The sequence below is a fragment of the Microtetraspora malaysiensis genome (genome assembly GCF_001528665.1).
Lineage (GTDB): Bacteria > Actinomycetota > Actinomycetes > Streptosporangiales > Streptosporangiaceae > Microtetraspora_A > Microtetraspora_A malaysiensis.
Window position 1 is genome coordinate 57,672 of sequence record NZ_BBYJ01000012.1, and the last position, 111,356, is coordinate 169,027.

Genomic DNA, 111,356 nt, shown 5'->3' on the forward strand with positions numbered 1-111,356 from the left:
GATCGCGGCGAGGTCGCCGGCGCGCTCCAGCGCCGGGCCGGAGGTCATCCGGAGCGGCGCGCCCAGCTCGGCCGCGACGATCATGGCGAGTGTGGTCTTGCCCAGGCCGGGGCCACCGCTCATCAGCACGTGGTCCGGCGGCCGGTTGCGGCGCAGGGCGCTCTCCAGCACCAGCGAGAGCTGCTCGCGCACCCGCCCCTGGCCGATGAACTCCTCCAGGCGGCGGGGACGCAGCGCCGCCTCGATGGCGTGCTCGTCCCCCTCGGCGTCGGGCGAAACCAGGTCGCGGTCGATGCTCATGACGGCCTCCCCCGGCGCCGGCGGTGCGCTGAAACGTTCATCGGACGGCTCACCGGACGCTCAGCGCGCGCAGGGCCGACTTGAGCAGGGCGGCGACCTGGGGGGACCGGCCGGCCGTCACCTCGGCGTCGGCCTCGGGCGCCACCACGGCGACGGCCTCGTCCGCGTCCTTGGCCGAGTATCCGAGGCCGACCAGGCCGGAGTGGACCTGGTCACGCCAGGGAAGCACCGGCGCGCCGCCGCCGATCGCGGCGTTGACCGCGTCCTCCGGCGTGCCGAGCTTGCCCTTGAGCTCCAGGACGATGCGCTGGGCGCCCTTCTGGCCGATGCCGGGGACCATGGTCAGCGCCTTGATGTCGGCGGTCGCGACGGCCACCCGGAGCGCGCTCGGCGTGTGGACGGCCAGCATGGCGAGCGCGATGCGCGGTCCGACCCCGCTCGCCGTCTGCAGCATCTCGAACACGGTCCGCTCGTCTTCGGAGGCGAAGCCGTACAGCGTGAGCGACTCCTCGCGGACCACCAGCGAGGTGGCGAGTCTGCCGGGCTCGCCCACCCGCAGCCCGGCCAGCGTGCCGGGCGTGCAGTGCACCAGCATGCCGACCCCGCCGACCTCGACCACGGCGGCCTCCGGCCCGATCCCGGTCACCCGGCCCGCCACGGATGCGATCACTGCGCGCTCCCTCCCCGATCGGCCCGCCCTGCTTCGCGGACCCCAGTCCTACCAGAAGCGGCCGACATGGCGGCGGCCGGCGACGTCGCCGGGGTCACCGCCCGGCTCCGGGATGGCGGTATCCGGGCTGGAGCGCGACGGGCCGTCCCCGCCCGGCCAGGGCCTGGGCCTGGGCCAGCCGGTTCTGCGCGGCGCCGCGCCAGACATGGCAGATGGCGAGGGCCAGGGCGTCGGCGGCGTCGGCGGGCTTCGGCATGGCGTCGAGCCTGAGCACGCGGGTCACCATGGTGCCGACCTGCTTCTTGTCGGCGTTGCCGTTCCCCGTGATGGCGGCCTTGACCTCGCTCGGCGTGTGCAGCGCGACCGGCAGGCCGCGCCGCGCGGCGCAGGTGATGGCGACCGCGGACGCCTGCGCGGTGCCCATGACCGTACGCACGTTGTGCTGGGCGAAGACGCGCTCCACGGCCACCGCGTCGGGCTTGATCTCGTCGAGCCAGCGCTCGATCTCGGCCTCGATGGCGACCAGCCGGGCACCGATGTCGTCCTCGGCGGGCGTGCGCACCACGCCGACGGCCACCATGCGCAGCGGCGCACCCGGACGACCCTCGACCGCTCCGAGGCCGCACCGGGTCAGCCCCGGATCGACCCCCATCACCCTCAGCTCGGGCAACCGCACCGGAACGCCTCCCCCGGGATCCATTCTTCGCCGAACACGTGTTCGGCGAAGAACTCTACTCCCGGTGGAGGCGCGAGATCACGGGTAACCGCGGATCAGAAGTAGTCGAGCATGTACGCGGCGCAGTGGAAGGCCGCGCCAAGCGCCTCGTCGTCCTCGGCGGAGCCACCCGTGACCAGACCGGCGCGGCGCAGCGTGGCCATGGGGACGCCCGCGAACAGCGCGGACAGGCCGCGGACGCCGAAGGCGGGTCCGGCTCCCGACGACGGACTGACGGACCCCGCCCCCGAGGAGATCTCCAGCCGCCAGGCTCCGCTGTTCGCCGGCCGCTGCGGGTCCTCCACATGGATGACGGTGTCCGCCGAGATCCCGGCGGGGAAACCGCGCCGCGCGACGGCGGCGGGCAGGTCGATCACGCGGAACATCCAACGTGTCTGCCGGATCTCGTCCTTGCTCCGCTCCCTGAGCAGCCAGAGCACCGGGTCGTACGGCTCGACGACCGCGGTGACGGACTTGGCGACCGAGGAGGCGGTGCCGACCAGGGACCACAGGGCCCGCGCGGTGGCCTCGGATCCGGCCACGCAGTTGTCGACCTGGATGTCGCCGCTGTTCCACCGGTAGATCAGGAACCCGTCGTCGGCGACGTAGCAGAAGTCGTCGTCCTCGGCCAGCCACAGCCGCCACGTGCGCTCGTCGTAGCAGAGCGGGCCGGAGGCGCGGGTCGCGGCGTGGATCCGCCCGATGGTCGCGATCAGCTCCGGCGCGTCGTCGGGGCCCATCCGGCGCAGCTTAACGCCGGGGCCGGCCGCATCCAGCCCGCGCAGCGCCTCGGTGGGGAGGGTGACCCTGGTCAGGCCGCCCGCGTGCTCCCAGCCCATGCTCCGATAGAGCGGCGTGGTGGCGGGATAGAGCGCGGAGACGACGTCCCCGAGCTCGGCCGCGCGCTCGATGACGGCCTGCGTGATCGCCCGGCCCACGCCGCGGCCCCGGTCCTCGGGGGCGACGGTGACGCTCGCGACGCCGCCCATCGGCATCGGGCGGCCGTGCCACCACTGGGTGAACGCGTTGATCCGGGCCGTGGCGATCAGACGGGGACCGTCGAAGGCGCCGATGTAGCGCCCGGTCGGCAACACGGGCACCACCAGCTCGCGCCACATTTCGATGTCGCTGCCGGAGATGGGTCCGAAGGCCCGCTTACGGTTGTCCAGCACCGCGTCGAGATCGTCGACGGTGAGATCACGAATATCCACGATCGCACAAAATATGCGGATCGCCGGTCCGGCGCCAACCGTTTTCCGCGTGACCCGCGCCGCTCGCCGTCGTGGCGGGGTCACGCGGAGGCGGGACTACGCCTCGAGCTTCTCCATGATCTCGTCGGAGACATCGAAGTTGGCCCAGACGTTCTGCACGTCGTCGCTGTCCTCGAGGGCGTCGATGAGGCGGAAGACCTTGCGGGCGCCCTCCTCGTCGAGCGGGATGTTCATGGTCGGCAGGAAGCTCTGCTCGGCCGACTCGTACTCGACGCCGGCGTCCTGGAGCGCGGAGCGGACCGGGACCAGGTTCGTGGCCTCGCACACCACCTCGAAGTTGTCGCCGAGGTCGTTGACCTCCTCGGCGCCCGCGTCGAGGACGGCCAGCAGCACGTCGTCCTCGGAGAGGTCGCCGGCCTTCGGCACGATGACGACGCCCTTGCGGTTGAACATGTACGACACCGAGCCCGGGTCGGCGAGCGAGCCGCCGTTACGGGTCAGCGCGACCCGGACCTCGGACGCCGCGCGGTTGCGGTTGTCGGTGAGGCACTCGATCAGGACGGCCACGCCGCCCGGGGCGTAGCCCTCGTACATGATGGTCTGCCAGTCGGCGCCGCCGGCCTCCAGGCCGCCGCCGCGCTTACGCGCCCGCTCGATGTTGTCGATGGGGACGGAGTTCTTACGCGCCTTGGTGATGGCGTCGTAGAGGGTCGGGTTGCCGTCCGGGTCGGGTCCACCGGTCCGGGCCGCGACCTCGACGTTCTTGATGAGCTTGGCGAACAGCTTGCCGCGCTTGGAGTCGAGCGCGGCCTTCTTGTGCTTCGTCGTCGCCCATTTGGAGTGGCCGGACATCGCCTAGAACTCCCTCACCATTTCGACAAAATACGAGTGGACCCGCGCATCTCCCGTCAGCTCGGGATGGAAGGACGTCGCGAGCAAAGGTCCCTGTCGGACCGCGACGATCCTACCCCCGGGCTCGGCCCGGCCCAGCACCTCAACGTCGGCGCCGACCGATTCGACCCAGGGTGCGCGGATGAAAACCGCCCGGACGGAGCCGCGTCCGGCGAAGTCGAGATCGGCTTCGAAGGAGTCGACCTGGCGGCCGAAGGCGTTGCGGCGGACGACCATGTCGATGCCGCCGATCGTCTCCTGACCGTCGGCGCCGCCCTCGATGCGGTCGGCCAGCATGATCATCCCGGCGCAGGAGCCGTACGCGGGCAGCCCCTCCTTGATGCGCAGCTTGAGCGGCTCGAGCAGGTCGAACGCGGTCGCGAGCTTCCACATCGCGGTGGACTCCCCGCCGGGGATGACCAGCCCGTCGACCGCGTCCAGTTCGCTCTTGCGGCGTACGGCCATCGCCCTCGCCCCCGCGTCCTCGATGGCGCGGGCGTGCTCGCGCACATCGCCCTGGAGGGCGAGCACACCGATCAGCGGCGCAGTCGTCACGATCGTCCTTTCGTCCGGCGGTGGTCCCAGCGTAGAACCAAGGCGCAGAACGCCCCAAACTGCACGTTTTATGCCTGTGCGGGTGACGCGTCGCGAAAGGTGTGATCGGTGTCGACGTGGTCGAGCGCGGCCAGGTGGTGCCGCCGGGTGAACAGGATCGCGATGCCCACAACGCAGCAGGCCGCCCCCACGTAGTACGGCACGGCCTCGCCGAACTCCTCGCCCAGTTTGGTCACGATGTACGGCGCGAGCGCCCCGCCCATCCAGCGGACGAAGTTGTAGCCGGCCGAGGCGACGGGACGGGGCGCGTCCGACACCTCCATCGCGGCCTCGGTGAAGATCGTGTTGTTGAACCCGATGGGGATGCCGCAAAGGATCACGAAGACCACGGTCCCGGCCTGCCCGGAGAGGGCGATGCCCACCTGGAGGACGGCGAGCAGCGCGAGGGAGAGCAGCAGCACGCGGACCGACCCGAGGCGGCGCTGCAGCCACGGCGCGCCGAAGACGGAGGCCAGCGCCACACAGACGCCCCACCCGAAGAACACCGCGCCGATGCCGTACGCGGACATGCCGAGGATGAACGGGGTGAACGCCAGCACGGTGAAGAACGCGAAGTTGTAGAAGAGCGCGGTGAAGGCGGTGGTGGACAGGCCGCCGTGGGCCAGCGCGCGGATCGGGTCGCTCAGCCGGGTCCGCATGGCGGGCTTCGGCGTCGGCGCGAGCAGGCTCACGATCAGGACGAACCCGACGGCCATCAGCGTCGCGGTGCCGAAGAAGGGCGCACGCCAGTTCCAGTCGCCGAGCAGCGCCCCGATCAGCGGGCCCAGGGAGATGCCGAGACCGAGCGCGGCCTCGTAGAGGATGATCGCCTTCTCCGCGCCGCCGCTGGCCGCGCCGACGATCACGGCGAGCGCGGTGGCCACGAAGAGCGCGTTGCCGAGGCCCCATCCGGCGCGGAAGCCGACGAGCTGGCCGACCGTGCCGGAGGTCCCGGCCAGCGCGGCGAAGACGACGACGAGCGCGAGACCGAGCAGGAGGGTGCGCTTGCCGCCGATCCGGCTGGAGACCCAGCCGGTGACCAGCATCGCGACCGCGGTGACCAGGAAGTAGCTGGTGAACAGCAGCGACACCTGGCTGGGCGTGGCGTGCAGCCCCTGCGCGATCGACGGGAGGATGGGGTCGACGAGCCCGATCCCCATGAAGGCCACCACCGCGGCGAACGCGGTGGCCCACACCGAGACGGGCTGGCGGAGGATCCCTCCGGTTGGCTGCGACAACTGGGGCTCCTTCAGCTTCGGCCGAGCTTGGCGAGGGCGGGCAGGGCGACGTCGATGGCGGCGCGCTCCTCGGGGGTGAGGAAGCCGAGCTGGCGGGTGAGATAGCCGATCCTGGACTCCCGTACGGCGTGCAGCCGGGCGCGGCCCTCCTCGGTGAGCTCGACGGTGCGCACGCGGGCGTCGGCCGGGTCGGCGGCGCGCGCGACGAGCCCGGCGTCCTCCAGCCGGTTGATCTGCACCGTCATGGTGGGGAGTTGCACCGCGTGATCCTCGGCCAGCTCGGTCATCCGCCGGCCGCCGCCCTCCAGGGAGCCGAGCACGGCGTACTGCTGGGCGGTGATCGGCTGGCCCGCCGTCGTGCGGCGCAGCAGCATCACCAGGTGGCGCAGTTCGCGGGAGAGGCGCTCGGCCAGCGCCCGCGTGTCATCCGTCGTCATAGTTTGCCATGCTAACTTAGTCTGGCTAACTATTTCTCCGGAGGGGCCCTCATCCGCCTGATATTCCAGGATCTTCCGGAAAGCCGAAACGGCGACCCCGCATAGCGGGGCCGCCGTTTCTCAGCGGACGCTCGGTCGTCAGACCGGCGAGATCACCAGCCGCGCTCGGCCAGGCGGTGCGGCACCGGGATCTCGTCCACGTTGATGCCGACCATGGCCTCGCCCAGGCCGCGCGACACCTTCGCCACGACGTCCGGGTCGTCGTAGAACGTGGTGGCCTTGACGATGGCGGCGGCGCGCTTGGCCGGGTCGCCGGACTTGAAGATGCCGGAGCCGACGAAGACGCCCTCGGCGCCGAGCTGCATCATCATCGCGGCGTCGGCCGGGGTGGCGATGCCGCCCGCGGTGAACAGCACGACCGGGAGCTTGCCGGCCTTGGCCACCTCGACGACCAGCTCGTACGGCGCCTGCAGCTCCTTGGCCGCGACGTACAGCTCGTCCTCGGACAGCGAGGTGAGCCGCCGGATCTCGCCGCGGATCGTGCGCATGTGAGTGACGGCGTTGGAGACGTCACCGGTGCCGGCCTCGCCCTTGGAGCGGATCATCGCGGCGCCCTCGGTGATGCGGCGCAGCGCCTCACCCAGGTTGGTGGCCCCGCAGACGAAGGGCACGGTGAAACGCCACTTGTCGATGTGGTTGGCGTAGTCGGCCGGGGTGAGCACCTCGGACTCGTCGATGTAGTCGACGCCAAGCGCCTGCAGCACCTGGGCCTCGACGAAGTGGCCGATCCGGGCCTTGGCCATCACCGGGATCGACACGGTGTTGATGATGCCCTCGATCATGTCGGGGTCACTCATCCGGGACACCCCACCCTGGGCGCGGATGTCGGCGGGGACGCGCTCCAGTGCCATGACCGCGACCGCTCCCGCGTCCTCGGCGATCTTGGCCTGCTCGGGCGTGACGACGTCCATGATGACGCCGCCCTTGAGCATCTCGGCCATGCCCCGCTTCACGCGGGCGGTGCCGACGGCGGTCTCGTTGACTTCAGGCGTGCTGCTGGACACGTTGCTACCTCACGACGGCGGATCAGTGGATTCTCTTCCATGGTAGGTCCTGACCGAACCTTGGCCCGACGCACCATCCTGTAAGGGTTCGTCCCGCGTTTTGTACGCCGCGCCCATACCTCGGTCGTGCCCGGCCCCGGCGTCGCCTCCCGTACGGACGGGTCAGGGGGCGATGGGCTTGCGCGAGGCGAGCACGACCCAGACCTGGCCGCGCGCGAACGGCATCGGCGACCCGTCGGCCATGGTGTAGGTGGTGCCCCCCTCCTCCGAGGGGCGCTCCCACCTGACCTTGTACGCCATGCCGTCGCGCAGCACGACGCCGGTGCCCTTGCCGACGCTGTGGACCAGGGGCGTGTAACTGCCGGTGAAGTCGTGGAACTCCGACCTCTCGGTCTTCACCCACTGCACCACGATCGTCGGCGCGCCCTGCTGGCCGCCCTCGGCCGCCATGTCCTTCTTGCCGTCCTGGGTGACCAGCCAGCGCTTCTGCGTCTCCGACCAGGCGAACTCGAAGTTCGCCGCGGGGTAGCGTACGCGCACCTTCTTCTGCGGCACTCCCCCGGCGGGTGGCTCGTCGGAGAACACGAAGCCGACGTCGTCCGCCTTGGTCGCCTGGGACGCCTTCGCCAGCAGCTTGCGGGGGGTGGCGAACAGGTTGTACGGCGCGTACCGGCCCTGGGCCCGGAAGTAGGCGCCGGGCGTACTGCTGTCGGAGACATCGAACAGCGACGCCTTCTGCACGTACGGGATCATCTTGGTCTGCACACCCGAATACGAAAGGGCGGGCTTGCCGAACTGCGGCAGGATGTGCAGGTCAGAGATCCGGGCGCTGCGGACCGGCCCCACCTGGGCGGGCAGCTTCGAGGAGAAGATCGCCATGAGACGGGTGAGCCCGCCCTCGACCTGCTCGACGTAGACGATGTCGGCACTGCGCACGCCCATCTGCGGCTTGCCGGCCGAGGTGTTCTCGATCTTCACGGCGAGAACCGGACGAGCCTGGTTGAACGGGCGTCCGGTGAACGGGTGCTCGGGCGGCGGGGTCGGCGACGGGGAGGCGGTCGCGGCCTCAGGCTGTGCGAGGGGCGGCTTGTCACTGTCTGAGGAACACGCGGCACCGGCGAGAACCGCCCCCAGACCAAGCGTGACACCGATCATCCGTTGCGCCCGCACCCTCAAGCTCCTCCCATGGAGAACCAGCCGAAATCAGCAGGGAACGCCGCATCCGGACCGGCTCGCGCCGCGAAATGGCAACGAGCTTACCGGCGCTAGATAGTAGATCCCGCTTGGAACGGTCAAAAGCGACTATTCCGCCGCGAGGACCGCCGGAGGCGCATCGTCGATCTCGAAGAACCGAGGATATTCCGTGTGACCCGCCAGCCGGAGCGTACGCGCCAGCCACCGGCGTTGCGCCGTGCGGGTGACGTCGACGGCGTTGTTGTAGAACCGCCGGGAGTAGACCACCTTGGCCACCGCGGCGTCGAGTTCCTCCAGCAGCTCCGGGCCGGTGGGATGCTCGGCCAGCCTCTCCCGGAAGCGGTCCTGGTCCACGACCGCGCGCAACGTCCGGGACAGGTCGCTCTCGGCGTGCTCACGCTCGTCCAGCCCCGCCGTACGGGCCTCGTGGGCGGCGGCCGCGAGCACGAGCGAGGTCGCGGGGTCGAGGATGCGCGACCCGGCGAGCTCCAGGCAGACCGCGGCCCGCCGCAGCAGCGACGCGTCGAGCGCCGCCTGCGCGGTCTCCAGCCGGATGTGCAGCCGGTCGAGCCGACCGGCCCGCCAGGAGATGTAGACGGCGGTGAGCACGACGATCACGCCCACCACGAGGATCAGGACGGTGGTCGTCACGACGCGTCGTCCTCCACCACACCGGCGGTCGCGTCGGTCACGGTCTCGTAGACGCGCGACACGTCGCGGGCGACGGTGGACCAGTCGTACTTGCGCACCGCCTGCCGCGCCTCGTCGGACAGCTTGGCGCGGCGCCCGGGGTCGTCGAGGAGCCGGGCCGCCTCCTTGGCCAGGGCGGCCGGGTCGCCGGTGGCGAACAGCGCGCCGGCCTGCCCGTCCCCGAGCACCCGCCGGAACGCGGGGATGTCGCTGGCCAGGATGGGCGCACCGGCCGACATCGCCTCGGTGAGCACGATGCCGAAGCTCTCGCCGCCGAGGTTGGGCGCGCAGAAGACGTCCACCGAGTGGTAGGCGCGCGCCTTGTCCTCCTCGCTGACCATGCCGAGCAGCCCGACCCGGTCGTGGAGCCGCTCGGGCAGGCGGCCGAGCACGTCCGCCGCGTCGCCGGGGCCGGCGATCAGCAGCCGCACGTCCGGCCGCTCCTCGGCGAGGATCTCGAAGGCCGCCAGCAGGACGGGCAGCCCCTTGCGCGGCTCGTCCATCCGGCCGAGGAAGCCGATGACGCCGCCGTCCGGCCCCCAGCCGGGCAGCGGCTCGGCCTCGGCGTACCGGCTGACGGTGACGCCGTTGGGGATCAGGACGGCGTCGCCGCCGAGGTGCTCGACCAGCGTCTTACGCGCCGCGTCGGAGACCGCGATCCTCGCGGTGATCTTCTCCAGCGCGCTCTGCAGCATCGGCGCGGCCACCGACATGGCGCGGGAGCGCTCGTAGGAGGCGTGGAACGTCCCCACGATCGGGCCGCGCGCCACCCAGCAGGCGAGCAGGCCGAGGGACGGCACGGCGGGCTCGTGGACGTGCAGCACGTCGAACCGGCCCTCGCGGATCCACTTGCGGACCCGGCCGGCCGACAGGAAGCCGAACGCCAGCCGCGCCACCGACCCGTTGTACGGCACCGGCACCGCCCGGCCGGCCGAGACGACGTACGGCTCCAGCGGGGCGTCGTCGCCCGCCGGGGCCATGACGGAGACGAAGTGGCCGTCGGCGATGAGCGCCTCGGCGAGGTCGCGCACGTGGGCCTGGACGCCGCCCGGGACCTCCCAGGTGTACGGGCAGACGATGCCGATCCTCATGACGCGTCCGCGGATCGCGGCTCCAGGTCGTCGAGCCACAGCCGCTGGAGCATGTGCCAGTCCTCCGGATGCTCGGCGATGCCCTTCTCGAACACGGACGCCATCTGCTGGGTCATGACGGCGACCTTGTCCCGGCGGGTGCCCTCCTCGGGGACGGGGATCTCCTCGTGGATCCGCAACCCCCAGTCGGACCCCTCGAACCACAGGGTGGCGGGCAGCAGGGCCGCCCCGGTCTGGAGCGCGAGCAGCGCGGGCCCGGGGGCCATGCGGGTGCGCGCGCCGAAGAAGTCGACCTCGACGCCGGAGGCGGTCAGGTCGCGGTCGGCGGGCAGGCAGACCGCGCGGCCCGCCCGCAGCCGCTGGGCGAGCGTGCCGAACGCCATGCCGCTGCCGCCACCCTTGCCGGTGAGCGGCAGCACCTCCATGCCGAGGCTCTGCCGGTAGGCGAGGAAACGCTCGAACAGCGACTCGGGCTTGAGCCGCTCGGCCACGGTGGTGAAGGGGTGCCCCTTGTGCACCAGCCAGGCGCCGGCGACGTCCCAGTTGCCCATGTGCGGCAGGGCGAGCACCACGCCGCGGCCCCTGGCGAGGTTGTCGAAGATCGCCTGCTCGCCGCTGGCGTGGGTGCCGCCGAGGATCCGCTCGCGACTCATGGAGGGGAGGCGGAACGCCTCGACCCAGTAGCGGAAGTAGGAGCGCAGCCCGGCCCGGCTGAGCTCGCGCACCTCCGTGGAGCCCGCGTCGGCGCCGACGACGCGGGCCAGGTTGGACTCCAGCCGTCGTACGGCCTTGCCCTGCCGGCGCCACATCACATCGGCGACGCTCTGGAAGATCCATCCGGCCAGGCGCTCGGGGAGGCGCCGGACCACCACCCATCCGGCGGCGTAGCTCGCCGCGACGATCCGATCGGCAACGGGCAACCGCCCGTCGGGGCGATTCACCTGACCACCGCCTGTCGGTAGACGTGGACCATTCGCTGGACGACCGTGACCGCGCTCGCCGCCGCGAGCAGCCATAGCCCGGCCGCCAGGATGTACGGCACGCCGAGGCCCGAGAGTCCGGTCGCGACGAGGATGCCGACGAGCCGCTCGCCGCGCTCGGCGATCCCGACGTTCGCCGTCATCCCGAGCCCCTCCGCCCGAGCCTTGGCATATGACACCAATGCTCCCGCGACGAGGCAGAAAAGCGCCACGCCCGCGAGGACGAACTCCGGCTCGTCCTCAAGGATGAAGTAGAGGATGAGCCCGGAGAAGATCGCGGCGTCGCCGAGCCGGTCGAGGGTCGAGTCGAGGAAGGCCCCCCATTTGCTGCCCGTGCCGCCGCTCATCCGGGCGAGCACGCCGTCGAGCAGGTCGGCGAGGACGCAGACCGTGATCGCGACCGTGCCCCAGAAGAGGTGGCCCGTGGGGAAGAGGGTCAGCGCCGCGACGACCACGCCCAGCGTGCCGGCCACGGTGACGACGTCGGGGGAAATCCCGTGGCGGGCGAGGACCCGCCCCAGGGGGGTCAGCACTCGGGTGACGGCGGGGCGCAGGACGTTCAGCATCGCGCTCCGATCGTAGGCCATGGAACGCCTGGTGAGGCGACCAAGCCCATTCCGGAGATAGGTCTTGTGATCTGCGCCACATGGGTAAAAGGTGAAGAACACGCGCCTGGGATTCCCGGCGGGGAGGACGGGCCGCCCGGCCAGGACGACCCGGGGCGAAGGGCTCCGCCGGCGTCCGGGTGGCGCGCGCAGCGACGGCAGAGCGGCCGGCGCCCCGGCCGCTCGTGAATCCGGGAGGCGAAATGGCGGAAAAGGCGAACGGCGGCCCAGCAGGGGCCGCGGGCAGGGCACCCTCGGCCGATCGGCCGGACATGGTGCGCAATGTCGTGCTGGTCGGCCATTCCGGAGCCGGCAAAACCACGCTGATCGAGGCGTTGCTGGCGGCCACAAGCACCGTCCCCCGCCCCGGGCGGGTGGAGGAAGGCACCACGGTCAGCGACTTCGACGAGGTGGAGGTGCGCCAGCAGCGCTCGGTCAACCTCTCCCTCGCCCCGCTCGTACACAACGGCATCAAGATCAATCTTCTCGACACGCCGGGATACGCGGACTTCGTCGGCGACCTGCGCGCCGGGCTCCGGGCGGCCGACGCGGCGCTCTTCGTCGTCTCCGCCGTGGAAGGCGTGGACGGGCTCACCCGGATGCTCTGGGAGGAGTGCGGCCTGGTCGGCATGCCGCGCGCCGTGGTCATCACCAAGATCGACCACCACCGCGCGAACTTCGACGAGGTGCTCGCGAGCTGCCAGGACGCGTTCGGCGACGGCGTGGCCCCGCTGTACCTGCCGGTCGACGGCAGGGGGCTGCTCGGCCTGCTGTCCCAGCGGTTCCTCGACTACTCCGGCGGCGCCCGCACCGAGCGGGAGCCCGACCAGGAGCAGCTCGCCCTGATCGAGCAGTACCGCGGCGACCTGATCGAGGGGATCATCCAGGAGAGCGAGGACGAGTCCCTGATGGACCGCTACCTCGCCGGCGAGTCCATCGACACCAAGATCCTGATCGACGATCTGGAGAAGGCCGTCTCCCGGGGCAGCTTCCACCCGGTGCTCGCGGCCGCCCCGGGAACGGGGATGATCGAGATCCTCGAGGTCGTCACGCAGGGCTTCCCGTCACCGTTGGAGCACCCGCTGCCGGAGATCACCACGATCGACGGCAAGGCCGTGACGGACATCACCTGCGATCCCGACGGCCCACTCGTGGCCGAGGTCGTCAAGACCACGAGCGACCCGTACGTCGGACGGATCAGCCTGGTCCGGGTGTTCTCCGGAACGCTGCGCCCGGACATGCTCGTCCACGTGTCGGGGCACGGCCTCACCGACCGCGGGCACGAGGACCACGACGTGGACGAGCGCCTCGGCGGGCTCGGCTCGCCGCTGGGCAAGACCCAGCGCCCGGTGCCCAAGTGCGTCGCCGGAGACGTCTGCGCGATCGCCAAGCTGTCCCGGGCCGAGACCGGCGACACCCTGTCGGACAAGGACCGGCCGCTGCTGATGAAGGCCTGGGACATGCCCGAGCCGCTGCTGCCGGTGGCGATCCAGGCCCGGTCCAAGGCGGACGAGGACAAGCTGAGCCAGGCGCTGGCCCGCCTGGTGGCCGAGGATCCGACGCTCCGGCTGGAGAACAACGCCGAGACCCGCCAGCTCGTGCTGTGGTGCATGGGAGAGGCGCACGCCGACGTCCTGCTCGACCGGATGTCCCGGCGGTACGGCGTGGAGGTGGAGCGGATCCCGCTCCGGGTGCCGCTCCGCGAGACCTTCGGCGGCCGGGCCCAGGGCCTGGGCCGCAACGTCAAGCAGACCGGCGGCCACGGGCAGTACGCGATCTGCCACATCGAGGTCGAGCCGCTGCCCTCGGGAGGCGGCCTCGAGTTCGTCGACAAGATCGTCGGCGGCGTGGTGCCCCGTCAGTTCATCCCGTCCGTGGAGAAGGGCGTGCGGGCGCAGATGGAGCGCGGCGTGCTGGCCGGATATCCGGTGGTGGACATCCGCGTCACGCTCTACGACGGGAAGGCCCACTCCGTCGACTCCTCGGACATGGCCTTCCAGGTCGCGGGGCAGCTCGCGTTGAAGGAGGCGGCGGCCAAGGTGCCCGCGCTGCTGCTCGAACCCGTGGACGAGGTCTCCGTCCTGGTGTCCGACGAGTTCGTCGGCGCCGTGATGTCGGACCTGTCCGGGCGCCGCGGTCGCGTGCTCGGCAGCGAGCCGGCGGGCGGGGGACGCAGCCTCGTCAAGGCCGAGGTCCCCGAGCTGGAGATCACCCGGTACGCGGTGGACCTGCGCTCGATGTCCCACGGAACGGGGACGTTCCACCGGGAGTTCCTGCGCTACGAGCCGCTCCCGGCCCATCTCGCGGAGAAGGTCGCGTCCGCGGCCGAGCACTGATCCCGTACCCGCGGGCCGGGCGGCGGACCACCGGCGCCCGGCCGCAGGTACGGGGCGGTCCCCGCGTTTTCGCCATCGGGTTTCCTCTTCCGGCCAAACCATCGGTCGGTCGATGACACACTGATGACCCATGGCGAAACGGGAGGGCCGCCGCATGCGGGCGAGTAGTGAGGAAGACGCGCCGGATCGGCCGCGGTCGATACGCGTCCCGCTTCTGGCGAGCCTGGTCATCGCGGCGGCGAGCGCCGGAGCCGCCTACGCGTTCGGCCCCCAGCCCGCCCCGAAGAAGACCACGACGGTGCGGGCGGCCGCGGCGGCGGAGACCTGCACGGCGAGCGGCTCCCATCCCAAGCGGCAGCTGCGCGGGGTGTGGATCGCGACCGTGCACAACACGGACTGGCCGTCCAAGCCCGGCCTCTCCCCCGCCCGGCAGCAGGCCGAGTACGTCAAGATCCTCGACAACGCCGTCCAGCGCCGGCTCAACGCGGTGTTCGTCCAGGTCCGGCCGGAGTCGGACGCGATCTACCGCTCCTCGCTCGAACCCTGGTCGAAGTACCTCACCGGCACCGTCGGCAAGGACCCGGGCTGGGACCCGCTGCCGTTCCTGATCTCCGAGGCGCACAAGCGCGGCCTGGAGTTCCACGCCTGGTTCAACCCGTACCGCGCGGCGGACGGGGCGGCGGCCCCGGCGACGCTGCCGGCCGGGCATCCGGCGCGGCTCCACCCCGACTGGACGGTCAGCCACGAGGGGAAGCTCTACTACAACCCCGGGCTGCCGCAGGTGCGCGCCTGGGTGACCAGGGTCGTCACCGACGTGGTGCGCCGCTACGACGTGGACGGAGTCCACTTCGACGACTACTTCTATCCGTATCCGGGCAACGGCACCCGGTTCGCCGACGCCGCGACGCACGCCAAGTACGGCAAGGGCGTCAAGCTGGCCGACTGGCGCCGCGAGAACGTCAACAAGCTCGTCGCGCAGGTGTCCTCGGCCGTGCACCAGACGAAGGCGTACGTGAAGTTCGGGATCAGCCCGTTCGGCATCTGGCGCAACAAGTCGGACGACCCCAATGGGTCGGCCACCAAGGGCATGTCGGCCTACGACGCGATCTACGCGGACGCGAAGGCGTGGATCAAGGCGGGGTCGGTGGACTACCTCATCCCGCAGCTCTACTGGCCGCGCGGGTTCGCCGCGGCGGACTACGACGCGCTGGTGCCCTGGTGGGCCGAGGCGGTGCGCGGCACCGACGTCGATCTCTACATCGGCCAGGCGCTCTATCGCGTCGGCACCAAGGACACCCCCGCCTGGACGAAACCGGCGGAGATGCCCTCCCACCTCACGGTGAACCGGCGTTACCCCGAGGTGAAGGGCGACGTCTACTTCAGCGCCAAGGGCCTGGCCGCCAACCCGCTGGGCGTGCTGGACCGGCTGGAGAAGAACCAATACACGCGGCCCGCGCTGCTTCCGCTGATCAAGGGCCTGCCGGCCGGCGCCCCGGCCACGCCGGCGAACCTGAAGAGCGCCGCCGGGACGCTGACCTGGAGTCCGGCGGACAGTGCGCGGGCGTACGCCGTCTACCGGGCCGACGGCAAGAACGCCGGCTGCGCGACCGTGGACGCCCGGCACCTGGTGGCGCTCGTCCCGGCCCAGGGCAGCCCGGCGTACGCGGCCAAGGAGGGCGGCGACTACTTCGTCACCGCCCTCGACCGGCTGAACAACGAGAGCGACGCCGCGCGGGTCACGGTCAAGCTCCCCTGATCCGGGCGGCGGCCGTACGAGTGAGGTCGCGCACGCCCCGCTCAGCGAACGTTCGGGTCAGGGGCGGGAGACCGTCGGGTTTCAGGCGGAGGGCCAGGCGTCGGCGAGCAGTTCCCGGGTGTCACGCAGGAGCTGCGGCAGCACCTTGGTCTGCCCCACCACCGGCATGAAGTTCGTGTCGCCGCCCCATCTCGGCACCACGTGCTGGTGCAGGTGGGCGGCGATGCCGGCGCCCGCCACCTGGCCCAGGTTCATGCCCACGTTGAACCCCTGGGCGCCGCTCGCCTTGCGCAGCGCCTGCAGCGACCGCTTGGTGAAGTCGGCCAGCTCGGCGGTCTCCGCCTCGTCCAGGTCGGCGTAGTCGGCGACGTGCCGGTACGGGCACACCATCAGGTGGCCCGAGTTGTACGGATAGAGGTTGAGCACGGCGAAAACGGCGGAGCCCCTGGCCACGATGAGACCGTCCTCGTCGCTCATCGTGGGGATCTCGCAGAACGGGCAGCCATCCCCTGGCCCCGACCCGCTGGGCTTGTTCTCCCCCTTGATGTAAGCCATGCGGTGCGGAGTCCAGAGCCTCCCAAACGCGTCAGGCACTCCCGCTCCCGGCTGCTGCTCCGGCTCGTTCGTCATGCGGGCCAGCATATTGCCGCCCATCGCGGGGGTCGTCTACGGCTCCGGCGACATCCGCAGATACCGGATAAATCACATCAGCTTCCGGCAGAATCACGTCCTGAGCGAGCCCACGGATCTTCCCTTCTCCGAGGAGTGTTCAGATGTCCGATGTCGCCACCATCGAGGAACCGGTCGAGGAGCGGGCCGAGGAGCCCGCCGGCGGTCCGGCCGATCCGGGCGCCCCGCAGGAGATCGCCGATGACACGGCGGGCGACGGCGGGTCCGGCCTGCTGGGAGCGTCCGTCGTCAAGGGCCGCATCAAGGTCGCCGACGAGGTGGTCGAGAAGGTCGCGGCGCTCGCCGCGCTGGAGATCCCCGGCGTGGCCGACCTGGGCGGCGACTTCGAGCGCGCCTTCGAGGCGGTCCGCGATCGCATCGGCGTCGGCTCCAAGCGGGCGACCCAGGGTGTGCGCGCGCAGATCGAGAACCAGCAGGTGGCGGTGGACGTGACCATCGTCATCGTGTACGGGCACGTGGTGATGGACGTGGCCGCCGAGGTCAAGGTCAACGTGGCCAGGTCGGTGAGCCGGATGCTGGGGATGCGGGTCGTCGAGGTCAACGTGACCGTGGACGACGTGCGCCTGCCGGGCGAGGGCCGCAGCGGCCGCGCCGCCGAGGACGACGAGGCGGCCTGACCCCTCCGCCGTCCGGACGTGAAAGCCCCCGCCGCTCCTTTCGGGCGGCGGGGGCTCGCGACGGCCGGCCGGGCGGCGCTCCCGTGGCAGGAAGCGGCGCCCGGCGCTGACTCAGACCTGGATGCGGCGGTCGATCGCGTCGACGATCTCGGCGATCGCCTCGTCGATCGACACCCCGTTCTTCTGCTCGCCGTTGCGGTAGCGGAAGGAGACCGCGCCGCTGGCGATGTCGTCGTCACCCGCGAGCAGCATGAACGGCACCTTGGCCTTCTGCGCGTTGCGGATCTTCTTCTGCATCCGGTCGTCGGCCGTGTCGATCTCGACCCGGACGCCCCGCTCCCGCAGCCGCTTGGCGACATCCTGCAGGTACGGGGCGTGGGCGTCGGCGATCGGGATGCCGACGACCTGGACCGGGGCCAGCCAGGGAGGGAACGCCCCCGCGTAGTGCTCGGTGAGCACGCCCAGGAAACGCTCGACGGAGCCGAACAGCGCCCGGTGGATCATGACCGGGGTCTGCCTGCTGCCGTCCGCCGCCTGGTACTCCAGACCGAACCGCTTGGGCTGGTTCAGGTCGAGCTGGATGGTGGACAGCTGCCAGGTGCGGCCGATCGCGTCCTTGGCCTGCACGGAGATCTTCGGCCCGTAGAAGGCGGCGCCGCCCGGGTCGTCCACCAGTTCCAGCCCCGACTCGGTGGCGACCTGGCGCAGCGCCTCGGTGGCCTCGTCCCACTCGGCGGGGTCGCCGATGAACTTCTCGGAGTCATCCCGGGTGGACAGCTCCAGGTAGAAGTCCGAAAGCCCGAAATCACGCAGCACGCTGAGCACGAACCTCAGCAGCGACTTGATCTCGTCGGCCATCTGCTCCCTGGTGGTGTAGATGTGCGCGTCGTCCTGCGTCATGCCGCGCACCCGGGTCAGCCCGTGCACCACACCCGACTTCTCGTACCGGTAGACCGAGCCGAACTCGCACAGCCGCAGCGGCAGCTCACGGTAGGAACGCCCCCGCGCCCGGAAGATCAGGTTGTGCATGGGGCAGTTCATCGGCTTGACGCGGTACTCGACGCCCTCCAGCTCGAAGGCCGGGAACATGTCGTCGGCGTACCAGGGAAGGTGCCCCGAGGTCTCGAAGAGCGACGACTTGGTGATGTGCGGGGTGTTGACGAACTCGTACCCCGCCTCCGCCTGCCGCCGGCGCATGTAGTCTTCCATCTCCTTGCGGATGATCCCGCCCTTGGGATGGAAGAGCGGAAGGCCGCTGCCCAGCTCCGGCGGGAAGCTGAACAGGTCGAGCTCCGCGCCGAGCTTGCGGTGGTCGCGCTTCTCGGCCTCCGCGAGCAGCTGGAGGTACTCGTCCTGCTTCTCCCGCGACTCCCACGCGGTGCCGTAGATGCGCTGGAGCTGCGGGTTCTTCTCGCTGCCGCGCCAGTAGGCCCCGCCGCTGCGCATCAGCTTGAACGCCGGGATGACCCGGGTGGTCGGCAGGTGCGGACCGCGGCACAGGTCCTTCCAGCACAGGTCGCCCGACTTGGGGTCGACGTTGTCGTAGATGGTGAGCTGGCCGGCGCCCACCTCGACGCTCTCCTCGTCCGCGGCGCCGCCCTTGAGCCCGATCAGCTCCAGCTTGTACGGCTCGGCGGCGAGCTCCTCACGGGCGTCCTCGTCGCTGACCGGGCGCCGCTGGAAGGTCTGCCCCTGCTTGACGATCTCGCGCATCCGCTTCTCGACGCGCTTGAGGTCCTCGGGGGTGAAGGGCTCCTGGACGTCGAAGTCGTAGTAGAAGCCGTTCTCCACCGGCGGGCCGATGCCGAGCTTCGCCTCCGGGAAGATCTCCTGCACGGCCTGGGCCATCACGTGCGCGGTGGAGTGGCGCAGGATGGCGCGGCCGTCGGCGCTGTCGATGGCGACCGGCTCGATCACGTCGCCGTCGGCCACCTCGGCGGCCAGGTCGCGCAGCTCTCCGTTGACCCGGGCGGCGATGACCGACCGGCCGTCGGCGTCGAGCGCCTCCCCGGCCGTCGTGCCCGCCGCCACCACGCGCTCGGCTCCGGCGAGGGTGATGCGTATTTCGAGGGCGGCAGACACGGGTAGCTCCTTGCTCGATTCCCGATGGATGAGAAGGCCGACGGAGCCGCGCAGGAGTGCGACGCGCTCGCGGCACCTCACCTTCCGATGGTTACCTTCCGATGCTACCGGTGCCGTCGGGGCGAATTCGCGCGCTTGTCCCCCATCCCATCGATCACAGTTCGCTTTCGCGTTCGACCGCCACGGGTGTCCCGCCTCCCGGCCGCCGCGTGCGGAGCTCATCGGGGACGTCGTGCCGCCGCCCGATCCGGCCGATCGTCCCTCCCTGCCCGGGTGACGCCCGTCCCCATTCATCCGCCGCGCCGGCAGGGCACGCACCCCGCCCTGACCGGCACCTTCAGCGCGAGACACCGCCCAAGACACGGCACGGCGCTGACCGCGCCGCCGCTCACTCCCGGGGCGGGTCCCCGGCGGCGTGGTCGCGCTCGCGGACCCAGACCGCGATCTGGGCGCGCGAGCTGAACCCGAGCTTGCTCAGGATGTGCTCGATGTGCCCCTCGGCGGTGCGCTGCGCGATCACCAACGTGGCGGCGATCTCCTTGTTGCTCATGCCCTGGGCGACGAGCTGGGCGATCTCCGTCTCCCTCGGGGTCAGCGGCGAGGCGTCGGCGGGCCGTTCCGCCCGTTCCTCCTCCGGGGCCTCCCCCAGGGCGTAGGCGACCCCCTCCTCGTACGTGAGCCTGGCGCCGCGGCGCACCGCGGCGCGATACCCGGTCTCCCCGAGTCCCTGGCGAGCCCGCTCCTCGCTCTCCTCCCGGTACGGCGTCAGGTAGGCGTAGCTCGACAGGGCCGTGCCGAGGGACTCCCAGATCCTCCCCAGCACGCCGCGCAGCCGCCCGGCCCGCTCGTACTGCTGCCGGCCCGCGGCGATCCAGCAGAGCACCTCGATGTTGAGCCCCGCGCCCAGCATGTCGTCGAGGGAGCGGTTGAACCGCAGGCTCTCCTCGGCCAGCTCGGCGGCGCGGGCGTCGTCGCCACGCCGCCAGTGCTCGACCCCGAGCGCCGTCAGCGCGTACGCCCGGTGCCACTGCTCGCCGTACGCGTCGCACAGGGCGACGCACCGCTCCCCCTCGGCGATCGCCGCGTCCGAGTCGCCGACGACCGAGCGGGCGAGGGTGAGCCGGTTGCGGGCGAGCGCCTCGGCCACCGGGTCCCCGATCTCGTGGGCGCGGCGCACCCCCTCCTCGTACAGCGCGATCGCCTCGGCCGGCGCCTCCCGGCACATCGCGATCATGCCGGAGAAGAGGGCGGCGTACGCGAGGACCTGCGCCAGCTCCAGCCGCTCGCCGATGGCGCGCGCCTCCACCAGCATGTCGTCGGCGGCGGCGATCTCGGTCTGGATGATCGCCAGCCACGACGCGCACCACAGGGCCCTGGCCCGGGTCGGGTTCGGCTCGGTCTCCGCCGCCAGGCCCTTCCCCAGCCAGCCGCGGCCCTCACTGAGGTAGTAGCCGGTGGTCCAGTGGTAGAGGAGGTCGGTCGCCATCTCCAGGCCGGTGCGGGTCTCCCCCTGTCCGAAGCAGTGCTCCAGGGCCGTGCGCAGGTTGGCGTGCTCGTGCTGCAGGCGGGTGAACCAGGCGACCTGGTCCGGCCCGAAGAGCAGCCGGTCCGCCTCGGCCGCCAGGCCCCGGTAGTGGTCCCGGTGCCGTCGCCGCAGCGCGTCCTCCTGGCCGGTCTCCTCCAGCCGCTCCCTGCCGTACTGGCGGATGGTGTCCAGGATCCGGTACCGCATCGCCGGGCCGTGCTCGTCGGGGATCAGGATGGACTTGTCGACCAGGCCGATCACCAGGTTGAGGACGTCCTCCCTGGCGATCCCGTCGCCGGAGCAGACCTCCTCGGCCGCCTCCAGGTCGAGGCTCCCGGCGAAGACCGACACGCGGGCCCACAGCAGCCGCTCCTGCTCGGTGCAGAGGCTGTAGCTCCAGTCGATCAGCGCGCGCAGCGTGCGGTGCCGCGGGAGCACGGCGCGCGATCCCGCCGTGAGCAGCCGGAACCGGTCGTCCAGCCGGTCGAGCAGCTGGTCGAGGGAGAGCGCCCGCAGCCGCACCGCGGCCAGTTCGAGCGCGAGCGGTATGCCGTCCAGCGTGCGGCAGATCCGCTCCACCGTCTCGTGGTTGGCCTCGGTGACGGCGAATCCGGGCACCACGGCGGAGGCCCGCTCGGCGAACAGGCGTACGGCGTCGAACTGGGTGAGCGTCTCCAGCGGCAGGACGGCGCCGTCCATGTCGGGCAGCGACATCGCGGGCACGGCCAGCGTCTGCTCCCCGGCGACGCCCAGGGCCTGCCGGCTGGTGGCGAGGATCCGCAGGTCGGCGGTGGCCCGCGCGAGCTTCTCCGCGAGCACGGCGCATTCCTGCAGCAGGTGCTCGCAGTTGTCCAGGACCAGCAGCGCCTGCCGGTCCCTGAGGTGGTCGGCGAGCACGTCCGAGCACGGGCGGGACGACTGGTTGCGGATCTCCAGCGCCTCGGCCACGGTCTGGCACAGCATGCCGGGGTCGTCCAGCGCGGCCAGCTCGACCAGCCAGACACCGTCGGGGAAGGCCCGGCGTACGTCGGCGGCGATCCGGAGCGCGAGCCGGGTCTTGCCGACCCCGCCGGGGCCGGTGAACGTCACGATGCGGGAGTGGGACAGCATCCGCTTGGCCTCGGCCACCTCGTGGCGGCGGCCGACGAAGCTCGTCACCTCGGTGGGCAGCCTGTCGTGTGGACGCTTCGAGGTCTGGGTTGTCATCGCCGCCATCAAACGCCTCAGTTCGCGGACCGCCGGGCACGGAAACGGACTCGACAGAATCCAGGTTATGTCTCGACTGTGACGCAGCTGCGAGTCGGTGACCGGGCGCGGTCCCACCGCCCGGGTCGCCGCGCCGATCGCCGCCCCGGACGTCGCCGTACGGGCGGGCCGCCGATCAGCCGGGCTCGCGGACCACGTCCTCGGCGCGGCGGTCCGGCCGCAGGCCGCGCCAGCTCGGGTGGCGGAGCCGGCCGTCGGCGGTCCACTCCGCGTACCGCACCTCGCCGACGAGGGTGGGGTCGGTCCAGCGGGCGTCGCGGGCGTGCCCGCGTGGCACCTCGTCGGCGAACGGGCTGGTCTCCCGGGTGAGCGGCGCCAGCAGCGCCCCCAGATCGGCGAGCATCGCCTCGGTGAACCCGGTCCCCACGTGTCCGGCGTAGACCAGCCGTCCCTCCTGGTCGTGGACGCCGAGCAGCAGCGAGCCGATGCCCTTGGCGCGCCTGCCCTCGCCGGGCTTCCACCCGCCGATGACCGCCTCCTGGGTGCGGAAGTGCTTGATCTTGATCCAGTCCGCGCTGCGCCGCCCCGGCTGGTACGTCGAGGTGAGCCGCTTGGCGACCACGCCCTCCAGGAGCAGCTCGCGGCTGGTCTCGAAGGCGGTCGCGCCGCCTCCGGGGGAGTACGGCGGCACGTCCCAGCGCTCCCCCGCCGCCACCGTGCGGTCGAGCAGTTCGCGCCGCTCGGCGTACGGCCGGCGGATCGCCGGCCGGCCCCCGGCGTGCAGGATGTCGAAGATGAGGTACGTCACCGGAGTGGCCCGCGCCAGCAGTCTGATCTTGACCGGGTCGCGCTGGTGCATCCGCGGCTGGAGGGCGGCGAAGCTGGGCAGCCCCCGGGGTCCGAACGCGACGATCTCCCCGTCCAGCACGGCCTCGTCCGCGACGGCGCCGGCGAGGGGCCCCAGCTCGGGGTAGGCGACCGTGACGTCCAGCCCGTTGCGCGAGAGCAGCCGCAGCCGCCCGTCCTCGACGTAGCCGAGGGCCCGCACGCCGTCCCACTTCATCTCGAAACCGAACAACGCGTCCTGCGGCTCCGGCGGCAGCTCCCCCAGCCGGGCCGTCATCGGCTCGTATGCCGGAAGGTGCCCCATGTGGGGCTCCTACCCCAGCTCGCGGCCGACCGCCTTCGCCCACGCCGTGATCTGGCCACGGTCGCGGAAGTCCCCGGCCATGGTCCTGGCCATCGCGGACGCGGGGAAGCCGGCGGCGTCCGGCGCCAGCCGCCCTCCGAACGTGGCGTGGCCGAGAGCCTCCAGCCGGACGCACCAGCGGGCGACGTTCGGCGTCGGCGGGATGTCCTCCTCCACGGCCGAGCCGTCCAGCGGGCCGCTGCTGAACAGCCACACCGACAGAGCCCGCAGGGTCGCCGCGTGACGGAGCGCGAACCTCCGGGCGTCCTTGTGCCACCGCCGGGCGTAGAGCGCGCCCCCGAGGATCACCGCGTCGTGTTCCCGTACGTCGCGGGCGTCCGCCGCCGCGACGACGTCGGCCTGGTGGCCCTCCTCGCGCAGCGCCTGGCCGATCCATTCCGCGATCTCGGCCGTGGCCCCCATCTTGGAGCCGTACGCGACCAGTACCCGTGCCATCAAGATCACCTCCGGTGATCAGTCTCCGGACACGCACGGAGAACGGTCAGGGCCGAAGGTCGGTGCGGGGCGCGCCGTTGGTCCCCGGACGGCGCCGGCACGCCGCGGCACCGGTCAGTCGGGCGGGAGGACGGGGCTGAGGTGGAACAACCCGGTCCGCACCTCGCCGCCGCGCTCCCGCGTCCGGCCCTGCTCCTCGTCGCGGGCGGCGCGGCCCGACACCGCCTTCAGCACGTCGCTGACCGTGATCAGGCCGAGCAACCTGCCCGCCGCGGACACGACGGGTACGGCGTCGCAGCCGACGTCGAGCATGACGCAGGTGATCCGCGACAGTGTCTGCCCCGGCCCCACCTTCGGCAGGCGACGCCGGCCGAGGAGGCTGCGCACCTGGCGGCGCGAGTGTTCGTCCGGCCCGCCGCCGCACCAGGTGGCGGCGACGTCCTCCCTGGTCAGGACACCGAGGACGTGGCAGGCGTCGTCCACGACGGGCAGGTGGTGGACGTCGGCGCGGCGCATCAGCTCCCACGCCATCAGCGGCGACTCCTCCGCGGTGACCGTGACCAGCACGCGGGTCATGATCTGCTCCGCGGTCAGGTCCTCCACGCTCATCGCTCCTCCTCTCCCCCGCCCACCACGGCGACGGCGCAGTGAGCCCGGTGCAGGACGCCGTGGCCGACCGACCCCAGCACGGCGGAACCGAACGCGCCGAGGCCCCGGGACCCGACCACGAGCAGGTCGGCCCGGCGCGAGAACTCCGACAGGACCGCGATCGGGTGCCCGCAGATGAAGGACTGCTCCACCTGCACGCCGGGGTGCTTGTCGCGCCACGGCGCGATCCGCCGGCGGGCCGTGTCCGCGCTCTGGTCGAAGACCTCTTCCAGCGCCCGTGTGTAGCCGACCCCGAACGGGGTGAACGCGGGCACCTGCCAGGCGTGGACGACCCGCACCGGGACCCCGCGCAGCTCGGCCTCCTCGAACGCGTACCGCATGGCGGCCTCGGAGTGCTCGGAGCCGTCGAAGCCGACGACGATCTCCCGCCCCGCCTCCTCGTCCGGCCCGCGTACGTCCTTGCCCGGTCCGCGGACGATCACGACGGGGCAGGCGGCGTGACCGGCCAGGCCCAACCCGACGGAGCCGAGCACGAGCCCGGCGAAGCCGCCCATGCCCCGGCTGCCGACCACCATGGCCGTGGCCTTCCGGGACTCGGCCTTCATCTTCTCCACGACCGTTCCGGAGGCCAGTTCCGCGGTGACGGCGAGCCCCGGGACCCGTTCCCTCGCCCGCTGCGCGGCCGCGTTGATCACACCCTCGCAGTGCTCGGAGAGCGACTGGTCGTACCCCTCGACGCCGTGGAAGGGGTACCGGTGCGACCACGGCTCACGGACGTGCACGATCTTCAGCGGCGCGCCCCGGCGTGCCGCGTCGTCGGCGGCCCAGTCCACCGCCGCGGTCGACTGCGGGGAACCGTCTACTCCGACGACGATGGGTGCGATCATGGCGCGTCTCCTTCTAGGGCCGGTGAATTCCATTCCACCACTGGGCTCTCGCCCGCCCAGCGGCCGAACGTCCCATGATTGCGGGACCTCCGGCCCCGCGCCCGACGGGAACAGCCGGCCTCGTCCCGGCCGCCTACCCATCCAGACGGATCGGACGCTAGCGTGCATGACATGATTCGTGTATTCCTCCTCGACGATCACGAGGTCGTGCGGCGCGGTGTGGCGGCCCTGCTCGAGGCCGAGGACGACATCGAGGTCATCGGCGAGGCGGGAACGGCCGAGTCCGCGATCGCCCGCATCCCGGCGCTCAAGCCGGATGTCGCCGTCCTCGACGTACGACTGCCCGACGGCAGCGGCGTCGACGTCTGCCGGGAGGTGCGCTCGCGGATGCCCGAGCTGGCCTGCCTCATGTTGACGTCCTTCGCCGACGACGAGGCGCTGTTCGACGCCGTGATGGCCGGGGCCTCCGGGTACGTGCTCAAGCAGATCCACGGCTCCGACCTGGTCGGCGCGGTGCGGACGGTGGCCTCGGGGCAGTCGCTGCTCGACCCGCAGACGACGGCGAGCATGCTGCAGCGCCTGCGCGAGCAGGCCGACAAGCGTGACCCGCTGGCGGCGCTGTCGGAGCAGGAACGGCACATCCTGGAGCTGATCGGCGAGGGGCTGACCAACCGGCAGATCGGCGAGCGGCTCTACCTGGCCGAGAAGACCGTCAAGAACTACGTGTCCAACCTGCTGAGCAAGCTCAACATGCAGCGCCGCACGCAGGCGGCGGCCCTGGCCGCACGGCTCAAGGTCGACCGCGGCGAGTGACGGGGGCCCGGGGCGCCCGGCGTCGCCGCCGGTCAGTGGAGCGGCGGCACCACGAGGTCGTTCTTGGCGAACGTGATCTCGGTCGTCACGCCGATCACGCCCTCGACCGCGCGTACCGCCTCGACGAGGTGGGCGATCTGCGAGCGCCTGTGCACCCTGCCCCGGATGGTGACCATGCCGCACTCGATGAGGACGTCCAGGCACTCCGGGTCGGCCTGGTGCCCGATCACCTCGGCGATGTCGGCGCGGATGTCCTCCACCGGGCGGTTGAAGATCCGGAGCAGATCGGACTGGTGGACGGTCCCGACGATGCGCCCGGTGACCGGGTCGATCACGGGGAGCTGCTTGATCCGCTTCTCGTGCATCAGTCGCGCGGCGACCCGTACGGGGGTTCCGGGGGTCACGGTCACCGGCGGCGTGCTCATGATCTCGGCGGCGGTGACGCCGAGCGCCTTGCGGTGCTCGCGCCGCCGCCTGCCCGGGTCCAGGAGCGCGCCGGGTCCTCCGGGCGCGCCGGTCTCGCGGAGCAGCAGGTCGTCCTCCGAGACGACGCCGACGGGCCGGCGCTCGGCGTCGATCACCGCAACCGCGCCCACCCTGTACCTCTCCATCGCGGCGGCGATGTCGGCGAAGCCCGCGTCCTCCTGGACCGCGATGGCCACACGTCCCATGACGTCTCTGACCGTGACGGACATGGCGTCCTCCCTCGCTGCCGCTCCCTCGCTCCCGACCAGGGTCCGCCCGGGGCGGAGCCCCCGGGCAGCGGCGTACGTCCTCCGCACGCGGGGCTTAGGTCCCAGAATGCCCCGCTCAGGGCGGTATAAGCGGCCGGGGCAGGGGTATCGCGACGACGGCGGCGGGTACGGCGTACCGTCGCTTCTGAAGGTGTCATGACCCCCGACAAAGGAAGGGGAGCCGATGTCCCGCCGAACGGTCTCGCCCGGTGATCTTGGCCGCCGCATCGCCCACCACCGCAAGCGCCTGGGCCTCAGCCGTGAGGAGCTGGCGGAGCGCGCGGGCATGGCTCCCGGTTTCGTGGAGTACGTCGAGGAGGCCGCCGCCTCGATCACCGAGGAGGCGCTGCTGCGGCTCGCGGCGGCGCTGGAGACCACCACGGACGATCTGCTCGGCGCCGACATGGACCGGCCGCCCGGCCAGGGACCGGCCACGGCGCACCCGGTCCTGCACGCGCTCGATCCCGAGGAGTGCATGCGCCTGATCGAGCCGGGCGGCGTGGGCAGGGTCGCCTTCAGCGGGCCCTGCGGGCCGACGGTCCTCCCGGTGAATTTCAAGGTCTACAAGGGCGCGATCGTCTTCCGCACCCAGTACGGCGGACCGATGGAGGAAGCGGTGCGCACCGGACTGGAAGGCGTCGAGCTGACGATCGGCTTCGAGGTCGACCACATCGACGAGGTCAACCGCGAGGGGTGGAGCGTCCTCGTCCAGGGGCCCGCGCACCGCGTCTCGGCGGACGAGCTGGAGGAGGCGGCCGGCACCGGGGTGGAGCCCTGGGCCGGGGGCGCGCGCGAGACGTACATCCGGATCGCGCCGCACACCATCAGCGGCCGCCGGATCAGCAGCTTTTGACCGTAAATTCTCCACAAAAGTTACAAATAGCGACATGCCAAGCCAAAAGCCCCTTCCGTTCGCGATGGGCCGAGGGGACGCTGAGATCGGGAGGTGTGTTCACTATGGAGCGCAAGGAGTGGAACGTCGAGATCTTCATCGACGAGGACGAAACCGACCAGGTGACCACAGCCCGGGCCGTGCTACACGCGGGCGACGGCACCCGGCACGAGAGCGTGGCACACGCCCGGCGCAACCCGCATGACCGGCCGGTGCCGCAGATCGGGGACGAGCTGGCGGCAGGGCGCGCCCTGTCCGACCTGGCCGCCAAACTGATCGAGGACGGCGCCGAGGACGTGGCCCAGTTCGCCGCGGCCGCCCGGTCCAGCTGAGCCTTCTCGGGTCGCCCACGGAATCCGAGGCGGGGGCGGGGGCGGCGAACAGCCGGCCCGCCCCCGCCCGCGTCTCACCGCTCCCGGGGCGGCGGGATCACGGCCACCGGGCAGTCGGCGTGCTGGAGGAGGGCGTTGCTGACGGAGCCGAGCACCAGCCCGGCCAGGTCGCCGCGCCCGCGGGACCCGACGACGAGCAGCCCCGCCCCGGCCGACGCCTCCTTCAGCACCTCGACCGGGTGCCCGTTGACGACGTGCTCGGTGACCTTCACCTCGGGGTGGCGGCGCGCCGGGCCCGCCAACGCCTCGGACAGCATGGCGCGCAGGCCGTCCTCCTCCTGCGCGGACGCGGCGGCCTCGAAGCCGCCGGCGACCAGCCCCCGCCAGGCGTGGACGGCGTGCAGTTCCGCGTCATGGAGGGCGGCCTCGGCGAACGCGAACTCGACGGCGCCGGCGTTCGACAGCGCCCCGTCCACGCCCACCACGATCCTGCGGCGGCCCTCCGCCGGGAGCGCGCGGACCACGACGACAGGGGACGGCGCCCTTCCGGCCACACCGAGCGCCACGGAGCCGAGCAGAAGCCCGCGGAAGCCGCCGAGCCCGTGGTTGCCGACCACGAGCAGTTCCGCCTCCTCCGCCGCCTTGATCAACGCGGTCCGGGCATCCCCCGGCAGCAGGGCGGACTCGACGGCCACATCTCCTTCCTGCTCCCCGATCCGGTCCAACGCCTCGGCGACAACGGTGTCGGCTCCTTCCCGCATCCACCTCGCCACGTCCGTGTACGGACCGTGGGGAGGCATCTCGGACGCCCACTTCGGCATCGCGTGGACCACGCGCAAGGGAGTACCGCGCAACGCCGCTTCACGAGCCGCCCAGGCGGCGGCCTCCAGCCCCGCCCCGGAACCGTCGACACCAACGATGATCATCTTTTCTCTCCTTCATCGCGAAACCCCACAGGTCCCTGTGTACCCGGCCGGGCCCGGAGGTGCGGTTTCCCGTCTTTCGTGGTCGCCGTACGCGGGAATGAATAGAGGGACATTCGCCGCGAAAGGGCCGTGATGGACATCATCCAGATGATCGAGCAAGCACAGGACAAACCCGTGGTCAAACGCGTGTTCGGCGAACCGATCGTCCAGGACGGCATCACGGTCATCCCGGTCGCCCGGGTCGCCGGAGGCGGAGACGGCCACGGCGATCGGGGCCGAGAGGATTGACCGGCATGGACGCCGGCATGGACGCCTGGGTGGTCGCCCGTCCGGGCCCGATCGCCACACGTCCCCTCGAACGGGCACGGCTCCCGGTCCCCACCCCCGGACCCGGCGAGCTGCTCGTACGCGTCGAGGCCTGCGCCGTCTGCCGTACGGACCTGCATCTGGCGGAGGGTGACCTGCCTCCACGGCGGCCGCGGACCGTCCCCGGCCACGAGGTCGTCGGCAGGGTGACCGCGCACGGCCCCGGAGCGGAGAGCCCGCCGCTCGGCGCCAGGGTGGGCGTGGCCTGGCTGCGCTCGACGTGCGGACGCTGCCGCTACTGCCTGCGCGGAGCGGAGAACCTCTGCCCGGAGTCCACCTACACCGGCTGGGACGCCGACGGCGGCTACGCCGAGTACGTCACCGTGCCGGCGGACTTCGCGTACCTCCTGCCGGACGATCACGCCGCCGAGACGCTCGCGCCGCTGCTGTGCGCGGGGATCATCGGCTATCGGGCCCTGCTCCGCGCCGACCTGCCGCCCGGGGGCCGGCTCGGGATCTACGGCTTCGGCGCCTCGGCCCACCTGACGGCGCAGGTCGCCATCGCCCAGGGCGCCGCCGTACACGTGATGACGCGATCGCAGCAGGCGCGGGAACTGGCCCTGGAGCTGGGCGCGCGGTCGGCGGGCGGGGCATGGGACCCACCGCCCGAGCCGCTGGACGCGGCCATCCTGTTCGCGCCGGTGGGCGACCTCGTGCCGCCCGCCCTCGCGGCCCTGGACCGCGGCGGGACGCTCGCCGTGGCGGGGATCCACCTGACCGACATCCCGGTGCTCAACTACGAACGCCACCTGTTCCAGGAGCGGACCCTGCGCAGCGTCACGGCCAACACCCGCGCGGACGGGCGGGCGTTCCTCGAACTCGCCGCGCTGCACCCTCCCCGGGTCGCGACCACGCCCTACCCCTTCGCGGCCGCCGACCGGGCCCTGGCCGACCTCGCCGCCGACCGCGTCGAGGGCGCGGCCGTGCTCCTGCCGTAGAGGAGGGAACCCGCGTGCCGCCGCCCCTCCGCTCCGAGGCCCGTCCGGGGGCGGGCATGGGTCTACGTCCGAAGGGCCCTCCGTTTCGGGACTTCCGGCCTCTGCCCGGCGTCGCCCGGCGCCACTTGGATGGTGCCCGGGCATTCCCATCGTTTCCCGGCCGTGTTTGGAGGCACGTGATGCGCGTCAAAGTGAGGGACGTCATGGCCCCGCATGTGGTGTCCGTCGACGGAGGCACGTCTTTCAAGGACGTCGCGGAAGTGCTCATCGCGCACAGTGTGAGCGCCGTGCCGGTGGTGGACGACGAGGGCCACGTGATCGGGGTCATCTCCGAGGCCGACCTGTTGCGCAAGGAGCAGTTCAAGGAGCAGTACTACGGGGAGGGCTACCAGCCGCCGCTGCGCGCCCGCCTGCGGCACCGCCTCACCGAGAAGAACCACAGCATCAGGGACACCGCCCACGGCGAGACCGCCGCCGAGCTGATGACGTCCCCGGCGGTGACCGTCCCGCCCGGCGCCTCCGTCGTCACGGCGATCCGGTTGATGGACCAGCACGGGGTGAAGAGGCTGCCCGTCGTGGACGCCGACGGCGTCCTCATCGGCATCGTCAGCCGCCAGGACATGCTCCGGGTGTTCGTACGCACCGACGCCGACCTCGCCGAGGAGGTGCGCGATGACGTCGTCGGGCACTCGCTGTGGGCGGAGAGCTCGCGGATGGAGGTGGACGTGTGTCAGGGGGTCGTCACGCTGACCGGGTGGACGACCCGGCGCAGCGACGCCGCGATCGTGGTCGCCATGGCCCGCCGGGTCCACGGCGTGATCGACGTCGTCGACAAGTTGGCGTGGGAAGTGGACGACACCTCGCGGTGGAGCCGCGGCTGACCGCGACTCCCCGGCGCGACTCCCCGGCGTGTACGCGGCTCACGGCCGAGGCGCGTGGAAGGCGCCGTTCCCGTGACATGCGGCCGCTCCCGTGACATGGGAAAGGGCGGGAGCCCGCCCGCCCCCGCCCCGTCCGTCTCGGAATCAGGTCGCCTCCCCGATCTGCGGGCGTTCCTCGCCCGCCGTCCGCTGGATCGGGATCCGCCGCCCCTCGGCCTTCTTCTCCGTCTCCAGGCCGACGCTCACCTCGAGGACGCCGTCCTTGTACGTGGCCTGGACGTCGTCCTCCCGCACATCCGGCGGGAGCGTGATGGAGCGGTAGAGCGACCCGTAGTGGAACTCGGTGCGGCGGCGCTCCCTCATCTCCTCACTCTTCTCCGCGCGTATCTCGAGCACCCCGTTCGTCAGGGTGATGTCGACGTCCCTCGACGGGTCGATGCCCGGAAGCTCGGCCCGTACGATGTACCGGTCGCCTTCCACGTAGTCCTCGATTCGGATCAGCTCGGCGGACGAGCGCAGCCCCATCAGCGGCGATTCCAGCCATTCCAGCAGGTCCGGGAAAGGCCATCCGGACTCCCTGCGTGCGATGGCACCCATCTCCGACTCCCTTCACAGCGAGCCTTCCCCTCCATGACATCACCATGAGTAAGGGGTGGTGTCAGGGTCTGAGGTCCCGGACCGCGAGGACCATCGCCGCGACTCTCCCCTTGATCCGCCCCCGGGCCTGCCGGAAGCGCCTCGGCCCGCGCCGGACGCGTCCGTACCCGGCGTGAGCCGGGGCACGGCGCCGGGCGGGTACGGACGAAGGTCCCTCCAGAGCCGGGTCGATCAGCACTGTGCCGGGCCTCGGCCGGTTCCCTACGGTCGGGTACGTGTGGAGGTATGGGATGAATACGCCGATATCAGCGAGACTGGCCCGGTTCCTCGGCCTGGATCACAATCCCCTGCGCCGCGCGGCCGATCATGTGGAATCGACGATCCTCATCACGCTGCTCATCCTCTTCACCGCGATCATTCCTGCGGGGACGTACCTCGCCGCCCGCACGGCGTACGTGACCGCGCAGACGGAGAACGCGGGCAAGCACCAGGTGACGGCGACGCTGTACGAGCAGCCCTCCCCCGCTCAGGGGTCGCGGCTGGGCGGCACGGCCGAGTTCCGGGCCGGCGCCCGCTGGCAGACGTCCGACAACAAGCTCCACGAAGCGGTGATCCCGGTCAGGGGCGCCGCCACCGTCGGCACGAAGGTGAACATCTGGGTCGACGCGCACAACGAGCCGTCCCGGGAGCCCGCCGGCGCTCTGGAGATCATCATGGCGACCGTGATCGTCGCCCTCGCGGCACTCTCCGGGCTCGTCGCGGTGCTGGCGATGTTCGTCGGCCTCCTCCGCCGCACCATGCGGCGCCTCAACCGGAAGGGCTGGGAGGAGGCCTGGACGAGCGTCGAGCCGCGCTGGGCCCGCCGCTACTGATCGCCTACGCCCGCCACGGCGTCGCCGTTCCCCGGCTCAACGGCTCGCCGCGGAACCGTTCACCGTCACGACGCTCTCCGGCGTGGTGATCGCCGGGAACGTCCCGGTGTCGATGATCCCGTGCTCGTTGTACGCGGCCTCCAGCAGCGCGTGGGCCTTGGGCTCCAGCTTCCACAGCGCGCGATATTCGCGGGCGGTCACCAGCGGGATGCCGATCTCGTGCGCGATGTCGGCGGCGCGGGGCACGAAGCGGCGTTCGATCTCCCTGTCCCAGTACTGGCGGGCCGCGCGCATCAGCGCGGCGCGCTGGGCCGTGTCGACCGGAGGGGCCGGCTCTACCGCCTCACGTCCCCCCTCCTCGTCGTCCTCGTCGTCGAGGAGCGGCGCGCCCGCGGCGAGGAGCACGGCGTGCACGGGACGTGCGGCCTGCTCCGCCTGCTTTTCCTCCTCTTCGGGCGCCCACGGGACGGGCGGGCTCAGGTCGATCAGGGCGGACGTGTTGTAGAGCGCCCCGATCTGGGACAGCAGCGCCTCCTGCCGCTCGGAGTCCACGGCCAGTCCCGTGTGCTCCACCGCCTGGTCCATCGCCCGGTCGAGCTTCCGGAGCGCGGCGCGCATCTTCCGGTCGGACGCTCCGGCCGCGCGCAGCGCGCGGGCCCGCTTGGCGGCCAGCGCCACGCGGGTGAGCCGGCGGTGCGCGTCCACCTCGCCGGCCGTGCGGTCGCCCGCCTCGGCGAGCCCGATGCGGACCATGACCCGCTCAGGGGTGACCCGCCAGTTGATGCGGGCCCGTCCGGTGATGCGGTGCCGTTCGATCGCCATGCCGCGCTCCCAGAGCCAGGCCGCGACGAGCGGGGCGGCCAGCCGGAACAGGGCCTCGGGCAGGCTGCGGGCGTCCATGCTGGACAGCACCGCCGACAGGGAGGTGAACACCCATACGGCGATTCCGTCGATGCCGGCCGAGTAGTTCTCCCGCATGTTCCGGCGGGCCCGTACGGCGCTGGTGATCACGGCGACTTCGATGAACGCGAAGAGCAGAAGACGAAGGGGGCCGTCGAAGCCCAGGACGTCGCCCGAGAAGCGCCACATGCCCTGGGCGGAAACGCCGGTGGCGATGGTCGCGGCGACGATCGTGAGGATGTCCTCCGGGGGACGCGGCGCGGCGAAACGCCGATAAAGGGTGATGATTGTCCGGCAAGCGGCCCGGAGCGCAAAATACCCCAAAATCAGAATAATCAGGGCGAATACGCAGATAACAGCGGTACCGACTGGATGATCCGCCATAAAGGCGGTGATTTTCTCCATGGGGGGCATCAGTCACTGTCCATCAGTCTGGAAGAACGCGAGGTATGCCCCGCGATCATTCCAGAATGTCGCCATCTTGTTAGGCGAAACGGAAGTTCACCCTGAGCCGGATTTACCCGCCTGCAGTTCGAACCGACGTCACGGATGCCCGCTTACACCAACCCGCGTCCTAATCGGAGTGGAACGATCCATATGCGAGGTTCGCTCCGGGGTGCGAGCATCGCCGGACGACCTGGAAGGTGGAATGACGTGAGTGAGATCGCGGTTCGGCCGAACGAGACGACGGTGCCGTTGATGCCGTGCGCGTCGGTGGAAGAGACCTTGGCCTTCTATGAGGCGCTGGGGTTCGAGGCGACCTACAAGCAGAGCAAGCCCTATGTCTATCTGGCGCTGCGATGGAGCGGATTCCACCTGCACTTCGGCCCGGCGCCCGAAGGGCTGGATCCGGCCCGGGAGCAGTCCGGAGGCTGCCTGGTCCTGGTCGACGCCGTGGCGCCGTATCACGCGGCGTTCGTCGCGGCGATGCGCCGGGTTCACGGCAAGGTGCTGAGTTCCGGCCTGCCGCGGATCACCCGCTACCGGCCAGGTGCGTCCCGGTTCACGCTGATCGATCCGTCCGGGAACTCGATCATGTTCATCCAGCGCGACGAGCCGGCCGAACTGGAGTATGGCGGCTCGAAGAAGCTGACCGGCCTGGCCAAGGCGCTCGACAACGCCCGGATTCTGCGCGAGTTCAAGAATGATGACCTGCAGGCTTTCCGCGCGCTCAAGTCGGCGGTGCGCAGGCACGGCGCGGACGCCCCGGTGGTCGAGCGGGCCATCGCCCTGTGCCACCTCATCGATCTGGCCACGGTCCTCGGCGAGCCCACCGATCCATGGGCCGCCGATTTGCGCGGTCTGGAGCTCACCTCCGGCGACAGGCAGCGCGTCGAGTCGGAACTCGGGCATCTCGCCGGGCTCCAGGAGTGGCTTCCCTAAAAAGGGCAGACGCCACTTCGCCACCGGCCACTCACCAGTGATGCGATGGCTGCGCCAGAAATATGCCAGGCGGGTTGCGCGAAAAGCCGCCACCCAAACCCACCTTCATGTTATTTGTCAGCGCGAAGGCCCCACTGGAAGAGCTTTCACCACAAGAAACCCGGTCGGCCGGAAAACTCCCGGCGGGCTGCCGTCGTGGGTCGCCGAGGCCGGACCCGGCGGTCGTCACCCCCGCCGGGCGCGGGCGAGATCCCGCGCCAAGTGCGACGGGCGCAACCCGGCGGCCACCAACCTGCGGAGATCGGCCTCGGTGTCGTGCATGAGCTGAACATGGAAGTAGTTGACGTATTCGAGCACCGCGAGGAGAGCGAACGCCACGCCGGGCCAGGAAGCGCGCCCGGGGCCAGCGGCCGCGGCGTACGCGGTGAACGCCACTCCGGCCACCAGGAGGGGCACATCGGCCACTCTCGCGATCAGAAAGCCGCGGACTCCCGGAAGAGGGCCCGGCCTTCGCAACTGGCGGAGCTTGGCGCTCCAGTACAGCGACCCCTGGACGAGGAGGAGCGCGGCCAGCACGAATCCCACGGCGTTCGCCGCCGTGACGGGCAGGCCGGCCACCCCGAACCAGACCCACGCCTGAAAGGGGATGTTGGCCGCTTCGAGCAGGGCCAGGTTCCGAAGCCTGGACCGGACCTTGCCCGGCACGCCGGGGGCGGTGGCCCGCGGCGGGGAGAACGTCATGAAGGCACCAGGAAGCGGAAGGACCGGTCCCCGCGAGGGACCGGTCCTTCTCCGCGCCTACGCCTGACCTGCACCATCACTGGGAGCATCGGTCTCGTCATCACGCATGGGCTCGTCGACCACGCCGAGGTCCTGGCGCAGCCTCTCGAGATCCATGTTGTGGTTGGCGTACTTGAGCTCGCGAGCGACCTTCGTCTGCTTCGCCTTGGCCCGACCCCGCCCCATTGATCGTCCTCCCGTCACACAGGCCGTGCTTCGCCCTATTCTCTATCATTTGAAGAATTATGCAATTTCCCACACCGTCTAGGTGTTGGGCATAGGTTTGTCCACGGCGTACGGCTCGCACCCGTGGGACCGGGCGGGTCCGCTGGGGGTCGCGACGCGGCGCACCGGCGGCCCCGAGGTCCCTCGGCGGGTGCGCCGCGCCTTCCGTACGACGTGCGGGGCCCGATCACCCGGGCCGGGTATGCTCCGCCTCTCGCAACTCCGCCAGCAGCTCGCCCTGTCCGGCGATCATGTCAGTCAGGATGCGTCTCGCCGCTCGCAGCAGATCGGCCACGTCGTTGCTGCTCAGCGCGTATACGACGGTGGATCCCTCGCGCGTCGAGGTCACGATACCCGCCCGCCGCAGCACGGCGAGCTGCTGCGAAAGGTTGGACGCCTCCACCTCGATCCCGGCGAGCAGATCGCGCACCGGGAGGGGCCCGTGCTGGAGAAGTTCCAGGACCCGGACCCGTACGGGATGGCCGAGCGTGCGGAAGAAGTCCGCCTTCGCCTGGTAGAGGGGAACGGGCATCAGCACCTCCCCCTGCGGCCATCCGCCCCCGGCGGAGGAGCTGCTCGTCGAGGTGCGCGCGGCCCGGCGACGTCACACATGCACGTCTCCGTTCCTTGGTGCGGAACCGGCTGACAACGAGAATTCGTCACACGCCATGATAGCCAATTGAAAACTTCTTCAAGTCCATGACGCGCCCGCGTCCGCGCCGGGGACGGCCGCTTCAACGGAAGGAGCGCCGGTAGGCGGCGGGCGTGGTGTTCAGCGCGTTGTGGAAGCGGCGGCGCAGGTTCACCGCCGAGGACAGGCCGACGCGCTGGGCGATGGTCTCGACGGACAGGTCGGTCTCCTCCAGGAGGGCGCGGGCACCGGCTATGCGACGGTCGAGCAGCCAGCGGCCGGGGGAGATGCCGAGCTGGCTGGTGAAGTGACGGCTGAAGGTACGACAGGACAGGCCGGAACGGGCCGCCATGTCCTCGATCGTCAGCGGCCGGTCCAGGTTGGCGGTGATCCAGTCCAGCAGCGGGGCGAGCGAATCGGGCACCGGGCCGGTGGTCGGCAGTTCGGGGTACTGGCGCTGGCAGCCCTCCCGGTGCGGGGCGGCCGACAACTGGCGGCCGATGCGCATCGCCAGGGCGGCGCCGTACTCGCGCCGGACCTGGTTCAGACAGAGGTCGATGGTCGTGGCGGTGGCACCGGCCGTCGCCACGTCGCCGTGATCCACGTAGAGCACGGACGCGTCGGGCCGGACGCGGGGGAAGCGTGCGGCGATCTCGGCGGCCTGTTCCCAGTGGGTGGCGGCGGCGCGGCCGTCCAGGAGGCCGAGGCTCGCCGGGATGTAGATCCCCGAGCAGATGGCCATGATCCGCATACCGCGGGCGTGGGCCGCGAGGATCGCGGCGCCGAGATCGGAGGAGACCTCCACCGTTGAGCACCAGCCCGCGATGAGAAGAGTGTCGGCCTCGGCGAGTGCCTCCAGCCCGCGCTCGACGATGATGTCGACGCCCATGGTCGTCCGGACCGGCCCCGGGCGTTCGGCGCAGAGGGTGAAGTCGTAATGCTCGGGGATGTCCGGGCCGTGGTAGCCGAAGACCGCGGAGGCGCTGGTCACCGGATACAGCTCCTGGAGCGGGCTGAGCAGGGCGACCACGCGGCGCTTCATGAGCATGGCATAAATGTACCTAATGATGTCATTGTGGACACCTGTGCCGGGCCTGTGGGATGTCCACAGTAGGTGGTCATGGAGTTCAGGAAATGACCGCGCTTTACGACTGCGAACAGTCCCTCGCCGCCCCGGCCAGGCTCTGGACCAGGGACTTCGTCTTATATTTCGGCGCCAGAGCGGTGTCGTTGCTCGGTGACGCGATGATGCCCGTCGCGGCCGTGCTGGCCGTCGGAGCGATATACGGGGTGTCCGGCGTCGGCTACGTGCTGGCCATCTGTACCGCCCCGTTTGTGCTTTTCATCCCGTTCGGCGGAGTGTTCGCCGACCGGTTGGGCGCCCGGACCATGATGGTCAGCGCGGACATCATCCGGATCTTCACCCAGACCGCGGTGGCCGTCGCCTTCTTCACCGGCACCCCGCCGCTCTGGCTGCTGCTGTCCGCCTCGTTCCTGTCCGGTACGGCAAGCGCGATGTTCCAGCCCGGCGTCAACGGCATGGTCCCCCTTGTCGCCAAGGACCCGCAGCGCGCCAACGGCACCTTGAAGATCGCCGATGCGGCCACCCAGCTCGGCGGGCCCGTCCTCGCGGGCCTGCTGATGACGCTGACCGGCGCGGGCGCCGTCTACACGGTCGATGCGGGAACCTTCCTGCTCAGCGGCCTGTGCCTGGCCTTCATCCGGCTGGCTCCGGCCGCCGGGGCCAAGGAGCGCTCGACGGTCATGGTGGACCTGCGCCGCGGCTGGCTGGAGTTCCGCTCCCGCAACTGGATGTGGTCGGTGATCCTCATCTGGGTGTTCTTCGGCATCCTGGTCTTCGGCCCCTACATCCCGTTGGCCTCGCGCCTGATCGGCGACCGCCTCGGCGACGCCGCCTACGGCTGGGTGATGGCCGGCCTCGGCTCCGGCACCGTTCTCGGCGGGCTGATCGCGATCAGGCTCCGCCCGTCACGACCGCTCGCCGCCGGTGGCGCGGCCATCTTCGGGTTCGGGTTCATCCCGCTGACGGTGGCGCTGGAACTGCCGCTGCCGCTGCTGATGGCGGGCCACCTGCTGGGCGGGATGTCCCTGGCGTTCTGGTCGGTGATGTGGTCGACGAGCGTCCAGACCCAGGTCGCCCCCGACGTCCTCAACCGGGTCACCGCCTACGAGATCGCCGGATCGGTGTCCGGAATGGCCGTCGGGCAGGCACTGGTGGGACCGGTCTCGGAGATCGTCAGCCCTCGGGGCCTGCTGTTCGTCTCCTCCTGCGTCAGCTTCGCGGTCTGCGCGGCCCTGCTGCTGACGTCTCCGGTCCGCCGCCTCCGCCGGGCCTGATCCCCGGCCACCGGGCGAACGGGTGGACGCGCAGGCACCGGGGCCATAGCTCCCCCGGCGCTCCCCCGTCGTGCCGGACGACAACCAGTCGTCCGGCACGCCGGGGACGCGCAACCCGGCTTCGGCGCTAGTCCTTGATCTCGCAGATCGTGGACCCGGCGGTGACACCCGCCCCGACCTGGGCGGAGAGCCCGGTCACGGTGCCCGCCTTGTGCGCGGTCAGCGGCTGCTCCATCTTCATCGCCTCAAGCACCACGATCACGTCGCCCTCGGTGACGACGGCGCCGTCCTCGACCGCGACCTTGACGATCGTGCCCTGCATGGGCGAGGTCAGCGCGTCGCCGCTCGCCGCGGCGCCGCCGGCCTTGCGGGAGCCGCCGGCGCGCTTCGGCCGGCCGCCGTTCGGCCGGGCCGACGCGGCCGCCCCGGTCGCTCCGAGCCCGGCGGGCAGGACGACCTCCAGGCGCTTGCCGCCGACCTCAACCGTGATGCGCTCGACGGCGCCGGGCTCGGCGGTCGCCGTGTCCCCGGCGTACGGGGCGATCGTGTTGTCGAACTCGGTCTCGATCCAGCGGGTGTGGACGCCGAACCTCTTGCCGTTGCCGATGAACGCGGGATCGTCGACCACCACGCGGTGGAAGGGCAGCACGGTCGGCATGCCCTCGACGACGAACTCGGCCAGCGCGCGGCGTGAGCGCTCCAGCGCCTGGGTGCGGTCGCGGCCGGTGACGATGAGCTTCGCGACCAGCGAGTCGAAGGAGCCGGGGACCGTCTCGCCCTGGTCGTACCCGGCGTCGAGCCGCACTCCGGGGCCGGAGGGGGCCTGCCAGCGGGTGATCGTGCCGGGCGCAGGCAGGAAGCCGCGGCCCGCGTCCTCGGCGTTGATCCGGAACTCGATCGAGTGCCCGCGGACCTTGGGGTCCTTGTAGCCGATCTCCTCGCCGCAGGCGATCCGGAACATCTCCCGGACCAGGTCGATGCCGGTGACCTCCTCGCTGACCGGGTGCTCGACCTGGAGCCGCGTGTTGACCTCCAGGAAGGAGATCGTGCCGTCCTGGCCGACGAGGAACTCGCAGGTCCCGGCGCCGACGTAGCCGGCCTCGCGGAGGATCGCCTTGGACGACTCGTACAGCGTGGCGATCTGCTTGCGCGAGAGGAAGGGGGCCGGGGCCTCCTCGACGAGCTTCTGGTGGCGGCGCTGCAACGAGCAGTCGCGGGTGCTGACCACGACGACGTTGCCGTGCCGGTCGGCCAGGCACTGGGTCTCAACGTGGCGGGGACGGTCCAGGTACCGCTCGACGAAGCACTCGCCGCGCCCGAACGCGGTGACGGCCTCGCGGACGGCCGACTCGTAGAGCTCGGGGATCTCCTCCAGGGTGCGGGCGACCTTCAGCCCGCGCCCGCCCCCGCCGTACGCGGCCTTGATGGCGATGGGCAGGCCGTGCTCGCGGGCGAACGCGACGACCTCGTCGGCGCCGGACACGGGGTCGCTGGTGCCGGCGACCAGTGGCGCGCCCACCTTCTGCGCGATGTGCCGGGCCTGCACCTTGTCGCCGAGGGCGTCGATCGCGGAGGGCGGGGGGCCGATCCAGACGAGGCCGGCGTCGATGACGGCCTGGGCGAAGGCGGAGTTCTCGGCGAGGAAGCCGTACCCGGGGTGGACGCCGTCGGCGCCGGTACGGCGGGCCACGTCGAGGATCTTCTCGATGTCGAGGTAGGTCTCCGCCGGACTGGCCCCGCCGAGCGCGTACGCCTCGTCCGCCATCCGCACGAACAGGGCGTCGCGGTCCTGGTCGGCGTAGACCGCCACGCTGCCGATTCCGGCGTCCTTGCAGGCGCGGACGACGCGCACGGCGATCTCACCGCGGTTGGCGACGAGCACCTTGCGCAGGACGGGAGAGTTGCTCACTGAAGTCCTCCAAGCTTCCAGCTCGAATCGCGCCAGGCTCCGGGACCGGCGGCGAGGGGCCGGCGCATCATGTGGTGACGGGCGGCCCAGCGACGTGGCGGGGCGGGCACGGGCGCCGGAGCGGTCGCCGCGCGCGCGGCGACCGCCATGACCAACGCGGCGAGCTCCTCCGGGGATGGCTCGCCCTTGACGACGCGCAGCTCGCTCACAGCGGGATGTTCCCGTGCTTCTTGGGCGGCAGCCCCTCCCGCTTGCCGCGCAGCAGCCGCAGCGAGCGGACGATCTCCCTCCGGGTCTCGCGAGGGGCGATCACCGCGTCGACGTAGCCACGCTCGGCCGCCTGGTAGGGGTTGGCCAGGGTGTCCTCGTACTCCGTGACAAGTTTGGCACGGAGCTCCTCGGGGTCGTCGGCCGCGGCGAGTTCCTTGCGGTAGAGGATGTTGACCGCGCCCTGGGCGCCCATCACGGCGATCTGCGCGGTCGGCCAGGCGAGGTTGAGGTCGGCGCCGAGGTGCTTGGACCCCATCACGTCGTAGGCGCCGCCGTACGCCTTGCGGGTGATCACGGTGATCAGCGGGACGGTGGCCTCGGCGTACGCGTAGAGGAGCTTGGCGCCGCGGCGGATGATGCCGTTCCACTCCTGGTCGGTGCCGGGCAGGAAGCCGGGGACGTCGACGAGCGTGAGCACGGGGATGTTGAACGCGTCGCAGGTGCGCACGAAGCGCGCGGCCTTCTCCGAGGCGTTGATGTCGAGGGTGCCGGCGAACTGCATGGGCTGGTTGGCGACCACGCCGACCGGCCGGCCCTCCACCCGCCCGAAGCCGATGATGATGTTGGGCGCGAACAGCGCCTGCACCTCGAGGAAGTCGCCGTCGTCGAGGAGGGACTCGATGACGTTCCGCATGTCGTACGGCTGGTTCGCCGAGTCGGGCACCAGCGTGTCGAGCGCGAGGTCGACGTCGTTGACCTCGAGGTCGGCCTCCTCGTCGAAGACCGGGGGCTCGTCGAGGTTGTTCTGGGGCAGGTAGGACAGCAGCGCCTTCACGTACTCGAGCGCGTCGTCCTCGTCGTGGGCGAGGTAGTGGGCGTTGCCGCTCTTGGTGTTGTGGGTGAGGCCGCCGCCGAGCTCCTCGAAGGTGACGTCCTCGCCGGTGACGGTCTTGATGACCTCGGGGCCGGTGACGAACATGTGCGAGGTCTGGTCGACCATGACGGTGAAGTCGGTCAGCGCGGGCGAGTACACGTGGCCGCCCGCGCAGGCGCCCATGATCAGGGAGATCTGGGGGATCACGCCGGAGGCGTGCACGTTGCGCCGGAAGATCTCTCCGTACAGGCCGAGGGAGACGACGCCCTCCTGGATGCGCGCCCCCGCGCCCTCGTTGATGCCGATGATCGGGGATCCGGTCTTCACCGCGAGGTCCATGACCTTGCAGATCTTCTCGCCATACACCTCGCCGAGGCTGCCGCCGAGGAAGGTGAAGTCCTGGGCGAAGACGCAGACATTCCTGCCGTCGATCGTGCCGTATCCGGTGATGACGCCGTCGCCGGGGACGCGGTTGCGCTCCAGCCCGAAGGCGGTGCTGCGGTGTTTGGCGAGCGCGTCCAGTTCGACGAACGAGCCCTCGTCGAGCAGTCGCTCGATCCGTTCCCTGGCGCTCAGCTTCCCCTCGGCGCGCCGCTTCTCGGCCGCTCGACCGGTGGATCCGACCTGCACGGCCTCGTCGCGTCGGTCTTCGAGATGGGCGAGTTTGCCCGCCGTACTGTGCAGATCCATTGATCACCACACCTCTTGAGACTGAGTTTCAATCGTACGATACTGAGTCTCACAGCATTCGACAAGGTTCGCCAATCAGGGAGAATGGGCCGATGGCAAGATCGCCCACCAGCCAGCGCCTCGCCGACGCGGCGATTGGGCTCTTCAACGAGCGCGGCTACGACGAGACCACCGTGGACGACATCGCGGCCCGGGCCGGCGTGAGCCGCAGCACCTTCTTCCGGTACTACCGGTCGAAGGAAGAGGTGATCTTCCCTGACCACGACGCGCTGCTGGCGAAGGTCGAGGCCCGGCTGAGGGCCTCCACCGCGGACACCGCGATCGTGGCGATCTGCGACGCCGTCCGCATCGTCCTCGCGCACTACGTCGAGGACGCGGAGGTGTCGCTACGGCGCTACCGCCTGGTCGGCCGGGTGCCCGCACTGCGGCACCGCGAGATCGCCAGCGTCGCACGCTACCAGCGGCTGTTCCGCGAGTACGTCGGCGACTGGCTGGCCGGGACACCCGACGCCCCGCTGCGCGCCGAGCTGATGGCCTCGTCGGTCGTCGCCGCCCACAACCAGGTGCTGCGCGGCTGGCTGCGCGCGGGCGGCTCCTACGACCCGTTCGAGCCGCTCGACCACGCCCTGCAGTACGTCATCAGGACGTTCCGGCACCTGGAGAACATGGAGGGTCCGCGCGAGGGCGAGGACCAGGTGGTCGTGGCGGCCTTCCCGCGCTCGGCCTCCCCGGACGACGTCATGGACGCCATCCGGGCGCACCTCGGCTCGCGGCAGTAGCCGGCAGGCGGGAGCCGGTCGGCCACCGCCTGCCGGGAGAGCCGCCGGTCAGGCGGACGCGTACCGCTGCGCGGCCTCCTCGGCGAGCTCGGGCTTGAGCGCCCGCAGCACCGCCACCGTGATTGCCCGCGCGTCCACGCCGAAGTGGCGGCGGGCCGCCTCCCTGGTGTCGGACAGGCCGAACCCGTCGGTGCCCAGCGACACCCACTCCTGCTCGACCCACGGCCTGATCTGGTCGGGGACCGCCCGCATCCAGTCGCTCACCGCGACAACCGGCCCGTCCGCCCCGCCCAGGGCGGCGGTGACGTACGGCACACGCTCGTGCTCCGCGGCCATCGCCTCACGGCGCAGCTCGCTCCAGGAGGTGACCGACCAGACGTCGGCGCCCACGCCCCAGTCGTCGGCGAGCAGCCGTTGCGCCTCCAGGGCCCAGTGCATCGCGGTGCCGCTGGCGAGGATCTGCGCCTGGCCGCCTCCGGAGGAGTAGCGGTAGATGCCGCGCACGATGCCCTCCTCGACGCCCTCGGGCATCGCCGGCTGGGGCATCGGCTCGTTGTAGACGGTGAGGTAGTAGAAGACGTCCTCCGCCGCCTCGCCGTACATCCGGCGCAGGCCGTCGCGGACGATCGCCCCGACCTCGTACGCGAAGGCGGGGTCGTAGCTGAGGCACGCGGGGTTGGCCGAGGCGAGGAGCTGCGAGTGGCCGTCGGCGTGCTGCAACCCCTCCCCCGTCATGGTGGTGCGGCCCGCGGTCGCGCCGATCAGGAATCCGCGCCCCATCTGGTCGGCGAGCGCCCACATCTGGTCGGCCGTACGCTGCCAGCCGAACATCGAATAGAAGATGTAGAACGGGATCACCGGCTCGCCGTGCGTGGCATAGCTGGTGGCGGCGGCGGTGAAGCTCGCCATGCAGCCCGCCTCGGTGATGCCCTCGTTGAGGATCTGCCCGGTCGCCGACTCCTTGTACGACAGGAGCAGCTCCCGGTCGACCGCGTCGTACCTCTGCCCGAGCGGGGAGTAGATCCCCGCGGTGGGGAAGAGCGACTCCATGCCGAACGTGCGGGCCTCGTCCGGGACGATGGGCACCCAGCGCGCGCCGGTCTCGGGCACCCGCATCAGGTCCTTGACCAGGCGGACGAAGGCCATCGTGGTGGCGACGGTGGCGCCGCCCTTGGCGAGCGCCTCGAACGGCCGGTCCGGCGCCGGCGGCAGCGGGGCGGACACGGTGGCGCGGCGGGGCACGGGGCCGCCCAGCGCGTTCCGCCGCTCGGCGAGGTAGCGGCGCTCCTCGGGGCCGGGCTGCAGGTACGGCGGCAGGTCCCCGTCCAGTGCCGAGTCGGGGACGGGCAGGTCGAGGCGGTCGCGCATGGCGCGGAACTCGTCCTGGGTGAGCTTCTTCATCTGGTGGTTGGCGTTGCGCGACTCGAAGCCCGAGCCGAGCGTCCACCCCTTGACGGTCTGCACCAGGATCACCGTGGGCCCGTCGTGGTGGTCCAGGGCCGCGCGGTAGGCGGCGTAGACCTTGCGCGGCTCGTGTCCGGCGCGCGAGCCGCCGACGAGGCGTTCGAGCTCCTGGTCGCCGTACGGCGCGGCCAGGTGCTCCAGCCCCCGGAACAGGTGCTCACGGATGTAGGCGCCGTCGGAGGCGGCGAAGGTCTGGAACTGCCCGTCGGGCACCTCGCCCAGGCGGGCGGCGAGCAGCCCGCCGACGTCGCGGCTGAGCAGGCCGTCCCATTCCGTGCCCCACAGCGCCTTGACGACGTTCCAGCCCGCGCCGCGGAAGACGTTCTCCAGCTCGCGTACGACGCGGGTGTTGCCGCGTACCGGCCCGTCGAGCCGCTGGAGGTTGCAGTTGATCACGAAGGTGAGGTTGTCGAGCTTCTCCCTGGCGGCCAGGGTGAGCGCGGCGGTCGCCTCGGGCTCGTCCATCTCACCGTCGCCGAGGAAGGCCCACACGTGGCCGCCCGAGGTGTCCTTGATCCCCCTGGCGGCGAGGTAGCGGTTGAACCTGGCCTGGTAGATCGCGTTCAGCGGGCCGAGCCCCATGGAGACGGTGGGGAACTGCCAGAAGTCCGGCATCGCTCGCGGGTGCGGGTAGGACGGGAGCCCTCCCCCGCCGGCCTCCCGGCGGAACCGGTCGAGCTGGGCCTCGGTGAGCCGCCCCTCCAGGAACGCGCGGGCGTAGATGCCCGGCGAGGCGTGGCCCTGGAAGTAGACCTGGTCCTCGGTGCCGTGGAAGAAGTGGTTGAAGCCCACCTCGTACAGCCAGGCCGCCGAGGCGTAGGTGGAGATGTGGCCGCCGAGGCCGAGTTTGCTGCCCCTCGTCACCATGGCGGCGGCGTTCCACCGGTCGTAGGCCGCGATGCGCTCCTCGATCGCCAGGTCGCCCGGGTACGCGGGCTCCTCAGCGGTGGGAACGGTGTTGAGGTAGGGGACCGTCGGCGCTCCGATCGTGTCGAGCAGCCGCCCCATCAGATAGCGTGCCCGGTCGGGGCCCGCCTCCCGTACGAGCGCCTCCAGGGACTCGCGCCATTCGGCCGTCTCCTCCGGGTCGGCGTCGGGGATCTGGTCCCACAGCGTCATGGCCACCGCCTTTGCTTCCTGAGGGAATACCAATCATCCGATGATTCCATCAGATGATAGTCCCCGATTGTGTGTTCTCCCATGCCCGGATCAGGATGTGCGAGAACGCGGTCGCCTCCACGCGTCAGCGCAGGTGAAACGTCACCACCGTGACGGCACGTTCCCGCTGTCCGGACAGACCGTGCCCTCGGCCCGAGGCGGCGTGATCGGCGGGGACGCGCCCGGAACCGGCGGGGTCACTCCGAGACGCCGCTGCTCCTCCTCGACGATCTGCCGGGCGATCGTCTGGTCGGAGATGTCGACGGCGTCGGGCGTGGATTCGGCCAGGTCGCTCCGCCGGGCGTACGCGTCGAACAGCCGGGCCTTGCCGCGGAGGATCTCGAGCATGCGCTCGTCGACGCTGTCCGCCGCGAGGATGCGGTGCACCAGGACCTTGCGCACCTGCCCCATCCGGTGGACGCGGGCGACGGCCTGGCTTTCCATGGTCGGTTTGACCTGGGGTTCACAGATGATCACAACGGACGCGGCCTGCAGGTTGAGCCCGACACCGCCGGCCTGGATCTGGCTGAGCAGCACGGCATGCCCCGGTGCCGCCGTGAAGTCGTCGACGATCCGCTGGCGGCGGGCCGCGGGGACGTTCCCGGAGATCGGCCCGTGGGCGCGGCCGCCGAGAGCACCGCGGACGACGGCCAGGACGTCCCGGAAGAAGGAGAAGACCACCACCTTGTGGCCGTTCCCGGCGGCCTCCTCCACGAGTTCCAGCACCCGCTGGAGCTTCGCCGACGCCGCCGGAGAGGCGTACGCGGCGCGACGCATGGCCATGAAGTTCCCCCGCGCCACGGCCTCGCGGTACGCGGTGAGGTCGGCCGGGCCGAGTTCCTCCCACTCGTTCACCTGGACGAGATCGGGCAACTCAGTGAGGACGTCTTCCTGGTTCCTGCGCAGGTAAGCCGGCGCGACGGCCCTGCGGAAGGCTTCCGCTCCCGCCGCCGCGTCGCTCCCCCGGATATGGGGGACGAGCTCCGGCTGGAGATAGCCCACCAGGCTTCGGAACTCCTCCACGCGGTTCTCCATCGGAGTGCCGGTCATGAAGAGCACCCGTTCGGTGCGGTCGCACCATTCGGCGACCGCCTGCGACCTGCGGGCCGCCGGGTTCTTCACATAGTGCGCCTCGTCCACGACGAGCATCTCGATCGTGAATCCGGCGGGCACCTCGACCCGGTGCAGGATGTCGATGGTGGTCACGGCGATGCCGCCCTCGCGCAGCCAGCCCGCCTCCGCCGCGAGACGGTCCGGGCCGTGCAGAGGATGGGCCCTGAGTGTGCTGCGCTCCTCGATCTCGCGCACCCAGTTGATCAGGACGCTGGCCGGGCAGGCCACGAGGAAATGCCTGCCGCCTCGGGCCTTGAGATGCGCGAGAGCGGCGATGGCCTGGACCGTCTTGCCCAGGCCCATCTCGTCGCCAAGGATCACCCGGCGTTGGACGAGCGCGAACCGGGCTCCGAACGACTGGTATCCGCGCAGGGCCACCCGGCGATGGGTGTCGTCGAGCTGCTGGGCCTTGACCTGGGAGGAGATGTCGTCGGGAACGAAGCCTTCGGCGGCAGCGCGATCCGGCTCCAGGCCCGCGGCCTCGGTGAGCAGGCTGTAGTGCTCGGACGCCCGCAGTTCGAAGTCGGCCCACGCCTCGAACCCGGTGACTCGCGGGCGGAGCAGGTCGACGGTCGCCTGGTTGATCAGCAGCCGGGTGCCGCGGGCTCTCGCCGCCGCGAGAATGCTCCCTATCTGGGCGACGGCCTCCCGCGCCCGGCCGCGGCCTTCCTTGCCGGCCAGCAGCATCCGCCACCAGCCGCGAGCCGGTCGCGCGGCGGGCAGCAGCACGGTCAGCCGCTTCTCGACGTCCGTCGCCGCGTCACGCGCTCGCGCGAGATCGGGGCCCGCGGTGACCAGGACGTTCAGGGCGATCAGCAGATCCGTGGTCTCCGGAGTCCGATCGTCGACGTCGATCCGGACCGCCACCGTCTGCTCCGCCGCTTCCGCGATCTGCCGGGCCGCCGCCTGCACCTGCGCCGCCGTACGCGCCCCGATCCCGGGAACGAGCTGGAGCGCGTAGGGCGTCGCGTCGAGAACGTCCAGGACCGTGCGGTATCCGGCGTGCTCGAGCGCCCCGAGCCCCAGCCGCCCCTCGGTGACGTCCCTGACCCGCGATATCGGAATCGACCCCAGGTCCTCCCGCGCCGAACGTGCCCGTACGGCGGACAACGCCTGTCCGACGTCGCCGAGGGCACGCGCGTCGTCGGCGCGCAGCGTCCGAGCGTCCGCGAGGACGAGCTTGGCCTCCTGGACGAGGGCCCTCGTCTCCTTGGCCGTGAGCGCCGCGGTCGCGAGTGCCGCGTCTTCGCTCTCCGTCCCGTCCACGCGTTCGCCTTTCCTCCACCCTAATCGCAGGAGTCTCACCGTGACCAAGCGTTCGAGGAATGTCAACGCGGGACGACGACGGATCGTGCTCCACGGCGAAGACCGTGCGGGACCGTGCGGGACTGTACGGCGCGCCCGCCGAGGTACGGCGGGGAGTGACGTGGCCAGGCCATCCCCTCTATCAATACCTCGTACACAGAGCTATCCTTTCAATATGGACATAACGGGCATAACAGACCCGCCTGACGCCCTTGCCGATGTCCTGTCCGGCATCCAGCGGCTCATCCGGCGCAGAGTGCGCGGCGGCCTGACCGGACCGAGGTTGCGCGGCGCCCAGGTCGAGTTGCTCCAGCTGGCGCTGGCCAATCCGGGGATCAGTGTGTCGGCGGCGGCCAGGGAGCTCTACCTCGCCGGAAACTCGGTGTCCACGCTGGTCAACCAGCTCACGGCGGCCGACCTGCTGGTCCGGGAGACCGACCCGGACGACCGGCGGACCGCCCGGCTGCTCGCCACACCCGAGGCCGAGTCACGGCTGCGGGCGTGGCACGACCGGCGGACCGCGCTCGTCCGCGAGCACGTGGGGAGGCTCGGCGAGAACGACCGGGCGGCCCTGGCCGCCGCGCTCCCCGCGCTGCGCAGGCTCGCCGAGAGCCTGCACGAGGAAGTGGAGGGACCGTGACACTCGACCCCGTGACACCCGATCCCGTGACGACCGTAACTGTCACACCCGCTCCCCTGACGACCGGAACCATGACGCCCGGAACCACGGGGACCGGCGCCGTGCCCACCGGCGCGGTGCCCACCGGCGCGGTGCCCACCGGCGCGGTGGCCCCCGACGCCGTCTCCTGCCACGGGCTGCGCTACTCCTTCGGCCGTACGAGGGCCGTGGACGGGGTCGACCTGACCGTCGCCTCCGGCGAGGTCTTCGGCCTGCTCGGCCCGAACGGCGCGGGCAAGACCACCGCGATCCGCTGCCTCACCACGCTGCTGCCGGTCCCACCGGGGACGGTGCGGGTCTTCGGCCACGACGCGGCGAGGGAGCGGATGGCGGTCCGGCGCATGATCGGGTACGTCCCGCAGCAGCTCTCCGCGGACTCGAGCCTCACCGGACGGGAGAACGTCGCCCTCTTCGCCCGGCTGTTCGACGTGCGCCGCCGCGAGCGGGCGGAGCGCGTCGCGCTCGCGCTGGAGGCGGTCGGCCTCGCCAACGCCGCCGACCGGATGGTCGGGACCTACTCCGGCGGCATGATCCGGCGGCTCGAACTCGCCCAGGCCCTGGTGAGCGCGCCCCGCCTGCTGATGCTCGACGAGCCGACGATCGGGCTCGACCCCATCGCGCGCACCGGCGTGTGGGAGCACATCACCGCGATCCGGGCCGCCACGGGCATGACGGTGCTGGTCACCACGCACTACATGGACGAGGCCGACCAGTACTGCGACCGCGTCGCGCTCATGCACGCCGGGCGCGTCCAGGCGCTCGACACGCCGGAACGGCTCAAGGCCGCGCTGCGCGACCGCCGTGGGGACGACGCCGCACCGACGCTGGAGGACGTCTTCCGCGACGTCGTCGGCGGCGACCTCGACGCGAGCGAAGAAGGGGGAGATTTCCGTGATGTCCGTCGCACCCGCCGGACGGCCTCCCGCCTCGGCTGAATCCGCCGCGGCCCTGGGGCTCGCCCCGCTGCTCACCACGCCCCGCGCCCGTCCCGGATGGTTGGTGCTGCCCGCCAGGGTCGGCGCGATGTGCCTGGTGGAGCTGCAGAAGCTGCGCCACGACCGGACCGAGCTGTACACGCGCGCCGTCCAGCCCGCCCTGTGGCTGCTGATCTTCGGCGAGACCTTCACCCGTATCAGGGCGATCCCGACTGGAGGCGTGCCGTACCTGGACTATCTCGCGCCCGGGATCATCGCCCAGTCGGCGATGTTCATCGCGATCTTCTACGGCATCATGATCATCTGGGAGCGCGACTCGGGCGTGCTGACCAAGCTCCTGGTGACGCCGACCCCGCGGGCCGCGCTGGTGACCGGCAAGGCGTTCGCGGCCGGGGTCAAGTCCCTGATGCAGGCGGCGGTCGTCCTCGTGCTCGCCACCCTGCTCGGCGTCTCCCTGACCTGGAACCCGCTGCGCCTGCTCGGCGTGGCCGCGGCCGTACTTCTGGCCTCGGCGTTCTTCTCCTGCCTGTCGATGAGCATCGCCGGGATCGTGCTGACCCGCGACCGGTTGATGGGCGTCGGCCAGGCGATCACGATGCCGCTCTTCTTCGGGTCCAACGCGCTCTACCCGGTCGACGTCATGCCGGACTGGCTGCGGGTGGTCAGCGCGGTCAACCCGCTCAGCTACCAGGTCGACGCCCTGCGCGGCCTGCTGCTGGGCACGCCCTCGCACCTGCTGCTGGACTTCCTGGTCCTGCTCGCCGCCGCGGCGGCCGGCATCACCGCCGCGTCCTGCCTGCTCGGCCGGCTCGCCCGCTGACGGCTTCGGCGGGGTCCTGCTCGCTGTCGAGGATGTCGCGCAGGAGCACCCTGATCAACATCGACGCCGGCCCGCAGCCCGAGATCGTCACAGCCGGTCGCCGGGCCGAAAGACCGGGGCGCGGCGCGGTCAGTGGGTGTCTGGTCTGGGGATATGGACGCCGGCGGCGCGGAGCTTGGTCTCCACGAGCGTGACCCCCCGCGCCGCGGCCGATCCCTGCTCTTCGCCGTGGAGGGCGATCAGCTTGTACCGGGTCGCGGCCTCGGTCCGGGCTTGCAGACCGGTCACGATCTTCAGGTGTGCGGGGTTGGCGAGGAAGTGGTCGGCCATGGCGGTGGCGAGCTCGACGATGCGCGGGTCGTTCGGTTCCCAGGCCGCGGCTTCGGTTGCGCGCTTGATCAAGGCGACGAACCGGGTGTCTTCGAGGGCGTGCTCGACATGGGTGAGGTAGTCGTCGAAGCCCTCGGGGACCAGTGCCCTGGCCAGCACCCAGCCCTCCCTGGCGGCCGCCACCTCGTCTGCGGGGAATCCGAGGCCGGACATCCGCTCCAGCAGCGCCACAGCGCGGTCGGGCAGCAGAGCCCGGTCACCATCGGCAAGCCGATGCAGCGTGTCACGCCGCGCGATCAACTCCTCGATCCGTTCGGTGAGCTGCCGCTCGACGTCGGCGAGCGCGGCGGCGAACAGCGCGGGGTCGGCGTCGAGCAGGGGTCCGATCTCGGCCAGGGGCACCCCGGCGGCGGCCAGCGTTCGGGCCTGCACCAGCCGCAGCAGCTCGGCCGATCCGTACCGCCGGTAGCCGGAGCTGTCGCGCTCCGGCTCCTTCACCAAGCCAAGCTTGTGGTAGTGCCGCACCGTCTTCACCGTGACGCCGACGAATGCCGCCGCCTGCCCGATCGTGACTCCGTTCATCCGCGCAATCCTGCCTTGTGCTCGAGCTCGGCGACCCGGCAGACCACAGCCGAGCATGTGGACAGGCCACGCCGAGCTCGTCGAGCTCGGCGTGGCCCCGTTCGCGTTCTCCCTGGTGCACGACCGGAAGGGGCGGCCCCTTGAGGCGTACGGGTCACAGGTGCTCAGCCCGTCGGCTGAGCCGGATTAGAACACCTCGTTGAGGAGCCTCTGCTGGGCCTTCTGGAACGCTGCCGCGATGGACAGGTCGGCGTCGTCCACGCAGTTCAGCGCGGCAGTCAGGGTCTTGCTGCCGTCGGGTCTGCTGTACATCAGCGCCGCGTGGCCCACGGAGCCGCCGTTGTGGGAGATGACGGTGCCGCCGCCGTCCGTGGTCAGCACGAACACGCCCAGGCCGTAGTCCATGTTCGGGATGCCCGTCGGGCTCGGGGTGCACATCTCGGCCAGCAGCGGGGCCGGCAGGAGCTTGCCGCCCAGCAGCGCGGAGATGAACGTGTGCAGGTCGCGGGGGGTCGAGATCATGTCACCGCCGGTGGAGATCCAGGAGGGGTTCTGGCGGGTGATGTCGACCGTCTTCTGCTCGCCGCCGTCCTCGTAGCGGTAGTAGGCGTGGGCGTGTGGCTCGGGGATCTCCGGCGAGGCGTCCGGCACCACGGTTCCCGACAGCCCGAGCGGCCCCAGGATCAGCCGCTGCATCTCCTCGGCGTAGGTGCGGCCGGTGACCTTCTCGATCAGCAGCCGCGCCAGCACGTAGTTGGTGTTGGAATAGCTCCAACCCGTCCCCGGCTCGAACCGCGCCGGCTTGGACAACGCCAGCTCCACCAGCTCCTGCGGCCGGTAGGCCTTGAACCGGTTGTCCACCCACTCCTGGCCCGTGGTGCCGTAGGGGATGGGGATCCCCGGCACGACCGTCCCGTCGTCGTAGACCTCGCCGCTGAAGTTGAACACCCCGCTGGTGTGCTGCAACAGCATCCGCACCGTGATCCGCCGGTCCAGCCCGAACTCGGGCAGGTAGTCCGCCGCCGGGGTGTCCAGCCCGACCTTGCCCTCGGCCACCAGTCGCAGCACCAGGGTCGCGGTGAAGGTCTTGGTGTTGCTGCCGATCCGGACGTGCCCGTTGATCGGCGGCTTGGCGGTCCCGCCCAGCTCGGCCGCCCCGGCGTTGCCGGCCCACTCGCCCCGCTCATCGTGCACGCGCAGCGACACCCCGACGAAACCGGACTCGACCATCTCCTCGATCGCCTTCTGCAGCTCAGGGCGATCCTGCCCGGCCGCAGCCTCCGGCACGGAAAGGGTGATCGTCATGGTGGTTTACTCCTTCGGATCCGTATGTCCGGGTCGGCGTCGACCCGCTGCGCCGAGCTTCCACCCTGACCCAAGGTCAACCTCAACCGTGATCTAGCTCACAGCTGTTTTGGGAGCTTGAGACAAGATCATTCTCGGCGCCAACGGCTGTTCCTGGGTTCCTAGTGCCGTGACCGGCAAGGTTTGCCCGGACGGAGCGGTGATCCAGGGTGGTGCATCGCAAGGCGGAGGAGGAGGCCGTAGCGGAGCCTACGGCCGACAATCCCGGGCCCCGCGGAAAGTCCGAGCCTGCGAGGACTTTTCGTGGGTGGGGCGTCAACGCAGCGAGGTGCCGCCCTGGGCGACGCGACGGGGCAAAAATTGGCGGGAGGGGCACTAGACCCCGGTGATGGGCCGGGCGGACAAGAGGGCCCGCCCTTTTCGGCGTTCCGGACGAAGCCGGGCGGCCGGGTCGTCCCTAGGCTCGCCGCATGACGGCCAAGACCCACGATCTAGTACTGGCGGGAGCCAGAGTGCTCGACCCGGAGACCGGCCACGACGCGGTCGCGAACGTGGGGGTGACCGGCGCGACCATCACGGCGGTGTCGCCCGGCCCGCTCGAAGGACGCGAAACGCTCGACGTCTCCGGGCTGGTGCTCGCCCCGGGCTGGATCGACCTGCACAGCCACTCCCACACCGTCGCCGGGCACCGCCTCCAGGCGCTCGACGGCGTGACCACGGCCCTCGACCTGGAGGCGGGCGTCGCACCGGTCGGCGAGGCCTACGACGCGGCCGCCGCCGAGGGGCGACCGCTCAACTACGGGTTCTCCGCCTCCTGGGCCCAGGCCAGGATGACGGCCGTCGGCGGCCTTCCCCTCGGCGGCGGCCTCGCCGCGGGGCTGAGCCACCTCGGCAACCCCGCCTGGCAGCGGGCGGCGACCCCGCGCCGGCTCGACGCCTTGTTCGAGCTGATCCGCGCCGACCTCGCGGCCGGAGCGCTGGGGATCGGCATGCTCGTCGGCTACGCCCCGCGGGTGGCCCCCGAGGAGTACCTGGCCGTGGCCGGGCTCGCGGCCGAGGCGGGCGTGCCGACCTACACGCACGCCCGCGACCTCGTCGAGCAGACGCCGGACACCCCGATCGACGGCGCGACGGAGGTGGCGCGGGCCGCGGCGGCCACCGGGGCGCACATGCACTACTGCCACGTCAACAGCACGTCCCTGCGCCAGGTCGACCGGGTGCTCGCCCTCATCGAGCGCGTACGCGCCGAGGGCGCGCGGGTGTCCACCGAGGCCTACCCGTACGGCGCGGGCATGACCGGCATCGGCGCGACCTTCCTCGCCGCCGAGCTGCTCGGCAGAAGGGACATCCGGCCGGACTCGATCGTCTACGCCCCGACAGGAGAACGGGTGGCCGACGCGGCGCGGCTGGGCGAGCTGCGCGCCACCGACCCGGGCGGCCTGGCGATCGTTCACTTCCTCGACGAGGACGTCCCGGCGGACGTCGCCGTCATAGACCGCGCGCTGCTCGGCGAGGACACCGTGATCGGCTCCGACGCGATGCCGCTGACGTGGACGGGAGGCGAGCGGCCGGACCCGATGGCGTGGCCGCTGCCGCCGGGGGCCGTCACCCATCCCCGTACGGCGGGCACGTTCTCCAAGGTGCTGCGCCGCTACGTCCGGGAGACGGGACGCCTGTCGCTGATCGAGGCGGTGCGCCGGTGCAGCCTGCTGCCCGCGCGGGTGCTGGAGGAGTCGGTGCCGGCCATGCGGCGCAAGGGCCGGGTGCAGACCGGGTGTGACGCCGACCTGGTCGTCTTCTCCCCCGGCGTGGTCAGTGACCAGGCCACCTACGCGGACAGCACCAGGCCCTCGACCGGCTACGCGCACGTGCTGGTCGGTGGGCGGCACGTCGTGCGCGACGGCGAGCCGGTCCTCGACGCGCTGCCCGGCCGGGCGATCCGTCGCTGACACCGGCGAGTGGTCCACCTGAGAACCACCACGGCCCGCCCCCAGCGAGGGGGCGGGCCGCGCGTGCCTGAAGGGGATCAGTTGTCGTAGAGGCGGTCGCCGCCGAGCCAGTACCAGAAGCCGCACTTCGTCGGGTACCTGCCGTACAGCCCGATCTGGCAGACCTGGACCTGAACGCTCCGCAGGTCGTGCCGCTGGACGCTGAAGCTCTTGGAGCCGCCCGCCCCGCAGTACTTGTACGACTTGAAGCTGGGCGAGACGTCGTCCGCGTCGTCCAGGTCCTGGAAGCGGAACTTCACGTACGCGCACTTGCCGCCCTGGTGCTCGTTGCGGTTGTCGAGGTCCCACAGCTTGCCCGTGATGCGAACGCTGTTGGAGGTGTCGTCGTCCCAGTAGACGTCGATGTAGCCGTTGGCCTTGGCGAGCCGATTCTTCGACCAGTACGGGCCCCAGTAGGGGTTGCCGGCGGAGGCGGTGGCCGCGCCGGCGGCGGCGGCGGCGGTGGTGGTGGTGGTGGCGCTCGCGGCGGTCGCGACCGCCGGGATGCCGAGGGCGACGGTGGTGCCGACGGCGGCGAGAGCGAGGAGGTTACGGATGGAGCGACGCATTTCGGTTCCCCCACATTCGAGGACGGGTGCTGCCGGGGTTGCACCTCAGTGATAGGCGCGCCCGCCTGCACGCCGCTTTCGGGAGGCGGACGACCGCTTGTACGCCGCTTGCAGGCGCCTGAACGCGTCGCCGGTGGCGAGCCGCGTTCGGCGCCCTCGCGCGAAGACCGCGGGGCGCGGCACGGATGTGCCGCGCCCCGGGCCTCACGGGGAGAAACGCTCCGTCAGAGATCCAGGCCCACCAGCAGCGGGTCGTGGTCGGAGGAGCGGTAGGCGTCCGGCGCGTACAGGTACGGCGGGTTGAACTCGGTGTTGTAGTCCATGAACCGGCCCTCGTCACTGTTGATGTGCCAGATGGTGGCGCCGGTCACGAGCTTGCTCAGCTGCTTGTCGGCCATGGCGTGGTCGAGCTCGCCGGAGAGGCCGTTGAAGACGTAGCTGTAGCGGTCCTTCGCCGAGACGTACTTCTTGCTCAGGCTGGTCAGCCCGCCCGCCTCCAGCGTGTGGATCGGGTCCTCCTCGCCGTACGCGTTGATGTCGCCGAGGACGAGCGTGCTCTGCAGTTTCAGGCTGTCGATCAGGGACATCATGGCCTGGGCCTGCTTGACCCGCTTGGCGTTGTAGCAGCTCTGGCCGTCGCCCTGGTCGGCGTCGGCGCCGGTGGCGGGACCGTCGACGTCGCTGCAGCCCTTGGACTTGAAGTGGTTGACCAGCACGGTGAAGGTCTTGCCGTTCCCCTGCGCCTTGCGGAACGTCTGGACCAGCGGCGGCCGGTTGAAGATCGGGTCGGAGGACGACTGCGCCGCGCCGACCGGGGTGACCTTGGCCGGCTTGTAGATCAGCGCGGTCTGGATCAGGTCTGTGCCCGGGTTGGGGTGGGTGATCGCCTTGTACGTGCCCGCGCCGGCCTTGGCGTTGAGGGCGTCGACCAAGGTGTTCAGCGCCACGTCGGAGTTGCGCTCGACCTCCATCAGCCCGGCCACATCGGGGTCGAGCCCGGTGATGTTGGCGACCAGCTTGGCGAGCTGCCGGTCCCGCTCGGCCGCGGTGGTCGCGCCCCGGGACTTCAGCGTGGTGAACCAGTTGAGCGTGTTGAGGCTCGCCACCCGGACGTCGCCGCCGACCTGCTCGGGCTGGGCGGGGCGCGGGTTCACCGGCTCGAACTCGAAGGGCTGGAGGGGCTGGATCCGGTAGGCGTCGAAGCCGTAGGTGAGCACGCCGGTCAGGTCCTTGACCCGGTCGCCGATCCGGACGGTGTTCGACCCGGTCGAGTGGTACGGCAGGGTCGCCGGGTTCTGGACGGTGGACCCGTCGTCGAGCAGGATCGTCCGCCCCGCGTCCTTCTCGGTGTTCACGTTCTTGCGGTCGGTCGGCTGCCACAGCCGGCCGCCCTCCGCGAGGGTGATCTCACCGAACCGGCCGAGGTTGTAGATCTCGGAGGCCGCCAGGTCGCCCTTGAAGGTGACCAGCATGCCCTCGTATCGCTCGAAGGTGACCCCCTTCTTGAGCGGCAGCTTCACCTTGGTCGGCGTGATGACGCCGGTGCCGCACACGTTGACCGCGGTGGCCGGCGAGATCTCGGTCAGGCCGTTGTACTCGATGACCTTGCCGGAGACGAGGACGCGGTCACCGGCCTTGACCGGCGACGAGGAGTACACGAACAGGCCCTCGGACGTGGCGGGGTCCGCGTCCGGCTTGTCGTCCTGGATGTAGAAGCCGCCGAACTGGCCGGCCCCCTGGGAGGTGCCGACGACGATGCCCTCGACCCGGACGTCCGTGCCGGCGAGCGGGCTGACGTCGCCGCTCCCCTGCACCTGCGCGATCCGGTGCGTGATCGGGGTGTCACAGGTGGCCCCCGGAGTGGGGCTCGACGTGGGGCTCGGGCTGGCCGAGGGCGAACTCGACGGCGAGGCGGAGGGGGACGGGGTCGGCTCGCCGCCGCACGGCGCGGGCGGCGTGGCCGCGTTGCGCGGGGCGGGGGCCGCAGCGTCGAAGTCGGCGCCGTTGTCGCCGGTGTCAGCGCAGCCGCCGTTCTTGCGGATCGCGGCGGTGGCGTTCGTGAGGCCGGGCGCGGGGCTGCCCTTGAAGAAGTTCGCCGCGCCGTACCCGACGAGGTCGGCGATGAGCGCCATCTGGTCGTCGGTGCAGGGAGTGGTGGAGCCGTTGCAGACCAGGCCGTCGGCGGAGCTGACCAGGGCCACCTTGCCCGCGGTGCCGCTCATGTTGATGGTGCCGACGTCGTCGGGCGTGGGCAGCGCCGCGCCGGGCGTGGTGCCCGCGGCGAGCTGGACCAGGTGGTACTGACCGGGGGCCAGGGTGCCGGTCAGCGCCGTCTTGTTGGCGGAGAAGTTCCCGGTTCCGCTGGCGCTGGTGTACTGCACCGACCACCCGTCCAGCGATACGGGGGCGGCGCCACGGTTGAAGAGTTCGACGTAGTCGTTGGTGAAGGGGGCGCCGGAGTTTCCGCCTCCGCCATACACCTGGCTGATGAGGACGGTGCTCTGCGCCGCGACGGCGGGAGTTGAGGGAAGGGCAGCGATCGTGCCGGCGGTGACGCCGGCGGTCGCGATGATCGCGAGTACCCGGGGCAATGCACGCATGAGCAAAAAGGGTAAAGCGCCTCCCATCTGCATCTTGTCTCTAATGCATGGATAACTAGTGAATTCGCAATATCGACACTTCCTGTCGATGACCGGCGTCATGATCTGGCGTCATATGACCTGGCGGCCCGCCGAGCCTTCGCTTCGCGTCGGCCGCATAGCCGTCGCCGACGGTCACATCCCGCCGCCGGCGGGCCACCTCGATCCGATCGCCGCGCACGGGGACGATCTGCCGCCCCGGCCTTCACGGCCCACTGACGCCACCGGCCGTCCGGGTGCCGCTCGACCCGGTGGCAGCGACCGGTGGGCGCGCCGAAGCGGCGCAGCGACCGTGGACGGCACGTTCGGCCACCCACCAATTACGAAACTGGAGTTGCGTAATTGCCTCGCGAGGGATAGCTTCTATTTCGCTACATGAGTTTCGAAATGAGGAGGTCGCCTTGGCGCCTCGCGGACGACCACGCGACACACAGGTGGACGAGCGAGTGCTGCGGATCGCCGCTGCCCTGATCTTCGAACGCGGCTACGCCGGTCTGTCCATCGACGAGGTGGCCGAGCAGGCGGGCGTGGCCAAGACCACGCTGTACCGCCGCTGGTCGACCAAGGATCATCTGGCCGTCGCGGTGGTGGCCCGGCTGCAGGCCGACGACGAGATCACCGACACCGGCGACATCCGGGCCGACCTCGTCGACTACATGGAGAAGATCGCCGCCGGGCTCAACCGCATGCGTGCGGCAGGCGGCCGCGAAGGCCCATCCGCAGGGGCCGTCGGCGAGCTCGTGGCGGCCGCGGCCAGGCACGAGGACATCGGCCGGCTGACCCGCGAGCAGTACGCCACGCGCAACACCATCGCGCTCGCCCTGATCGAGCGTGCGCGTGTGCGCGGCGAGCTGCGCGCCGACCTGGACGCCGAGGCGCTGTTCGACCAGCTGGCCGGCGCCCTCTACTACCGAGTAATGATCACAGGCGCGCCGATCGACCGGGCCTACGCAGAGCGGCTCGTGTCCTCCGCGCTCGAAGGGAGCCTGACATGTCACTGATCGCGGAAACGGCCATCGTCCGCCAGGTCGACGCCGAGACCATCATCTCGCCCACGGCCACGGGACGGCTGCTGCTCGACTCCAGCGACACTGGCGGCGCGCTGAGCACCGTCAGGATGACGCTCGCCGAAGGCGCGGACGGCGCCGTGCCCCACCACCACGCCACGTCGACCGAGCTCTTCTACGTCCTGGAGGGCAAAGCCCGCATCCTGTCGGGCGAGGAGATCGTGACGCTGGCGGCGGGCGATGTGGCGGCCGTGCCCCCGCTGACACCTCATGCTTTCGCCGCCGCCCCCGGCCACACCGCCGACCTCCTCATCGTCGTCGCCCCCGGCATCCAGCGCTTTGATTACTTCCGCCTGCTCGACCGCCTCCGCAGGGGCGAGGCCACGCTTGAGGAACTGCTGGCCTCCCAGGACCTGTACGACAACCACTTCCTCGACAGTCCTGCCTGGACACGCGACCGCCAGGCGTCCTGATCCCCGCCGGTCGACGACCTCCCTGGGCGCCGGGCTCCTCCCGAACGACCGGCGCAGGGCAGGCCGCCCACCCCCGGCCGATCTTGTGCGGGCCCACCACCCCGATCCCCTCTTCGACGGCCCTTCCGGCCAGCTTTGATACGCATACAGATATCGACTATCAGGCATATCGATATTGGACATGATGCGACGCCTCTGGTCTGCTCCTCGCAGAAGATCGACAAAGTTGAGGAGCTTGTCATGCGAAACTCCCCCGCCTTCGCTTCCCGGGCACGGCTGCGCGCGGCGCTGGGCGCGGCCGTCCTGACCGCCTCCGCGCTGTTCGGCGGCACCGCCTACGGCGCAACCGGCGCCGTGAACACGGCCGGCCACAGCGCGGCCGCGGAGGACGCCGTCCACGGCGGCATGATCGTCCGCGACGACCTGCAGGCGCTGTTCCGCCAGGCGGGAGTGCGCGGAACCTTCGCGCTCTTCGACGTGCGGCAGGGGCGGACCACGGTCGTCGACGCCGCGCGGGCGCAGAAGAGGCTGATCCCGGCCTCGACGTTCAAGATCGCGCACAGCCTCATCGCCCTGGAGACCAAGGCCGTCAAGGACGAGAACGAGGTGATCCCGTACGGCGGGCAGCCGCAGCAGTTCCCCGAGTGGGAGCACGACATGAACCTGCGCGACGCGATCCGGGTGTCCAACGTCCCGGTGTTCCAGACGCTCGCCCGCCGGATCGGCCTCAAGCGGGAGAACCAGTGGGTGAACCGGCTGAACTACGGCAATGGACGGATCGGCCCCGTCGTGGACCGCTTCTGGCTCGACGGCCCCCTTGAGATCTCCGCGGTCGAGCAGACCCGCTTCCTGTCCCGGCTGGCCCGTCAGCAGCTCCCGGCGTCGAAGCGCAACCAGCTCACGGTGCGCGAGCTGCTGAAGATCGAGGAGAAGGACGGCTACGCCCTGTTCGCCAAGACCGGATGGGGCATGTCGACCACGCCCAACATCGGCTGGTGGGTGGGCTGGGTCGAGCGCGGTGACCGCCTCTACACCTTCGCCCTCAACATCGACGTGAACATCGACAAGGACACCGAGAAGCGGATCCCCCTCACCCGCGACCTGCTGACGGCTCTCGGAGTCCTCCCGAAGGCCTGACCGGGTTGGACAGGCCTCGCGGCCCGTGAGACAGTCCGCTGCCATGACCTCGCCGCGCGCGGAATCCGCCTCCCCCGACCGGCCGTCGACCGGGCGCGCGGCGACGTCATGCGCCCCCGCACCCCGAGGGCGGGCGGTCCCCGACCGCCGGGTGATCGCGATCGTCGTGGGGACGAGCCTGGCCATCTCGCTCGGCTACTACGCGATGATGGCCCACCTGGTCGCGCACCTGCACCGTGACCTCGGCATGCTCGCCGGGACCGTCACCGCGGTCCTCGGCGTGCGTGTCGCGGTGCAGTACATGCTGTTCCTTCCCGTCGGCGCGCTCACCGACGTGATCGGCCCGGCGCGCGCGGGAGCCCTGGCCTGCGCCCTGCGGATGGCGGCGTTCGCGCTGCTGGGCGTCACCAGCGGGGTCGGCGAACTGCTCTGCGCCGTCGTGGTCATGGCGGTGGGCGGCGCGCTGTTCCACCCGGCCGCGCAGTCCCTGCTCGCCGGGGTGGCTCCGGCGCGCCGCTCCCGGGGCTTCGCCGCCTATCTGATCACCAGCGAAATCGGCGCCGTGGTCGGGCCACCCGTGGGGCTCCTGCTCCTGCTGACGGGCGGGTTCGGGCTGCTGTCAGCGGTGACGGCGGGCGCGTGGGCGGTCGGCGCCGTGCTGTTCATGCTGCTCCACCGCGCTCCCGGCCCGGCTTCCCGTACGGACACGACTTCCCCCGTGGACGGGGAAGCGGTTCCCGGCGGCGGGGCGGCACGGCCGGATGTACGGAAAATCGTCGCCGGGGTGTGGGCGGTGCTCCGCGACCGGGGTTTCCTCCTGTTCGCCCTGACCGCGGCGCCCACCACGCTGCTCACCACCCAGGTCGCGACCCTGGTCCCCCTCAGGGGAGTCGACGCCGGCACGACGACCCTGTTCTTCTCCGCGGTGGCGGTGACCACGGCCGCGATCCAGCCGTGGTGCGCCGCCGCCCGCCGGGGCGAGCGCCCCTGGCTGCTCAAAAGCGGCCTGCTCTGCGCGGGCGGCGGCTACCTGATGCTGATCGCGATTCCGCCCGCCGGGGCCGAACGGATCGCCGTGCTGGCGGTGGCCGCCGTACTGCACGGGCTGGCCTCCGGCCTGACGCAGGCGGCGCTGTTCCAGACCGTCACCCGCTGTGCGCCGTCCGGGCGGTTCGGCGCCTATATCGGCCTGCTCAACTTCCTTTCCGGTGTGGTCGCCCTGGCGGGAAGCTTCGCCGCCGGACCGCTCTTCGACGCCGGGAACCGGGGCGCGGCGACGGCCCTTGCCGGCCTCGGCCTGGTCGCGGCCGTCACCGCCGCCGCCGTGCGGCTCCCCCACACACGAGTGGCCCGCGCCCCGGCTCCGCGTTGACGCGCGCCCCGGCTCGCTCGGCGATGCCGTCGATCTTGGCGTCGCGGAAGCCGCGTTCGGCGGGCGAATCGTCCGCTCCGCCCCGAGGCGACCTGCCGAAACCGCGAGAGATCCACGCGTTCCTCGACCAGTACGTCATCGGCCAGGTGCTGGCCGGACACGGCCCGCTCCGCTGGCGCGACGGCGCGGCGGAGGAATCGCCACCCCGGCGCGATCAGTCACGGGGCAGGAGGATGGGCAGGGCGTGCTGGAGCGAGCGGATCCAGTAGGGCCAGGTGTGGGTGCCGTCGCCGTAGAAGTCCTTGGTGATGGCGAGCCCGGCCTTCTCGGCGGCCTCGGCGAAGGTCGCGTTCTGGCGCATGATGGCGGCCTCGCTGTCGCTGCCGACGTCCGTACGGGCGTCGAGCGGGCCGGCGTCGCCGTTGCCGCTGGACACGTAGAGGCGTAGGCCTTTGAGGCGGGTCACCTGGTCCGCCGGGTTGTCGGCCGCCCAGCCGCTCGGGTCGCCCCACACGTCCTCGCTGTCCACGCCGTGGCTTCGCAGGAACACGCTGAATCCCTGCACGTCGTTGCGGATGTCGAGGGCGCCGGAAAGTGAGGCGGCGGCCTCGAACATGCCCGGGTGGCGGGCCGCGTAGCCCAAGGCGCCGAATCCTCCCATGGAATACCCCACGATGGCCCGGCGCCCGCCCACGCCGTACATCGGCTCGATCAGGGCGGGCAGCTCGGTCATGTGGAACGTCTCCCATGCCGGGCCGTCGCGCCAGTCGGTGTACCAGCCCATCGACCCGCCCTCGGGGACGATGATCACGGCGTCGAGGTCGGCCGTCATCCGCTCGACCTCGCCGGTCTTGAGCCAGTCCCAGGCGCCGCCCGCGCAGCAGCCGTGCAGCATGTACAGCGCCCGCCAGCCGTTGGAGCCCTTCTTCCAGGCCGCCGGTCGCATCACCCACACCGACCGCACTCCCCCGATCGCCGGCGAGTCGATCGTGAGCCGGTCGGTCCGCTCATCCACGACGTCCCGCGACACGACCGTGGCGGGCCCGACGGAGCTCTGCGTGGAAGCGGGAGGCTCGACCGGCGCGACGCCGCTCTGGCATCCGGACAGGAGGACGGCCGATGCGAGCACCAGAAGAAGGCGGCGAGTTCTCACGTCGCCCTTCTTCGCGCCCGCCGGCCGCCTCTGTCAACCCCTCAAACCCATAGACGGGTGGCGCCTCCGGGTCTCCGACCGACCTGCCCCGGACTCTGCTGGCGGCCCTCTCAGAAGTCTCGGACGTGGTCGCGGGCCCAGTCGGCGAACGTTCGGGCGGGCTTGCCGGTGACCTCCTCCGAGGTGGGCATCGGGGCCGACGCCGCCGGGGCGGGCTCCTCGACCTGCGCGGAGTCGGCCTCCTCGCCCGAGTAGGTCTGGAAACCGGTGAGAAAGTCGGCGTTGGCCGCCGCGAAGCCGCCCTGGGCCAGGTACAGCTCACGGGCCTTCGCCGGGGTCACCGCTTCCAGGCGGATGTCTTTACCGATGGCTTCGACGATCGCGCGCACCTGATCGCGGCGGCTGATGAGCTCGGGGCCGTTCAGCGTGTAGGCGGCGCCCCCGTGCCCGTCCTCCAGGAGGGCGGCTGTGGCCACGTCGGCGATGTCGCGCTCGTGGACGGGATACCAGGCGAGGTCGGGGAACGGCTCACGGACGACCCGTTCGGCCCGGATCGAAGGGCCCCAGAGCCAGAGCTTGTTGAGCATGAACTCGCCGGGCCGTACGTGGGTCCACTCCATGCCGGATGCCTCCACCGCCTGTTCCACAGGCAGGTGGAAGCTCGTGTCGTGGCCGGTGGTCACCGCACCGGAGGAGAGGGTGACGACCCGGCGGACCCCCGCTTCCCTGGCCAGGCGGACGACGTCGGGCGCCGTCGCGGCGAACGGAAACAGATACATCCGCTCCACGCCCTCGACTGCGGGGCGCAGGCTCTCCGGCTCCGCCAGGTCGCCGCGGACCACCTCCACCCCGTCGGGAAGGGCCCCTCCCCGGGGATTCCTGCTCAACGCCCGTACGGAGAGTCCCGCCTGGACGAGCTGCTCGACGACGAGCCTTCCTACGTTCCCGGTCGCCCCGGTCACCAGAATTCGCATCGCACCAGGTTTAACGGGAGCGGAACCCCTTGGCAAACGCGAACATGCTGTTCACATATCGCCATCGACCTGCAAGAACGCCGCAATCTTGGCCCTCCGGACGCGCGAAATCGATAGTCCTTCTCGCCCGCCTCACCCGCTGCCGAGGCGATGACGCGATCGGTGCGGCGCCTCAACCAGGTATACAACCGATCGGTCGTTAATATAGTTTGATCCTCATGACGCAAGACGGCCGGCGGCTGCGCGGGTTGCGCAGCCGCGAGGCGATCCTCGAACGGGCGGTGGCCCTGGCCTCCGTCGAAGGACTGGACGGACTCTCCTTGGGGCGGCTGGCGGCGGCGACCGGCACCAGCAAGTCCGGATTTTTCGCCCATTGGCGCGACAAAGAGCAACTGCAGCTCGACGCCCTCGACTGGGCCACCCGCCAGTGGGCCGACCAGGTGGTGGCGCCGGCCATGGCGGCCCCGGCCGGGGTGCGGCGGCTGTTCGCACTGCACGAGGCGCGGCTGAGGTTCTACGGCGATGGAGTGCTCCCCGGCGGGTGCTTCTTCTTCACCGTCCAGGCCGAGTTCGACGATCGTCCCGGCCTGGTACGCGATCGCGTCGCGCGCGCCCTGCGCGAGTGGCAGGAGTTCATCCGGCGGCAGGTGGCGCAGGCCGTGGCGCAGGGCGAGCTGGCCGAGAGCGTGGACGCGGCCCAGCTCGCGTACGAGATCGACGCGCTCGGCGAGATGGTGGTCGTCCACTCCCGGCTGCATGACGGTCCGGTCGCCCTCGTCCACGCGCGCCGCGCCGTGCTGCAACGCCTGCGCGCGCTCTGCCCTGACCCGACGCTTCTCCCGGAGGATTGATCATGACTGAAGACGGCGTGCACGAGCCGGTCCAGGTGCATTTCGACGATCTCGACGCCATGGGCCTGTTGCACAACTCCCGGTACGCCCTGCTGGTCGAGCGGGCGATCGGCGCGTACTGGCAGCGCCTGGGCTGGGCACCCGATCCGGTCCGGTCGGCGTTCAAGGACGTGTTCCTGGCGGTGCGTGAGTTCAAGGTGACCTACCACGTGCCCATCGCGGGGGCGGGTGAGCCGCTGGTGCACTTCTGGATGGACCGCATGGGCCGCACGAGCGGCGTCTACCACTTCCGCGTGCTGTCCGCCGACCGCACGGTGGTGCATGCCGAGGGCTACCGCGTCAATGTCAATCTGGACCCGGCCACACTGCGGCCTGCGCCGTTCAGTGACGAACTGCGCACCGCCGCCGAACCTCTGCTCCGCCGAACGGCGGCGGCGTGCTGAGGTCCCGCTGGGTCGCCGGCCCCTCGGCAGGCCTGCCGGGCCCACTGGTCGCCGCGCTGACGGACTACCGGATGAACCACCTCCTCGACCTGCCCGGCATCGTGCGGCACGGCCTGTCGCTGAGCCGTCTGTGGCCGGCGTTGCCCGGCGCGGTGGGCATGTGGCTCTGGCTCGATCTCCCCGGCCACCGGGTCGGCTCGCTGTCCGTGTGGCGCGGCGAAGACGACCTCCACGCGTTCGTACGGCTGCGCCCGCATGTGCGGATCATGCGCGCATACCGTCACCGCGGCACGCTGCGGTCGCGCACCTGGCAGATCGACACGCTGGACCGGGACGCCTTGTGGCGGTCCCTCCACTCGGGCCCGGGTGCGGAGCCCCGGAGTCGCCTCCCGTGACGACGGCTTCCGCCTCGCTTCGCTCAGCGGGGTCGATCACGACCGAGGGGCGGCGTAGAGCGCGAGGGCGTCGCGGAGGTTGGCGAGTGCTTCGTCGACGGACCAGCCTTGGCCGGTGACTTCGACCTGGACGCGGCGCGCGACGTATCAGCCCTCGTCGTCCAGGGTGACGGTCGCAGTGAGCGTGACCGTGGCGCTCATGGACGGCTGCGGTCTGCCCGGATTCTCCCCAAAAGCAAAGTGGACGTCCTTCCCATCAAGGAAAAACCGCCTCTGAGCTGTGTGGGCGATACCCAGATCGATTGCGGCTACAAGGACGGTGATCCGGGCAATCTTGGTGATCACTAGGATCGCCGACGTGATCATCAGACGCCGTCCGGCCGCAGCCTTGCTCGGGATGCTGGCCGCCCTCTCCATATTCGGTGTGCCCCCCGCTCACGCCGACGAGACCACCCCCAAGGAACCGCCCAACGTCGAGCTGGTCGATGAGACCACCCCGAAGGAACCGCCCAAGGTCGAGCTGGTCCTCGACATCAGCGGCTCGATGCGGGCGCGCGACATCGAGGGCCACAGCCGGATCTCGGTGCTCCAGCAGGCCTTCAACGAGGTGCTGGACGCGCTGCCCTCCGAGGCCCAGGTCGGCATCCGCGTCCTCGGCGCCACCTACCCCGGCAAGGACCAGGCCGTGGGCTGCAGGGACACCCAGCAGCTGGTGCCGATCGGCCCGATCGACAAGCTGGAGGCCAAGACCGCCGTCGCCACCCTGCGCCCCACCGGCTTCACCCCGGTGGGCCTGGCGTTGCGCGCCGCCGCTCGGGACCTCGGAACCGGCGAGACCACCCGCAGAATCGTCCTGATCACCGACGGCGAGGACACCTGCGCCCCGCCCGACCCGTGCGAGGTCGCCCGGGAGCTCGCCGCGCAGGGCACCCACCTGGTCGTGGACACCCTCGGCCTGACCCTCAACGACAAGGTGCGCAGGCAGCTCACCTGCATCGCCTCCGCCACCGGCGGCACCTACACCGCCGTCACCAGCAAGACCCAGCTGAGGAACCGGATCAACCAGCTGGTGGACCGCGCCGCGACCACCTACACCCAGACCCCGGCTCAGGTGGACGGCACCGAAAACTGCAGCCGCGCCCCGCTGCTCAGCCCCGGCGCCTACACCGACCGGGAGAAGTTCCAGGAGCACCGCTGGTACCGGGTCCTGGTCCGCGACGGGCAAGAGCTGCGGGCCTCCGTCAGCGTCTCCCTGGACCGCGCGCTCAACCGCGACTACGGCGTGCTGCTGCGGGCCGTCTCCCAGGACGGGCGGGAGCTGGTTCGCGGCACCGACGCGGGCAGCGGCCGCACCGATGTGCTCTCCACCGGCCTGCGCTGGTCCGCCGAGCAGAACGCTCCCGACCAGACCGTCTGCCTGGTGGTCAGCAACTCCTTCTCTTCGCCCACCGCCGCCACCGCCGCAACGCCCGGTATGCCGCTGGAGCTGACCGTCGGCGTGGTCGACTCCTCCCCCGCCCCCAACGGCCCGGACCTGGGCCGCGGCTGGGGGCTGCTCGGCCTGCTGGCCCTCGCCGGTCTGGTGGGCGGCCTGGTCTTCGGCTGGCTGGCGCGCTGGCGGGTCGCGATCTGGATGGAGAACTGACGATGCGTACAACTTCCGTCCGCCGCTGTGCCGGGGCGCTGTCCGCCGCCGCGGCCGCACTGCTGCTCTCTGCCGGTCCGGCCGTCGCCGACATCACCTCGCCGTCGCCGTCCGCGTCGGAGAGCCTGGCGCCGGTGACCACTGCCGGGTCGTCCTTCCTCACCGCGACCGCCGTCCAGCCCGGACAGCCGGTGCAGCTGGCCGGTTCCACCGGCGACTACCTCTACTGGTCGTTCACCTCCGAAGCCGGTCGGACCGACAAGATCGCGATCACCGTCACCCTGCCGCCCAAAACCTCCCGGCACGGCGCATCCAGCTGGGCGGTGGACGTCTTCGACGGGCTCCGCCGCCGCCAGGCCTGTACGGCGGGCGCCCAGACGCCGACCGCCGCGGCCGGCGCCGCATCGGTCACCCTGGGCTGCACCCTGCGGAAGGTCCGCGCCTGGGCCGAGCCGTGGTCCGGCGACCCGCTGCCCGGCACCTACTACGTCCGACTGGCCGTCACCGAACTACCCGAGCAGGATCTGGGCCTGCCGATGCAGGTGGCGATGCGGATCAGCGCTCATGACAGCGACGACATCCAGCCGGAGGGCGGCAAGCTCAAGACCCCGCTGACCCAGCCGGTCGCCGCCGGAACGGTGCAGACCTCGGCGCCGCCGGTCGCGGCCGAGAAGGAGAAGGGCACCGGCTGGAGCTGGGGCTGGCTCCCCGACCTGTCGACCCGCTGGGCCTGGACCGCCGTCGGCGGTGTCATCGCGGCCATCACCGGCGTCGGCGGCTACAGCCTCACCCGGCATCCGCGTCGGCGTCGGCGTCGGCCGGAGCACGACGGCTACAACCACCTCTGATCCCCCGCAGCCGCACCAGCGCGGAGGCCACGTTCCAGGCCGGTGCCCGCAGGCCGTCGGCAACCCGGCCGCGCCGAGCGTGCCGTCCGTCGGGATGAACGGAGCATGAGGAATCGGCCGCCGTCGAAGTCGAATGCGATCGCCGGTGTCACCTGGCCGAGCCTTCCTCGGTGTCCGCGGGCTGCCGATCGTGGTGACGCCGGCTGGGCGGCCGCAAACATGCGCGGCCGCCCAGCCGGTGACGCCCCGTGCTTCCCCGTCAGGGCGCGACGTGCTTGAGGAGCGGCCCGGGGTCGACCCCGCGCAACAGCGCGACGACGACGGCGATGGCGATTCCCCAGCCGATGTAGCGACCCAAGGACTCAGGGATCGTGAACCTGAACCCGGCAGGCGTGTTCTGGGCGATCTCCCGGCTCGTCGGGCACGGCACGACGATCGTGACCGAGACCGTCTACCGCAAGCAGTTCCGCCCGGTCCTGCTGGACGGAGCGCAGGAAATGGGCGAGCTCTTCCCACACAGTGATCACTGCGGGAGTATCTGAAATGCTGCGCTCCCCGAAAGGTCACCATGAACCAGCGTCACACTCGCTATCTCATCCCGTTCCTGCTCGGCTGGGCCGTACTCCTCCTCGGCGGGTTCAGGATTGCTCTCGGCGCTGGAAGCGACGGCACGGATCTGTCACTCGTGATCATGGTCGCGGCCTTCGGGCTGGCGCTCCTCCTGACAGCCGCGGTGGTCGCGATCGTCGAACGCTGGCCGTGAAAATCGGCAGCGTTAGTCACTCCGAAAGATCAAAAAGGCCACCCACGATAATCGCGGATGGCCTCCCTGCTGGGTGGGCGATACTGGGATCGAACCAGTGACCTCTTCGGTGTGAACGAAGCGCTCTCCCGCTGAGCTAATCGCCCGGGATGATCGGCCCCTTGCGGCGCCGACGGGGAAAACCATACCGCACTTCGCGGGGTCCTGGCGAAGCGAACGATCCTCCGGGCCGCTCCCCGCCGCCGGGCCTTTCAGCGATCTCCGGACGACCGTCCTCCGGTCGACCCTCCGGTCGACCGGGTGGCGCGGCCGGCGCTCGGCGACGGCGCCGGGGCGACCCCCTCGTCGCATCGTTTCCTCCGGGACCAGCGGGACCTCGCTGTGTTGTCATAGCATCGTGATGCCCCAGAGTCCCCGTATACGTCCCGAGCTAAGATCATTTATACCGTGCAAGACTTCGCCATGACAGTCGGATCGACACGCAAAACCAGCGCCAACATGCGGCTGTTAGCGATGTTTGACCAGGTAGATGCTCAAATGTCTACCTGTGAGATGCGTTACAGAAGGCCCCGGAAGCGGAATCTCTCCTACGGGTTTCTTCGTTCGCGTACATAGCTTCGCGGGCGACAGCAAGTCCGTGAGAGCAGTTGCCAGCCCCTGTGAGGGGACCCGACACGAAAGGTTTGGCTGACGATGAACAGCACCACCGTCACTGCCGAGCTGGGCCTTCGACTTGTGGTCCCCGACCGTACTACCGTGCCCCTGCTCGCCGGGCTCAGTTACACGGCCGAGGACCCGTACGCCATACGCATGGCATTCCACGTGGGGAACGATGAACCGGTCGAGTGGATCTTCGCTCGCGAACTGTTGACCGTCGGCATCGTCCGGCGCGTTGGAGAGGGTGACGTCCAGGTGTGGCCCGCCCGCTCCGACGGCGAGCGCACCTTGAACATCAGTCTCACCTCCCCGTTCGGACAGGCCCTGTTCGAAGTGCCCCTGGCTCCGCTGACGCAGTTCTTGCACCGTACGTTCGAGCTCGTCCCCGCCGGCCGTGAGACCGACTTCATGGACCTCGACGAAGAGCTCACCAACATGCTGTGGAGCTCCTGATCCGACCGGTCCCGATCGTCCGGCGCCGAGCCGGCGATAGTGATCACCCCAGGACCGGCCCTGACGGGCCGGCGTCCCGTCCCCGGACGCCCTGATCGGGCGTCCTAACCGGCGAGCATCCGTCGCATCCGGCCGATCTCGGCCCGCTGCCCCGAGACGATGTCACGGGCCATCTCCCGCATGAGGCGGTCCGTCCCGTCGCGCAGCTCGTCCTCCGCCATTCGCACCGCGCCCTCGTGATGCCTGATCATCAACCGCAGGAACAGGGTGTCGAAGGCGGCGCCCCGCGCCTCGCGCAGGCGGTTCATCTCCTCCAGCGTGGCCATGCCGTACGCGCCCTGGCGAGCGTGATCGTGTACGGCGGGGGCGGGACGGCCGAGGGAGGCCAGCCACGACGTCATCGTCGCGATCTCGGGCCCCTGGCCCCCGGCGATCCGCCGGGCCAGCGCGGCCACCTCGCCTCCCGTGCCCCTGCCGTCGGCCAGGCCGGTCATCTCCAGCGCCTGCCGATGGTGGGGGATCATCGCCTCCGCGAAACGCACGTCGGCGGCCGTGGCCCGCGCGTCCGATTCGCCGATCCGCTCCCCTGGCGTCGCCGTACGGGCGTGCCCTCCGGGCCCGTCAGGGACGACGACAGGCGCGCCGGATCCCGCGACGAATGGGGCCCTCCGGTCGGCGGGGGTGTCCGCGGCGCAGCCCGCCGCTCCCGCGACCAGAACTGCCAGCACAACTGTTACAAAAGTGCCACCCGCGCCGCTTCTGCCCGACATAACGTCCATAGTGGGGCAGTCTCCAAGATCCAGGGGGAACAGTGAAGCGTGCGGGGCTCATCGCGTGCCTGGCGCTGGCGCTGTGCGCCGCGTCCTGTTCCTCCGGTTCCGCCCCGTCCGGGGCCGCGCCGTCGTCCGAGGCGGCCCGCGCGACGAGCGACGCGTCCGGCGACGGCAAGCGCGCCAGCGCCGATCTCGGCGTCGACGAGGTCCTGCACAGCGACAACATCACGCCGATCGCCAACGTCCCCCTTGAGGCGCCGTTCGACGGCCCCCACTCCTGGAACACCGATCTCGCCTTCCAAGGCGACTACGTGTTCGCCGGGAACTACGACGGCTTCACGGTCCACGACATCTCCGACCCGGCGCACCCGAAGGTGGTCACCCGGGTGCTGTGCCCGGGCGGGCAGAACGACGTCTCCGTCTCCGGCGACCTGCTCATCGTGTCCGTGGACGACCCGCGGGCCGACGACCGCTGCGAGAGCGACTTCATGGCCCCCTCGACCAAGTCGGGCTGGGAGGGCATCCGGATCTTCGACATCTCCGACAAGGCCCGGCCCGATTACGTGGCCGCGGTGGCGACCGAGTGCGGCTCCCACACCAACGTGATCGTGCCCGGACCGGACCCGGACGCCTTCTACGTCTACGTCTCGGCGGGCGGACCCGACCCGGGCGCGCCGAACTGCCCGGCGCCGCACGACGGCATCTCGATCGTCGAGGTGCCGGTGAAGAACCCCAAGGCGGCCAAGGTCGTCGCCACCCCCGCGCTGTTCAAGGGGCATCAGGGCGGCGCCTACGGAGGCTGCCATGACATCACGGTCTATCCGGCGAAGAAGCTGGCCGCCGCCGCGTGCTACGGCGACGGCTATCTGATCGACATCTCCGACCCGGTCAAGCCGGTCGTCCTCACGACCGAGTCGGACCGGACGAACTTCTCCCTCTGGCACTCCGCCACGTTCAACAACGACGGGACCAAGGTCGTCTTCGGCGACGAGCTGGGCGGCGGCATGGTCGCGACGTGCGACTCCTCGGGCAACGACACCAAGGGCGCGAACGCCGTCTACGAGATCACGCCCGCACGCGAGCTCGTCCGGCACGGCTACTTCAAGATCCCTCGGGTCCAGGGCTCGGAGGAGAACTGCGTGGCCCACAACGGTGCGCTGATCCCCGTGCCGGGCCGGGACATCATGGTCCAGGCGTGGTACCAGGGCGGGGTCTCCGTCTGGGACTTCACCGACTCCGACCACCCCGTCGAGATCGGCTTCTTCGAGCGCGGACCGCTGCGGGCGGGGTTGCGCGTGGGCGGGTCGTGGTCCGCGTACTACTACAACGGCCACATCTATTCGAGCGACATCACGAAGGGTCTGGACGTCCTGCGGATCGACGATCCGCGTACGGACCCCGCCAAGGACGTCACCTTGAAGGAGTTCAACGCCCAGACCCAGTATTCCTACCGCGGCTGACGGCCGATCACGGGTCGAGGTCGGCCGCCGAACGCTCGGCGAACGCCTTCATCGCCGCGAGCGTCACCGGGCCGGGCGCCTGGGGCAGCTCGCGGTCGTCGATCAGCCGGATCGGCTGGACGTCCCGCGTGGTGGAGGTGAGGAACGCCTCCTCGACCTCGTAGAGCGCGGAGAGGGGCACGTCCTCCTCGACGCCGCCGCACCACTCCAGGACCAGCGCCCGGGTCACACCGGCCAGGCAGCCGGAGGCCAGCGTCGGCGTCACCAGCCGCCCGCCGGTCACGATGAAGATGTTGCTGCCGGTGCCCTCGCAGAGGTTGCCCGCCAGGTTCCCGAAGATCGCCTCGGCGCCGCCGCGCTCCTTGGCGTAGGCGAGGGCCTTGGCGTTGTCGCCGTAGGAGGTGCTCTTGACCCCGGCGAGCGCGCCGCGCTCGTTGCGCGGCCAGGGCACCACGGTGACCGCGGCCGTCTCGGGGAACGGCTTCTGCTCCGCGACGATGATGATCGCGTTGGTCCCCTCGGACCCGCGGTCGGAGCCGAGCGGCCCCGGCCCGCTGGTGTACGTGATCCTGATCCGGCCCAGCGGCCAGGCGGGTGCGGCGGCGACGCACTGCCGCACGCCGTCGGCGATGGCGGCCAGGTCGGGCTCGGGCAGGTCCATCCGCTTGGCCGAGAGCGCGAGCCGCTCCAGGTGCCGGGTGAGTGCGAACGCCTCCCCGCCTACGAACTTGACCGTCTCAAAAACGCCGTCACCCACCATCAGCCCGTGGTCGAAGACCGAGACGACGGCCTTCTCCGGGTCCAACAATTCACCGTTGACCCAAATGGGTACGGTCATCTCGATCTCCATCCCTGCTCGTGCTAGCTCCGTGACGCGAGTCCGATGAGCCGGGACGCCTTCAACTCGGTTTCGCACCACTCCCGCGTGGGGTCGGAGCCCCACGTGATGCCCGCTCCGGTGCCGAAGCGGATCATGCCCTGCTCCACCCAGAAGGTGCGGATGCCGACCGCCAGCGCGGCTTCCCGCCGGTCGGCGTCGACCCAGCCCACTGCCCCACAGTATGGCCCGCGCGGCTGTGGTTCGAGTCGATTGATGATCTGCAGGGCCGTATATTTCGGCGCTCCCGTCACCGAACCGGGCGGAAACGTCGCGGCGAGCAGCTCCGGCCACCCCGCTCCGGCCGCGAGCCGGGCCCGTACGGTCGAGACGAGGTGGACGAGCCCCGGGTGCTCCTCGACCTCGCAGAGCGCGGGCACCGACACGGAGCCGACCTCGGCCACCCGGCCCAGGTCGTTCCGTACGAGATCCACGATCATCACGTTCTCGGCGTGGTCCTTTTCCAGCAGGTCGGCCGCGGTGACTCCGGTGCCCTTGATCGGCCGGGACTCGACCACGTCACCGGCGCGCGACAGGTACAGCTCGGGCGAGGCCGACACGACCGTCAGGCCGGGCACGTCGATCAGCGCGGCGTAGGGCGCCGGGTTTCCCCTGGCGAGCCGTACGGCGAGGGCCGCGGGGTCGGCGTCGTCGGCGAGCGGGGCCGACAGCACCCGGCAGAGGTTGGCCTGGTAGACGTCCCCCCGCTCGATGTGGTCCTTGATCGCGCGCACACCCTGCTCGTACGCCGCGCGGTCGAGTGAACTCGTCCACGCCTCGGGGGCCGGGCCCGGCCAGGGCGCGCGCGGCCGGGGCAGCGGCGCGGGGCGCACGTCGTCGAAACGCGCGCACATGACCTTGCCCTCGTAGGTCACGACGACGGCCCACCATCCGGTCGAGTCGAGCGCGGCCGGATCGGTCGTCACATCGCGCAGGCCGGTGGCCAGGAGGCCGCCGACATGGGCGTAAGCGTCCTTCACCGGTCCATTTTCGCCCGGTTCCACGACCGTATTCTCCCGCCCCGCCCTCCCCCGAGGCCGCTCGTGCGGCCGCCTCGTCCTGGAGCAGCCGCGGGAACGCCACCTCAGGCGGGCGTGCGAGGTGTCCCCCGAGCGCCGGCACGGTGACGTGGCAGGGAATACCGTCAGCCAATATCAGCGATCTTCTTCTGGGATATTTTCGGACCCGTATTAAGAACATATGACGTCTGAAACCGACGCATGGATTGGTCCAGGAGGAGTCTGTGATCCGGATTCTGGTGGCGGAAGACATGCGCATCCTGCGCGACACGCTGGTCGCCGTGTTGAAGCTGGAGGACGATCTCGACGTGGTGGCGGCCATGGAGACGGGGGACGACGTCGTGTCCACCGCGCTTGCGTACCGGCCGGACGTGGCGGTGATCGCTGTCGATCTTCCCAGTACGGACGGGATCGTCGTGGCGGCCGAACTGCACGAGCGGCTGCCGGAGTGTCGCACGCTGATACTGACCGGCTCGGGCAGACCGGGAGACCTGCGCCGCGCCCTGGCCGCGCGAGTTCACGGGTTCATCGCCAAGGACGCCCCGGTGGACGAACTGATCGACGCCGTACGCAAGGTGTCCACCGGCGTCCGGGCGGTCGATCCGCAACTGGCGCTGGCGGCTCTCGATGTGGAGGAGAACCCGCTGTCCCGTCGCGAGGCCGAGGTGCTGAAGCAGTTCAGCACGGGCAGCGGCGCGGCGGAGATCGCCGCCGGGTTGTGCCTGTCGTATGGCACCGTGCGCAACTATCTGGCCTCCGCCGTCACCAAGCTGAACGCGCGCAACCGGGTGGATGCCGTCCGCATAGCCACCGAGGCCGGCTGGCTGTAGCGGGAAATGTGCAGTCTGCACGATTCCCCGGTGCGATCTGCATGCCGACAACGTGCTTGAGGCACTGCCGCGCGCCACCGAAACCCGCGAAAGATTTGACGTCATGGGGTTACAGGATCTTCGGCTCTTTGACCGAAGCCTGTTGCGCAAGATCCTTCGATCGGCGCGATGTCGCGGCGGTCGAAAACGAAAGGACACGTACACGTGCGTAAATCCGCGAAGACCGCCCTCGTCGCGGCGGGGCTGGCCGTCGGAGCATTCACCGTGAGCCCGGCGCCTGCCATCGCCGCGGCGTACTCGCCTGAGGGTGTCTGCGGGACGGGGTACGCGCGGGTCAGCGACGGCTCTCGCGCGATCAAGACGCCGTCGGGCTCCACCTTCGGCCATGTCTACCTGCTCTACAACAGCAGCAACGGCTACAACTGCGTGGTCACCATCAAGGACTCGTACGTCGGAACCGCCACCCGCACCATCGCGACCCTGGAGGTGAAGGGCAGCAAGCCGGTGTCCGACGACAAGTCCTACAAGTACTACGCGGGCCCGGTGAAGGCAGCCGCCAAGGGCAAGTGCGTCCGGTACAGCGGCCTCGTCTACGACACCCGGATCCAGGGTGAGATCGCCCAGGGCGGCCGCGCCGCCTTCGGCAACTGCGGCTGAGACTGACGAGGGGGTGCCGGGAGCCCGCTCCCGGCACCCCTTCGGCGTGGCGTACGGCGCCCGAGCCACTCGCGGTCGGGGCCGGCCGGGCAGCCGGCGGCGCTCTCACGCCCTTCCCGGGGTGGCTCGTGCGGCCACCTCGTCCTGGAGCAGCCGCAGGAACGTCACCGCGGCGGGGAGCGGCGCCGCGGACGGCAGCGCCGCGTACACCGATCGGCGCGGCGCGAACTCCCCGATCGGGCGGAGCACCAGGTCGGTGCGGGCACGGACGCCGTCCGCCGCCATGGCCGGGACAAGGGTGACGCCGAGACCGGCGGCCACGTACCCGAACTTGCCGGTCCACTCGGCCACGCGGAAGCCGGCCCGCGGCGTGAAACCGGCCCGCGCGCACGCGGTCAGGAGCATCGTCGTGTGCCCGCGCGGCGGCGCCTCGATCCAGTTCTCGTCCCGCAGGTCACGCAGGTCGACCACCGCGCGCCCGGCCAGCGGATGGCCGCTCGGCAGCGCGACCAGGAACTCGTCCTCCAGGAGCGGGGTGAGCGTGCTCTCGGGTCCGGCGGCGAGCCCCGAGAGGTAGTCGCTGACCACGGCGATGTCGATGTCCCCGTCGGCGAGACGCTCCATGAGCCGGCCGCTCGGCCCCTCGACGATGCGGGTCTCCACGTCGGGACCGCGCCGCAGGAACGCGCGCAGCGCGCCGGGGACGAGCGCGGCGTTGGCGGTGGCGAAGACGCCGACGCGCAGCCTCCCGGCCACGCCCCGGTGGATGGCCGACAGCTCCTCCGCCGCCGAGCGCAGCCGGTCGAGCACGTCCACGGCGTGGCGGTGCAGGGCGTGCCCGGCGGGCGTGAGCCGTACGCCCCTGGGCAGCCGCTCGAACAGCGGGCCGCCCGCCCGCGCCTCCAGCGACGCGATCCCCCGCGACACGGCCGACTGCGTGTAGTTCAGTTCGGCGGCGGCCGCCGTGAAGGAGCCGGTGCGGGCCACGGCGTCGAGCAGCCTGAGCGCGTCGGTGCCGAACATGATCCCTCCATCGATCCATGAGCCATAGGCATGGATATCATGCGATTTAGTCGCTGGTGGAATGGGTCGCGTACGACCTAAAGTCCCCAAACATGATCGCTTTTCTCGGACTGGGGCGCATGGGCGCCCTCATGGCCCGGCGGCTCGTGGACGCCGGGCACCAGGTGACCGTATGGAACCGCACGCGTAAGGAGATCTCGGGGGCGGCGGTGGCGGCGACCCCCGCGGAGGCCGTCGCGGGCGCCGAGCTCGTCATCACGATGCTGGCCGACCCGGACGCGGTGGACGCCGTCGTGCGCGCCGCGCTGCCCGGCCTGCGCCCGGACGCCGTGGTCGTGGAGATGTCGACGATCGGCCCGGACGCCGTCGCGCGGCTCCGGGAGACGCTGCCCCCGGGAGCGGGACTGGTGGACGCGCCGGTGCTCGGCAGCGTGGAGCCCGCGAAGGCCGGGAAACTGACCGTCCTGGCCGGTGGTTCACCCGAGGATCTGGCGCGCTGCCGCGATGTGCTCGCCGTCTTCGGGACGGTGCGCGAGGTGGGCGGCCCCAGATCGGGCGCCGCGCTGAAGTTGGCCGTCATGAGCGCGCTCGTCCCCGCCCAGGTGATGCTGGCCGAGAACCTCGCGTACGCGGAGCGGATGGGCGTCGCCCCCGCGACCTTCCTCGACGTCCTCGCGGGCACCCCGCTCGGCGCGCTCGCCGACCGGCTCGCGGCCGCCGCGACGGAGCGGGGCCCCGTCGAGACCCGGTACGCGCTCGGCCTGGCGGCGAAGGACCTGCGACTCGCGACCGGCGGCGCGGGGGCGGCTCAGACGGTGACGGCGGCCGCGCGGGACCTGCTCTCGGCGGCCGAGGCGGCGGGCCTGGGCGCCCAGGACCTCACCGCCGTCGTCCGCTGGGCCGCCGCCGCGGCCGCCCCCGGCGACGCCGCGACCGGCGAGCGCGCCCGGGGCGGGAAAGCCGCCGTGCGGATCAACCCCTCGACGGTCCCGCCGACCAACGGGTTCTACTCCCACGCGGTGCGCTTCGGAGACCTGCTGTTCGTCTCCGGACAGGTCGCGGCGGACGAGCACGGCCACGTCCTCGGCGAGGACGACATGGCCCGGCAGACGGAGCACATCTTCGAGAACCTGCGCCTGATCCTGGCGGACCAGGGAAGCTCGTTCGACGACGTGATCCACGTCAAGTCGTTCGTCACCGACATGGAGCGGCTGGCCGACTACGGGAACGTCCGCGCGCGCTACCTCACCGGGAAGCCGCCGTCGAGCACCACCGTCGAGGTCTCCCGCCTCTTCCTGCCCGGTGCGCTGCTGGAGGTCGAGGTGATCGCGGCGATCCGCTGACCCGCCGCTCCGCGTACGGCCGTGCCGGTCAGCCCAGCCGTGCCGGTCAGCCCAGCGAACCCGTCACCGACTCCGCGGCGGCGACGACGGCTCCCTCGGCGACGAGCCGTACGACCGCTTCGATCTCCGGCGCGAGGAAGCGGTCCGCCCCGGGGCCCGCGACCGACTCCCTGATCAGCGCGGTCACCGCCCCCGTCGCGGGGGCCGGGGCGTGCGGCGCGCGCAGGTCGATGGCGCGGGCGGCGGTGAGCAGTTCGACGGCGAGCACCCGGGTCAGACCGTCGACCGCTCGGCGCAGCTTGCGCCCGGCCGACCAGCCCATCGAGACGTGGTCCTCCTGCATCGCCGAGCTCGGGATCGAGTCGACGCTGGCGGGGTTGGCCAGGCGCTTCAGCTCCGACACGATGGCGGCCTGCGTGTACTGGGCGATCATGTGCCCCGAGTCAACGCCCGGGTCGTCCGCCAGGAAGGCGGGCAGCCCGTGGCTGCGGGCCACGTCGAGCATCCGGTCGGTACGCCGCTCGGCGATCGACGCGACATCGGCCACCGCGATCGCCAGGAAGTCCAGCACGTACGCCACGGGGGCGCCGTGGAAGTTGCCGTTGGACTCGACCCGGCCGTCGGCCAGCACCACCGGGTTGTCGATCGCGCTGGCCAGCTCGCGCCCGGCGACCGTGGTGGCGTGCGCGACGGTGTCCCGGGCGGCGCCGGCGACCTGGGGCGCGCAGCGCAGCGAGTAGGCGTCCTGCACCCGGGTGCACGAGCCGTCCCGGTGCGAGGCCATGATCCCCGACCCGTCCAGCAGCGCGCGCATGTTGGCCGCCGCGGCCGCCTGGCCCGGGTGGGGGCGCAGCGCCTGGAGCGCGGCGTCGAAGACCCGGTCGGTGCCGAGCAGCGCCTCGACGCTCATCGCCGCGCTGATGTCGGCCGTTCTGAGCAGCCGCTCCAGGTCGCGGATGGCGAGCACGAGCATGCCGAGCATCCCGTCGGTGCCGTTGATGAGCGCGAGGCCCTCCTTGGCCGCCAGCTCGACCGGCTCGATGCCGTACTCCTTGAGCGCCTCGTCGGCGGGGCGGACCCGGCCCTCGCGGTCGCGGACGACGCCCTCCCCCATGATGGTCAGCGCGACGTGGGAGAGCGGCGCGAGGTCGCCGGAGCAGCCGAGGCTGCCGTACTCGTGGACCACGGGCGTGATCCCGGCGTTGAGGAGGCTCTCCAGGACCCGCGCGGTCGTGGGCCGCACGCCGGTGTGACCGGTGGCGAGGGTGTGCAGGCGCAGGAACATCATGGCCCGGGTGACCTCGGTCTCCACCTCGGGTCCCGAGCCGGCGGCGTGCGAGCGGACCAGGCTCCGCTGGAGCTGGGCGCGCAGCGACGGGTCGATGTGCCGGGTGGCGAGGGCGCCGAACCCGGTGGAGACGCCGTAGGCGGGGGTCTCGCTCTCCGCCAGCTCCTCGATCCGGCCCCGTGACGCGGCCATCTCCGCGATCGTGTCGTCCGTGAGCCGTACGGGCGCGCCGTACCTGGCCACGTTGATCACGTCATCGAAGGCCGGCGGCTCCGGCCTGATCTCCACGACCTCGTTGTCGCGCATGGTCTCACTCTTCCCGCACGTCGTAACTAGCGTCTGCAATGTTAGCTGCTTACATCCCCCGGGTCTCCCGCTTGATTTGGGGAGTCGGCGCGGATTCGCTAGAGTTCTCTGCGTGAGGCCGCCTCCGAGAAGGCGGGAAATCACGCGGAAGTGGCTCAGTGGTAGAGCATCACCTTGCCAAGGTGAGGGTCGCGGGTTCGAATCCCGTCTTCCGCTCGGAGCTTTACGTGGTGGAGTGGCCGAGAGGCGAGGCAGCGGCCTGCAAAGCCGCGTACACGGGTTCAAATCCCGTCTCCACCTCTGGCCCCAAGCCAAGGACGATTAGCTCAGCGGGAGAGCGCTTCCCTGACACGGAAGAGGTCACTGGTTCAATCCCAGTATCGTCCACTCGTGAAAACCCCAGGCCCCACGGCCTGGGGTTTTCTGTTTCCGGACCCGCCGTCGCGTCGGAGACGGGCCACCCCTGACCGCAGGCCGGGCTCACAGGCCGCCGCCCGGGCCGCCGTCACTCGTCCGGGCAGAGTCCGGCGAGGCGGGCGATCCGCAGGCCGGCGTGCAGGTCGAGCCGTACCGCGCCGTCGGAGATGTCGCAGCCGGTGACCTCCCGGATCCGGTCGAGCCGGTAGTACAGCGTGCTGCGGTGGATGTTCAGCCGGCGTGCGGTCCGCTGGATCTCACCGCCGCTGTCCAGGTAGCTCTGCAGGGTCGAGACGAGTTCGGCCTTGTGCGGGGAGGTCAACAGCCGCCGCACCCCGGCGGGCAGGTGGCCGGGCGTCAGCCGGTCGAGCGGCAGTTGCAGGAGGAGGCGGTCCAGACCCAGGTCCTCCCAGAGGACCCGCCTGCCGTAACGCCGCGGATCCGCGCGTGAGGCGCGGCAGGCGATCTGCGCCTCGCGGTAGGACTCCACCGCCTCGGTCAGCGACCGCTTGACGCCGCCCACCCCGGCCGTCACGTGTTCCAGGCCGGGCGAGGCGAGGACGCGGTCCAGCCTGGCCGGGTTGACCGGGCGGGGGAACAGCACAATCCCCTCCACGCCGAGGACCGCGCCGACGATCTTGACGGTCGTCGAGCGGGAGGTGAACTCCAGCGTCGCCTCGACCGCCAGCCGGGTGACGGACCGCGGACACGTCTCCGGCGCCCGATGCACCAGCACCGAGTAGTGCTCGACGTCCTCGATCAGCCCTTCCCGCAGCAGGGACTCCGCGGCCCGCCCGCGCTCGTCCGGCGCGTCGCTCAGCAGGGCGGACAGCAGGGATCTCGCGTGCTCCACGCTGCGGCGCAGGTCCGACAGCCGCAACGCGAGGAGCATGCCGATCTCCGGACCGGCGGCCGCCAGAGCGCGCATGGCGTCGGCCGGCGTCTCCCCGCCGGGCCGGTCGTCCACGCAGTAGACGTAGCCGAGGAGGTGCTGCTCGTGACGCAGCGGCATGACGACGCTGGCGTCGCGCCGCGCATCGGCCGGTATGTACACAGGGTGCGCGACGGTACGCAGCCGGTGCTCCCTGACCAGGGCCTCGGTCAGCGGCGCCGCCGATCCGGCCAGCAGCCGGGCCAGCCGGGCGCGGCGCGCGTCGGTGTCGTGGATGCTGTAGGCCGCGACCTTCAGGTCGAGGTCCAGCACGACCAGCGGGGCGCCCAAGCGATCAGCCAGATCCTGGAGGGTGTCATCAAGGCTCATCGGGTTGGTCCTCTCCTTCGACACTTCGTCGGATCACGTCCGGCAGGCGGCGACAGAACGTCCGAAGCGCGTCCGCCTGCCACCCGGCTACGGTGAGTCAACACCGCACAAGCCGACAACGCGTGGTGTGAAGGTGACCGAAAGCCGCTGCCGTCCATGCCGGGACGCGGCGGCCGGGTCGCCGGGGAAAGGCTCCCTGATCTCCGAGTCCGAATCGGTGGTCAATCACCCGGGGCCTGGACGAATGCTGGCACAGCGCGGGGCATGATTGCCAGCCGCCTGGGGCGGCGACCGGCGGAACGCCGGCCGAGCAGTCCGACACGTGAGGAAAGGGACCCAATACTCGTGACCCAGGTAATCGAACGTACTGTCGAGACAGACGGCTATTCCACGTTCCTTCTGGATAGTGGTGCGGAAAATTCCGAAACTGTGATCCTGCTGCACGGCGGCGGCCCGGGCGCGAACGCCTCGTCGAACTGGCGTGACTTCATCCCGCTGCTCTCCGGCGACTACCGGGTCCTGGCACCCGACCTGGTCGGCTACGGCCGTACCGACCACCCGCAGGACATGCCGCCCACCCTCATCGGCTGGCTGCGGCTGCGGGTGAACCAGGTGCTGGCCCTGATGGACGGGCTGGGCATCGAGCGCGCGCACCTGGTCGGCAACTCGATGGGCGGCGCCCTGGCGATGCACCTGGTCATGGCGGCGCCGGACCGGTTCGCCCGGATCTCCCTGATGGGCAGCGCGGGGGGAAGCGCGCACCCGACGCCCGAGGTCATGCGGATGGTCTCCTTCTACAAGGACCCGACGATCAGCGCTCTGGAGAACCTCACCAGGTGGTTCGTCCACGACGAGAGCGCGCTGAGCGAGTCGATCTCGTCGATCGTCGAGCAGCGTTACCAGGAGGTCATGCGCCCGGAGGTCCGCCGGTCCTACGAGCGGTTCTTCTCCGCGGTCTCGACCCCGGCGGAGGCGGCCGTGCCCCCGTCCGCGCTGCGCCGGATGCCGCACCCGTTCCTGCTCGTGCACGGCCGGGAGGACCGGTTCGTCACGCCCGACTCCAGCGTGTACCTCCAGCAGCACCTGCCCAACGCGGAGCTGCACGTCTTCCCGCACTGCGGGCACTGGGTGCAGATCGAGCGCGCCCACGACTACGCGGCCCTGCTCCGTCACTTCCTCGCCGACGCGAACTGACGACCGGCCACCACCAGCCAGGTAGGAGACACATGGACATCAAGCAGCTCGGCTACCTCGGCCTCCACGCCCGGGAGCCGGAGGCGTTCGCCACCTATGCCACGGACATCCTCGGCATGCAGCGGGTCGCGGGAGAGGACGGCGCCACGCACTTCCGCATCGACGACCGGCACCACCGCGTCACCGTCGAGGCGGCCGACCGCGACGGCGGCGCCTACTACGGGTGGGAACTCGCCGACGCCGACGCGCTGCGCGCCGCGATGGACGAGCTGAGCGACCACGGCGTCCGGGCCCGCTCGGCCACGCAGCGCGAGCTGGAGGCCCGGCGCGTCGAGGGCATGGCGCACTTCCTCGACCCGGCGGGCAACCGGGTGGAGCTGTACCACGGCCAGGCGGGGGGCGACGGGGAGTTCACCTCCGCCCGCGACGTCGAGCGGTTCATCACCGGCGACCTCGGCCTCGGGCACGTCGTCCTGGCCAGCCCGGACGTCGCCGCACAGCAGGCGTTCTACACCGACGTGCTCGGCTTCAAGATCAGCGACACGATGCGGGCGCCGTTCCGGGCCACGTTCCTGCACACCAATCCGCGGCACCACAGCATCGCCTTCGTGGACGGCCCGTTCTTCGGCATCGACCACCCCTTCCTGCACCACTTCATGCTCGAGGTCCCCGACATGGAGCAGGTCGGCCGCACGTACGACCTGGTACAGGACCGCGACGTGCCGGTCACCATGACGCTCGGCCAGCACACCAACGACAAGATGTTCTCCTTCTACGCCGAGTCCCCGGTCGGCGTGCACACCGAGTTCGGCTGCGGCGGCGTGCTGATCGACGACGCCACCTGGCAGGTCACCGAGATCCCCGGGCCCGACATCTGGGGCCACCGGCACTGACCTTGCGGCGCCGCCCCGGGAACGGACCGGCCCCGCCCCCGGGGCACGCCGTACGACCGGGCCGGCGCGACACCCCACACCTAGGAGTCACTGGCAGATGGACACCCCCACCCCCGTCCTGGAGACCGAAGTCCTCATCGTCGGCGCCGGGCCCGCCGGCGCCACCGCCGCGGCGCTGCTCGCGACGTACGGCGTCCGGAACGTGATGCTCAACAAGTACGCCGGGGTCTCGAACACGCCCCGCGCGCACATCACCAACCAGCGTGGCGTCGAGGTGCTGCGCGACCTCGGCGTCGAGGACCAGGTGATCAAGCAGGCGACGCCGCAGCACCTGATGGGCGAGCACGTCTACGCGACCAGCCTGGCCGGCAACGAGCTGGGCCGGCTGCGCACCTGGTACACCCACCCGCACTTCAAGGCCGAGCACGACCTCGCCAGCCCCTCCTCGGTGTGCGACCTGCCGCAGCACATCCTGGAGCCGATCCTGGTGGACGCCGCGTCCTCGCGTGGCTCCTCGGTGCGGTTCAACACCGAACTGGTGACGTTCACCCAGGACGAGGACGGCGTGACCGCTCTGGTCCGCGACCGGCTGACCGGCCAGGAGTACGGCATCCGCAGCAAGTACATGATCGGCGCGGACGGCGGAAGATCCGTCGTCGCTGAGAAGCTCGGCCTGCCGCTGGTCGGCGAGATGGGCACCGGCGGCTCGATCAACGTGGTGTTCGAGGCGGACCTCACCCGGTTCGTGGAACACCGGCCGGGCGACATGTACTGGCTGGTGCAGCCCGGGGTCGGCCATGACGGCAACGGCATCGGCGTCCTGCGCATGGTCCGCCCGTGGACGCGGTGGGTCGGCGTGTGGGGCTACGACGAGTCGCAGGGCACGCCCACGTTCACCGAGGAGGACGGTATCCGGGTCGCGCACCAGCTCATCGGCGACGACACCGTCCCGGTGAAGGTGCTGTCGATCTCCACCTGGGCCGTCAACGACGTGTACGCGACGGACAACATGCGGGGCCGGGTCATCTGCGTGGGTGACGCCGTGCACCGGCACTCGCCCATGAACGGCCTCGGCTCCAACACCTCCATGCAGGACAGCTACAACCTGTGCTGGAAGCTGGCGCTGGTCCTCCGTGGCCAGGCCGCGCCCTCGCTGATCGAGACCTACCGCGACGAGCGGGCGCCCGTCGCCAAGCAGATCGTGCAGCGGGCCACCCGCAGCGCGCACCTCATGCCGCCGATCTTCGCCGCGCTCGAACTGCCGCCCGCGCCGGACGAGAACACGATGCGTGAGGCGATCGACCGGCTGTCCGAGCCGACGGCGGAGGCGGGCCGGCGCCGCCGCACGTTCGACGACGCGCTGCACGCCACGATCATGTGCTTCAACACGCACGGGGTCGAGACCAACCAGCACTACACGTCCGCCGCCGTCGTCCCGGACGGCACGCCCGAGGTGCCCGCGCCGCGTGACGAGGAGGTCTACTACTTCCGGACCACCCGCCCGGGACGGCACCTGCCGCACGTGTGGGTGACCCGCGACCAGCGCCGGGTGTCCACCTTCGATCTGTGCGGCAGGGGCGAGTTCACCCTGCTGACCGGGATCGGCGGCGCGGCCTGGCGCACGGCCGCCGAAGCCGTCGCGGCGCGCTTCGGCCTGCCGATCCGGGTGCACAGCATCGGCAGGGGCTGCGACTACGAGGACAGCTACGGCGACTACCGGGCCGCTTCCGAGGTCGGCGAGGACGGCGTCCTGCTGGTCCGCCCCGACCACATGGTGGGCTGGCGGGCCGCCTCCCTGCCGTCGGACCCCGAGGCCGCGTTGCGCACGGCCGTCGCGAAGATCCTCGGCCGCGAGACCCGCGACGACATGGCCGGGGAGGGCTGATCGCGATGCGGGTCGCAGTGGCGGGCGGCGGGCCGGGCGGGCTGTTCCTGGCCGCGCTGATCAGGCAGGCGGACCCCACGGCCGAGGTCACCGTGTTCGAGCGCAACCGGGCCGACGACACCTTCGGCTTCGGCGTCGTCTTCTCCGACCGCACCCTGGAGGGGATCCACCTGGCCGACCCGGTGCTGCGCCGGGCGCTGGTCGAGCACGGGCGGCACTGGGACGAGATCGAGGTACGGCTGAAGGGCGAGCGGATCCGCTGCGGCGGCAACGGCATGGCCGCCGTCGCCCGGCGCACCCTGCTCCTGCTGCTCCAGGATCGCGCCCGCGACATGGGAGCCACGCTGCGGTTCTCCACCGAGGTGACCCTGGACGACCTGACCGGTTACGACCTCGTCGTGGCCGCGGACGGCGCCGGGTCCAGGATCCGCGACGCCCTCGGTCCCGGCCTGGGCGTGGAGGTGGAGACGGCCGGCGCCAAGTTCATCTGGTTCGGCACCGACCACCTCTTCGACGGGCTCACGTTCATCCACGAGAGCGGTCCGCACGGCGTGTTCGCGGTGCACGGCTACCCGATCTCCGACACGGTCTCGACGTTCATCGTCGAGACCGACGAGGCGTCGTGGCGGCGGGCCGGGCTCGACGCGTTCGACGTGACCCAGCCGCCCGGGCCGAGCGACACCCGGTCCAAGGAGTACCTGGAGCGGCTCTTCGCCGACCACATCGGCGGCGGGCGGCTGCTGACGAACAACTCCCGGTGGGCGAACTTCCGCACCCGCCGTACCCGCCGGTGGCACACCCTGAGCCCGGTCCCGGTCGCTCTGCTCGGCGACACCGCGCACACCGCGCACTTCTCCGTGGGGTCCGGCACCAAGATGGCGATGGAGGACGCCGTCGCCCTCGCCGGGGCGCTGGCCGCGCACCCCGGTGACCTGCCCGCCGCCCTGGCCGCCTACGAGCGGACCGCCCAGCCGCCGGTGCGGCACATCCAGGACTCCGCGCGGCCCAGCCTGGCCTGGTGGGAGAACTTCGGCGGCTACCACGAGGCGTTCGAGCCGTGGCAGTTCGCCTACCACTTCCTGACCCGCAGCATCACCGACGCCCGGCTGGCCCGCCGCGCTCCGGACTACGTCGCCGGCGCGCACCACAGGTGGCGCGAGGAGCACGGCGCGCGGCCGATCGACACCCCGTTCCGCACGCCCCGCTGGTCCGCGCCCGGCCGCCTCGTAGACGTCGTGACCGGACCGGACGGCCTGCCCGCCGCGGTACGGGGCACCGGCGACCTGCCCCTGTCCGGACGGCCGGTCCCTGGGACGTGGGGTGCGCTGCTGGCCGCGCCGGACACCGAGGCGGCCTTGCCGGCGTCGTTCGACCGGCTCGCCCGGCTGACCGGGCCGAGCGGGCCGGACGCCCCCGTGCTGGTCGCCGTACACGGGGGCACCCCGCTGACCCGCACCCTGCTCTGCGAGCGGGCCAGGCTACGGGAGCGGCTGCCCGCCCTGGCGGTCGAGCCGGACCACGACCTCGATCGGGCGCTGACCATGGTGCTGTCCGGCCGCGCCGACCTGGTGGGAGTGCCCCGATGACCGCGCGGAGCCTGACCCCGATGTTCGAGCCGCGCGGCGTCGCCGTCGTCGGCGCGTCCCGCGACCCGGCAAAGCTCGGCGCGGTCATGGCGCGGTCGCTGTCGGCGTTCGCCGAGGCAGGCGGCCACCTGGCGCTCGTCAACGCCCGCGACGACACCATGCACCCGTCGATCCGCGCGGCGGCGCAGGCCGGGCCGGTGGACCTCGCGGTGATCTGCGTCCCGGCCGCGGCCTGCCCCGGTGTGCTCGCCGAGTCCGCAGCCGCGGGCGTGCGGGCCGCCGTCGTCTGCGGCGGCGGGTTCGCCGAGGCGGGCGGGCCGGGCGTGGCGTACCAGCGCGCGCTGCGCGAGGTCGTCCGCGACACCGGCATCCGGCTGCTCGGCCCGAATACCAGCGGCTTCCTGGCCCCGGCCGCCGGGGTGACCGCCAGCTTCGTCCCCGGCGTCGCCCGGGTACGACCCGGCTCCGTGGCCGTCGTCGCGGCGAGCGGCGGCGTCAACCACGCCCTGGCGTTCGCGCTGACCGAGGCCGGGTACGGCGTCAGGCTCGCGGTCGGGCTCGGCAACGGCGCGGACGTGACCGCCCCCGACGTGCTGGACCACCTGGCCGAGGACCCGGGCACGGCGGCGGTGGCGCTGCACGTCGAGTCGGTGACGGACGGCCCCCGGCTGGTCGAGAGCGTGCGCCGGCTCGCCGCGCGCCGCCCGGTCGTCGCGCTTGTCGTCGGCCGCCACGACGTCGGTGCGTTCGCCGCCTCGCACACCGGGGCGCTGGCCACCTCCTGGCGGACTACCAGGGCCGCGCTCGCCCAGGCGGGAGCCGTGCTCGTCGGCGACGAGCGTGAGCTGGTCGACGCGGTCGGCGCGCTGTCGGTGACCCGGATGCCGCCGTGCGCCGGACCAGGCGTCGGCCTGGTCACCGCCCAGGCGGGCCCCGGGCTGCTGCTCCTGGACGACCTGCGTGGCCGCGGAGCACGTGTGCCGGAGCTGACCCCCGGCACCCGGCGGACCCTTTCCGGACTGCTGCCGCCGCTGACCTACCAGCTCAACCCGGTGGACACCGGCCGCCCCGGCCCCGAACTGGGGGCCGTCCTCGCCGCCGTCGGCGCCGACCCGGGCGTCTCGGTGATCGCCGGATACGTCCTGCACGAACCGGACGCGGTGGACGTCGTCGCCGCCGCCCGGCAGGGCCGTACCGCCGGGGTCCCCATGGTGCTCGGCCTCGGCGGGACGGGAGAGGAGGTCGCCCGCGACCGGGCGGCGCTGCGGGACGCCGGGATCGCCGTGGCCGCCGACCCCCGAGGCGTGGCCGCCGCCACCGCCGCGCTGCTGGCCGACGCCCGCGCCAGAGGGGCGGCCCACGTGCCTTCCGTACCCGCCGTACCCGTCGGGGTGCCGGGTGACGTCACCGGCGCGTACGACGAGCACGAGGCCAAGAACCTGCTCGGCCGCCTCGGCGTGACGACCATGCCGCGCCGCGCCTGCGCCGACCGGGCCACCGCGCACGCCGCGCTCGCCGAACTGGGCGGGCCGGTGGCGGTCAAACTGCTCGACGCCACCGTCCTGCACAAGACCGAGATCGGCGGGGTCCACCTCGGCGTCGTGACCGGCGACGACCTCGACGCGGCGCTCGATCGGCTCGACGCGGCCGGGGCCCGCCGCTACCTGGTCGAGTCGATGGCACCCGCCGGGGTCGACCTGGTCGTCGGCGCCCGCCGCGACCCGGTCTTCGGGCCCGTCGTCCTGGCCGGGCTGGGCGGCACCGTCGCGGAGGCGCTGGCCGACGTCACCGTCAGGCTCGCCCCGCTGACCCGGGAGGAGGCCGCCGCGATGCCCGCGGAACTCGCCGGGCACGCCCTGCTCACCGGCTGGCGCGGCGGCCCGGTTCTCGACTTCGCGGAACTGGGCCGGATCGTCGCCGCGCTCGGTGACCTGCTCGCCGCCGATCCCCTCCTCGACGAGATCGAGATCAACCCTCTGCGGCTCGGCCGGGACGGCCTGGTCGCGCTCGACGCCGTCATCCTCACCAGGAAGGCCGACGATGCCCACCCCGATCAATGAGCACACCGTGTCCTGGCCCGCGCCGTACGCCGAGCGCTACGTCGCGGCGGGCCACTGGGCCGGGGTCCCGATCGGCACCCTGCTCCGCGCGGTGGCCGACCGCGTCCCGGACGCCCCCGCCCTCGTCGATCCGGTGGCCCGCGGCGGAGCCGGGCTCCGGCTCACCCACGCGGAACTCGCCGAACGGGCCGACGCCGCCGCCGTACGGCTGCTGCGCCTCGGCATCGCCAGGGGCGACCGGATCGTCGTGCAACTGGGCAACTCCTGGGAGTTCGTCGTGCTCACCCTGGCCTGCCTGCGCGCCGGGATCGTGCCGGTCATGGCCCTGCCCGCGCACCGCAGGGCCGAGCTGACCCACCTGGCCGTCCACGCCGAGGCGGTCGCCGTCGCCGTGCCCGACCGGATGCGCGACTTCGATCACCAGCGCCTCGGCCACGACATCGCCGCCGAGGTACGCGCGGCCACCGGCGCGGACTGGCACGTCCTGGTCGCCGGGGACGACGTCGCGCCCGACGGCGTGGACCTGCGCGCACTGTGCGGCCCGGCCACCGAGGCGGCGGCCGACCGGGCCCGGCTCGACGCCGCAGCCCCCGCGGCCGGGGACGTGGCGGTGTTCCTGCTCTCCGGCGGCACGACCGGGCTGCCCAAACTCATCGCGCGCACCCACGACGACTACGCCTACAACGCGCGGGCCAGCGCCGAGGTCGCCGCGGTCGGGCCCGACACGATCTACCTGGTGAGCCTGCCCGCCGGGCACAACTTCCCGCTGGCCTGCCCGGGGATCCTGGGCACACTGCTGGCCGGCGGCCGGGTGGTAACTCTGCCGTCCCCGGAGCCAGGCCGCGCCTTCGCCATCGTCGAGGCCGAGGGCGTCACGCACACCGCCGTCGTTCCCGCCGTCGCCGGGCGGTGGCTGGAGCACGCCGCTGAACACGGCGCACGACGGCTCGCCACGCTGCGGGTCCTCCAGGTCGGCGGCGCCCGGCTGTCCGACGAGCTGGCGTACCGGGTGCGGCCGGGGCTCGGGGCCGCGCTTCAGCAGGTCTTCGGGATGGCCGAAGGGCTGCTGAACTTCACCCGCCTCGACGACCCGGAGGACGTCGTGTGCACCACCCAGGGCAGGCCGATCTCCCCGGACGACGAGGTGCGCATCGTGGACGAACTGGATCGGGACCTGCCCGAGGGGGAACCCGGCCTGCTGCTCACCCGGGGCCCGTACACCCCGCGCGGCTACTACCGGGCCGCGGAGCAGAACGCCCGTGCGTTCAGCGCCGACGGCTGGTACCGCTCCGGCGACATCTGCCGCCGTACGCCGGAGGGCAACCTGGTGGTCGAGGGCCGCGACAAGGACATGATCAACCGGGGCGGGGAGAAGATCTCCGCCGAGGAGGTGGAGAACCTCGTCTACCGGCTCCCCTCCGTGAGCCAGGTCGCCGCGGTGGCCATGCCGGACCCCGTCCTCGGCGAACGGGTGTGCCTCTACGTGGTGCCGAGGCCCGGCGAGACGGTCGCGCTCGAACAGGTCCGCGCGCTGATGGAACAGGTGGGCGTGGCCCGTTTCAAACTCCCCGAGCGCCTCGTGCTCGTCGGCGAACTGGCCCTGACCAAGGTCGGGAAGATCGACAAGAAGTCGCTGCGGGCGGACATCGCCGGGCGGATCGCCGCGGAGGCGGCCACGCCATGAACATGAGGCCGTACGGACCGCGGGGCTGACGTCGAAGGCCGCCCGCCGCCCCGATGGGCGCATCCCCCTTGCTCCGGCCACAACCTGTTCGCGGCGGTGATCCGCTGTCACGCGTGGGCGACGGTGAGCATGTGGCCGGCCACGCCGAGCAGAGTGGGTTCGCCCTCAGAGCGCCGGGCCACGTCGAGGAGCATGCCGCGGCGCTCCGGGTCGTCCAGCCACTCGTTGATGTCGGCGTACAGGCTGAACACACCTTCGAGGGCGTATCGCCGGGCCTCCGGGAGGCCCGCGTCGGCGAACTCGCCGAGGATCTCGTCCGGGTCGTGGAAGTAGGCGGTGGTGAAGCCGATCCGCTCGTTCCCCCGGAGCAGCCCGTGGCGGGCGGAGTCGTCCACCACGGGCCGGACGCTCTCCTCGGCGTAACGGCCCGACCTGATCATGTCGTGCACGGCGGCCCACCTGCTGATCGTGGCCGCCGCGACCACGCCGCCGGGCCGGACGACCCGGCGGGCCTCGGCCAGGGCGCGTACCCGGTCGGCCCGGTCGGACAGGTGGTACAGCGGGCCGAGCAGCAGGACCGCGTCGGCCGAGCCGCCGGCGTCCTCCAGGGCCCGCGCGTCCCCCACCCGGGCGACGACGCCGGGCAGCCGGGCCGCCTGATCCACGTGCGCGGGCACCGGGTCGACCACCTCGACCCGGTAGCCGTCGGCGGCGAGCCACTCCGCGTGCACGCCGCCGGCCCCGCCCACGTCCAGGACGCGGGCCGGGGCAGGCGGCAGCACACGGCGCAGCACGTCCCGCGTGCGCCAGAGCTCCAGCCGCCCCCGGCCGGAGCGCAGCCGCTCGTTCTCTCTTCCCCGCAGGTAGTAGTCCATGATCTCGGGCGCGAACTCCGGCGACTCGGTCATGCCGTGAGGATGCCGCCCGCCCGGACCGGGATCAACCCGGTTTTCCCGGTACGGAGCGACTCGCCGCACCCGTGAAAACGCTGAGGTAGCGTCCGGACATGTCCCTCGATCCACATCCCACCCTGTACGGCACGGCGGTGACCTTACGCCCCGCCACGGAGGCCGACATCCCGGCGCTCGCCGCCATTCGGGCCACTCCCGAGGTGTACCGGTGGTGGCGGGGCGAGGAGGACCTGGCGGCGGAGGTGGCCCGCGACCTGAGCGCTCCGGACACCGCCGTCCTCGCGATCGTGTACGACGGCCGCGTGGCCGGCCAGATCCAGTGGGGAGCGGAGGAGGAGCCCGACTACCGCCACGCGAGCATCGACGTCTTCCTCGATCCGGCGGTGCACGGCCGGGGCATCGGCGCCGACGCGATACGCACGCTGGCCCGGCATCTGATCGGCGACCGGGGCCACCATCGGCTGACGATCGACCCGGCCGCGGACAACTCGGCCGCCATCCGGTGTTACGAGAAGGTGGGCTTCCGCCCGGTCGGCGTCATGCGGCGGTACGAGCGCGGCCCGGACGGCACCTGGCACGACGGCCTCCTCATGGACCTGCTGGCCGAGGAGCTGACCGGCTGACGGGTCCGCCCGGAGCGCCGGAAGGCGGATCTCCGCCTGCCGGGACGGTGGTTCAACCGGCGCTGTTGAGCCCGGTCGGTTCGGCCACGTCGCGCGCGGGAGTGCCCTCGTCCCTGCCGGTCGTCCGCTCGGTGAGGGCCTCGAGTTCGGCGACCGCTCGGTCGGTGGCCGTCTCGGCGGCGATCTCGCCGGCCAGCCGCCGCGATTCGCGCTGGTAGGACGGGTCGTGGAGGACGCGGTCGACCGCGCGGGCGATCGTGCGCGGTGCGGCGCCCTTGCCGACGGTGACCCCGGCGCCGGCGAGTTCGACGCGCCGCGCCACCTCGCTCTGGTCGCGTCCCAACGGCACGCAGACGAGGGGAACACCCGCGGCCAGGGACTTGACGACCGTGCCGTGGCCGGCGTGCGTGATCGTCACCGCGGCGTGGCGCAGCGCCAGGCTGTGCGGCGCCGCCGCGGTGACGAGGACATTGCCGGGCGCCCGGATCGTCGCCGGGGCCACGGCCGGGCCGGTCGTCAGCAGCCCACGCACCGGCAGCGTGCCGAGGGCTTCGGCGATGCGCTCGAGCACCACGCGCTGGTTCATGAACGTCGAGCTCAGGCTGACCAGCACCAGCGGTGCCTCACCCGTTGGCAGCTCCAGCTCCCCGACCCAGGCGGGGTCGTCGAGCCGTGGGCCGACGTGGCGCACGTAGTCGGGGAAGCGCCGGCTGGGGTAGTCGAGCGCACGGGGGGACAGCACGAGACACCGATCGACGCGGCAGAACGCGTCGACGACCGAGTCCAGCGGCGCCAGGCCGTTGGCGACGCGGGCGGCGTTGAGCGCCGGCAGCCCCTTCGCCCACGGCTTCATGATCAGCCCCATCAGGATCCGGTCGCGGAGGTGCCCCAGCATGCCGGTGGCGGGCGCGAATCCCGGACCGAACGGCGGTGCTCCCGGGGTGGGCATCGGATAGACGGTCGTCGCGAGCGAGGCCACGGGGATCCCGGCGGCTTCGCCGGCGGTGAGCGTGCCGAGGAGCGAGGAGTCGGCGACCAGCACGTCGGCCGGATGAGCACGCAACTCGGCCAGGGTGTCCCGGGCGTAGTCGGCCGCGGGTCCGCACACGATGCGGTCCCGCAGCCGCGCGAACGCGCCCAACGGCGTACGGGCCTCGAAGTCCTTGAGGACCTCCTTGGCCGGGTCGGCGGTGTCGCCCTGGGGCGCCGTCGTCCAGGCGACCGGCTCCGCGCCGGCGGCGGCGACCTCGTCGTGCAGCGACCTGTCGGCCAGCACCCGGACGCCGTGGCCGCGTTCGCGCAGCGCGCGGGCGACCGAAAGCGTGGGCGGCACGGCTCCGCCGCCGGACCAGGTGGCGAACAGGAAGTTCTTACTCATAGTTCCTCTTTCGCGGATCGATCGAGGTCAGCAAGTCGCACATGGCACGTTCGGCGTCCTCGCGCGACAGCCCGAGGTCGCGCCGCCACAATTTCCAGAGGTAGACGTCCGTGGCGGCGTAGTGCAGGGTCAGCGCGTGCTCGCGTGCGGGGCCCCGGGCCGGGAGGCGGTCGGCGAAGACCCGCTCCAACCACGCCCGATGCTGGCCGCGCGCGTGGGCGGCCGCGCGGGCGAACGCCGGGACACGATCGATCTGCGCGATCCAGAGCGCGTTGGCGTCGCCGTGGCCTTCGTAGTCCTCGAAGAGCACGGCCACGATCGCCGGTACATCACCGGTCGGCGACTGACGGGCGACCTCCGTTTGGGACGCCAGCCAGTCGGCGATGGCGTCGGCGAGCCCGTCCTTGCTGTCGAAGTGGTTGACGATGGTCTGCACCGACACACCGGCCTCGTCGGCGATGTGCTGCAGCGTGACGTCGTCGTACCACCGCCGCGCCCATAGCGCGACCGCGGCTTCGAGGATTCGCGCGCGCGTGGCCTCCATGGCCGCGGCACGGGCACCCATACGGTACGAGCGCTTGGCCTCACTTTCCATGGAGTCATATCTATATTCAATTGGTCAACCAGTCAAATAAAACCTGGGGTGTTCACCCGCATGCCGACCGGAACAGTGGCGCCGCCGCAAGAGATCGAGTGAGGAGGCGGCAGCCGGAGGCGAGCTCGTCGCGTTGTGATCAAGCCGGGGATGACGATCTCGCCGGCCCCGCCTGCACCCCGGGTACGCCAACGGCCCGGGAGGCGAGGCCATCCCGGGCCGTTGATGGAGACGTCAGGCGTCAGGCGTCGAGCAGCTTGCGCACCCGACCGGCGCCGACCGCGAGAAGCAGCGTCGGCAGCCGCGGACCGGTATCGCGCCCGACCAGCAGCCGGTACAGCAGGGCGAAGAACTCGCGCTGCGCGACCTTCAGCTCCGGCGTCGGCTTGGCGTCGGCCGGCAGGCCCGCCCGGAGCTTGGGCACGCTGTAGACGAGGGTGGTCAGCGCCTCGAGCGACCAGTGCTCGTCGATCCCCTCCAGCAGCAGCCGCAGCGACTCCCGCTCGGCGTCGCCGAGGGACGCCAGCAGCTCCGCGTCGGGCTCGTCGCGCACGCGGGTGCGCTGCTCGACCGGCACCTGGGTGGTGACCCAGTGGGTGGCCCGGTCGAGGCGGGGCCGGGTCTCGTCCAGGGACTCGATCGGGTCGGCCGGGTCGAGGTCCCGCAGGATGCGCAGGGTCTGCTCGGGGTCGCCCGCCGCGACGTCCACCACCGAGGCGAGCGTCCGGTACGGCACCGGCCGCGGCGTCGTCGGCAGCGGGCCGGCGGCGGTGCCGATCGCCCGGGCGTGCGCCGCGAGGTCGGCGGGCAGTGCCGTGCCGTCCGCGACCTTGCGCGCCAGCGCGTCCCACTCGTCGTAGAGACGCTGGATCTCCTGGTCGAACGCGATCTTGAAGGACTGGTTGGGCTTGCGCCGCGCGTACAGCCAGCGCAGCAGCGGCGCCTCCATGATCTCCAGGGCGTCGGCGGGAGTGGGCACGCCGCCCTTGGAGCTGCTCATCTTGGCCATGCCGCTGATGCCGACGAAGGCGTACATGGGACCGATCGGCTGGTCGCCGCCGAACACGTCCCTGATGATCTGCCCGCCGACGATGAACGAGGAGCCCGGCGAGGAGTGGTCGACCCCCGACGGCTCGAAGACGACGCCCTCGTACTGCCAGCGCATCGGCCAGTCGACCTTCCACACCAGCTTGCCCCGGTTGTGCTCGGACAGCCGCACGACCTCGGAGAAGCCGCAGACGCAGGTGTAGGCCAGCTCGGTCGTCTCGTCGTCGTAGGAGGTGACCGTGGTCAGGTCGCGCTCACAGGCCGAGCAGTAGGGCTTGTACGGGAAGTAGCCGGCGGCGGCGCTGCCGTCGTCCTCGGTCGCCGCGCCCGACCCCTCGACGGCGGCGGCCTCCGCCTCGTCCACCGGCGTCTGCCGCGGCGCCTGGGAGGCGCCCTTGTCCTTCGTCCGGTACTGGGCGAGGATCGCGTCGATCCGCTCCCGTTCGCGCATCGCGAAGAGGATCTGCTCACGGTAGGCGCCCGAGGTGTAGCGCTCGGTCTGGCTGATGCCGTGGAACTCGATGCCCATCTCGGCGAGCGCCGCGATCATCGGGGCCTTGAAGTGCTCGGCCCAGCTCGCGTACGGGCTGCCGGGAGGCGCGGGCACGGAGGTCAGCGGCTTGCCGATGTGCTCGGCCCACGCCGGGTCGATGCCGGCCGGGACCTTGCGGAACCGGTCATAGTCGTCCCAGGACAGGACGTGGACGCACTCGTACCCGCGACGGCGGATCTCGTCGGCGACGAGATGCGGCGTCATGACCTCACGCAGGTTCCCCAGGTGAATGGGTCCGGACGGACTGAGGCCAGATGCGCAGACGATGGTTTTTCCGGGCGCGCGACGCTCCGCCTCGGCGATGACCTCGTCCGCGAAACGGGAGACCCAGTCGGTCTCGGAGCTTACAGCCACGATCGACGCACCCTTTCTGTGAAATCCCAGTCATCCATTCTCGCGGATGCCCGGGGCTCCCCGGTCCGTCCGAGACCTCCGGGCCCGGATTCGTAGCGGGAAATCCGGCCGCCCAAGGCCGCCGGCGGGCGTTGCCACGAGGGCGTTCGCGCTGGTCAACCCGACGGCCGCGAGCCCGAGCCGGGGCCGCGATATATGGCCGGGGCCGTGGGATAAGACTGGGAGCATGCGCACAGCAGATATCGGAGTGACGGGGCTGGCCACGATGGGCCGCAACCTCGCGCGGAACTTCGCCCGCCACGGTCACGTGGTCGCCGTCCACAACCGGACCGAGAGCCGCACCAAGCAGCTCATGGAGGAGCACGGCGACGAGGGCGCCTTCGTCCCGTCCTCCTCAGTGGAGGAGTTCGTCTCCTCGCTCCGGCGGCCACGCAAGGCGATCATCATGGTCAAGGCGGGCCCGTCCACGGACGCCGTGATCGAGGAGCTCGCCGCGTGCATGGAGCCGGGCGACATGATCATTGACGGGGGCAACGCGCACTTCCAGGACACCCGCCGCCGGGAGGCCGCCCTCCGGGAGCGCGGCCTGCACTTCGTCGGCACGGGCATCTCCGGGGGCGAGGAGGGCGCGCTGAACGGGCCCAGCATCATGCCGGGCGGCGCCGCCGAGGCGTACGAGACGCTCGGGCCGCTGCTGGAGGACATCGCCGCCAAGGTGGACGGCACCCCGTGCTGCGTCCACGTCGGGCCGGACGGCGCCGGGCACTTCGTGAAGATGGTCCACAACGGCATCGAGTACGCCGACATGCAGCTCATCGCCGAGTCCTACGACCTGCTGCGGCAGGCGCTCGGGCTGTCGCCGAGCGAGCTGGCGGACGTCTTCCGCGAGTGGAACCGGGGCGAGCTGGAGTCCTACCTCATCGAGATCACCGCCGAGGTGCTCGGACACACCGACCTCGCCACCGGCCGGCCGTTCGTGGACGTGGTGCTCGACCAGGCGGAGCAGAAGGGCACCGGCCGCTGGACCGTGCAGAGCGCTCTCGAACTCGGCGTCCCGGTCACCGGCATCGCCGAGGCGGTTTTCGCACGCGCGTTGTCCGGTCATCCCGGCCAGCGCGCCGCCGCGCGCTCCCTCACCGGGCCGAACGGCGCCGCGCCCGGGGCGGAGCTCGTCGACGACGTGCGGCGCGCGCTCTACGCCTCCAAGATCGTCGCGTACGCGCAGGGGTTCGACCAGATCACCGCCGCGGGCGAGGAGTACGGCTGGAACGTGGACCGGGGCGCCATGGCCACGATCTGGCGGGGCGGCTGCATCATCCGGGCCAAGTTCCTCGACCGCATCCGCGCGGCCTACGAGGCCGATCCCGCCCTGCCGACGCTGCTCGCGGCCCCGGCGTTCGCCGCCGCGCTGGCCGACGCGCAGGACTCCTGGCGCCGGGTCGTCGCCACGGCGGCGACGATCGGCGTTCCGACGCCCGGCTTCTCGTCCGCGCTCGCGTACTACGACGGGCTGCGCCGCGACCGGTTGCCGGCCGCGCTCGTCCAGGGCCTGCGTGACTTCTTCGGTGCGCACACCTACCGCCGGGTGGACCGGGAGGGCGCGTTCCACACCGACTGGTCCGGCGACCGGCGGGAACGGTCCGCCTGACCGGGGCTCGCGCGACCTCCGGAAAACGCGGTACGGCCCGCACCCCGGGCGTGGGGTGCGGGCCGTACCAGGTGATCCGCGTGCCTCCGGTCTATTCGAAGACCGGGACGGCCTCGGCCTTGTCCTCCGCCTTTCCGGGTGCGGAGGCACCGCTGCGGAGGGGGACCTCCTTCACGAAGATCGCGATTACCGGGACGAGCACGGCGAACAGGACGGACCATGCGAAGACGCCGCTGATGGAGTCGGCGAGCGCGCCCAGGATGCCGTCCTTCATCTGCGGAGGAAGCTGGGCGAGCTGGGCGGGGTTCATCCGGCCGCCGCTGGACGCCACCTTGCCGGCCATCTCGGGCCCGAGCTTGGCGGTGAGCTCGCCGGTCAGCTTGTTGTTGAAGATGGCGCCGAACAGCGAGATGCCGAACGAGCCGCCGATCGAACGGAAGAACGTGGAGGCGCTGCTCGCGACGCCCAGGTCCTTCTGCTCGACGCTGTTCTGCGCGATGAGCATGGTGGTCTGCATCAGGAAGCCCATGCCGAGGCCGAGGACCGCGATGTACACGCCGGTCGTCAGCGTGCTGGTCTTCGCGTCCTGCAGGGAGAGCAGCAAGGTGCCGATGGCCATGACCACGCCGCCGACGACCGGGTAGATCTTGTACTTGCCGGTCTTGGTGATCGCGCGGCCGACGAACAGCGACACGACCATCGACGCGGCCATCATCGGCAGCAGGAGCAGGCCGGAGTTGGTGGCGCTCGCGCCCTGCACGGTCTGCTGGAACAGCGGCAGGAAGCTGATCGCGCCGAACATCGCGAATCCGAGCAGGAAGCCGAGCGCCGAGATCAGGCTGAAGTTGCGGTTGGCGAACACGTGGAGCGGCATGATCGGCTCCGCCGCGCGCTTCTCGATCGGCAGGAAGATCGCCAGCGAGACGACGGCGAGGGCGGCCAGGCCGAGGATCTGCCAGGAGCCCCACGGGTAGCCGTGCGCCTGCCCGCCCCAGGACGTGATCAGCACGATGGCGGTGATGCCGACGGTGAGGACGGCCGCGCCCAGCCAGTCGATGCGGTGCTCGGTGCGGTGCTTGGGCAGGTGCAGCTTGAGGATCAGCCAGGCCAGCGCGACGCCGCCGATGGGCAGGTTCACGTAGAAGGCCCAGCGCCAGTCTCCGTGGTCGGTGATGAAGCCGCCGACCAGCGGTCCAGCGATCATGGCCAGCGACATGATGGCGGCCATGATGCCCTGGTACTGCCCGCGCTCGCGGGGCGGCACGAGGTCGCCGACGATCGCCATCGCGTTCACCAGGAGGCCGCCGGCGCCGAGGCCCTGGATCGCGCGGAAGGCGATGAGCTCGATCATGCCGTTTTCGGTCCCGCCGAAGAGCGACGAACCCGCCATGCCGCAGAGCGCGGATCCCACCAGGAAGATGACGATCGAGGCCAGGAAGATGCCCTTACGTCCGTAAAGGTCACCCAGTTTGCCCCAGATCGGCGTCGAGACCGTCGTCCCGAGCACATAGGCCGTGGTCACCCACGTGAAGTACTCCAGGCCGTTCAGCTCGCCGATGATGCGCGGCATGGCCGTACCGACGATCATGTTGTCGAGCATCGCCAGCATGATCGCGAGCATGAGGCCGGGCAGCACCATCATGACCTCTTTGGACCTGCCTGGTGGTGCGGCGGATTCCGTCATTTGCGTCCCCCTTGAAGCGCTACTTACTTGCCGACCGGCAAGCGGCAGAGGGTTACGGTAGGCTCCCTGCTTACCGGCCGTCAAGTTAAATAAAGGGGTAAAGCAAGGCAATGGGTGCTCAGACTGACACGCGGAGCCGGATCCAAGATGTCGCGCTTCGGCTCTTCACAGAGCAGGGCTACGAGGCGACCTCGCTGCGCGAGATCGCCGAAGCTCTCAACGTCACCAAAGCCGCCCTTTACTACCACTTCAAAACCAAAGACGACATCATCGCGAGCCTCACCGAGGACCGGATCAAATCCCTGGACGCGCTGGTCGCCTGGGCCCAGGAGCAGCCGCGCACGGTGGAGACCCGCCGGGAGCTGGTCCGCCGCTACTCAGAGGACATGACGCGCGGGCGCGACCACGAGGTCATGCGCTTCCTGGAACGCAACCAGACCGCGCTGCAGCAGCACAGCAAGGTCATGATGATGCGCGAGCGGATGACGGCCCTCATCTCCGTCCTCTGCGACGCCGACGACCCGATCACCGTCAAGCTCCGACGCTCCATGGCGATCTTCACCATGCACGCGGTCTGGTTCGTACTGCGCGACGAGAAGGTGGGCGACGAGGAGCGGACCGAGGCCGCGCTCCAGCTCGCGCTGGAACTGATCGACTCCGCGGAAGAGTTTCCCACGCCAGCGGAAACCTGATCAAATTCTGCCCGGCGCCCACGCGAAGGCACCGGCCGGACAGTGTGGATCGTGGCACGCTCCGGAGAATCCGGCCGTCGCGGACGGCCCCGCTCCCGGGCATAGAGCAGATCGACTCGGCAATCGACCACAGCAGGAGGGTGACATGTTGTTCGGCGCGGAACACGTGAAGAGGTATGTCGAAACCGACGGCACCGAGGGCCACGACTGGCAGGGAACGACGGTCGCGATCCTCACGACCACCGGCCGCCGATCCGGGCTCAGGCGCAGCACCCCGCTCATCTACCAGAAGTACGGCGACGCCTACCTGGTGGTGGCGTCCAAGGGCGGCGCCGACGAGCCACCGCTCTGGTTCCGGAACCTCCAGGCCGACCCACATGTGGAGTTCCAGGTCAAGGGTGACCGGTTCGCGGCCGTGGCCCGCGCGGCCACCCCGGAGGAGAAGCCGGACATGTGGCGCACCATGACCGCCACCTGGCCGGCGTACGACGACTACCAGCGCAAGACCGAACGCGAGATCCCGGTGGTCGTCATCGAACGCGCGTGACCGAGGCCCGGGCCGGGCGGCCTCCCGCCGCCCGGCCCGGCTCGCCGCGCGGCAGTTGCGGCCGGGCGCGGAATGCCCGCCGGTGGCGGTCGTGCCCACCCAGGGATATGTTTCGGCTGGAGTATCCGGCGTACGGGAGGGTTCGTTGAGCGACGGCCGCACCGCCGAGATCATGATCGCCGAGGCCCGGAAGGCGTTCTGGGTCATGGTCGGCTTTCTCGGCCTCATCTGGATCGTCCAGATCGTCAACTGGGCCGCCGGCTACGGGCTCAGCTACAGCTACGGGATCAGGTCGTGGCAACTGGACGGCCTGCCCGGCATCGTCTCCGCCCCGTTCCTGCACTGGAGCTGGGAGCACATCGAGGGCAACTCGGGCCCTCTGTTCATCTTCGGGTTCCTCGCCGCGTACCGGGGAGTGAAGAAGTTCTTCGGGGTGACCGCCCTGATCGCCGTCACGAGCGGACTCGGCGCGTGGTTCACCGCCGCCCCCTCGACCGTCGGAGCGGGCGCGAGCGGCCTGGTGTTCGGATACTTCGGATACATCCTGGTACGCGGAGCGTTCGACCGGCACCTGATCGACATCGTGATCGGCGTGGTGATGGGGCTCTGCTTCGCGTACCAGTTCACGGGGCTCCTGCCCGCCGAGGGGATCGGCTGGCAGGCGCACCTGTTCGGGTTCGTAGGCGGCATAGCGGGCGGCTACCTGTTCCGTGACCGCCGGGCCGTCGCGTCCTCCGGCCCGCCCGCCGCGTCCCGCGGCCGGGACAGCGCCTCGCCCGGGTCCACGGGCGACTCACGGTCGGCGCTGCTGAAGGAGATCGAGGACCTCGGTCTCTGACGCCCGGGAGGAAGACCGTCCGCCCGGCGGCGCGGGCCGGCCCGCACTACCGGGAGCCGGACCATCTGACGTCCCGGGGTCCGGGCCCCGGGACGTCGTCGAACCGTGGTCGCGCGGTCGGCCGAATGCCCGGCTGAGGATCTCGGCCGGGCGGTGAGCCTACGCCGCGGAGGGAAGCCTCTGGAGGATCTCCCGCAGCATCTCACCGTGGGACTTGAGGATCACCTCTACGCCGTCGAGGCGCTGTTCGACCCTGGTCAGGCGGTTCTCGACATTGGTGAGACGGTCCTCCACGTTCGTGAGGCGCTCGTCGAACCGGTCCATCCGCTCCTCGAACCGGTCCATGCGCTGTTCGAACCGGTCCATGCGCTGTTCGAGCTTGCCGACGCACTCACCGAGAGCGTCGAACCGCTCGTTCATCTCGGTGCGCAGCACCTTGATCTCCACCTGCACGAGGGCGACGCACTGCGCGGTGGCCTCGTAGCGCCGCTGCGCCAGTCCTGCGAAGTGGCTCACGGTCTTCACCTGCCCTTCGAGCGCGGTCACCCGCCTGTCCAAGCTCTCTATGGTCACGGTCAACGTACCGGTTCCTCTCATGATCTGCGATCGGACAGTCGCAGACCGTAACCGAGCCTGCACAAGGTGACCGTGAGCCGAATTTCGTTCAGGTTGGAGTTCCTTCTACCAGGGGAGATAACCTTCGCCCCCGACGAGGGCTCTTGTAGACCCGTCCGCGCCGAGCAGCGACAAACGTACGGCTGCCGCGGTTCCCGGGGTACGCGGGCGCCGACGGTCGAAGCAGCCCCGAAGCTTCGGCAGGATAAAGAGTATGAACCTCATCGGGCGCCTTCCGGCCGACAGCGAACCCGACTCCCTCTACGAGGCGTTCACCGCCTGGAACACCGAGCGGGGGCTGACGCTGTACCCGGCGCAGGAGGAGGCGCTGATCGAGGTCGTCTCCGGCAACAACGTCATCCTGTCCACCCCCACGGGGTCCGGTAAGAGTCTGGTCGCCGCGGGCGCCCACTTCGCGGCGCTCGGCCGGGACGAGGTCAGTTTCTACACCGCGCCCATCAAGGCGCTGGTGTCGGAGAAGTTCTTCGACCTGTGCGCGATCTTCGGCACCGAGAACGTCGGCATGATGACCGGCGACGCCTCGGTCAACTCCGACGCCCCGATCATCTGCTGCACCGCGGAGATCCTCGCCCAGATGGCCCTCAGGGACGGCGCGCACGCCGACGTGGGCACGGTGATCATGGACGAGTTCCACTTCTACGCCGAGCCCGACCGCGGCTGGGCCTGGCAGGTGCCGCTGCTGGAGTTGCCGCAGGCGCAGTTCGTGCTGATGTCGGCCACGCTGGGGGACGTCGAGCGGTTCGAGCAGGACCTCACCCGTCGTACGGGACGCCCCACCGCCGTGGTGAAGAGCGCCGAACGGCCGGTGCCGCTGCTCTACTCCTACCGGGTGACGCCGCTGCACGAGACCCTGGAGGAGCTGCTGTCCACGCAGCAGGCCCCGGTCTACGTCGTCCACTTCACGCAGGCGGCCGCCATGGAGCGGGCGCAGTCGCTGATGAGCATCAACATGTGCTCGAAGGCCGAAAAAGAGGCCATCGCCTCCCTCATCGGCGGTTTCCGGTTCACCACGCGCTTCGGCCGGGCCCTGTCCCGGCTCGTCCGGCACGGCATCGGCGTCCACCACGCCGGGATGCTCCCGAAGTACCGCCGCCTGGTGGAGCGCCTCGCCCAGGCGGGCCTGCTCAAGGTCATCTGCGGCACCGACACGCTGGGCGTGGGGGTCAACGTCCCGATCCGCACGGTGCTGTTCACCGCGCTGTCGAAGTACGACGGCAACCGGGTGCGGCGGCTGCGCGCCCGCGAGTTCCACCAGATCGCCGGGCGGGCCGGCCGCGCCGGTTTCGACACCGTCGGGTACGTGGTGTGCCAGGCGCCCGACCACGTCATCGAGAACGAGCGGGCGCTCGCCAAGATCGGCGACGATCCGAAGCGGCGGCGCGGCTACGCCCGCAAGAAGCCGCCGGAGGGCTTCGTCGGCTGGAGCGAGGAGACCTTCGAGAAGCTGCAGACGGCCGAGCCCGAGCCGCTGACCTCGCGGTTCAAGGTCAGCAACGCGATGCTGCTCTCGGTGATCAACCGGCCGGGCGACTGCTTCCAGGCGATGAAACAGCTGCTCACCGACAACCACGAGGACCGCAAGGCGCAGCGGCGGCACATCAGCCACGCGATCGCGATCTACCGGTCGCTGCTCGCCGGCGGCATCGTGGAGGCGCTCAAGGAGCCCGACGAGCACGGCCGCAGGGCCCGCCTCACCGTGGATCTGCAGGAGGACTTCGCGCTCAACCAGGCGCTGTCCACGTTCGCGCTCGCGTCGTTCGAGCTGCTCTCCGCCGAGTCGCCGACGTACGCGCTGGACATCGTCTCGATCGTCGAGTCGACGCTGGACGATCCGCGCCAGATCCTGCACGCGCAGCTCAACAAGGCACGCGGCGAGGCGGTCGCCGAGATGAAGGCCGACGGCGTCGAGTACGAGGAGCGCATGGAGCGCCTCGCCGAGATCACCTACCCGATGCCGCTCGCCGACCTGCTCTTCGGCGCGTACGAGACGTACCGGCACGGCCACCCCTGGGTCGGCGACCACACGGTGAGCCCCAAGTCGATCGTGCGCGACATGTACGAGCGGGCGATGACCTTCACCGAGTACATCCAGTTCTACGAGCTGGCCCGCTCGGAGGGCACGGTCCTGCGATACCTCGCGGACGCGTACCGCACGCTGTCGAAGACCGTGCCCGAGCACCTCAAGACCGACGACCTGATCGACCTGATCGAGTGGCTCGGCGAGCTGGTCCGGCAGGTGGACTCCAGCCTGATCGACGAGTGGGAGAAGCTGGCCAACCCCTCGGAGGCGCTGGAGTCCGAGGCCGAGCTGGAGACCAGGATCCGGCCGGTCACCGCCAACACCCGCGCGTTCCGGGTGCTGGTCCGCAACGCGATGTTCCGCATGGTCGAGCTGGCCGCGCTGGACCGCGAGGAGGAGCTGGTCGAGCTGGCGCCCGATGTGGACTGGGGCGCGGCGCTCGACGCGTACTACGAGGAGCACGACGAGATCGGCACCGGCCCGTCCGCGCGCGGCCCCGCGCTGCTCCAGATCGAGGAGGAGAGGGAGCTGTGGCGGGTCCGCCAGGTCATCGAGGACCCGGCCGGGCACCTCGACTGGGGCATCGCCGCGCAGGTCGATCTCGCCGCCTCCGACGAGGAGGGCCACGCCGTGCTCCACGTCACCGGCATGACCCGCATGTGACCGTTCCCGGTCGGCCGCGCGCGCGGACGGGTTTGAGGCGTCGCGTTCCGGCGGGTCAGCCGCCGGAGGTGGCGTCCTCGGCGTCCGCCCCCGGAACGGTCATGTCGTCGGGGTCGTCCAGCCAGCCATGCGGCAACATCACCTTGGTCCGCTCGCCGCTCTTGCCGCGTGGGCCGTCGGCCTCGGCCGGCCAGGGCTGCGCCCCGTCCAGCTCCGCGGCGCGTTCGCGCAGCTCGGCCAGGCTCGACACGGTGGTCAGCCCGCGGCGCGTCTCGGCGCCGATCACGAAACCCTTGAGATACCACCCCACGTGCTTGCGGAAGTCGGCCAGCCCGTGCGGCTCGCTGCCGATGACCTCGCACAGCAGCTCGGCGTGGCGCACCATCGTGGCCGCGACCTCACCGAGGGAGGGGCGGGTGCGCTCCGCGGACCCCTGGAAGGCGAGGTCGAGGTCGCGGAACAGCCAGGGCCGGCCCAGGCAGCCGCGGCCGACCACGACGCCGTCGCAGCCGGTCTCGGCCACCATGCGCAGCGCGTCGTCGGCCGTCCAGATGTCGCCGTTGCCCAGCACGGGGATCTCCGGCACGGCGTCCTTCAGCCGTTTGACGGCGTCCCAGTCGGCGGTGCCGCCGTAGTGCTGCTTGGCGGTGCGCGCGTGGAGGGCCACCGCCGCGACGCCCTCCTCGGCGGCGATCCGGCCCGCCTCCAGGTAGGTCAGGTGGTCGTCGTCGATGCCCTTGCGCATCTTGATCGTCACCGGCAGCGGGCCGGCGTTGGCCACCGCCTCCCTGAGGATCGCCCGCAGCAGGTTCCGCTTGTACGGCAGCGCCGACCCGCCGCCCCGCCGGGTCACCTTGGGGACGGGACAGCCGAAGTTCAGGTCGATGTGGTCCGCCAGGTCCTCTTCGGCGACCATGCGGGCGGCCTTGCCGACGATGGCCGGGTCGACGCCGTAGAGCTGGATGCTGCGCGGGCGCTCGTCCGCGCCGAAGCGGATCATCTGGAACGTCAGCGGCACCCGTTCGACCAGCGCCCGCGATGTGATCATCTCGGAGACGAACAGGCCCCCGCCTTGCTCCCGGCAGAGCGAGCGGAAGCCGATGTTGGTGATCCCCGCCATCGGCGCGAGCACCACCGGGGGCCACACCTCGAACGTCCCGATTTTCATGCGTTCATTCTCGCCGCCGGCGAGGTGTGAGGCGTACAAGATCATGTGCTTCACTGCGGAGAGTGAACGCGGAAGCGCACGCCGGTGAACGGCGCGAATCGTATAAGTACGCATCGAAGCCGGAAACCCGGTACAGTTGCGGCAACGCCGTCAGGCGGTCGCGGAAGTGGCTCAGTGGTAGAGCATCACCTTGCCAAGGTGAGGGTCGCGGGTTCGAATCCCGTCTTCCGCTCTGAGAGGTCTCCGACATGGGCCTCCCTCGGTGGAGTGGCCGAGAGGCGAGGCAGCGGCCTGCAAAGCCGTCCACACGGGTTCAAATCCCGTCTCCACCTCTGCATTCGGATCCAATCGCGGTTTCGCTGTCTTCGGATACGCCGCGCCCGATCCTGTCATGACTCTTCGACCGGCCGTACCACGAGGCCCCCTTCGCTCGCTCCCGATCCGACGACGCCGCAGTTCGGCTCGGATCAAGAACGCGCGGGTGACGGTAGGGTGAGCGTCTACCGCGCCGGTCCCGAAACCGTGCGCCTGCACGCCTCAGGAGGTCCGCATGGCCGCCGCCGAACCGGAGCGGGACGACGCCCCCGAAGACGAGATGAAGCAGAAGTTCCGCGAGGCGCTGGAGCGCAAGAAGCGCGCGCAGGCCGAGCGGAACGCCACGGGCGCCGGCAAGGACCCGTCGAAGGTGCACGCCGCGCACGGCCCCGCGGGCGGCAAGCGCACCTTCCGCCGCAAGAGCGGCGGCTGATCACACCGAACCGCACTCCGAAAGGGGCCGTCGCCCCGCGGGTTTCCCCGCGAGGCGACGGCGTGGCCGGCCCGGGGCGCCGGGCCGTTCTCAGCGGCAGGCCGTCCTAGCGGCCGGTGCCGGTCCGGTCAGCGGCGGCCACGCTCCTCGTGGTTCCAGTGCTCGCCGCCGCGGTGCTCGTAGCGCTCCCGGTGCTCGTAGCGGCCCGGGTGGCGCCCGTGCTCGTAGCGCTCCCGGTGCTCGTAGCGGCCCGGGTGACGCCCGTGCTCGTAGCGCTCCCGGTGCTCGTAACGACCGCGCTCGTGGCCTCGGCGGTGCTCGCAGGTGACGCGGCGCGTCTTTCCGTGGCTCCTGCAGTACTTGCAGCCGTTGCTCCACCAGCAGTCGGCGGCCTTCTTCGTCGTGGTCGAGGTCGAGCCGCTGCCCTCCCCCTGGGACGCGGTGGTCGCGTTCGCGGGAAGCGCTGAGAAGGTGACGGGGAGGATGAGGGCGGAGGCCACCAGCGCGCCGGTGGCGAGTGCGTTTTTGAGCATGAGAATCACTCCGTTGGTGTCCTTGTGCTGGTGATCGCGCCCCCTCGTGGCGAGGGCCGGATCTCCGTTCCCGCCGGGGCTCGGCGGCGATGCGGCCTGCCAGGGCGCTTGGTGACTGACGGAGCGTCGAATCGGTCTCCCGGGATGACGCCGAAACGGCGTGTCGACCTACCCCAACGGTAGGGACGCCTGCGGCTGGTGGTCACCCGTAAGTGGCAAAGGGCTCGGACGGGGAAGATTACCGTCTGTTCGGATAGACCGCGGGTTTGTTCAGCGGCAGAGCAGAATAACCGCGTGCCCCGCCTTGGGGCATATCCCTACGCTTTGCGGCATGCGGGATATCGCTCAGCTGCCCAAGGCCCATCTGCACGTCCACCTGGAGAGCACCGTGCGGTGGCGGACCGCCCAGGAGATCGCCGACGCGAACGGCCTGACGGTCCCGGACCCTCCGGGGTCGTTCGACGGCTTTCGCAGCTTCGCCGACTACAACTCGCGCGTGCGGGAGAGCCTGTGCCGGCCCGAGGACTTCCGCCGGGTCGCGCTGGAGTTCTGTGAGGACGAGGCCGCCCAGGGCACGCGCTACGCCGAGGTCACCTTCACCGCGGCCTCGCACGGGGACCGGCTCGGCAGCCCCGAGATGCCGCTTGAGGCCGTGCTCGACGGGCTGGCCGAGGGTCACGCCGCGTACGGCGTCGAGTGCCGGGTGATCCTTGACCACTCCCGCCGCCGACCGGTCGACCGGGCCTGGCGCACGCTCAAGCTCGCCACACGGTACGCCTCGGCGGGCGTCGTCGGCATCGGCCTGGCGGGCGAGGAGTCCTATCCCCTCGCGCCGTTCGCCGAGGTGTTCGACGCGGCGCGGGACGAGGGCGTCCGCCTCGTGCATCACGCGGGCGAGGAGGGCGGCCCCGAGAGCGTCCGCGAGGCTCTCTCGCTCGGCCACGCGGAGCGCATCGGGCACGGCATCCGCGTCCTGGACGACGACGAGCTGGTGGCCGAGCTGCGCGAGCGGGCGATCCCGCTGGAGGTGTGCCCGACGTCGAACGTCGCCCTCGGGCTCGCGCCGTCGCTCGACGACCACCCGCTGCACCGGCTGCGCGCGGCCGGGCTGACGGTCACGCTGAACACCGACATCCCGTCCATCGTCGGGACGTCGCTGATCGAGGAGTACGCCCGGGTGCGCGACGCCTTCGGGTACGACGACGGGGCGCTGGCCGAGCTGGCCCGCGCGGGGATCGACGCGTCGTTCGCGCCCGACGCCACGAAGGAGCGGCTGCGTCGCGGCGTCGACGCGTGGCTCACCGGCTGAGCCGCCCCTGAGCCGCCCCTGGGCCGCGCGCCGACCGCGTGCTCCGGGCGAGGGAGCCGGGCAGCCGAGGCGGACATGGGGCGGCCGCCCCGTGAGGAGCGCTCACGGGGCGGCCGCTGCTACCGGTGCGCGGCGTCAGCGGTTCCGGTTGATGTTCTCGTTCCGGTTGATGTTCGTGTTCCGGTTCTCGTTCCGGTTGAAGTTACGGTTCTCGTTGCCACGGTGGTGGCGGTGGTGACGGTAGTGACGGCCGTGCTTGCAGTAGACGACCTCGCCACGGCAGATCTTGCAGCCGTTCCTCCAGTGGCACCTCGCGGCGGACTCGGTCGTCGTGGTGGTGGTGGACGTCGACGAGCTCTCCGCGCTCGTGGCGCTCGGCGTGTCTCCGACGCTGGCCGGCTGGGCCTGCGCGGCGACCGGAACAGCGAGGGCGGCGGCGATGAGCGCGCCGGTTGCGAGGACTTGTCTGAGCATGAGAATCACTCCGTGTGGTGAGGTTGCGCGCCCGCTCGCCGGCGGAACGCGTTCGCAGGTGTTGCCTGGCCCGCCGAGCGGATCGACTGGGCCGGTGGCACTCGCGGATCGACGGAGCGTCGAATCGGTCTCCCGGGAAGACGCCGAAACGGCGTCTCAGGTCGTTCCCGATAAATCACGCCTGTCGCGACCGGGCCGGACGGCGCTCGCCGCCCCCTCCGGCGAAGCTCCTCGCACGCGATGGGCTCTCCGGAGGCCGGGGTCGTCGGCCGGAGGCTCGCTCCGGCCACCTCTCCCGCTTCGGCGGCGGGTCCATCCGGATCCGCGCTCGACAACCGGCCGCATTTATCGGGCAACTCCCTTGTTTCACACTAAAGGCGGAATATCCTGCTGGTTACCCATTACCGGCAAAAGGCATCATTGGCGCGGATTACCGGGGCCTTGACCGCGCCGCCCGCCGGAACGCCCGGCCGCACGGGCGCTGTCGCGTTTGGACGCACCGAAACACGGTTTTGCCCAATACTAAAGCGGCGCTTCCGGAAATTCCGTGAAATCGCGGGGTTCCCGGCCGTCCGCCGCCGTCCACTCCGTTACCCGGCCGCGTCCCGCCATGTCCCGCTTTCCGCGTCCGCACAGGGGCCGCGGGGGGCGGTTCTTCTCATTGCCGCCACCTGAGCGCACACTGGAAAGCGACATGTTGGGCGATTCGGGTGGGAGTTTCTCGTGCACGATCAGATGCCCACGGCAATGCCGCTGCTGTCGCGCGGCAAGCATCGCAACCCCAACAAGGGCGCGTGCTTCATGGAGCTGGCGTCCTTCCTGGCCGGGGAGCGCTGGAGCGATCATCCGGCCTGCACGCATCCGCTGCTGGCCGGTCTCGCGCGCCTGGTCAACGACCACACGTCGGACCCGGCCCGGCCGCTGCTGGCCCCGATGATCCCGTCCGTGATCGGGCTCATCGGCGACGATCCGCGCATCGACGCCTGCATCGCGCTTCGGTGCGCGATCTCGGCGCTGCCGGTGGTCTCGCACGAGCGCCAGCTCGCGCTGGCGGTGTCCGTGCTCTCCGCCGAGCACGTGCTGGCCACCCTCGACGGGCGGCCGCAGGGCAGCGTCAGCGAGGAGAGCGCGCGGACGCTGGCGAAGGTGCCGGACGCGGCCCGCTGGGCGTACCGGTTCCGCCGCGGCGTACGGGTCTCCGCCAAGGGATTCCGCAGGTACGCGGCGCCGAACACGGTGCAGCTCGCGGTCCGGGGGATCTCGGAGGCGTGCGTCGCCGATCCGGACGCGCTGCTCAGGACGCTGCTGACGGACGCGATCACCGACTGCGCCGAGCTGATCCGCCGCCGGATGCCGGTGGATCCGGAGCGGTGGGAGGACGCCTGCCGGCTCACCCGGCGCTGAGCGACGGCGACGCGGCGCTGTGATCAGCACACTCCGGGGGCGGCTCCCTATTCGGTGAGCCAGACGTATCCGGCGAACCGGCCGGTGCGCTGATCGCGGCGATAGGAGTAGAGGTCGGGCGTCTCGATCGTGCAGCGGTCGTCGTGCCTGACGTCGGTCACTCCTGCGCGGGCGAGCTGCGCCGCGATGCCTGCCCGGATGTCGAGGGCGGGGGTGCCCCACCGCGTGGTGGACCAGGTCTCCGGCACGCTCCCGGCGACCCGTTCCCGCAGATCGGCGGGCACCTCGTAGCAGAGGCCGCAGGCGGCGGGGCCGATCGCCGCGACCATCCGCTCCGGCGCGGCGCCGCGCGCCGCCATGGCCTCGACGAGCGCGCCGACCACCCCCGCCTCGGTCCCGGGGCGGCCCGAGTGCGCGCCTCCGACGACGCCCGCCGCCGGGTCGGCGACCAGGACGGGCGCGCAGTCGGCGACCAGGACCGCGATCCCGAGGCCCGGCCGGTCAGTGAACACCGCGTCCAGGCCGGGTGGGTCCTCGCCGAAGGCCGCGGTGACGTAGGCGACGTCCGCGCCGTGGACCTGCCGCATGAAGACGACCTCGGCCAGGCCGAGACGCGTCGCCGTCGCGGCCCGGTTCGCGGTGACGGCGGCGGGGTCGTCGCCCACCGCGCCGCCGAGGTTGCACGCGCCGTACGGCTCGGCGCTGACGCCGTCGTGCCGGTCGGTGAAGGTCATTCGGACCTGGTCAATCGCGATCATGGTGCTTCCTTGGGAGTGGAGGGCCGCCGTGTCCGG

107 protein-coding genes and 6 tRNA genes (1 of these 113 only partly in view) are annotated in these 111,356 nt (G+C 71.2%); 55 read left to right on the forward strand and 58 right to left on the reverse strand.

The genetic code is table 11. The annotated features are described in order from the left end of the window. The 14 genes from ruvB to pgsA form a co-directional block, all read right to left on the reverse strand. Window positions 1-300, reverse strand: the start of a protein-coding gene (ruvB, locus tag AWQ71_RS16575; RefSeq protein ID WP_067134019.1) for a Holliday junction branch migration DNA helicase RuvB. It extends 717 nt beyond the left edge of the window; 300 of the gene's 1,017 nt are visible here — the first part of the coding sequence; its start codon is at window positions 298-300; its stop codon lies beyond the left edge, outside the window. 49 nt (window positions 301-349) lie between these two features. Next, a complete protein-coding gene (gene ruvA / locus AWQ71_RS16580) occupies window positions 350-970 on the reverse strand; it encodes a Holliday junction branch migration protein RuvA (protein ID WP_067134022.1) in 621 nt (206 codons plus the stop codon). Between the two features lie 94 nt (window positions 971-1,064). Continuing rightward, window positions 1,065-1,631, reverse strand: a complete 567-nt coding sequence (gene ruvC, locus AWQ71_RS16585) for a crossover junction endodeoxyribonuclease RuvC (RefSeq protein ID WP_067134398.1) — start codon at window positions 1,629-1,631, stop codon at window positions 1,065-1,067. Window positions 1,632-1,741: 110 nt separating this feature from the next. Continuing rightward, a complete protein-coding gene (locus tag AWQ71_RS16590; protein WP_067134024.1) occupies window positions 1,742-2,896 on the reverse strand; it encodes a GNAT family N-acetyltransferase in 1,155 nt (384 codons plus the stop codon). A 96-nt stretch (window positions 2,897-2,992) separates the two neighbouring features. Then, window positions 2,993-3,748, reverse strand: coding sequence for a YebC/PmpR family DNA-binding transcriptional regulator (locus tag AWQ71_RS16595; protein ID WP_067134027.1), 756 nt, complete (start codon window positions 3,746-3,748; stop codon window positions 2,993-2,995). 3 nt (window positions 3,749-3,751) lie between these two features. Continuing rightward, a complete protein-coding gene (pdxT, locus tag AWQ71_RS16600) occupies window positions 3,752-4,342 on the reverse strand; it encodes a pyridoxal 5'-phosphate synthase glutaminase subunit PdxT (protein WP_067134030.1) in 591 nt (196 codons plus the stop codon). 68 nt (window positions 4,343-4,410) lie between these two features. After that, on the reverse strand, window positions 4,411-5,619 hold the full coding sequence (locus tag AWQ71_RS16605; RefSeq protein ID WP_084258955.1) for an MFS transporter: 1,209 nt from the start codon (window positions 5,617-5,619) through the stop codon (window positions 4,411-4,413). Window positions 5,620-5,630: 11 nt separating this feature from the next. Continuing rightward, entirely contained in the window at window positions 5,631-6,056 is a 426-nt protein-coding gene (locus AWQ71_RS16610; protein ID WP_067134032.1) for a MarR family winged helix-turn-helix transcriptional regulator, read from the reverse strand. A gap of 152 nt (window positions 6,057-6,208) precedes the next feature. Next, window positions 6,209-7,120 carry a pyridoxal 5'-phosphate synthase lyase subunit PdxS gene (gene pdxS / locus AWQ71_RS16615; protein WP_084258956.1) on the reverse strand — a complete coding sequence of 304 codons (912 nt, stop codon included), beginning with the start codon at window positions 7,118-7,120 and terminating at the stop codon, window positions 6,209-6,211. Between the two features lie 162 nt (window positions 7,121-7,282). Further along, a complete protein-coding gene (locus AWQ71_RS16620; RefSeq protein ID WP_245658325.1) occupies window positions 7,283-8,290 on the reverse strand; it encodes a DUF3048 domain-containing protein in 1,008 nt (335 codons plus the stop codon). A 132-nt stretch (window positions 8,291-8,422) separates the two neighbouring features. After that, window positions 8,423-8,965 (reverse strand): hypothetical protein, encoded by a 543-nt coding sequence (locus AWQ71_RS16625; RefSeq protein WP_067134038.1) that lies wholly within the window; start codon window positions 8,963-8,965, stop codon window positions 8,423-8,425. Beyond that, a complete protein-coding gene (locus AWQ71_RS16630) occupies window positions 8,962-10,095 on the reverse strand; it encodes a glycosyltransferase family 4 protein (protein ID WP_067134042.1) in 1,134 nt (377 codons plus the stop codon). The genes AWQ71_RS16625 and AWQ71_RS16630 overlap by 4 nt, the downstream gene beginning before the upstream one ends. Next, entirely contained in the window at window positions 10,092-11,036 is a 945-nt protein-coding gene (locus AWQ71_RS16635; RefSeq protein ID WP_245658326.1) for a phosphatidylinositol mannoside acyltransferase, read from the reverse strand. The genes AWQ71_RS16630 and AWQ71_RS16635 overlap by 4 nt, the downstream gene beginning before the upstream one ends. Then, window positions 11,033-11,641 (reverse strand): phosphatidylinositol phosphate synthase, encoded by a 609-nt coding sequence (pgsA, locus tag AWQ71_RS16640; RefSeq protein ID WP_067134404.1) that lies wholly within the window; start codon window positions 11,639-11,641, stop codon window positions 11,033-11,035. The genes AWQ71_RS16635 and pgsA overlap by 4 nt, the downstream gene beginning before the upstream one ends. A 242-nt stretch (window positions 11,642-11,883) precedes the next feature. Here pgsA and AWQ71_RS16645 point away from each other — a divergent pair, with 242 nt between their 5' ends. Then, a complete protein-coding gene (locus AWQ71_RS16645) occupies window positions 11,884-14,016 on the forward strand; it encodes an elongation factor G-like protein EF-G2 (RefSeq protein ID WP_067134047.1) in 2,133 nt (710 codons plus the stop codon). A gap of 130 nt (window positions 14,017-14,146) precedes the next feature. Then, window positions 14,147-15,772 (forward strand): glycoside hydrolase family 10-like protein, encoded by a 1,626-nt coding sequence (locus AWQ71_RS16650; protein WP_245658327.1) that lies wholly within the window; start codon window positions 14,147-14,149, stop codon window positions 15,770-15,772. An 81-nt stretch (window positions 15,773-15,853) separates the two neighbouring features. Here the strand turns inward: AWQ71_RS16650 and AWQ71_RS16655 are convergent, their stop codons facing one another. After that, on the reverse strand, window positions 15,854-16,402 hold the full coding sequence (locus AWQ71_RS16655) for an HIT family protein (RefSeq protein WP_218001816.1): 549 nt from the start codon (window positions 16,400-16,402) through the stop codon (window positions 15,854-15,856). Between the two features lie 143 nt (window positions 16,403-16,545). Here AWQ71_RS16655 and AWQ71_RS16660 point away from each other — a divergent pair, with 143 nt between their 5' ends. Then, complete coding sequence (locus AWQ71_RS16660) at window positions 16,546-17,079, forward strand: Asp23/Gls24 family envelope stress response protein (protein WP_084258958.1); 534 nt, start codon at window positions 16,546-16,548, stop codon at window positions 17,077-17,079. 111 nt (window positions 17,080-17,190) lie between these two features. Here the strand turns inward: AWQ71_RS16660 and thrS are convergent, their stop codons facing one another. The 6 genes from thrS to AWQ71_RS16690 all read right to left on the reverse strand — a co-directional run bounded on the left by thrS (window position 17,191) and on the right by AWQ71_RS16690 (window position 25,033). After that, on the reverse strand, window positions 17,191-19,161 hold the full coding sequence (gene thrS / locus AWQ71_RS16665; protein WP_067134052.1) for a threonine--tRNA ligase: 1,971 nt from the start codon (window positions 19,159-19,161) through the stop codon (window positions 17,191-17,193). Window positions 19,162-19,549: 388 nt separating this feature from the next. Further along, window positions 19,550-21,892 (reverse strand): ATP-binding protein, encoded by a 2,343-nt coding sequence (locus tag AWQ71_RS16670; protein ID WP_245658328.1) that lies wholly within the window; start codon window positions 21,890-21,892, stop codon window positions 19,550-19,552. A 175-nt stretch (window positions 21,893-22,067) separates the two neighbouring features. Further along, the gene (ligD, locus tag AWQ71_RS16675) at window positions 22,068-23,042 is read right to left on the reverse strand and encodes a non-homologous end-joining DNA ligase (protein WP_067134065.1); all 975 of its coding nucleotides are present in this window, start codon (window positions 23,040-23,042) and stop codon (window positions 22,068-22,070) included. A gap of 9 nt (window positions 23,043-23,051) precedes the next feature. Beyond that, the gene (locus AWQ71_RS16680) at window positions 23,052-23,537 is read right to left on the reverse strand and encodes a flavodoxin domain-containing protein (RefSeq protein WP_067134410.1); all 486 of its coding nucleotides are present in this window, start codon (window positions 23,535-23,537) and stop codon (window positions 23,052-23,054) included. 114 nt (window positions 23,538-23,651) lie between these two features. After that, on the reverse strand, window positions 23,652-24,146 hold the full coding sequence (locus tag AWQ71_RS16685) for a CBS domain-containing protein (protein WP_067134067.1): 495 nt from the start codon (window positions 24,144-24,146) through the stop codon (window positions 23,652-23,654). After that, on the reverse strand, window positions 24,143-25,033 hold the full coding sequence (locus AWQ71_RS16690) for a universal stress protein (protein ID WP_067134069.1): 891 nt from the start codon (window positions 25,031-25,033) through the stop codon (window positions 24,143-24,145). The genes AWQ71_RS16685 and AWQ71_RS16690 overlap by 4 nt, the downstream gene beginning before the upstream one ends. Before the next feature lie 171 nt (window positions 25,034-25,204). On the opposite strand from AWQ71_RS16690, the gene AWQ71_RS16695 reads away from it, so the two are divergent. Then, window positions 25,205-25,846 carry a response regulator gene (locus AWQ71_RS16695; RefSeq protein WP_067134072.1) on the forward strand — a complete coding sequence of 214 codons (642 nt, stop codon included), beginning with the start codon at window positions 25,205-25,207 and terminating at the stop codon, window positions 25,844-25,846. A gap of 32 nt (window positions 25,847-25,878) precedes the next feature. On the opposite strand, the gene AWQ71_RS16700 is transcribed toward AWQ71_RS16695, so the two are convergent. Continuing rightward, window positions 25,879-26,541: a CBS domain-containing protein gene (locus AWQ71_RS16700; RefSeq protein WP_067134075.1), complete on the reverse strand. Its 663-nt coding sequence runs from the start codon at window positions 26,539-26,541 to the stop codon at window positions 25,879-25,881. A 223-nt stretch (window positions 26,542-26,764) separates the two neighbouring features. Here AWQ71_RS16700 and AWQ71_RS16705 point away from each other — a divergent pair, with 223 nt between their 5' ends. Together AWQ71_RS16705 and AWQ71_RS16710 are read left to right on the forward strand one after the other, a co-directional pair. Continuing rightward, on the forward strand, window positions 26,765-27,433 hold the full coding sequence (locus tag AWQ71_RS16705; RefSeq protein WP_067134079.1) for a helix-turn-helix domain-containing protein: 669 nt from the start codon (window positions 26,765-26,767) through the stop codon (window positions 27,431-27,433). A gap of 104 nt (window positions 27,434-27,537) precedes the next feature. After that, the gene (locus tag AWQ71_RS16710) at window positions 27,538-27,804 is read left to right on the forward strand and encodes a DUF1876 domain-containing protein (protein WP_067134083.1); all 267 of its coding nucleotides are present in this window, start codon (window positions 27,538-27,540) and stop codon (window positions 27,802-27,804) included. 74 nt (window positions 27,805-27,878) lie between these two features. Here AWQ71_RS16710 and AWQ71_RS16715 read toward each other — a convergent pair whose 3' ends face one another. Beyond that, window positions 27,879-28,730, reverse strand: coding sequence for a universal stress protein (locus AWQ71_RS16715; protein ID WP_067134085.1), 852 nt, complete (start codon window positions 28,728-28,730; stop codon window positions 27,879-27,881). Window positions 28,731-28,862: 132 nt separating this feature from the next. On the opposite strand from AWQ71_RS16715, the gene AWQ71_RS41670 reads away from it, so the two are divergent. From AWQ71_RS41670 to AWQ71_RS16725, 3 genes are all read left to right on the forward strand, one after another. Beyond that, window positions 28,863-29,018, forward strand: a complete 156-nt coding sequence (locus tag AWQ71_RS41670; protein WP_157570392.1) for a hypothetical protein — start codon at window positions 28,863-28,865, stop codon at window positions 29,016-29,018. 17 nt (window positions 29,019-29,035) lie between these two features. Further along, on the forward strand, window positions 29,036-30,034 hold the full coding sequence (locus tag AWQ71_RS16720; protein ID WP_067134412.1) for a zinc-binding alcohol dehydrogenase family protein: 999 nt from the start codon (window positions 29,036-29,038) through the stop codon (window positions 30,032-30,034). 179 nt (window positions 30,035-30,213) lie between these two features. Further along, window positions 30,214-30,915: a CBS domain-containing protein gene (locus AWQ71_RS16725; protein WP_067134088.1), complete on the forward strand. Its 702-nt coding sequence runs from the start codon at window positions 30,214-30,216 to the stop codon at window positions 30,913-30,915. A 144-nt stretch (window positions 30,916-31,059) separates the two neighbouring features. On the opposite strand, the gene AWQ71_RS16730 is transcribed toward AWQ71_RS16725, so the two are convergent. Continuing rightward, the gene (locus AWQ71_RS16730; protein WP_067134091.1) at window positions 31,060-31,512 is read right to left on the reverse strand and encodes an Hsp20/alpha crystallin family protein; all 453 of its coding nucleotides are present in this window, start codon (window positions 31,510-31,512) and stop codon (window positions 31,060-31,062) included. A 290-nt stretch (window positions 31,513-31,802) separates the two neighbouring features. On the opposite strand from AWQ71_RS16730, the gene AWQ71_RS16735 reads away from it, so the two are divergent. Next, on the forward strand, window positions 31,803-32,384 hold the full coding sequence (locus tag AWQ71_RS16735; protein ID WP_157570393.1) for an Rv1733c family protein: 582 nt from the start codon (window positions 31,803-31,805) through the stop codon (window positions 32,382-32,384). 36 nt (window positions 32,385-32,420) lie between these two features. On the opposite strand, the gene AWQ71_RS16740 is transcribed toward AWQ71_RS16735, so the two are convergent. After that, on the reverse strand, window positions 32,421-33,608 hold the full coding sequence (locus AWQ71_RS16740) for a hypothetical protein (protein ID WP_245658330.1): 1,188 nt from the start codon (window positions 33,606-33,608) through the stop codon (window positions 32,421-32,423). Between the two features lie 330 nt (window positions 33,609-33,938). Here AWQ71_RS16740 and AWQ71_RS16745 point away from each other — a divergent pair, with 330 nt between their 5' ends. Continuing rightward, window positions 33,939-34,667: a DUF8817 family protein gene (locus AWQ71_RS16745; RefSeq protein WP_067134101.1), complete on the forward strand. Its 729-nt coding sequence runs from the start codon at window positions 33,939-33,941 to the stop codon at window positions 34,665-34,667. 225 nt (window positions 34,668-34,892) lie between these two features. Here the strand turns inward: AWQ71_RS16745 and AWQ71_RS16750 are convergent, their stop codons facing one another. The 4 genes from AWQ71_RS16750 to AWQ71_RS16760 form a co-directional block, all read right to left on the reverse strand. After that, the gene (locus tag AWQ71_RS16750) at window positions 34,893-35,408 is read right to left on the reverse strand and encodes a hypothetical protein (RefSeq protein WP_067134104.1); all 516 of its coding nucleotides are present in this window, start codon (window positions 35,406-35,408) and stop codon (window positions 34,893-34,895) included. Between the two features lie 57 nt (window positions 35,409-35,465). After that, window positions 35,466-35,633, reverse strand: coding sequence for a DUF3073 domain-containing protein (locus AWQ71_RS40255; RefSeq protein ID WP_084258959.1), 168 nt, complete (start codon window positions 35,631-35,633; stop codon window positions 35,466-35,468). Window positions 35,634-35,859: 226 nt separating this feature from the next. Then, on the reverse strand, window positions 35,860-36,204 hold the full coding sequence (locus AWQ71_RS16755; RefSeq protein WP_067134414.1) for an ArsR/SmtB family transcription factor: 345 nt from the start codon (window positions 36,202-36,204) through the stop codon (window positions 35,860-35,862). Window positions 36,205-36,406: 202 nt separating this feature from the next. Further along, window positions 36,407-37,351 (reverse strand): GlxA family transcriptional regulator, encoded by a 945-nt coding sequence (locus AWQ71_RS16760; protein WP_067134107.1) that lies wholly within the window; start codon window positions 37,349-37,351, stop codon window positions 36,407-36,409. Window positions 37,352-37,437: 86 nt separating this feature from the next. Between AWQ71_RS16760 and AWQ71_RS16765 the strand changes: the two genes are divergently transcribed. Further along, window positions 37,438-38,661, forward strand: coding sequence for an MFS transporter (locus AWQ71_RS16765; protein WP_067134110.1), 1,224 nt, complete (start codon window positions 37,438-37,440; stop codon window positions 38,659-38,661). A 127-nt stretch (window positions 38,662-38,788) separates the two neighbouring features. Here the strand turns inward: AWQ71_RS16765 and AWQ71_RS16770 are convergent, their stop codons facing one another. The 3 genes from AWQ71_RS16770 to AWQ71_RS16780 are packed head-to-tail and all read right to left on the reverse strand — an operon-like array spanning window position 38,789 to window position 42,344. Beyond that, a complete protein-coding gene (locus AWQ71_RS16770; RefSeq protein WP_067134415.1) occupies window positions 38,789-40,552 on the reverse strand; it encodes an acetyl/propionyl/methylcrotonyl-CoA carboxylase subunit alpha in 1,764 nt (587 codons plus the stop codon). Window positions 40,553-40,566: 14 nt separating this feature from the next. Next, on the reverse strand, window positions 40,567-40,779 hold the full coding sequence (locus AWQ71_RS16775) for an acyl-CoA carboxylase subunit epsilon (protein ID WP_067134113.1): 213 nt from the start codon (window positions 40,777-40,779) through the stop codon (window positions 40,567-40,569). Next, window positions 40,776-42,344: an acyl-CoA carboxylase subunit beta gene (locus AWQ71_RS16780; RefSeq protein WP_067134115.1), complete on the reverse strand. Its 1,569-nt coding sequence runs from the start codon at window positions 42,342-42,344 to the stop codon at window positions 40,776-40,778. Before AWQ71_RS16780 ends, AWQ71_RS16775 begins: the two co-directional genes overlap by 4 nt. 92 nt (window positions 42,345-42,436) lie before the next feature. Here AWQ71_RS16780 and AWQ71_RS16785 point away from each other — a divergent pair, with 92 nt between their 5' ends. Then, on the forward strand, window positions 42,437-43,123 hold the full coding sequence (locus tag AWQ71_RS16785) for a TetR family transcriptional regulator (RefSeq protein ID WP_067134118.1): 687 nt from the start codon (window positions 42,437-42,439) through the stop codon (window positions 43,121-43,123). Window positions 43,124-43,171: 48 nt separating this feature from the next. On the opposite strand, the gene aceE is transcribed toward AWQ71_RS16785, so the two are convergent. Together aceE and AWQ71_RS16795 are read right to left on the reverse strand one after the other, a co-directional pair. Beyond that, the gene (aceE, locus tag AWQ71_RS16790) at window positions 43,172-45,706 is read right to left on the reverse strand and encodes a pyruvate dehydrogenase (acetyl-transferring), homodimeric type (RefSeq protein WP_067134417.1); all 2,535 of its coding nucleotides are present in this window, start codon (window positions 45,704-45,706) and stop codon (window positions 43,172-43,174) included. A gap of 141 nt (window positions 45,707-45,847) precedes the next feature. Further along, entirely contained in the window at window positions 45,848-48,124 is a 2,277-nt protein-coding gene (locus tag AWQ71_RS16795; protein WP_067134121.1) for a DEAD/DEAH box helicase, read from the reverse strand. A 214-nt stretch (window positions 48,125-48,338) separates the two neighbouring features. Here AWQ71_RS16795 and AWQ71_RS16800 point away from each other — a divergent pair, with 214 nt between their 5' ends. The 3 genes from AWQ71_RS16800 to AWQ71_RS16810 are packed head-to-tail and all read left to right on the forward strand — an operon-like array spanning window position 48,339 to window position 50,597. Next, window positions 48,339-48,803 (forward strand): MarR family winged helix-turn-helix transcriptional regulator, encoded by a 465-nt coding sequence (locus AWQ71_RS16800; protein ID WP_067134124.1) that lies wholly within the window; start codon window positions 48,339-48,341, stop codon window positions 48,801-48,803. A gap of 26 nt (window positions 48,804-48,829) precedes the next feature. Further along, window positions 48,830-49,777, forward strand: coding sequence for an ABC transporter ATP-binding protein (locus AWQ71_RS16805; protein ID WP_218001817.1), 948 nt, complete (start codon window positions 48,830-48,832; stop codon window positions 49,775-49,777). Continuing rightward, entirely contained in the window at window positions 49,737-50,597 is an 861-nt protein-coding gene (locus AWQ71_RS16810; protein WP_067134127.1) for an ABC transporter permease, read from the forward strand. The genes AWQ71_RS16805 and AWQ71_RS16810 overlap by 41 nt, the downstream gene beginning before the upstream one ends. A gap of 129 nt (window positions 50,598-50,726) precedes the next feature. On the opposite strand, the gene AWQ71_RS16815 is transcribed toward AWQ71_RS16810, so the two are convergent. Continuing rightward, window positions 50,727-51,509 (reverse strand): MerR family transcriptional regulator, encoded by a 783-nt coding sequence (locus AWQ71_RS16815; protein ID WP_067134130.1) that lies wholly within the window; start codon window positions 51,507-51,509, stop codon window positions 50,727-50,729. Between the two features lie 55 nt (window positions 51,510-51,564). Here AWQ71_RS16815 and AWQ71_RS44405 point away from each other — a divergent pair, with 55 nt between their 5' ends. Beyond that, window positions 51,565-51,699, forward strand: a complete 135-nt coding sequence (locus tag AWQ71_RS44405) for a hypothetical protein (protein WP_281196196.1) — start codon at window positions 51,565-51,567, stop codon at window positions 51,697-51,699. Here the strand turns inward: AWQ71_RS44405 and AWQ71_RS16820 are convergent. Then, window positions 51,696-52,814 (reverse strand): serine hydrolase domain-containing protein, encoded by a 1,119-nt coding sequence (locus AWQ71_RS16820; protein ID WP_067134134.1) that lies wholly within the window; start codon window positions 52,812-52,814, stop codon window positions 51,696-51,698. The two genes, AWQ71_RS44405 and AWQ71_RS16820, sit on opposite strands and share 4 nt — an antisense overlap. A 470-nt stretch (window positions 52,815-53,284) precedes the next feature. On the opposite strand from AWQ71_RS16820, the gene AWQ71_RS16825 reads away from it, so the two are divergent. Continuing rightward, complete coding sequence (locus AWQ71_RS16825; RefSeq protein ID WP_067134136.1) at window positions 53,285-54,763, forward strand: amidohydrolase family protein; 1,479 nt, start codon at window positions 53,285-53,287, stop codon at window positions 54,761-54,763. Between the two features lie 77 nt (window positions 54,764-54,840). Here AWQ71_RS16825 and AWQ71_RS41675 read toward each other — a convergent pair whose 3' ends face one another. Both AWQ71_RS41675 and AWQ71_RS16835 read right to left on the reverse strand, forming a co-directional pair. After that, complete coding sequence (locus tag AWQ71_RS41675) at window positions 54,841-55,371, reverse strand: hypothetical protein (protein WP_067134139.1); 531 nt, start codon at window positions 55,369-55,371, stop codon at window positions 54,841-54,843. Window positions 55,372-55,595: 224 nt separating this feature from the next. Continuing rightward, entirely contained in the window at window positions 55,596-57,971 is a 2,376-nt protein-coding gene (locus tag AWQ71_RS16835; protein WP_067134142.1) for an ExeM/NucH family extracellular endonuclease, read from the reverse strand. A 58-nt stretch (window positions 57,972-58,029) separates the two neighbouring features. Here AWQ71_RS16835 and AWQ71_RS42655 point away from each other — a divergent pair, with 58 nt between their 5' ends. The 5 genes from AWQ71_RS42655 to AWQ71_RS16855 all read left to right on the forward strand — a co-directional run bounded on the left by AWQ71_RS42655 (window position 58,030) and on the right by AWQ71_RS16855 (window position 61,999). Further along, the gene (locus AWQ71_RS42655) at window positions 58,030-58,389 is read left to right on the forward strand and encodes a hypothetical protein (protein ID WP_169806577.1); all 360 of its coding nucleotides are present in this window, start codon (window positions 58,030-58,032) and stop codon (window positions 58,387-58,389) included. Window positions 58,390-58,444: 55 nt separating this feature from the next. Then, the gene (locus AWQ71_RS16840) at window positions 58,445-59,011 is read left to right on the forward strand and encodes a TetR/AcrR family transcriptional regulator (protein ID WP_067134144.1); all 567 of its coding nucleotides are present in this window, start codon (window positions 58,445-58,447) and stop codon (window positions 59,009-59,011) included. Next, window positions 59,002-59,490, forward strand: a complete 489-nt coding sequence (locus tag AWQ71_RS16845; RefSeq protein WP_067134147.1) for a cupin domain-containing protein — start codon at window positions 59,002-59,004, stop codon at window positions 59,488-59,490. Before AWQ71_RS16840 ends, AWQ71_RS16845 begins: the two co-directional genes overlap by 10 nt. 240 nt (window positions 59,491-59,730) lie before the next feature. Further along, window positions 59,731-60,627, forward strand: a complete 897-nt coding sequence (gene blaOXA / locus AWQ71_RS16850) for a class D beta-lactamase (protein WP_067134150.1) — start codon at window positions 59,731-59,733, stop codon at window positions 60,625-60,627. Between the two features lie 43 nt (window positions 60,628-60,670). Further along, window positions 60,671-61,999 (forward strand): MFS transporter, encoded by a 1,329-nt coding sequence (locus AWQ71_RS16855; protein ID WP_084258964.1) that lies wholly within the window; start codon window positions 60,671-60,673, stop codon window positions 61,997-61,999. A 214-nt stretch (window positions 62,000-62,213) separates the two neighbouring features. On the opposite strand, the gene AWQ71_RS16860 is transcribed toward AWQ71_RS16855, so the two are convergent. Both AWQ71_RS16860 and AWQ71_RS16865 read right to left on the reverse strand, forming a co-directional pair. Beyond that, complete coding sequence (locus tag AWQ71_RS16860) at window positions 62,214-63,152, reverse strand: alpha/beta hydrolase (RefSeq protein WP_157570395.1); 939 nt, start codon at window positions 63,150-63,152, stop codon at window positions 62,214-62,216. A 110-nt stretch (window positions 63,153-63,262) separates the two neighbouring features. Next, window positions 63,263-64,126, reverse strand: coding sequence for an NAD(P)H-binding protein (locus AWQ71_RS16865; protein WP_067134159.1), 864 nt, complete (start codon window positions 64,124-64,126; stop codon window positions 63,263-63,265). 218 nt (window positions 64,127-64,344) lie between these two features. Between AWQ71_RS16865 and AWQ71_RS16870 the strand changes: the two genes are divergently transcribed. From AWQ71_RS16870 to AWQ71_RS16880, 3 genes are read left to right on the forward strand one after another with little or no spacing between them, the layout of a single operon-like run. Next, window positions 64,345-64,977: a TetR/AcrR family transcriptional regulator gene (locus AWQ71_RS16870; RefSeq protein WP_067134162.1), complete on the forward strand. Its 633-nt coding sequence runs from the start codon at window positions 64,345-64,347 to the stop codon at window positions 64,975-64,977. A gap of 2 nt (window positions 64,978-64,979) precedes the next feature. Then, complete coding sequence (locus AWQ71_RS16875) at window positions 64,980-65,420, forward strand: acyl-CoA thioesterase (protein ID WP_067134165.1); 441 nt, start codon at window positions 64,980-64,982, stop codon at window positions 65,418-65,420. Continuing rightward, a complete protein-coding gene (locus AWQ71_RS16880; protein WP_067134168.1) occupies window positions 65,414-65,815 on the forward strand; it encodes a hypothetical protein in 402 nt (133 codons plus the stop codon). The genes AWQ71_RS16875 and AWQ71_RS16880 overlap by 7 nt, the downstream gene beginning before the upstream one ends. A gap of 147 nt (window positions 65,816-65,962) precedes the next feature. On the opposite strand, the gene AWQ71_RS16885 is transcribed toward AWQ71_RS16880, so the two are convergent. Then, window positions 65,963-66,181, reverse strand: a complete 219-nt coding sequence (locus AWQ71_RS16885) for a hypothetical protein (protein WP_067134171.1) — start codon at window positions 66,179-66,181, stop codon at window positions 65,963-65,965. Between AWQ71_RS16885 and AWQ71_RS16890 the strand changes: the two genes are divergently transcribed. The 4 genes from AWQ71_RS16890 (at window position 66,174) to AWQ71_RS16900 (ending at window position 69,071) form a co-directional block, all read left to right on the forward strand. Further along, window positions 66,174-67,460, forward strand: a complete 1,287-nt coding sequence (locus AWQ71_RS16890) for a VWA domain-containing protein (RefSeq protein WP_067134174.1) — start codon at window positions 66,174-66,176, stop codon at window positions 67,458-67,460. The genes AWQ71_RS16885 and AWQ71_RS16890 overlap by 8 nt on opposite strands. A 2-nt stretch (window positions 67,461-67,462) precedes the next feature. Next, window positions 67,463-68,308, forward strand: a complete 846-nt coding sequence (locus AWQ71_RS16895; protein WP_067134176.1) for a peptidase — start codon at window positions 67,463-67,465, stop codon at window positions 68,306-68,308. A 371-nt stretch (window positions 68,309-68,679) separates the two neighbouring features. After that, entirely contained in the window at window positions 68,680-68,850 is a 171-nt protein-coding gene (locus AWQ71_RS41680) for a hypothetical protein (protein ID WP_157570396.1), read from the forward strand. A 26-nt stretch (window positions 68,851-68,876) separates the two neighbouring features. After that, a complete protein-coding gene (locus AWQ71_RS16900) occupies window positions 68,877-69,071 on the forward strand; it encodes a hypothetical protein (protein ID WP_067134178.1) in 195 nt (64 codons plus the stop codon). Between the two features lie 74 nt (window positions 69,072-69,145). Here the strand turns inward: AWQ71_RS16900 and AWQ71_RS16905 are convergent. Continuing rightward, window positions 69,146-69,217: transfer RNA gene (locus AWQ71_RS16905), tRNA-Val, on the reverse strand. A 547-nt stretch (window positions 69,218-69,764) separates the two neighbouring features. Here AWQ71_RS16905 and AWQ71_RS16910 point away from each other — a divergent pair. After that, window positions 69,765-70,181, forward strand: a complete 417-nt coding sequence (locus AWQ71_RS16910; RefSeq protein ID WP_067134180.1) for an SsgA family sporulation/cell division regulator — start codon at window positions 69,765-69,767, stop codon at window positions 70,179-70,181. 104 nt (window positions 70,182-70,285) lie between these two features. Here the strand turns inward: AWQ71_RS16910 and AWQ71_RS16915 are convergent, their stop codons facing one another. Further along, window positions 70,286-70,909: a DUF305 domain-containing protein gene (locus AWQ71_RS16915; RefSeq protein ID WP_245658331.1), complete on the reverse strand. Its 624-nt coding sequence runs from the start codon at window positions 70,907-70,909 to the stop codon at window positions 70,286-70,288. 83 nt (window positions 70,910-70,992) lie between these two features. Here AWQ71_RS16915 and AWQ71_RS16920 point away from each other — a divergent pair, with 83 nt between their 5' ends. After that, entirely contained in the window at window positions 70,993-72,414 is a 1,422-nt protein-coding gene (locus AWQ71_RS16920; protein WP_067134182.1) for an LVIVD repeat-containing protein, read from the forward strand. Window positions 72,415-72,421: 7 nt separating this feature from the next. Here AWQ71_RS16920 and AWQ71_RS16925 read toward each other — a convergent pair whose 3' ends face one another. Then, window positions 72,422-73,252 (reverse strand): aminotransferase class IV, encoded by an 831-nt coding sequence (locus tag AWQ71_RS16925; RefSeq protein ID WP_067134421.1) that lies wholly within the window; start codon window positions 73,250-73,252, stop codon window positions 72,422-72,424. Window positions 73,253-73,275: 23 nt separating this feature from the next. Further along, entirely contained in the window at window positions 73,276-74,271 is a 996-nt protein-coding gene (locus tag AWQ71_RS16930) for a chorismate-binding protein (protein ID WP_067134184.1), read from the reverse strand. Between the two features lie 263 nt (window positions 74,272-74,534). On the opposite strand from AWQ71_RS16930, the gene AWQ71_RS16935 reads away from it, so the two are divergent. Together AWQ71_RS16935 and AWQ71_RS16940 are read left to right on the forward strand one after the other, a co-directional pair. Further along, entirely contained in the window at window positions 74,535-75,140 is a 606-nt protein-coding gene (locus AWQ71_RS16935; RefSeq protein WP_067134186.1) for a response regulator transcription factor, read from the forward strand. Between the two features lie 204 nt (window positions 75,141-75,344). Then, a complete protein-coding gene (locus AWQ71_RS16940; protein WP_067134188.1) occupies window positions 75,345-75,797 on the forward strand; it encodes a hypothetical protein in 453 nt (150 codons plus the stop codon). 105 nt (window positions 75,798-75,902) lie between these two features. On the opposite strand, the gene AWQ71_RS16945 is transcribed toward AWQ71_RS16940, so the two are convergent. Further along, complete coding sequence (locus AWQ71_RS16945) at window positions 75,903-76,820, reverse strand: LysR family transcriptional regulator (RefSeq protein ID WP_067134190.1); 918 nt, start codon at window positions 76,818-76,820, stop codon at window positions 75,903-75,905. A gap of 92 nt (window positions 76,821-76,912) precedes the next feature. Here AWQ71_RS16945 and AWQ71_RS16950 point away from each other — a divergent pair, with 92 nt between their 5' ends. Continuing rightward, window positions 76,913-78,163: an NAD(P)-binding domain-containing protein gene (locus AWQ71_RS16950; RefSeq protein ID WP_084258966.1), complete on the forward strand. Its 1,251-nt coding sequence runs from the start codon at window positions 76,913-76,915 to the stop codon at window positions 78,161-78,163. 46 nt (window positions 78,164-78,209) lie between these two features. Here the strand turns inward: AWQ71_RS16950 and hutH are convergent, their stop codons facing one another. After that, window positions 78,210-79,757 carry a histidine ammonia-lyase gene (hutH, locus tag AWQ71_RS16955; RefSeq protein ID WP_067134195.1) on the reverse strand — a complete coding sequence of 516 codons (1,548 nt, stop codon included), beginning with the start codon at window positions 79,755-79,757 and terminating at the stop codon, window positions 78,210-78,212. A gap of 144 nt (window positions 79,758-79,901) precedes the next feature. Between hutH and AWQ71_RS16960 the strand changes: the two genes are divergently transcribed. The 3 genes from AWQ71_RS16960 (at window position 79,902) to AWQ71_RS16970 (ending at window position 80,144) form a co-directional block, all read left to right on the forward strand. After that, window positions 79,902-79,973: transfer RNA gene (locus AWQ71_RS16960), tRNA-Gly, on the forward strand. 13 nt (window positions 79,974-79,986) lie between these two features. Then, a tRNA-Cys gene (locus AWQ71_RS16965) sits at window positions 79,987-80,057 on the forward strand. A 15-nt stretch (window positions 80,058-80,072) separates the two neighbouring features. Then, a tRNA-Val gene (locus tag AWQ71_RS16970) sits at window positions 80,073-80,144 on the forward strand. A gap of 118 nt (window positions 80,145-80,262) precedes the next feature. On the opposite strand, the gene AWQ71_RS16975 is transcribed toward AWQ71_RS16970, so the two are convergent. Next, window positions 80,263-81,435: a PucR family transcriptional regulator gene (locus tag AWQ71_RS16975; RefSeq protein WP_067134197.1), complete on the reverse strand. Its 1,173-nt coding sequence runs from the start codon at window positions 81,433-81,435 to the stop codon at window positions 80,263-80,265. A gap of 429 nt (window positions 81,436-81,864) precedes the next feature. On the opposite strand from AWQ71_RS16975, the gene AWQ71_RS16980 reads away from it, so the two are divergent. The 6 genes from AWQ71_RS16980 (at window position 81,865) to AWQ71_RS17005 (ending at window position 90,737) form a co-directional block, all read left to right on the forward strand. Then, on the forward strand, window positions 81,865-82,629 hold the full coding sequence (locus AWQ71_RS16980; protein WP_218001818.1) for an alpha/beta fold hydrolase: 765 nt from the start codon (window positions 81,865-81,867) through the stop codon (window positions 82,627-82,629). A gap of 32 nt (window positions 82,630-82,661) precedes the next feature. Further along, window positions 82,662-83,522, forward strand: a complete 861-nt coding sequence (locus AWQ71_RS16985) for a VOC family protein (RefSeq protein WP_067134203.1) — start codon at window positions 82,662-82,664, stop codon at window positions 83,520-83,522. 97 nt (window positions 83,523-83,619) lie between these two features. Next, window positions 83,620-85,407 carry an FAD-dependent oxidoreductase gene (locus AWQ71_RS16990; RefSeq protein WP_067134205.1) on the forward strand — a complete coding sequence of 596 codons (1,788 nt, stop codon included), beginning with the start codon at window positions 83,620-83,622 and terminating at the stop codon, window positions 85,405-85,407. Window positions 85,408-85,412: 5 nt separating this feature from the next. Continuing rightward, on the forward strand, window positions 85,413-86,993 hold the full coding sequence (locus AWQ71_RS16995; protein WP_067134208.1) for an FAD-dependent monooxygenase: 1,581 nt from the start codon (window positions 85,413-85,415) through the stop codon (window positions 86,991-86,993). Continuing rightward, a complete protein-coding gene (locus AWQ71_RS17000; protein WP_067134211.1) occupies window positions 86,990-89,053 on the forward strand; it encodes an acetate--CoA ligase family protein in 2,064 nt (687 codons plus the stop codon). Before AWQ71_RS16995 ends, AWQ71_RS17000 begins: the two co-directional genes overlap by 4 nt. Beyond that, window positions 89,034-90,737, forward strand: a complete 1,704-nt coding sequence (locus AWQ71_RS17005; RefSeq protein WP_067134214.1) for a (2,3-dihydroxybenzoyl)adenylate synthase — start codon at window positions 89,034-89,036, stop codon at window positions 90,735-90,737. Before AWQ71_RS17000 ends, AWQ71_RS17005 begins: the two co-directional genes overlap by 20 nt. A gap of 107 nt (window positions 90,738-90,844) precedes the next feature. Here AWQ71_RS17005 and AWQ71_RS17010 read toward each other — a convergent pair whose 3' ends face one another. After that, window positions 90,845-91,645 (reverse strand): class I SAM-dependent methyltransferase, encoded by an 801-nt coding sequence (locus AWQ71_RS17010; protein ID WP_067134217.1) that lies wholly within the window; start codon window positions 91,643-91,645, stop codon window positions 90,845-90,847. A 98-nt stretch (window positions 91,646-91,743) separates the two neighbouring features. On the opposite strand from AWQ71_RS17010, the gene AWQ71_RS17015 reads away from it, so the two are divergent. After that, window positions 91,744-92,271 carry a GNAT family N-acetyltransferase gene (locus AWQ71_RS17015; RefSeq protein ID WP_067134220.1) on the forward strand — a complete coding sequence of 176 codons (528 nt, stop codon included), beginning with the start codon at window positions 91,744-91,746 and terminating at the stop codon, window positions 92,269-92,271. 52 nt (window positions 92,272-92,323) lie between these two features. Here AWQ71_RS17015 and AWQ71_RS17020 read toward each other — a convergent pair whose 3' ends face one another. From AWQ71_RS17020 to lysS, 3 genes are all read right to left on the reverse strand, one after another. After that, entirely contained in the window at window positions 92,324-93,649 is a 1,326-nt protein-coding gene (locus tag AWQ71_RS17020) for a glycosyltransferase (protein ID WP_067134222.1), read from the reverse strand. Then, entirely contained in the window at window positions 93,642-94,244 is a 603-nt protein-coding gene (locus tag AWQ71_RS17025) for a TetR/AcrR family transcriptional regulator (RefSeq protein WP_084258968.1), read from the reverse strand. Before AWQ71_RS17025 ends, AWQ71_RS17020 begins: the two co-directional genes overlap by 8 nt. 241 nt (window positions 94,245-94,485) lie before the next feature. Beyond that, the gene (gene lysS / locus AWQ71_RS17030) at window positions 94,486-96,198 is read right to left on the reverse strand and encodes a lysine--tRNA ligase (protein ID WP_245658332.1); all 1,713 of its coding nucleotides are present in this window, start codon (window positions 96,196-96,198) and stop codon (window positions 94,486-94,488) included. A 226-nt stretch (window positions 96,199-96,424) separates the two neighbouring features. Here lysS and gnd point away from each other — a divergent pair, with 226 nt between their 5' ends. Next, on the forward strand, window positions 96,425-97,846 hold the full coding sequence (gnd, locus tag AWQ71_RS17035) for an NADP-dependent phosphogluconate dehydrogenase (protein WP_067134229.1): 1,422 nt from the start codon (window positions 96,425-96,427) through the stop codon (window positions 97,844-97,846). A 91-nt stretch (window positions 97,847-97,937) separates the two neighbouring features. Here the strand turns inward: gnd and AWQ71_RS17040 are convergent, their stop codons facing one another. Further along, window positions 97,938-99,530: an MDR family MFS transporter gene (locus tag AWQ71_RS17040; protein ID WP_067134231.1), complete on the reverse strand. Its 1,593-nt coding sequence runs from the start codon at window positions 99,528-99,530 to the stop codon at window positions 97,938-97,940. A 110-nt stretch (window positions 99,531-99,640) separates the two neighbouring features. Between AWQ71_RS17040 and AWQ71_RS17045 the strand changes: the two genes are divergently transcribed. The 3 genes from AWQ71_RS17045 to AWQ71_RS17055 all read left to right on the forward strand — a co-directional run bounded on the left by AWQ71_RS17045 (window position 99,641) and on the right by AWQ71_RS17055 (window position 101,607). Then, entirely contained in the window at window positions 99,641-100,222 is a 582-nt protein-coding gene (locus AWQ71_RS17045) for a TetR/AcrR family transcriptional regulator (protein WP_067134233.1), read from the forward strand. Between the two features lie 145 nt (window positions 100,223-100,367). Continuing rightward, window positions 100,368-100,769, forward strand: a complete 402-nt coding sequence (locus AWQ71_RS17050) for a nitroreductase family deazaflavin-dependent oxidoreductase (RefSeq protein WP_067134235.1) — start codon at window positions 100,368-100,370, stop codon at window positions 100,767-100,769. A gap of 145 nt (window positions 100,770-100,914) precedes the next feature. Further along, a complete protein-coding gene (locus AWQ71_RS17055) occupies window positions 100,915-101,607 on the forward strand; it encodes a rhomboid family intramembrane serine protease (protein WP_218001819.1) in 693 nt (230 codons plus the stop codon). Window positions 101,608-101,766: 159 nt separating this feature from the next. Here AWQ71_RS17055 and AWQ71_RS17060 read toward each other — a convergent pair whose 3' ends face one another. Next, complete coding sequence (locus tag AWQ71_RS17060; protein WP_067134237.1) at window positions 101,767-102,165, reverse strand: hypothetical protein; 399 nt, start codon at window positions 102,163-102,165, stop codon at window positions 101,767-101,769. A 271-nt stretch (window positions 102,166-102,436) separates the two neighbouring features. Here AWQ71_RS17060 and AWQ71_RS17065 point away from each other — a divergent pair, with 271 nt between their 5' ends. Beyond that, a complete protein-coding gene (locus tag AWQ71_RS17065) occupies window positions 102,437-104,926 on the forward strand; it encodes a DEAD/DEAH box helicase (protein WP_174550719.1) in 2,490 nt (829 codons plus the stop codon). Window positions 104,927-104,981: 55 nt separating this feature from the next. On the opposite strand, the gene dusB is transcribed toward AWQ71_RS17065, so the two are convergent. Further along, window positions 104,982-106,094, reverse strand: a complete 1,113-nt coding sequence (dusB, locus tag AWQ71_RS17070; protein ID WP_157570397.1) for a tRNA dihydrouridine synthase DusB — start codon at window positions 106,092-106,094, stop codon at window positions 104,982-104,984. Between the two features lie 160 nt (window positions 106,095-106,254). Between dusB and AWQ71_RS17075 the strand changes: the two genes are divergently transcribed. The 3 genes from AWQ71_RS17075 to AWQ71_RS17085 all read left to right on the forward strand — a co-directional run bounded on the left by AWQ71_RS17075 (window position 106,255) and on the right by AWQ71_RS17085 (window position 106,842). Next, window positions 106,255-106,326: transfer RNA gene (locus AWQ71_RS17075), tRNA-Gly, on the forward strand. A 29-nt stretch (window positions 106,327-106,355) separates the two neighbouring features. Further along, window positions 106,356-106,426: transfer RNA gene (locus tag AWQ71_RS17080), tRNA-Cys, on the forward strand. Window positions 106,427-106,644: 218 nt separating this feature from the next. Beyond that, a complete protein-coding gene (locus AWQ71_RS17085) occupies window positions 106,645-106,842 on the forward strand; it encodes a DUF5302 domain-containing protein (RefSeq protein ID WP_067134246.1) in 198 nt (65 codons plus the stop codon). A gap of 128 nt (window positions 106,843-106,970) precedes the next feature. Here AWQ71_RS17085 and AWQ71_RS17090 read toward each other — a convergent pair whose 3' ends face one another. Beyond that, window positions 106,971-107,375, reverse strand: coding sequence for a hypothetical protein (locus AWQ71_RS17090; protein ID WP_067134249.1), 405 nt, complete (start codon window positions 107,373-107,375; stop codon window positions 106,971-106,973). A 331-nt stretch (window positions 107,376-107,706) separates the two neighbouring features. Here AWQ71_RS17090 and add point away from each other — a divergent pair, with 331 nt between their 5' ends. Continuing rightward, complete coding sequence (add, locus tag AWQ71_RS17095) at window positions 107,707-108,684, forward strand: adenosine deaminase (RefSeq protein WP_067134252.1); 978 nt, start codon at window positions 107,707-107,709, stop codon at window positions 108,682-108,684. Window positions 108,685-108,819: 135 nt separating this feature from the next. On the opposite strand, the gene AWQ71_RS17100 is transcribed toward add, so the two are convergent. Then, window positions 108,820-109,158 (reverse strand): hypothetical protein, encoded by a 339-nt coding sequence (locus AWQ71_RS17100; protein ID WP_067134254.1) that lies wholly within the window; start codon window positions 109,156-109,158, stop codon window positions 108,820-108,822. A 723-nt stretch (window positions 109,159-109,881) separates the two neighbouring features. Here AWQ71_RS17100 and AWQ71_RS17105 point away from each other — a divergent pair. Next, a complete protein-coding gene (locus AWQ71_RS17105; RefSeq protein WP_245658333.1) occupies window positions 109,882-110,562 on the forward strand; it encodes a hypothetical protein in 681 nt (226 codons plus the stop codon). A 47-nt stretch (window positions 110,563-110,609) separates the two neighbouring features. Here AWQ71_RS17105 and pgeF read toward each other — a convergent pair whose 3' ends face one another. Beyond that, window positions 110,610-111,320 carry a peptidoglycan editing factor PgeF gene (gene pgeF, locus AWQ71_RS17110; protein WP_067134257.1) on the reverse strand — a complete coding sequence of 237 codons (711 nt, stop codon included), beginning with the start codon at window positions 111,318-111,320 and terminating at the stop codon, window positions 110,610-110,612. Window positions 111,321-111,356 lie beyond the last annotated feature (36 nt).

Coding starts and splice junctions, on each gene's coding strand:
- AWQ71_RS17000 (WP_067134211.1), top strand. CDS start 86,990: ATGACCGCGCGGAGCCTGACCCCGATGTTCGAGCCGCGCGGCGTCGCC.
- AWQ71_RS17015 (WP_067134220.1), top strand. CDS start 91,744: ATGTCCCTCGATCCACATCCCACCCTGTACGGCACGGCGGTGACCTTA.
- gnd (WP_067134229.1), top strand. CDS start 96,425: ATGCGCACAGCAGATATCGGAGTGACGGGGCTGGCCACGATGGGCCGC.
- AWQ71_RS16985 (WP_067134203.1), top strand. CDS start 82,662: ATGGACATCAAGCAGCTCGGCTACCTCGGCCTCCACGCCCGGGAGCCG.
- AWQ71_RS16730 (WP_067134091.1), bottom strand. CDS start 31,512: ATGGGTGCCATCGCACGCAGGGAGTCCGGATGGCCTTTCCCGGACCTG.
- AWQ71_RS16655 (WP_218001816.1), bottom strand. CDS start 16,402: ATGACGAACGAGCCGGAGCAGCAGCCGGGAGCGGGAGTGCCTGACGCG.
- AWQ71_RS16950 (WP_084258966.1), top strand. CDS start 76,913: ATGATCGCTTTTCTCGGACTGGGGCGCATGGGCGCCCTCATGGCCCGG.
- AWQ71_RS16755 (WP_067134414.1), bottom strand. CDS start 36,204: ATGCCCGTTCCCCTCTACCAGGCGAAGGCGGACTTCTTCCGCACGCTC.
- AWQ71_RS16710 (WP_067134083.1), top strand. CDS start 27,538: ATGGAGCGCAAGGAGTGGAACGTCGAGATCTTCATCGACGAGGACGAA.
- AWQ71_RS16945 (WP_067134190.1), bottom strand. CDS start 76,820: ATGTTCGGCACCGACGCGCTCAGGCTGCTCGACGCCGTGGCCCGCACC.
- hutH (WP_067134195.1), bottom strand. CDS start 79,757: ATGCGCGACAACGAGGTCGTGGAGATCAGGCCGGAGCCGCCGGCCTTC.
- AWQ71_RS16660 (WP_084258958.1), top strand. CDS start 16,546: ATGTCCGATGTCGCCACCATCGAGGAACCGGTCGAGGAGCGGGCCGAG.
- dusB (WP_157570397.1), bottom strand. CDS start 106,094: ATGAAAATCGGGACGTTCGAGGTGTGGCCCCCGGTGGTGCTCGCGCCG.
- AWQ71_RS16645 (WP_067134047.1), top strand. CDS start 11,884: ATGGCGGAAAAGGCGAACGGCGGCCCAGCAGGGGCCGCGGGCAGGGCA.
- ligD (WP_067134065.1), bottom strand. CDS start 23,042: ATGGGGCACCTTCCGGCATACGAGCCGATGACGGCCCGGCTGGGGGAG.
- AWQ71_RS16765 (WP_067134110.1), top strand. CDS start 37,438: ATGACCGCGCTTTACGACTGCGAACAGTCCCTCGCCGCCCCGGCCAGG.
- AWQ71_RS16925 (WP_067134421.1), bottom strand. CDS start 73,252: ATGACCGTACCCATTTGGGTCAACGGTGAATTGTTGGACCCGGAGAAG.
- AWQ71_RS16895 (WP_067134176.1), top strand. CDS start 67,463: ATGCGTACAACTTCCGTCCGCCGCTGTGCCGGGGCGCTGTCCGCCGCC.
- AWQ71_RS17100 (WP_067134254.1), bottom strand. CDS start 109,158: ATGCTCAGACAAGTCCTCGCAACCGGCGCGCTCATCGCCGCCGCCCTC.
- AWQ71_RS41670 (WP_157570392.1), top strand. CDS start 28,863: ATGGACATCATCCAGATGATCGAGCAAGCACAGGACAAACCCGTGGTC.
- AWQ71_RS16870 (WP_067134162.1), top strand. CDS start 64,345: ATGACGCAAGACGGCCGGCGGCTGCGCGGGTTGCGCAGCCGCGAGGCG.
- AWQ71_RS16670 (WP_245658328.1), bottom strand. CDS start 21,892: ATGACAACCCAGACCTCGAAGCGTCCACACGACAGGCTGCCCACCGAG.
- AWQ71_RS17005 (WP_067134214.1), top strand. CDS start 89,034: ATGCCCACCCCGATCAATGAGCACACCGTGTCCTGGCCCGCGCCGTAC.
- AWQ71_RS16865 (WP_067134159.1), bottom strand. CDS start 64,126: ATGCGAATTCTGGTGACCGGGGCGACCGGGAACGTAGGAAGGCTCGTC.
- AWQ71_RS17020 (WP_067134222.1), bottom strand. CDS start 93,649: ATGAGTAAGAACTTCCTGTTCGCCACCTGGTCCGGCGGCGGAGCCGTG.
- AWQ71_RS16630 (WP_067134042.1), bottom strand. CDS start 10,095: ATGAGGATCGGCATCGTCTGCCCGTACACCTGGGAGGTCCCGGGCGGC.
- AWQ71_RS16715 (WP_067134085.1), bottom strand. CDS start 28,730: ATGATCATCGTTGGTGTCGACGGTTCCGGGGCGGGGCTGGAGGCCGCC.
- AWQ71_RS17025 (WP_084258968.1), bottom strand. CDS start 94,244: ATGGAAAGTGAGGCCAAGCGCTCGTACCGTATGGGTGCCCGTGCCGCG.
- AWQ71_RS16610 (WP_067134032.1), bottom strand. CDS start 6,056: ATGACGACGGATGACACGCGGGCGCTGGCCGAGCGCCTCTCCCGCGAA.
- AWQ71_RS17040 (WP_067134231.1), bottom strand. CDS start 99,530: ATGACGGAATCCGCCGCACCACCAGGCAGGTCCAAAGAGGTCATGATG.
- AWQ71_RS16690 (WP_067134069.1), bottom strand. CDS start 25,033: ATGATCGCACCCATCGTCGTCGGAGTAGACGGTTCCCCGCAGTCGACC.
- AWQ71_RS16975 (WP_067134197.1), bottom strand. CDS start 81,435: ATGAGCCTTGATGACACCCTCCAGGATCTGGCTGATCGCTTGGGCGCC.
- pgeF (WP_067134257.1), bottom strand. CDS start 111,320: ATGATCGCGATTGACCAGGTCCGAATGACCTTCACCGACCGGCACGAC.
- AWQ71_RS16735 (WP_157570393.1), top strand. CDS start 31,803: ATGAATACGCCGATATCAGCGAGACTGGCCCGGTTCCTCGGCCTGGAT.
- AWQ71_RS16780 (WP_067134115.1), bottom strand. CDS start 42,344: ATGGATCTGCACAGTACGGCGGGCAAACTCGCCCATCTCGAAGACCGA.
- AWQ71_RS16885 (WP_067134171.1), bottom strand. CDS start 66,181: ATGATCACGTCGGCGATCCTAGTGATCACCAAGATTGCCCGGATCACC.
- AWQ71_RS16685 (WP_067134067.1), bottom strand. CDS start 24,146: ATGAGCGTGGAGGACCTGACCGCGGAGCAGATCATGACCCGCGTGCTG.
- aceE (WP_067134417.1), bottom strand. CDS start 45,706: ATGACGCTGTGGGACCAGATCCCCGACGCCGACCCGGAGGAGACGGCC.
- AWQ71_RS17050 (WP_067134235.1), top strand. CDS start 100,368: ATGTTGTTCGGCGCGGAACACGTGAAGAGGTATGTCGAAACCGACGGC.
- AWQ71_RS16835 (WP_067134142.1), bottom strand. CDS start 57,971: ATGCGTGCATTGCCCCGGGTACTCGCGATCATCGCGACCGCCGGCGTC.
- AWQ71_RS16720 (WP_067134412.1), top strand. CDS start 29,036: ATGGACGCCTGGGTGGTCGCCCGTCCGGGCCCGATCGCCACACGTCCC.
- AWQ71_RS17085 (WP_067134246.1), top strand. CDS start 106,645: ATGGCCGCCGCCGAACCGGAGCGGGACGACGCCCCCGAAGACGAGATG.
- AWQ71_RS16725 (WP_067134088.1), top strand. CDS start 30,214: ATGCGCGTCAAAGTGAGGGACGTCATGGCCCCGCATGTGGTGTCCGTC.
- blaOXA (WP_067134150.1), top strand. CDS start 59,731: ATGCGAAACTCCCCCGCCTTCGCTTCCCGGGCACGGCTGCGCGCGGCG.
- AWQ71_RS16700 (WP_067134075.1), bottom strand. CDS start 26,541: ATGTCCGTCACGGTCAGAGACGTCATGGGACGTGTGGCCATCGCGGTC.
- AWQ71_RS16875 (WP_067134165.1), top strand. CDS start 64,980: ATGACTGAAGACGGCGTGCACGAGCCGGTCCAGGTGCATTTCGACGAT.
- AWQ71_RS16990 (WP_067134205.1), top strand. CDS start 83,620: ATGGACACCCCCACCCCCGTCCTGGAGACCGAAGTCCTCATCGTCGGC.
- AWQ71_RS16760 (WP_067134107.1), bottom strand. CDS start 37,351: ATGCTCATGAAGCGCCGCGTGGTCGCCCTGCTCAGCCCGCTCCAGGAG.
- AWQ71_RS16815 (WP_067134130.1), bottom strand. CDS start 51,509: ATGAACGGAGTCACGATCGGGCAGGCGGCGGCATTCGTCGGCGTCACG.
- AWQ71_RS16855 (WP_084258964.1), top strand. CDS start 60,671: ATGACCTCGCCGCGCGCGGAATCCGCCTCCCCCGACCGGCCGTCGACC.
- AWQ71_RS17090 (WP_067134249.1), bottom strand. CDS start 107,375: ATGCTCAAAAACGCACTCGCCACCGGCGCGCTGGTGGCCTCCGCCCTC.
- AWQ71_RS16910 (WP_067134180.1), top strand. CDS start 69,765: ATGAACAGCACCACCGTCACTGCCGAGCTGGGCCTTCGACTTGTGGTC.
- AWQ71_RS17045 (WP_067134233.1), top strand. CDS start 99,641: ATGGGTGCTCAGACTGACACGCGGAGCCGGATCCAAGATGTCGCGCTT.
- AWQ71_RS16845 (WP_067134147.1), top strand. CDS start 59,002: ATGTCACTGATCGCGGAAACGGCCATCGTCCGCCAGGTCGACGCCGAG.
- AWQ71_RS16750 (WP_067134104.1), bottom strand. CDS start 35,408: ATGACGTTCTCCCCGCCGCGGGCCACCGCCCCCGGCGTGCCGGGCAAG.
- AWQ71_RS17065 (WP_174550719.1), top strand. CDS start 102,437: ATGAACCTCATCGGGCGCCTTCCGGCCGACAGCGAACCCGACTCCCTC.
- AWQ71_RS16825 (WP_067134136.1), top strand. CDS start 53,285: ATGACGGCCAAGACCCACGATCTAGTACTGGCGGGAGCCAGAGTGCTC.
- AWQ71_RS16680 (WP_067134410.1), bottom strand. CDS start 23,537: ATGGCACGGGTACTGGTCGCGTACGGCTCCAAGATGGGGGCCACGGCC.
- AWQ71_RS16695 (WP_067134072.1), top strand. CDS start 25,205: ATGATTCGTGTATTCCTCCTCGACGATCACGAGGTCGTGCGGCGCGGT.
- AWQ71_RS41675 (WP_067134139.1), bottom strand. CDS start 55,371: ATGCGTCGCTCCATCCGTAACCTCCTCGCTCTCGCCGCCGTCGGCACC.
- AWQ71_RS16995 (WP_067134208.1), top strand. CDS start 85,413: ATGCGGGTCGCAGTGGCGGGCGGCGGGCCGGGCGGGCTGTTCCTGGCC.
- AWQ71_RS16820 (WP_067134134.1), bottom strand. CDS start 52,814: ATGACGATCACCCTTTCCGTGCCGGAGGCTGCGGCCGGGCAGGATCGC.
- AWQ71_RS16800 (WP_067134124.1), top strand. CDS start 48,339: ATGGACATAACGGGCATAACAGACCCGCCTGACGCCCTTGCCGATGTC.
- add (WP_067134252.1), top strand. CDS start 107,707: ATGCGGGATATCGCTCAGCTGCCCAAGGCCCATCTGCACGTCCACCTG.
- AWQ71_RS40255 (WP_084258959.1), bottom strand. CDS start 35,633: ATGGGGCGGGGTCGGGCCAAGGCGAAGCAGACGAAGGTCGCTCGCGAG.
- AWQ71_RS16595 (WP_067134027.1), bottom strand. CDS start 3,748: ATGTCCGGCCACTCCAAATGGGCGACGACGAAGCACAAGAAGGCCGCG.
- AWQ71_RS44405 (WP_281196196.1), top strand. CDS start 51,565: ATGTGGACAGGCCACGCCGAGCTCGTCGAGCTCGGCGTGGCCCCGTTC.
- AWQ71_RS17010 (WP_067134217.1), bottom strand. CDS start 91,645: ATGACCGAGTCGCCGGAGTTCGCGCCCGAGATCATGGACTACTACCTG.
- AWQ71_RS16705 (WP_067134079.1), top strand. CDS start 26,765: ATGTCCCGCCGAACGGTCTCGCCCGGTGATCTTGGCCGCCGCATCGCC.
- pgsA (WP_067134404.1), bottom strand. CDS start 11,641: ATGCTGAACGTCCTGCGCCCCGCCGTCACCCGAGTGCTGACCCCCCTG.
- AWQ71_RS16900 (WP_067134178.1), top strand. CDS start 68,877: ATGAACCAGCGTCACACTCGCTATCTCATCCCGTTCCTGCTCGGCTGG.
- AWQ71_RS16785 (WP_067134118.1), top strand. CDS start 42,437: ATGGCAAGATCGCCCACCAGCCAGCGCCTCGCCGACGCGGCGATTGGG.
- AWQ71_RS16810 (WP_067134127.1), top strand. CDS start 49,737: ATGTCCGTCGCACCCGCCGGACGGCCTCCCGCCTCGGCTGAATCCGCC.
- AWQ71_RS16650 (WP_245658327.1), top strand. CDS start 14,147: ATGGCGAAACGGGAGGGCCGCCGCATGCGGGCGAGTAGTGAGGAAGAC.